Raw genomic sequence first — 112,736 nt, forward strand, 5'->3', positions numbered from 1 at the left:
CAGCTGGGCGAGCGAGCGGCCGTCCGCAGCGGTGGAGCGCTGCACCTCGGCCCCCTCCGGGTTGGAGGTGAGCGCCAGCACGAAGACGCCCGCGCCGGAGACGGCGGCGGCGTCGAGCGCGGGGCGCAGCGATCCGAAGCCGAGGTAGGGCGAGACGGTGAGCGCGTCCGAGAACAGCGGCGAGTCCTTGTCCAGGTAGGTGGCCGCGTAGGCGCCCATGGTGGACCCGATGTCGCCGCGCTTGGCGTCCATCAGCACGAGCGCGCCGGCCGAGCGCGCCTCGGCGACGGCGGTCTCCAGCACGGCGACGCCGCGCGAACCGAAGCGCTCGAAGAACGCGGACTGCGGCTTGAGGACGGCGACCCGGTCGGCGAGCGCCTCGACCACCGTACGTGTGAAGCGCTCCAGGCCCGCGATGTCGTCGGACAGCCCCCAGGACGCGAGGAGCGAGGCGTGCGGATCGATGCCGACGCAGAGCGGTCCGCGGCTGTCCATGGCGTGGCGCAGCCGGGCGCCGAAGGGTTCGAGGGTCACTGTGAGGCCTTCCGGGTGGCGGCGCCGACGGCTTCGGCGAGGGTGGCGTACGGGGACGCGGCCAGCCGGGCGGCCAGCCCCTTGTGGATCGCGCGGGCGTAGAACGGACCCTCGTAGATGAAGGCGCTGTAGCCCTGGACGAGCGTGGCACCGGCCAGGATGCGCTGCCAGGCGTCCTCGGCGTTCTCGACGCCGCCGACGCCCACCAGGGTGATCCGGTCCCCCACGCGCTCGTAGAGCCGCCTCAGGACCTCCAGGGAGCGTGCCTTGAGCGGGGCGCCGGAGAGTCCGCCGGTCTCCCCGGTGAGGGAGGCGGGCGAGCGCAGGCCGAGGCCGTCGCGGGCGATGGTGGTGTTGGTGGCGATGACGCCGTCGAGGCCGAGTTCCACGGCGAGGTCGGCGACGGCGTCGACGTCCTCGTCCGCGAGGTCGGGGGCGATCTTGACCAGCAGCGGGACGCGGCGGTCGGTCACCGCGCGGTCGGCGGCCTCGCGCACGGCGGTCAGCAGTGGGCGGAGCGCCTCGGTGGCCTGGAGGTTGCGCAGACCGGGGGTGTTGGGCGAGGAGACGTTGACCACGAGGTAGTCGGCGTGCGCGGCGAGGCGCTCGGTGGACTTCACGTAGTCGGCGGCGGCCTCGGCCTCCGCCACCACCTTGGTCTTGCCGATGTTGACGCCGACGGTGGTGCGGAAGACGGGCGTGCGGGCAGCGAGGCGGGCGGCGACGGCGGCGGAACCCTCGTTGTTGAAGCCCATGCGGTTGATCAGGGCGCGGTCGGCAACGAGGCGGAAGAGCCGCTTCCTGGGGTTGCCGGGCTGAGGCTCTCCGGTGACGGTGCCGATCTCGACGTGGTCGAAGCCGAGCATCGCCATGCCGTCGATCGCGATCGCGTTCTTGTCGAAACCGGCGGCGAGCCCGAAGGGGCCGTGCATCCGCAAGCCGAGCGCCTCGGTGCGCAGGCTCGCGTACCGGGGGGCGAGCGCGGCGGCGACGAAGGTCCGCAGGACGGGGGTACGGGCGGCGAGACGAATCCACCGGAAGGCGAGGTAGTGGGCCTGCTCGGGGTCCATCCGCTTGAAGACCAGCTGGAAGAAGAACTTGTACATCAAAGGTGTCCTCACGAAGAGGGGGACACCGCTTCACCGGTGTCCCCCTTGCCTGGCCGGCTCCGGGACGCGGTCCCGGAGCCGGTCCGTACCCCGCCCTAGTCGCGGATCGCCGTCAGGTGCTCGGCGTGCTCCTGGAGGGACCGCACGCCGACGTCCCCGTGCTTGAGCGCGTCGATGCCCTGGACCGCGGCGGCGAGCGCCTGGACGGTCGTCAGGCACGGCACGGAGCGGGCCACCGCGGCGGTCCGGATCTCGTAGCCGTCGAGCCGGCCGCCGGTGCCGTACGGCGTGTTGACGATGAGGTCGACCTGGCCGTCGTGGATGAGCTGGACGATGGTCTTCTCGCCGTCCGGGCCCTCGCCCTCGGACTGCTTGCGCACGACGGTGGCGTTGATGCCGTTGCGCTTGAGGACCTCGGCGGTGCCGGAGGTCGCCATCAGCTCGAAGCCGTGGGCGACGAGTTCCCGGGCCGGGAAGATCATCGAGCGCTTGTCGCGGTTGGCCACCGAGATGAACGCGCGGCCCTTGACGGGCAGCGGGCCGTAGGCGCCGGCCTGGGACTTGGCGTAAGCCGTCCCGAAGGCCGAGTCGATGCCCATGACCTCGCCCGTCGAACGCATCTCCGGGCCGAGGACGGTGTCCACACCGCGGCCGTGGATGTCGCGGAAGCGCGACCACGGCATCACGGCTTCCTTGACGGAGATCGGCGCGTCGAGCGGCAGGGTACCGCCGTCGCCGTGGGCCGGCAGGAGGCCCTCGGCGCGCAGCTCGGCGATGGTCGCGCCCAGCGAGATGCGGGCGGCGGCCTTGGCGAGCGGGACGGCGGTCGCCTTCGAGGTGAAGGGGACGGTCCGGGAGGCACGGGGGTTGGCCTCCAGGACGTACAGGATGTCCCCGGAGAGCGCGAACTGGATGTTGATCAGCCCGCGGACGCCGACGCCCTTGGCGATGCCCTCGGTGGAGACCCGCAGGCGCTTGATGTCGTGGCCGCCGAGGGTGATCGGGGGCAGCGCGCAGGCGGAGTCGCCGGAGTGGATACCGGCCTCCTCGATGTGCTCCATGACGCCGCCGAGGTAGAGCTCGGTGCCGTCGTAGAGCGCGTCGACGTCGATCTCGATCGCGTCGTCGAGGAAGCGGTCGACCAGGACCGGCCGGGTGGGGCTGATCTCGGTGGACTCGGCGATGTACGAGGAGAGGCGGGTCTCGTCGTAGACGATCTCCATGCCGCGTCCGCCGAGGACGTACGACGGGCGCACCAGGACCGGGTAGCCGATCTCGTCGGCGATCGCCTTGGCCTCGTCGAAGGTGGTGGCGGTGCCGTGCTTGGGCGCGGGCAGACCGGCCTCGGCGAGCACCCGGCCGAAGGCGCCGCGGTCCTCGGCGGCGTGGATCGCCTCGGGGGACGTGCCGACGATGGGCACGCCGTTGTCCTTGAGCGCCTGCGACAGACCCAGCGGTGTCTGGCCGCCGAGCTGGACGATGACGCCCGCGACGGGACCGGCCAGCGTCTCCGCGTGGACGATCTCCAGGACGTCCTCCAGGGTGAGCGGCTCGAAGTAGAGCCGGTCGGAGGTGTCGTAGTCGGTGGAGACGGTCTCCGGATTGCAGTTGACCATCACGGTCTCGTAGCCGGCGTCGCTCAGCGCGAAGGAGGCATGGACGCAGGAGTAGTCGAACTCGATGCCCTGGCCGATGCGGTTCGGGCCCGAGCCGAGGATGATCACCGCGGGCTTGGTGCGGGGCGCGACCTCGCTCTCCTCGTCGTACGAGGAGTAGAAGTACGGCGTCTTCGCGGCGAACTCGGCGGCGCAGGTGTCGACCGTCTTGTAGACCGGGCGGATGCCCAGCGCGTGGCGGACCTCGCGGACCACGTCCTCGCCGAGGCCCCGGATCTCTGCGATCTGCGCGTCGGAGAAGCCGTGGCGCTTGGCCTCGGCGATCACGTCGGCGTCGAGGCGCTCGGCGGAGGCCAGCGCGTCGGCGATCTCCTTGATCAGGAAGAGCTGGTCGACGAACCACGGGTCGATCTTCGTCGCGTCGAAGACCTCCTCGGGGGTGGCACCGGCCCGGATCGCCTGCATGACGGTGTTGATGCGGCCGTCCGTGGGGCGGACCGCCTCGGCGAGCAGGGCGTCCTTGTCGCCGGGCTCCCCGGTGAAGGAGAACTGCGAGCCCTTCTTCTCCAGTGAGCGGAGCGCCTTCTGCAGTGCCTCGCTGAAGTTGCGGCCGATCGCCATGGCCTCGCCCACCGACTTCATGGTGGTGGTGAGGGTGGAGTCGGCGGAGGGGAACTTCTCGAAGGCGAAGCGAGGGGCCTTGACCACGACGTAGTCGAGCGAGGGCTCGAAGGAGGCCGGGGTCTTCTCGGTGATGTCGTTGGGGATCTCGTCCAGCGTGTAGCCGACGGCCAGCTTGGCGGCGATCTTGGCGATCGGGAAGCCGGTGGCCTTGGAGGCGAGCGCCGAGGAACGGGAGACGCGCGGGTTCATCTCGATGACGATGATCCGGCCGTCGGTGGGGTCGATGGCGAACTGGATGTTGCAGCCGCCGGTGTCGACGCCGACCTCGCGGATGATCGCGATACCGAGGTCGCGAAGGCGCTGGTACTCGCGGTCGGTGAGCGTCATCGACGGGGCGACGGTGATCGAATCGCCGGTGTGGACGCCCATCGGGTCGAAGTTCTCGATGGAGCAGACGACCACGACGTTGTCGTTCTTGTCGCGCATCAGCTCCAGCTCGTACTCCTTCCAGCCGAGGATGGACTCCTCCAGGAGCACCTCGGTGGTCGGCGAGAGCGTGAGGCCCTGTCCGGCGATGCGGCGCAGCTCCTCCTCGTCGTGGGCGAAGCCGGAGCCGGCACCGCCCATGGTGAAGGAGGGGCGGACGACCACGGGGTAGCCGCCGAGGGTCTCGACGCCCTGGATGACGTCGTCCATCGAGTGGCAGATGACCGAACGGGCGGACTCGCCGTGGCCGATCTTCTCGCGGACGGCTTCCACGACGCCCTTGAAGAGGTCGCGGTCCTCGCCCTTGTTGATCGCCTCGACGTTGGCGCCGATCAGCTCGACGCCGTACTTCTCCAGCACGCCGTTGTCGTGCATGGAGATGGCGGTGTTGAGCGCGGTCTGGCCGCCCAGCGTCGGCAGGAGGGCGTCGGGGCGCTCCTTGGCGATGATCTTCTCGACGAACTCGGGGGTGATCGGCTCGACGTAGGTGGCGTCGGCGATCTCCGGGTCGGTCATGATCGTGGCCGGGTTGGAGTTGACCAGGATGACGCGCAGGCCCTCGGCCTTGAGCACGCGGCACGCCTGGGTGCCGGAGTAGTCGAACTCGGCGGCCTGACCGATGACGATCGGGCCGGAGCCGATGACCAGGACGGACTGGATATCGGAGCGCTTAGGCACGCTGGCCCTCCATCAGGGTGACGAAACGGTCGAAGAGGTACGCGGCGTCGTGCGGGCCGGCGGCTGCCTCGGGGTGGTACTGGACGCTGAAGGCAGGCTGGTCGAGGAGGTGGAGCCCCTCGACGACCTGGTCGTTCAGGCAGACGTGGGAGACCTCGGCGCGGCCGAACTCGGTGTCCGAGACCTTGTCCAGGGGCGCGTCGACGGCGAAGCCGTGATTGTGCGCGGTGACCTCGACCTTGCCGGTCGTACGGTCCTGGACGGGCTGGTTGATGCCCCGGTGGCCGTACTTCAGCTTGTAGGTGCCGAAGCCGAGTGCGCGGCCGAGGATCTGGTTGCCGAAGCAGATGCCGAAGAGCGGCGTCCTGCGCTCCAGCACGGCGCGCATCAGTGCGACCGGGCCGTCGGCGGTGGCGGGGTCGCCGGGACCGTTGGAGAAGAACACACCGTCGGGGGCGACGGCGTAGACCTCCTCGACGGTCGCGGTGGCGGGGAGCACGTGGACCTCGATGCCGCGTTCGGCCATCCGGCGCGGGGTCATGCCCTTGATGCCGAGGTCGATCGCCGCGACGGTGAACTTCTTCTCGCCGACCGCGGGAACGGTGTAGGCCTCCTTGGTGGCGACCTCCTCGTACAGGCTGGCGCCCTTCATCTGCGGCTGCGCCTGGACGCGGGCGAGCAGCTCGGCGTCGGGGGCGAGTGCCTCGCCGGAGAAGACGCCGGAGCGCATCGCGCCGCGCTCGCGCAGGTGGCGGGTGAGGGCGCGGGTGTCGATGCCGGAGATGCCGACGACGCCCTGCCTGCTCAGCTCCTCGTCCAGGGAGCGGCGGGAGCGCCAGTTGGACGGGATGCGCGCGGGGTCGCGCACGACGTAGCCGGAGACCCAGATGCGGGCGGACTCGTCGTCCTCGTCGTTCCAGCCGGTGTTGCCGATCTGCGGCGCGGTGGCGACGACGATCTGGCGGTCGTACGAGGGGTCGGTCAGCGTCTCCTGGTAGCCGGTCATGCCGGTGGAGAAAACGGCCTCGCCGAAGGTCTCCCCCACGGCCCCGTAGGCGCGGCCGCGGAAGATGCGGCCGTCCTCCAGGACGAGTACGGCGGGAGCGTGTACGGCTCCCCGGGTGGAGATCGTCATCGTGCGGTGCCTTCCGTAGTGCTGGTGAGAGTGCTGGTGAATGAGGTGACCGTGTCGATCCAGGTCTGGTGCTCGGCCGCCCGGTCGGAGCGGAACCCGGAGTCGATCAGCTTGTCGCCGTGGGCCCAGGTGATGACCAGCAGGCCGCCCTCGGGGAGGACCTTGCCCGCGATCGCCCGTTCGTGCCGGGCCTCGCGCAGCGCCTCGGCCGGTACGAAGAACCCGTTCGCTCCGGGGCGTACGACGTCGAGGCCCTGCTCCGTGAGGGTGAGCTCGACCCGGCTGCGGGTACCGAGACCGTGCGCGACGATCCGGTCGAGCCACTGCCCTGCGGTGGTGGACCCGTGGTAGCGGCCCGTGAGCTCCAGCAGCGGGGGCGAGTTTGCGAATCCCGCGGGGGTGGCGGGGAGCTCCGGCAGGCCGGACTGGAGGCTGCCGCGCCATTTCCATCCCTGGCGCATCAGCCAGTAGACGAAGACGACGAAGACCAGTATTCCGACGACCCAGCTGATCCGGGCGGACCAGTCGGTCACGTCGGCCGACTTCTGCTCGGCGGCCAGCTGGTACAGGGGGATCAGTTTTGTCACGTGAGCTTCCCGTCGACGACCGTGGCACGGCCCCGCAGGAAGGTGTGGGTGACCCGTCCCGGCAGCTCGCGGCCCTCGTAGGGGGTGTTGCGGCTGCGGGACGCGAAGCCCGCGGGGTCCACGACACCACGGTATGCCGGATCGACGAGCACGAGGTTGGCGGGCTCACCGGCCGAGACGGGCCGGCCGTGTCCGTCGAGGCGGCCGATGGCCGCGGGGCGGAAGGACATGCGGTCGGCGACGCCCGCCCAGTCGAGCAGACCGGTCTCGACCATCGTCTGCTGGACCACGGAGAGCGCTGTCTCCAGGCCCACCATGCCCATCGCCGCGGCGGCCCACTCGCAGTCCTTGTCCTCGTGCGGGTGCGGGGCGTGGTCGGTGGCGACGCAGTCGATCGTGCCGTCGGCGAGCGCCTCGCGCAGGGCCATGACGTCGGCCTCGGTGCGCAGCGGCGGGTTCACCTTGTAGACGGGGTTGTACGAGCGCACCAGCTCGTCGGTGAGGAGCAGGTGGTGCGGGGTGACCTCGGCGGTGACGTTCCAGCCCTTGGACTTGGCCCAGCGGACGATCTCGACCGAGCCGGCGGTCGAGAGGTGGCAGATGTGCACCCGGGAGTCGACGTGGGCGGCGAGGAGTACGTCGCGGGCGATGATCGACTCCTCGGCGACGGCGGGCCAGCCGCCGAGGCCGAGCTCGGAGGAGACGGCGCCCTCGTTCATCTGGGCGCCCTCGGTGAGGCGCGGCTCCTGGGCGTGCTGGGCGACGACCCCGTCGAAGGCCTTCACGTACTCCAGGGCGCGGCGCATGATCACGGCGTCGTCGACGCACTTGCCGTCGTCGGAGAAGACCTTCACCCCGGCGGCCGAGTCGTGCATGGCGCCGAGCTCGGCGAGCTGCTTGCCCTCCAGGCCGACGGTGACGGCACCGATCGGCTGCACGTCGCAGTAGCCGGATTCCCTGCCGAGCCGCCAGACCTGCTCGACGACGCCGGCGGTGTCGGCGACGGGGAAGGTGTTGGCCATGGCGTGCACGGCGGTGAAGCCGCCGGCCGCCGCGGCCCTGGTGCCGGTCAGGACGGTCTCGGAGTCCTCGCGGCCGGGTTCGCGCAGGTGGGTGTGGAGGTCGACCAGGCCGGGCAGCAGGATCTGGCCCGCCGCCTCGACGACGGTGGCGTCCGCCGCGTCGATGCCGGTACCGGTCTCGGCGATGGTCTCGCCGTCGATCAGGACGTCCTGGACTTCGCCACCGAGGACCTTCGCCCCGCGGATAAGGATCTTGCTCATGATTACTTGTTCCCCTCGGGACGGGCGGTGGTGGCGGGCTCGGAGCCGCCGAGCAGGAGGTAGAGCACGGCCATGCGGACGGAGACGCCGTTGGCGACCTGCTCGACGGCGGTGCAGCGGTCGGAGTCGGCCACCTCGGCGGTGATCTCCATCCCGCGGTTCATCGGGCCGGGGTGCATGACGATGCTGTGCTCGGGCATCTTCGCCATGCGGTCGCCGTTCAGGCCGTAGCGCCGCGAGTACTCGCGCTCGGTGGGGAAGTACGCCGCGTTCATCCGCTCACGCTGCACACGCAGCATCATCACCGCGTCGGACTCCGGGAGCACCTCGTCCAGGCCGTAGCTGACGTCGCAGGGCCACTGCTCCACGCCGATCGGCAGCAGGGTCGGCGGGGCCACCAGGGTGACGTGGGCGCCGAGGGTGGTCAGCAGGTGGACGTTGGAGCGGGCCACCCGGCTGTGCAGGACGTCGCCGACGATGGTGATCCGGCGGCCGTCGAGATCACGGCCGAGCCCCTGGTCGGCCCCGACCAGCCTGCGGCGCATCGTGAAGGCGTCCAGCAGGGCCTGGGTGGGGTGCTCGTGGGTGCCGTCGCCCGCGTTGACCACCGCGCCGTCGATCCAGCCGGAGGTGGCGAGGCGGTACGGGGCGCCGGAGGAGTGGTGCCGGATGACGACGGCGTCGGCGCCCATCGCCTCCAGGGTCAGTGCGGTGTCCTTGAGGGACTCGCCCTTGGAGACGGACGAGCCCTTCGCGGAGAAGTTGATGACGTCGGCGGAGAGGCGCTTGGCGGCGGCCTCGAAGGAGATGCGGGTCCGCGTCGAGTCCTCGAAGAAGAGGTTGACGACGGTACGGCCGCGCAGGGTGGGAAGCTTCTTGATCGGCCGGTCGGCGACCCGGGCCATCTCCTCGGCGGTGTCGAGGATGAGGACGGCGTCGTCGCGGGTGAGGTCGGCGGCCGAGATGAGGTGGCGCTTCATCTGGGTGTGCTCCGGGGGTGGTGGAGGTGTCGGGCATGCGGGCGTGCTGCAGCGTCCGTACGGACCGGGTGACGGGCCGTACGGGGGTGCTCTGCGGTGGGGGTGCTAGTGCGGGAAGGGCACTAGAGCCCGCCTGCCGTGGCGGCCCGCCGGTCGCCGAGCAGCACGGCGTCGCGGCCGTCCTCCTCGGCGAGCTGGACCGTGACCGTCTCGCGGTGCGACGTCGGGAGGTTCTTGCCGACGTAGTCGGCGCGGATCGGGAGTTCGCGGTGGCCGCGGTCCACGAGGACCGCGAGCTGCACGGCGCGGGGCCTGCCGATGTCGCCGAGGGCGTCGAGGGCGGCGCGGATCGTGCGGCCGGAGAAGAGCACGTCGTCGACGAGGACGACGAGGCGCTCGTCGACGCCGTCACCGGGGATATCGGTACGTCCCAGGGCGCGCGCGGGGCGCATCCGGAGGTCGTCGCGGTGCATCGTGATGTCGAGCGATCCGACCGGAATCGCGCGGCCGGTGATCTCTTCGAGCTTCCCGGCCAGTCTGCGGGCCAGGTAGACGCCGCGGGTGGGGATTCCGAGGAGCACCACGTCGTCGGCGCCCTTGGCGCGTTCGACGATCTCGTGGGCGATCCTGGTCAGGGCCCGGGCGATGTCGGGGGCTTCCAGAACGGGCCGTGCCGCGTTGCCGGTGCCTTCGTGCTGTGCGTCCATTGAGAAACGGACCTCCTTCTCCGCCTCACGGGACGGATCTTAAAGGACGTCGGAAAACCTCGAAAATCTCGAAATTACGTCTTCCACGTTACCAGGGCCCCTCCGGGGCCCCCGACCCGGCCCCCGCAGGAGCCGCCGGGAACCTCCCGGCTTGACGCATCCAAGTAACGCTGCGTAACCTCACAGTGAGTCACCAGCCACGCGGCGGCGCCGCATCATGTTCGAGCGTCCGGGGAGCCTTATGTCCAGCGAATACGCAAAACAGCTCGGGGCCAAGCTCCGCGCCATCCGCACCCAGCAGGGCCTCTCCCTCCACGGCGTGGAGGAGAAGTCGCAGGGCCGTTGGAAGGCCGTCGTCGTCGGCTCGTACGAGCGCGGCGACCGTGCGGTGACCGTCCAGCGTCTTGCGGAGCTGGCGGACTTCTACGGCGTTCCCGTCCAGGAGCTGCTGCCGGGCACGACCCCCGGCGGCGCGGCCGAGCCGCCGCCGAAGCTCGTCCTGGACCTGGAGCGCCTCGCCCACGTGCCGCCGGAGAAGGCAGGACCGCTGCAGCGTTACGCCGCGACGATCCAGAGCCAGCGCGGCGACTACAACGGCAAGGTCCTCTCGATCCGCCAGGACGACCTGCGCACCCTCGCGGTGATCTACGACCAGTCGCCTTCCGTCCTGACGGAGCAGCTGATCAACTGGGGCGTGCTGGACGCGGACGCGCGCCGGGCCGTCACCCACGAAGAGGGCTGAGGCCCCACGGCGAGGCTCCGGGCCCCGCCCGCACGAACACCTCTCGACGCCGGGCCGGCGGGGAGGACCCGAGAGGGTCTCCCCGCCGGCCCGGCGTCGTTGTTCCTCCGCCCCGGACCGGGCGGGGTCCGGGCATGCCGAAGGCCCGCGGTCGGGATGACCACGGGCCTTCGTCGGCTGAACGCTCGGCGCCCCGGAGCTACTGCTCGCGGCGCAGGTTCGGCTTGAGGTCCTTGAAACGGGCCAGCATGCCGTTCACGAAGGACGGGGAGTCGTCCGTGGAGAACTCCTTGGCGAGCTGGACCGCCTCGTCGATGACGACGGCGTCCGGCGTCTCGTCCATCCAGATCAGCTCGTACGCGCCGAGCCGGATGATGCTGCGGTCGACGACCGGCATGCGGTCGATCTCCCAGTCCACGGCGTACGTGACGATGAGGTCGTCGATGCGGTCCGCGTAGCGCGCGTACCCCTCGACGAGCTCCATCGTGAATTCGCCGACGGGGGGCTGGCGGTCGTCGGTCCGCGAGTGCCGGACCCAGTCCGCGAGGACCGTCTGCACGGACTCGCCGCGCTGGTCGGCCTCGAAGAGGATCTGGAAGGCGCGCTTGCGGGCCTTGTTCCGGGCAGCCACGGTTAGCTGTTCACCCGGCCGAGGTAGTCGCCCGTACGGGTGTCGACCTTGATCTTCTCGCCGGTGGTGATGAAGAGCGGCACGCCGATCTCGTAACCGGTCTCCAGCGTGGCGGGCTTGGTGCCGCCGGTGGAGCGGTCGCCCTGCACGCCCGGGTCGGTGTGCTGGATGGTCAGCTCGACGGCGGCGGGCAGCTCCACGTAGAGCACCTCGCCCTCGTGCTGCGCCACCGAGGCGGTGAAGCCCTCGATGAGGAAGTTGGCGGTGTCGCCGACGGACTTGCGGTCGACCATGAGCTGGTCGTACGTGCTCATGTCCATGAAGACGAAGTAGTCGCCGTCCATGTACGAGAACTGCATGTCACGCCGGTCGATGGTGGCCGTTTCGACCTTCACGCCGGCGTTGAACGTCTTGTCGACGACCTTGCCGGAGAGCACGTTCTTGAGCTTGGTGCGCACGAAGGCCGGGCCCTTGCCGGGCTTGACGTGCTGGAACTCGACGACGGACCAGAGCTGGCCTCCGTCGAGCTTGAGCACCAGGCCGTTCTTGAGGTCGTTCGTGGAAGCCACGGTTGCGGAATCTCCTGGACTGAAAGCAGTGGACGGCCAAGAACGCGCGCTAGAGCGCGAGCAGCTCCTTGGTCGTAATGGTGAGTAGCTCGGGTCCGCCGTCCGCCTCGGGGCGCACGACGAGCGTGTCATCGATCCGGACACCGCCCCGGCCCGGGAGGTGGACCCCCGGTCCGACGGTGACCGGCACGCAAGCGTCCAGTTTACCCATGGCTGTCGGTGCCAGCTGCGGGTCCTCGTCGATTTCGAGTCCGACCCCGTGCCCGGTGCGCGGCATCAGCCCCTCGCCGTACCCCGCGGAGTCCAGCCGATGACGGGCCGCGTGGTCCACCTCACGGTAGGTGGCGTCCGGCAGCAGAGACTCCCGGCCACCGCGCTGAGCGGCGAAAACGAGGTCGTACAGCTCGATCTGCCAGTCGGCCGGGGCCGTGCCGATGACGAAGGTGCGGGCGATCTCGCAGCGGTATCCGCGGTAACTCGCGCCGAGGCAGACGCTGAGGAAATCGCCTTCCTCGACCCTCCGGTCGGTCGGCCGGTGGCGCCCCTGGCCGGAATTGGGCCCGGTGGCCACGGAGGTGGCGAAAGCGGGCCCCTCGGCGCCGTGGTCGACCAGCCGGCGCTCCAGTTCCAGGGAGAGGTGGCGTTCGGTGCGGCCGACGAGGATCGACTCCAGGAGCTCCCCCAGCGCCTGGTCGGTGATCTCCGCCGCGATGCGCAGGCAGGCGATCTCCTCCTCGTCCTTGACCACCCGCAGCTGCTCCACGGTGGTGCCGAGGTCGCCGAGACGGAGGCGGGGTGCGGCGGTGACCATGGCCCGGTGGCGGGCCACGGTGAGGTCGTGCTCCTCGACGGCGAGGCGCTCCGTTCCGTGTGCGGCGGCCATGTCCGCGGCGGCGACGGCCGCGTCCCCGCGCCCGCCGCTCAGCACCGACACCCGCAGCGACTCGTCCGTACGCCCGTGCGCCGGATCGCCGGCCGGGGGGCGGGGGCAGAGCAGGACGTCCTCGCCGGCGCCGAGCAGCAGGACGGCACCGGGAGGCGCCCCACCGGCGAGATAGCGGACGTTGGCGGGGCGGGAGACCAGGGCGGCGGCCGATCCGGCGGCGGCGCACCGGTCGCGGACCAGCCCGCGGCGGACGGCGTACACCTCTGACATGCCCCGAGCGTACGAGCCCATCCGCCGCCCCGCCCGTCAGCGCTGTCCGACCGGGGGCGGGCGGGAGCTCCGGGGTGCTCTACCAGGAGGGCGGGCTGGCGAGTGCGCGGGCGAGGACGTCGTCCAGGACCCGGGCGGTGGTCTCGACGTCGTACGTCGAATTGTCGATGATCGGCAGCCCGGAGCCGTACCACCCGGCCATCCGGCCGTGGATGCGGGCGACCTCCTCGTCGGAGAGGCGGCGGTTGCCGGTGCGGGCGGCGTTGCGCTCCAGGACGATCTCCAGGCCGGGCAGGAGGACCACGGGGAGCAGGCCGGGCCCGACGTGCCGCTTCCAGCCGCCGAGGCCGATGACGGGCCGGTCGGGGAAGACGGCGTCGTCCAGGATGCAGGAGATGCCGTTGGCGAGGAAGTTGCGGGCGGCGAAGCCGCAGGTGCGGCGGGCGAGGCGGTACTGGGCCTCGGACTGGTCGTTCCAGCCGGCCTGCGGGTCGGCGAACCCCGAGCGCACCCATTCGCGCACGTCGTCCAGGGAGACGTGTGCGGTGGGCACCCGGCGACGGGCCGCCCAGAGCTTGGCCACGGTGGTCTTGCCCGCGCCCGCCGGGCCGATCAGGAGGACGGCGAGGGTGGCGGCCCCGGTGCCGGGTTCGACGGGCTGCGCGGGCACCGGCACGAGGCCGCCCGGCGGCAGCCGGAAGTGGCCGGTGACCTCGCGGGAGCGAGACGCGGGCTGCTGGTCGGGGCCGGGCGCGGCCCATACCTGGGCCGGATGCGCCGGGGGCGCCTGGGGTATCGGGGGCGGCGGCGCGGGGCTGCCGGGGTGCGGGGCGTGGTGCGGGCCGTCGACGGGGCCGTGTCCGGGCCGGTGGGGAGGCGGCAACGGAGCCCCCACTGCGTGCTGCATCCGGTGCCACTCCGTCTCGTGCGGTCAACTGGCGCTGGTCGGACGGCTACCGTACCGCCCCGGGCGTTCACGGGGTGAACGGCCCGGGGCGGCGGCGAGTGCCCGGACGCGGGCGGCGTGCGGGTGGTGACGCCGGGTCAGTCCGTCAGCTCGTCGGCGAGCGCGCGCAGCGCCAGCCGGTAGGAGCCGATGCCGAATCCGGCGACGGTCCCGGTGGCGACCGGTGCGACCACGGAGTTGTGCCGGAACTCCTCGCGCGCGTACGGGTTGGAGATGTGCACCTCGATGAGGGGCGCGGTGCGCTGGGAGGCCGCGTCCCTCATGCCGTACGAGTAGTGGGTGAAGGCACCGGGGTTGATGACCACCGGGACCGAACCGTCCGCCGCCTCGTGGAGCCAGCGGATCATCTGGCCCTCGTCGTTGGTCTCGCGGACCTCGACGTCGAAGCCGAGCTCCTTGCCGAGCGCCTGGCAGGTCTCGACGAGCCCGGCGTACGAGGTGGCCCCGTAGACGTCGGGCTCCCGGGAACCCAGCCGGCCGAGGTTCGGGCCGTTCAGCACGAGTACTCTGCGGGTCACGCGGAGACCTCTCCGTAGGCGGCGAGCAGGATGGCCGGGTCCGGGCCTTCCAGGACGGTGGGCTTGCCCAGCGCGTCCAGGACGATGAAGCGCAGCAGGTCGCCGCGGGACTTCTTGTCGAGCTTCATGTTCTCCAGCAGCCGCGGCCACTGGTCACCGCGGTAGGTCAGCGGCAGGCCGACCGAGGCGAGGACGGTGCGGTGCCGGTCGGCGGTGGCGTCGTCGAGCCGTCCGGCGAGCCGGCCCAGTTCGGCGGCGAACACCAGGCCGATCGAGACGGCGGCGCCGTGACGCCACTTGTAGCGCTCGTTCTTCTCGATCGCGTGGCCCAGCGTGTGGCCGTAGTTGAGGATCTCGCGGAGTCCGGACTCCTTGAGGTCGCTGGAGACGACGTCGGCCTTGACCCGGATCGAGCGCTCGATCAGCTCCGCGGTGTGCGGTCCGGCGGGCGTACGGGCCCCCTCGGGGTCCCCTTCGACGAGGTCGAGGATCACCGGGTCGGCGATGAAGCCGGCCTTGATGATCTCGGCCATTCCGGAGACGTAGTCGTGGACCGGGAGCGAGTCGAGGGCGGCCAGGTCGCAGAGCACCCCGGCCGGCGGGTGGAAGGCACCGACGAGGTTCTTGCCCTCGGCGGTGTTGATGCCCGTCTTGCCGCCGACCGCCGCGTCGACCATGCCGAGGACCGTGGTGGGGACCGCGATCCAGCGCACCCCGCGCAGCCAGCTCGCCGCGACGAACCCGGCGACGTCGGTGGTGGCTCCGCCGCCGACCCCGACGATGACGTCGCTGCGGGTGAAGCCGGTCTGGCCGAGCGCCTTCCAGCAGTAGGCCGCGACCTCGACGGTCTTGGCCTCCTCGGCGTTCGGCAGCTGGATCGCGATGGCCTCGTACCCCTGGGAGGCGAGGTCCTCACGGACCGCCTCGCCGGTCTCGGCGAGTGCCTCGGGGTGCAGCACCGCGACGCGCTTGGCGCGGTCGCCGATGAGCCTCGGCAGCTCGCCGAGGAGCTGCCGGCCGACCAGCACTTCGTACGGGTCGCTGCCCGCGGTGCCGGCGACCTGGATGCGGGTGGGGGCCTGCTCGGTCATTGCTGCCTTCTCCCGGCCGGGCGTGGTGTCGCGTTCCGGCAGTTCCAGTGCGTCGAGGATCTCGCGGGCGATCTCCTCAGGGGTGCGGTCGTCGGTGGCGACGGTCACCCGCGCCACCTCTTCGTACAGGTGGCGGCGGAGTTCCATCATCTCGCGCCACTGCCGGCGCGGGTTGACGGCCAGCAGCGGCCGTGCGGTGCCCAGTCCGACGCGCTTGACCGCCTCTTCCACGTCCATGGAGAGGTAGACGACGGCGTGCCCGGCCAGCAGGGCGCGGGTGTCCGCGTCGAGCACCGCACCACCGCCGAGCGCGAGCACACCGGTGTGCGCGGCGACGGCCTCGCGCACGGCGTGCCGCTCCAGTTCACGGAAGCGCTCCTCGCCCTCGTCGAAGAAGATCTCCGAGATGGGCTTGCCCGCCGTCGCCACCACGTCGGCGTCGGTGTCGCGGTACGGGGCTCCGAGCAGCTCGGCGAGCAGCTCACCGATCGTGGACTTGCCGACCCCCATGGGACCGACGAGGACGACCAGCGGCGCGCTCATCGGATCTGGAGGTTGTCGAGGTACCCCCGCACGTTGCGGCGCGTCTCGGCGACGCTGTCCCCGCCGAACTTCTCCGCGACGGCGTCGGCGAGCACCAGGGCGACCATGGCCTCGGCGACGATCCCGGCGGCCGGCACGGCGCAGACGTCGGAGCGCTGGTGGTGGGCCTTGGCGGGCTCACCGGTCCCCACGTCGACGGTGGCGAGCGCGCGGGGCACGGTGGCGATCGGCTTCATCGCGGCGCGGACCCGCAGCAGCTCACCGGTGGTCAGGCCGCCCTCGGTGCCACCGGCGCGACCGGTGGCACGCTTGATGCCGCCCTCGGTGACCAGGATCTCGTCGTGGGCCTGGGAGCCGGGCACCCGGGCGAGATCGAAGCCGTCGCCGACCTCCACGCCCTTGATCGCCTGGATGCCCATGAGGGCGGAGGCGAGCCGGGCGTCGAGGCGCCGGTCCCAGTGCACGTGCGAACCGAGCCCGACCGGCACACCGTACGCGAGCACCTCGACGACTCCGCCGAGGGTGTCGCCGTCCTTGTGGGCCTGGTCGATCTCGGCGACCATCGCCTTCGACGCGTCGGCGTCGAGGCAGCGGACCGGGTCGGCGTCGAGCGCGGGCACGTCGGCCGGGGTCGGCAGCACGCCGTACGGCGCCTTGGCGGCGGCCAGTTCGACGACGTGGCTGACGATCTCGATGCCCGCGGTCTCCTTGAGGTAGGAGCGGGCGACGGCGCCGAGCGCCACACGGGCGGCGGTCTCCCGGGCGCTGGCGCGCTCCAGGATCGGCCGGGCCTCGTCGAAGCCGTACTTCTGCATGCCCGCCAGATCGGCGTGGCCGGGCCGGGGGCGCGTCAGCGGGGCGTTGCGGGCCAGCGCGGCCAGCTCCTCCTCGGGGACCGGGTCCGCGGACATGACCTGCTCCCACTTGGGCCACTCGGTGTTGCCGACCATGACGGCGACCGGGGACCCCATGGTGAGGCCGTGGCGTACGCCGCCGAGGAAGGTGACCTCGTCCTGCTCGAACTTCATCCGGGCACCGCGGCCGTAACCGAGCCGCCGCCGGGCGAGGGCGTCGGCCACCATCTCCGTGGTGACCGGGACGCCGGCGGGAAGACCCTCCAGCGTCGCCACGAGTGCGGGGCCGTGCGACTCCCCTGCGGTCAGCCAGCGCAACCTGCTCAACGGTGCTCCTCATGCTCGCGCGCAAACTGCGACGGCGCGGCCGGGTGCGCGGCCCTGGCCCGCCGCCCCCGATACTCCCACGACCTGAGGGGGCGGACGGCCCCCGGTCCAGCAGACGGACGCTCCACGCGCGTCCGCGCCGGTGGGGCCGGGCCCGGTGGACCGAGCCCGACGGCCGGGGCCGGCGGCCCGTCAGCGTGCCGCCAGCGCGGCCTCTCCGGCCGTACGCATGGCGGCCGGCGGTACCGGGGAGCGGCCCGTCATCTGCTCGACCTGGAGGACCGCCTGGTGGACCAGCAGGTCGAGACCGCCGACCACGGCCCCGCCCCGGTCCGCCCAGGCGGCGGCGAGGGCGGTGGGCCAGGGCTCGTACAGCACGTCGAAGAGGGTGCCGGGGGCCTCGGGGACGGCCGCGGCGAGGGTGTCCGTGGTGCCGGCGGGGGTGGTCGCGACGACGAGCGGGGCGGCGAATGCCTCCGCGGCCTCGGCCCAGTCGGCGATCCGGACGTCCACACCGAGGCGTTCGCCCCAGCCGCGCATCTCGTCGGCCCGCGCGCGGCTGCGTACGTAGGTGGTGACCGGTCCCGCGCAGATCTGGGAGAGCGCGGCGAGCGCGGAGGACGCGGTCGCACCCGCCCCGAGGACGGCGGCGGACTCCACCTTCTCGACGCCGCGCTCGCGCAGGGCCGCGACCATGCCGGGGATGTCGGTGTTGTCCCCGACCCGCCGGCCCTCCTCGGTGAACACGACCGTGTTGACCGCCTCGACCGAGGCAGCGGTGTCGCTGATCCCGTCGAGCAGCGGGACGACCGCCCGCTTGAGCGGCATGGTCAGCGACAGCCCGGCCCAGGTGCCGTCCAGGCCCCCGAAGAACTCCGGGAGCCCCGCCTCGTCCACGTCGAACCGGTCGTACGACCAGTTCGCGAGGCCGAGCTCCGCGTACGCGGCCCGGTGCAGGACCGGCGAGAGCGAGTGGGCGATCGGGGAGCCGAGGACCGCGGCGCGGCGGGGTCCCTCATTGGAGGCCATGGAGTTCCTTGAACTTCTTGTTGAGCTCTTCGTGCTCCTCCACCGTCTTGGTGAAGTCGGTCTTCTTCCCGTCGAGCGAGATGAAGAACATCCACCCGTCGGCGGTCGGGTTGAGGGTCGCGCTGATCGCCTCGTCCCCCGGGTTGCCGATCGGGCCCGGCGGCAGACCGGTGTGGTAATAGGTGTTGTAGAGGTCCGGGTTGGTGCGGATCTCGTTCGACCTGATCTTGATCTCGCTCTGGTTCTTCAGGTAGTTGAAGGCAGAGTCGAACTCGAGCTTGCGGTTGGTGATCGTGTTGTCCGGCTGGAGGCGGTTGTACACCACCTCGGCCATCTTGCGGAAGTCGTCGTGGGAGATGCCCTCGGCCTGGACCAGGCTGGCGACGGTCAGTACCTGCCACGGGCCGTCCAGGTCGTACTTCTTCGCCGCGCCCGCGAGGTCGAGCTTGCTGTACTCCTCGTCGGCGCGCTCGACCATCCGCTTCAGGGCGTCCTCGGGCTTGGAGCCCTTGGCGACCGGATAGGCGGCGGGGAAGAGGAAACCCTCCAGCGGGTCCTTGAGATCCGAGTGGTGCATCGCCCAGTCCGGCAGACCGAGGTCGGCCACCTTGGCCTGCGCGACCTTCTTGGTGGTGCCGTCGGCCAGGCCGATCCGCTTGTCGATCATTTCGTAGATCTTGACGTTGCGGGTGCCCTCGGGGATCACCAGCGCGTTCTGGCTCTTCGGGTCGAGCATCATCTTGACCGCGTTGGCCGCCGACATCTCCTTGTTGAGGAGGTAGACGCCCGCCTGGATCGAGTTGCCCTTGGGGTTGGAGCTCTGCGCGGAGACGAAGGCGTCGACCGACTTGATGACGCCCTGCTTCTTCAGCTTGTTGGCGATGTCGTAGCCGAGCGCGTTCTTGGGGATCTCGACCTCGACCTGCGGGCCGGTGCCCATCCCCTGGTAGTCCTCGGGAGCGCCGAACTGCTGCTTCCAGTAGGAGTACCCGAAGTAGGACACACCACCGAGGCCGCCGACGAGAACCAGTGACACGACGAGGCAGGCGCAGCCGTTGCGGCTCTTCTTCTTGCTCTTGCTCCGTCCGCCGCGGCGGCCGGAGCGCGGGTCGTCGTCGTACTCGGAGTCCGCGCCGTCGTCCGGGTCGGAGTCCCGGTCCGGGTCCTCGGAGCCGTTCTTGCCGCGGCTGCCGCGCCCGCGCCGCTCCTCCGAGGTGTCGGCGCCGGTGAAGAAGGGATGCGTCTCCTCGACCGGTTCGTCCGGGTCCCAGTCCGTCTGTGCCTGCGACTGCGGCTCGGGTTCCGGCGCGGTGCGGCGGCCGGGCGGCTGCGGCGGCGGGAACGCCTCCGCGGTGGCGTACTGGTCGCCGGGGGCGCCGTAGTTCTCCCCCGGGTAGCCGTACGGGTCGTGCGGCTGGGCACCGTACGGCATGGCGGGCTGCGGCCCGGTGTCCCAGCCCTGGTCGTAGCCGGGCTGCTGAGGGTCGTACGGCTGTTGCTGGTGCCCGTACGGCTGCTGCTCATAGGGCTGCTGCTGCCCGTACGGCTGCTGCTGCTCGTAACCGCCGCCCTGAGGCTGCTGGTACGGCTGTTGTTCTTGTTGCTGCTGATGTCCGTAGGGGTCCTGGGGATTGCCGTAACCCTGCTGGGGGTATGCCTGCTGCTGGGTGTACGGGTCCTGGGGATCGCCGTAGCCCTGTTGCTGCTGGGCGTACGGGTCCTGCGGATAGGGCTGCTGCTGGTGCTGCGGGGCGTAGGGGTCCTGCGGATGGCCGCCGTAGGAGTTCTGGCCCTGTGAGGCTTCCTGGGCCGCCCAGCCTTGGTCCCCCTGGAGGGGATCCTCGGGATGCCACGGTTCGGGGCCTGCGCCCCGGCCATACTCAGTCATCGATCCCCTAGAGCCGCGAGACGCGCCTTCCGTCTCTTCGCTTCGCCGTGCGGGCTGTTCGAACACCGCAGCATCGCGCGGAACGTTACCGTATCGCGATCACAGCACTACCTCGACGCCCTCGCCAGGTGCATGCCCTGACGCCCGTTCGGACTCCAGTGCGTTCTGCAGGATCACCACGGCGGCGGCCTGGTCGATGACGGACCGCCCCTTCTTGGACCGGACGCCCGAGGCGCGCAGGCCCTGGCTCGCCGTCACCGTGCTCATCCGCTCGTCCACCAGCCGCACCGGCAGCGGGTGGACCGCGCGGGCGAACACCTGGGCGAAGGCGCGGATCTTCGCCGCTGCGGGGCCTTCACCGCCGTTCAGGGACCGGGGCAGGCCGATGACGACCTCGATCGGCTCGTACTCCTCGACGATCTGGCCGAGCCGCCGGTGGGCGGCCGGGACGTCACGTCCCGGCACGGTCTCCACCGGCGTCGCCAGGATGCCGTCGGGGTCGCACGAGGCGACCCCGATCCGGGCGTCCCCGACGTCGATCGCGAGCCTGCGTCCGCGACGCATCGGGGCACTCTCCTCGGTCATGCGGTCTCGGTGACCAGGCGTTCGACGGCGGCGACGGCGTCGCCGATGGCGTCGGGGTTCTGGCCGCCGCCCTGGGCGACGTCCGGCTTGCCGCCGCCACCGCCGCCGAGGGTCTTGGCGGCCGTGCGGACCAGGTCGCCGGCCTTGAGGCCGCGCTCGCGGGCGGCCTCGTTGGTGGCGATGACCGTCAGCGGGCGCCCGCCCGCGGTGGTGAAGAGGGCCACCACGGCGGGCCGGCCGCCCTGGATACGCCCCCGCACGTCGAGCACCAAGCGGCGCAGGTCGTCGGCGGAGGTGCCGTCCGGCACCTGGCCGGTGACGAGAGCCACACCCCGTACGTCCGTGGCGGAGTCGACCAGACCGGCGGCGGCCTGGAGGACCTTCTCCGCGCGGAACTTCTCGATCTCCTTCTCGGCGTCCTTCAGCTTGCCGAGCATCGTCGAGATCTTCTCCGGCAACTCCTCGGAACGGCCCTTGACCAGCTCCTGGAGCTGAGCGACGACCGTGTGCTCCCTGGCGAGGAAGTGGTACGCGTCCACACCCACCAGGGCCTCGATACGGCGCACCCCGGAACCGATGGAGGACTCGCCCAGCAGCTTGACCAGGCCGAGCTGCGCGGTGTTGTTCACGTGCGTGCCGCCGCACAGTTCCTTGGAGAAGTCGCCGATGGTGACGACCCGGACCCGCTCGCCGTACTTCTCGCCGAACTCGGCGATGGCACCCTGCTTCTTCGCCTCGTCGATCGACATGACCTCGGCCTGCACGTCGAGCTCCCGGGAGAGGACCTCGTTGATCTTCTGCTCGACGTCGGTGAGGACCGTGCCGGGAACGGCGGCGGGCGCACCGAAGTCGAAGCGGAAGCGGCCCGGGGAGTTCTCCGAGCCGGCCTGGGCGGCCGTCGGGCCCAGGGCGTCGCGCAGTGCCTGGTGGGTGAGGTGGGTGGCGGAGTGGGCGCGGGCAATGGCCCGGCGGCGGGTGATGTCGATCGTGGCGAAGGCGGAGGAGCCCACGGTCACCTCGCCGACCTGGACGACACCCTTGTGGACGCTGACGCCGGGGACCGGCTTCTGGACGTCGCGGACCTCGACGACGGCACCGCTGTCGAGGCGGATACGGCCGGTGTCGGCGAGCTGGCCGCCGCCCTCGGCGTAGAACGGGGTGCGGTCCAGGACGACCTCCACCTCGTCGCCCTCGGTCGCGGCGGGCGAGGGGACGCCGTTGACGAGGAGGCCGACGACGGTCGACTCACCCGTGGTGGTGGTGTAGCCGGTGAACTCCGTGGCGCCGGCGGTGTCGGCGACCGCCCGGTAGGCGGAGAGGTCGGCGTGACCCGTCTTCTTCGCGCGGGCGTCGGCCTTGGCCTTGTCGCGCTGCTCCTGCATGAGGCGGCGGAAGCCGTCCTCGTCGACGGCCAGGCCCTGCTCGGCGGCCATCTCCAGGGTCAGGTCGATCGGGAAGCCCCACGTGTCGTGGAGCAGGAACGCCTTGTCGCCGGCGAGGACCCGGCCGCCGGCGGCCTTCGTCTCCGTGACCGCGGTCTCCAGGATGTTCGTGCCGCCCTTGAGGGCCTTGAGGAAGGCGGCCTCCTCGGCGAGCGCGACCGTCTCGATGCGCTTGCGGTCGGTCAGGAGCTCCGGGTACTGCCGGCCCATCGTGTCGATGACGACGTCGATCAGGTCCTGCACCACGGCGCCGGTGGCGCCCATCAGGCGCATGTTGCGGATGGCGCGGCGCATGATGCGGCGCAGCACGTAGCCGCGGCCCTCGTTGCCCGGGGTGACACCGTCGCCGATGAGCATGACGGAGGTGCGCATGTGGTCGGCGACCACCCGCATGGAGACGTCGGTGGAGTGGTCGGCGCCGTAGCGGACACCGGTGAGCTCGGTGGCCCGGTCCATGACGACCCGCAGGGTGTCGGTCTCGTACATGTTCTGCACGCCTTGCAGGATCATCGCGAGGCGTTCGAGGCCGAGCCCGGTGTCGATGTTCTTCGACGGCAGGTCCCCCAGGATCGGGAAGTCCTCCTTGCCGTCACCGGCACCCCGCTCGAACTGCATGAAGACCAGGTTCCAGATCTCCACGTACCGCTCGTCGTTGACGGCCGGGCCGCCCTCCACGCCGAACTCCGGGCCCCGGTCGTAGTTGATCTCGGAACAGGGCCCGCACGGTCCGGGCACACCCATCGACCAGAAGTTGTCCTTCTTGCCCAGGCGCTGGATCCGCTCGGAAGGGACACCGATCACGTCCCGCCAGATCGTCTCCGCCTCGTCGTCGTCGAGGTAGACGGTGATCCACAGCTTCTCCGGCTCCAGGCCGAAACCGCCCTCCGCGAGGGAGCCGGTGAGCAGCTCCCAGGCGTATTTGATGGCGCCTTCCTTGAAGTAGTCGCCGAAGGAGAAGTTCCCGCACATCTGGAAGAACGTGCCGTGGCGGGTGGTCTTGCCGACCTCTTCGATGTCCGGGGTCCGGACGCACTTCTGCACGCTGGTGGCGCGCGGGGCGGGAGGCTTGGCCTCACCCAGGAAGTACGGCTTGAAGGGCACCATGCCCGCGTTGACCAGCAGCAGAGTCGGGTCGTCCGCGATGAGCGACGCCGAGGGAACGACGGTGTGACCGCGCTCCTCGAAGAAGCTCAGCCAGCGACGGCGAATTTCGGCCGACTCCATCAGTGGTCCTCATTCCGGTTGTTCGAGTTGCGGGGGAGGGTGCGGTACACGGGGGGCCCGTCCGCGCGGTGCGCGGGTCCGGCCGCCTCGACGGCGCGGGGACGCCGTACGGAGAGCTCCGGGTCGGCCGGTGCGTCCAGGCCCAGCGCTCCACCGAGTTCGGCCTCGCGCCGGACCATGCCCTCGCGCACGTCGAGGGCGAAGTCCTTGAGCCGGTGACCGGCCTCGATCGCCCTGTCCGCGGCCTGCGCCGCGAGGCTCTCGGGGCTGAGCTGCTTGATCTTGCGGTTCACCTTGGTGGTGGCCCACACGCCGGCGGCCGCGCCGGCGGTGAACCAGAAGGTTCGGCGGAACATCGCTGGTTCAGTCCTTCTGTCCGCGGGAGCTGCGTCCGCTCCGCTTCTTGCGGGCGGACGGCACGGTTCGTCCGACGACCACGGTACGACGGGGGGCCGGGGCCTCGCGTCCGGGCTCCGGTACGGTCCGGCGGCCGAGGGCCTGGCGGACGCCGTAACCGAAGGCCGCGACCTTCACCAGGGGGCCGCCGAAGGTCGACGCGACGGTGGTGGAGAGGGCGGAGGCGTTGGAGGTGACCTCCTGGACGTCGGACGCGATGGCGTCGACCTTGTCCAGCTGGGTCTGCGCGGAGCGTACGGTCGCGGAGGCGTCGGCGAGCAGCGGTACTGCCTGCTCGGTCACGTCCGCCACGAGTTTGGTGGTCGCCCTGAGCGTCTGGGCCAGCCTCACCAGCACCACGGCGAGGAACGAGACCAGGATCGCCCAGAAGACGGCCACCAGGATTCCGGCCACCTCTCCACCGGTCACTGCGCACCGCTCTCTCTTCGCCGCTCGCCCCCGTGGGGGGGGCTGTCACCGTCCGGACCGGCCGCGGCACCCGGGCACACCCGCCACTGGGCCAGTCGTCGTTTCGACGAGCCTATCGCGCCGGGCGTCACGCCCTGTACCGCATTACCCGTCGCCGGGAAAGGGGTTGCGGGAGAAGTTTGTACGCAGTGCTTCCGAGCCAGTACTCTGCGTGTTTCATGCGACGCCTTCAGGGTCGGCCCCCCGAGCCCGACGACCAGGACTCCGGGCACGCCCCCCGTCGTGGCGGACTGCCCGCGGAGCTGAGCTCCTTCGTCGGACGCCACGACGATCTCACCGCAGTCGGCGCGCTGCTGGAGGAGAGCCGGCTGGTCACCGTCGTCGGAGTGGGCGGCATCGGGAAGACCCGCTGCGCGGTGCGGATCGCCTCGCTTCTGGAGAAACGGTACTGCCATGGAGTCGGGGTCGCCGACCTGGCCGGTCTGGGCGATTCCGACCTGCTGGAGCACGCGGTGGCCGACGCGCTGGGGCTGACCGACCACACCCGCAGGCCGCCCCGGACGATCCTGCTGGAGCATCTCGCCGACCGGGAGGTGCTGCTCGTGCTCGACGGGTACGAACAGCACGTCGACGCCTGCGCCGGACTGGTCCGGGAGCTGCTGCGCCGCGCGCCGCGGCTGCGGGTGCTGGCGGCGGGCCGGCTGCCGCTTCGGGTGGACGGCGAGGTGCTCCACCCGCTCGCGCCGATGGGCGGCGAGGACGCGCTGGAGCTGTTCGCCGCCCGGGCCGGCGCCGTACGGCCCGGCTTCGCGCTCACCGACGCGGTCCGGGAGACCGTACGGGAGCTGTGCCGGCGCCTGGACGGGATTCCGCTCGCCCTGGAACTCGCCGCCGGGCGGATGCGTGCGCTCGCACCGGAGCAGATCCTCCAGCGACTGGACGACCGGTTCAGGCTGCTGACGGGCGGCAGCCGGAGCGCCCCGGCGCGCCACCAGACCCTGCGGACGGCGATCGGCTGGAGCCACGAGCTGTGCGCGCCCGTGGAGCGGCTGCTCTGGGCGCGGCTCTCCGTCTTCGCCGGACAGTTCGACCTGGAGGCCGCGGAGTACATCTGCGGCGGTCCGGGCCTGCCGGCCGACACCGTGCTGGACGTGCTGGACGCGCTCATCGCCCAGTCGGTGGTGCTGCGCGAGGACTCCCCCGCGGGCACCCGCTACCGGCTGCTGGACACGATCCGTGAGTACGGGGCCCAGTGGCTGTCGGCCACCGGGGACGCCGAGCGCCTGCGGCGGCGGCACCGGGACTGGTTCCTGGGACTCGCGACCTGGTGCGAGCTGGACTGGTTCTCCCCCCGGCAGGAGGTGGTGGCGGCCCGAGTCGAGTGCGAACTCCCCAATCTGCGCAGGGCGATGGAGTGTTCGATGGAGTCCTCGGACGAGATCCACCTCGCGCAGTACCTGGCCGGAACCCTCTGGTACTTCTGGGTCGGCTGCGGGCGGCTGGCGGAGGGCAGGTACTGGCTGGAGCACGTCCTCGACGAGGACGCCACCCACGATCCTTCGCGGCTGAAGGCGCAGTGGGTGCTGGGATACGTGGCGGTGCTCCAGGGCGACACCATCGGCGCGATCGCCGCGCTCCAGGACTGCCGGGAGGGGGCGGAGCAGTCCGGGGACGACGCGGCCGCGGCGTACGCGGTGCACCGGACGGGCTGCCTGGCCCTCGTCACCGACGACGTGGTCCGTGCGGAGGAGTTGCTGCGGGACGCGCTGGCTCGGTACCGGGAGGTGGGCGAGCTCAACAGCAACGTCCTGATGGCCCAGGTGGAACTGGGCATGGCGCGGGTGTTCCAGGGGGATCTGGAGGACGCCGCCGCGCACTGCCGCGAGGTCGAGGAGGTCTGCGACGACCACGGGGAGCGGTGGGTCCGGGCGTACGCGCTGTACGTCCTGGCCTTCGTGGCGCTGCGGGAGGGCCGCCCAGGACCGAGCCGCCGGATGGTCCTGGAGGCGCTGGCCACCGGCCACCGGTTCCACGATCCGCTGGGCAGCGTGCTCTCCCTGGAACTGCTGGCACTGCTGACCGCCGTGGAGGGTGACGCGGCGGAGGCTGCCGTGCTCCAGGGGGCCGCGTCGGCGATCTGGCCCTCCGTGGGGGTGCCGGTCTTCGGCTCGGCCCACTACGGCACCCCGCGCGCCGAGTGCGCCGGGCTCGCCCGCGCGGAGCTGGGGGACGACGCCTACGGCGCCGCACTGCGCGCCGGGGCGCTGCTCGACTACGACACGGCGGTACGGCGGGCGCTGACCGGCGGACGCCGACACCCGGTGGACGCCTCATCTTCTGCGGAGGGCCTCCCGCCGGGAGGTGTCCCTGCGGCCGGGGAAACGCGAAGGCCCGCCGCCTCCCGGATGACCGGAAGGGGCGGGCCCGAGCTCTGATGCGAGCGCTGCGCCTGGATCAGCGGGCGTAGTACTCGACGACGAGCTGCTCGTCGCAGATGACCGGGATTTCCTTGCGGTTCGGGTCCCGGTCCAGGCGGAAGGCCAGGGCCTTCAGGTTCACCTGGAGGTAGCGCGGGGTCTCACCGTCGGTGTCGTAACCACCCTCGCGGGCCACCTGGAAGGGGACCTTGGTGCGGCTGCGCTCGCGGACCTGGACGACGTCGTCGGGGCGCACGCGGAACGACGGCTTGTCGACCTTGCCGCCGTTGACCTCGATGTGGCCGTGGACGACCATCTGGCGGGCCTGGTAGATGGTGCGGGCGATGCCCGAACGCAGGACCAGGGCGTCGAGGCGACGCTCCAGCTCGACGACCAGCGCCTCGCCGGTCTTGCCTTCGGCCTTCTTGGCGCGGTCGTAGGCACGCGCCATCTGGCGCTCGCTGATGTCGTACTGCGCACGCAGGCGCTGCTTCTCCAGCAGACGGACCTTGTAGTCCGAGTTCTGCTTGCGCCCACGGCCGTGCTCGCCCGGCGGGTACGGACGCGCTTCGAAGTACTTGACAGCCTTGGGCGTCAGAGCGATGCCGAGGGCACGCGACTTCTTGACCTTGGGACGCGACTGGTTAGGCACGTTCTCCAGACCTCCGTTGTAGGGGTTTACCTCACTCGAGAGAACGCGCGTCTCGCCCTGGGAACACCACACACATCACGGACATCACGAAGAAGCGACGGCACGCACAAGGGTGCCGTAACGACGGAAGGCCGATCTGATCGTGGTCAGCCGCGTCCCAGCGGGCTTGAAAATCGTCGGCTGCCGTCAGCAGGCCGAACGCACACGAACTCGTCTACAGACTACCTGCTCCGCGGAGCTCCTCGTACCGGGGGCGGGTGTGACTCCTGTCGCGGGTCGCTTCACGCGCGCGAGGCCCCCGCCGGTCAGCGCTCGCGCGTCCCGCCGTCGCCGTCCGGACGGCCGAGGCGCTCGCGGACCCGGTCCGCCACGTCGGCGTACCGGGCCTCGGCGCCGTACCGGGTGGGGGTGTAGTACCGGCGGCCCCGGACCGCCTCGGGGGCGTACTCCTGGGCGGCGATGCCGCCGGGGACGTCGTGCGGGTAGACGTATCCCTGGGCGTGCCCCAGCTTGGCGGCGCCCCCGTAGTGGCCGTCGCGCAGGTGGGCCGGGACCGGGCCGGCCAGCCCCTTGCGGACGTCCTCGCGGGCGGCCGTGATCGCCAGGGTGGCCGCGTTGGACTTGGGGGCGAGGGCCAGGGCGATGGTGGCGTGGCTGAGGGTGAGGGCCGCTTCGGGGAAGCCGATCAGGGCGACGGCCTGGGCTGCGGCGACCGCCGTCGGCAGGGCGGTCGGGTCGGCCAGCCCGATGTCCTCGCTGGCCGAGATCATCAGCCTGCGGGCGATGAACCGGGGGTCCTCCCCCGCTTCGATCATGCGCGCCAGGTAGTGCAGCGCCGCGTCCACGTCCGAGCCCCGGATCGACTTGATCAGGGCGCTCGCCACGTCGTAGTGCTGGTCGCCGTCCCGGTCGTACCGTACGGCGGCCCGGTCGACGGTCTCCTCGACCGTCGAGAGGGTGATCTCCGCCTCGTGTTTGGCCAGGGCGGCCCCCGCCGCCGCCTCCAGGGCGGTGAGCGCGCGGCGGGCGTCGCCGCCCGCGATGCGCAGCAGGTGGTCCTCCGCGTCCTCGGGGAGCGTCACCGCGCCGCCGAGACCGCGTTCGTCGGTGAGGGCGCGGTGCAGCAGCGCGCGCAGGTCCTCCTCGGTGAGGGACTCCAGGGTGAGCAGCAGCGAGCGCGACAGCAGCGGCGAGATGATGGAGAAGTGGGGGTTCTCGGTGGTCGCCGCGATCAGGGTGACCCAGCGGTTCTCGACGGCGGGGAGCAGCGAGTCCTGCTGGGCCTTGGAGAAGCGGTGGATCTCGTCGAGGAAGAGGACGGTCTCCTTGCCGAAGCCGCCGACGGCACGGCGGGCACCGTCGATGACGGCTCGCACTTCCTTGACGCCGGCGGTGATCGCCGAGAGCTCGACGAACCGCTTGTTGGTGGCCTTGCTGACGACGTGGGCGAGGGTGGTCTTGCCGGTGCCGGGCGGGCCCCAGAGGATCACCGAGGACGGGCCGGCCGGACCGCCGCTGCCCTCGCCGACGAGCCTGCGCAGTGGGGAGCCCTGCTTCAGCAGATGCTGCTGACCGACGACCTCGTCCAGGACCCGGGGGCGCATCCGGACAGCGAGGGGGCTGCTGGACGGGTCCTTCTCCTGGCGTTCTTCGGCGGCTGCGGTGAAAAGATCGGGCTCCACCCCAGAAGCCTAAGCCACCGTACCGACAGGGCGTCGGGCCCGGGTGCTCCCCTCGAACCGCCCGATCCGGCGGGCGGCCGGGACGGACGCCGGTCAGCTGGTCCAAAAGTCCCACCAACGGGTCAGGATCAGCATGCCGATGATGCCGATCCAGAGCACCGGGGGCGCCCAGTGGAACTCGGTGAGGCCGGCGCGCAGCCAGGCCGGCGCGGGCAGAATGCGGTGCTTCACGTTGTGGATGGTGACGTAGCAGAACATGACGATCGTGGCGACCCAGGCCAGGCAGCACCAGAGGCAGAGCGAGTTGATGTTGTACAGCGACTGGTACTGGAGCCAGGTGCAGAAGCCGACGCCGAAGAGGGCGCCGGCGTTGAGGCCGAGCCAGTACCACGGGCGGAACCGGGCTCCGGCGAGCAAAGCCATGCCGATGCCGATCACGATGGGGTAGGCGACGAGTCCGATCATCGGGTTCGGGAAGCCGAAGGCGGAGGCCTGCTCGCTCTTCATGACGTTGCCGCAGGCGACCACCGGGTTCAGGCTGCACCCCGGGGTGAAGCTGGGGTCTTCCAGGAGCTTGAACTTGTCGATGGTGATGACCCAGGCGGCCAGCAGTCCGGCCGCTCCCGTGATCGCCAGCAGCAGCGCGAGGGCACGACCGCTCCCGATGGTCCTTCTACCGCCGTCCTCAGCCTGTGCCGAGGAGTGGTGATCTACCGCTGCAGTCGTCATATCGCCGTTCCATCGCTGAGTGTCCGACCGGGCACGGCCATTCTGCCGTACCACCGTTCGGGTCTTCCGTTCGATCCGCATAAGAACGTGCGACGTTCGGGCGCTCTCTCCCGCGGCTGCGGGCGGGGTTCAGGGCTCTGGCGTGGCGGAACGGGTCCGGAGGCCGGAGGGGAAGTCGCGCCGGCATTCTTCGGACACCCGCACCGATGATCACTCGGGGGAATGACGTACGGAGCTCGGCGTTGACACCGCACCGGCTCCACCCCGGCGGAGCGCCGGCCGGGCACGGCGTGGATGTGCCGAGGGGCGGCCCGGTCGTCCGACCCGGCCGCCCCTCGTATGCCGTACGGTCCCGCCGTACGGTCCCGGTGCGGTCCCGCCGCGCCGCTCAGGCGAGGCGCGTCCGCACCGCTTCGGCGATCCCGTCCAGCGGCACCGCCGTCTGGTCGCCCGACTCCATGTCCTTGAGCTGGACCACGCCCTCGGCGAGGTCGCGCTCGCCGGCGACGATCGTGTACCGCGCCCCCGAGCGGTTGGCGCTCTTCATCGCGCCCTTGAGGCCGCGCCCGCCGAACGCGAAGTCGGCCGCGATCCCGTCCTTGCGGAGCGCGGTCACCACGCCGAAGAGCACCCGGCGGGCCTCCTCGCCCAGCGGCACCGCGTAGACGCTGGTGGCCGCGGGGATGTCCAGCTCGATGCCTTCGGCCTCCAGTGCGAGCACCGTGCGGTCCACGCCCAGCGCCCAGCCGACGGAGGGCAGCGCGGGGCCGCCGATCATCTCGGAGAGGCCGTCGTACCGGCCGCCGCCGCCGACGGCCGACTGCGAGCCGAGCCCGTCGTGGACGAACTCGAAGGTGGTGCGGGTGTAGTAGTCCAGGCCGCGGACGAGCTTCTCGTCGTCCTCGTACACGACCCCGGCGGCGGTCAGCAGGCCACGCACCTCCTCGTGGTACGCCTTGCAGGCGTCGCAGAGGTGGTCGCCGAGCTTGGGGGCGCCGACGAGTTGCTTCTGCACGTCGGGCCGTTTGTCGTCGAGCACCCGCAGCGGGTTGATCTCGATGCGGCGGCGGGTCTCCTCGTCCAGGTCGAGATCGCGCAGGAAGCCCTGGAGCGCCTCGCGGAAGACGGGACGGCACTCCTTGTCGCCGAGCGAGTTCAGCAGGATGCGGAACCCGGTCAGCCCCAGCGAGCGGTACGCCTGGTCGGCCAGGATGATCAGCTCGGCGTCGAGCACCGGGTCCTCGGCGCCGATGGCCTCGGCACCGACCTGCGAGAAGTGGCGGTACCGGCCCTTCTGCGGACGCTCGTAGCGGTAGTACGAGCCGGAGTACCAGAGCTTGACCGGCAGGTTCCCGGCCTTGTGGAGGTTGGCCTCCAGCGCGGCGCGCAGCACGGAGGCGGTGCCCTCGGGGCGCAGCGCCAGCTCGTCGCCGCCCTTGGTGGTGAGGGTGTACATCTCCTTGGTGACGATGTCGGTGGACTCGCCGACGCCGCGGGCGAAAAGGTTCACGTCCTCGAAGCCCGGGGTCTCGACGTAGCCGTAGCCGGAGCTGCGCAGCGGGGCGGAGATGGCCTCACGGACCGCCAGGAACTTCGCGGAGTCCGGCGGGATGAGGTCGTAGGTGCCCTTGGGGGCCTGGAAAGTACTCACAGGAAGAGGTCTCTCGTCACATTCCTCGGCGCGGCGCGTCCAGCCCGTTCAGGAACGGGTTGGCGGCGCGCTCGCGGCCGATGGTGGTCTGGGGGCCGTGGCCGGACAGCACCACGGTCGAGTCGTCGAGCGGCAGGCACACGCGGGCCAGCGACTCGAGCAGCTCGGCGTGGTCGCCGCCGGGCAGGTCGGTGCGTCCGACGGAGCCGGCGAAGAGCAGGTCGCCCGAGAAGAGGACCGGCGGTACGTCGCCCGCCCCGGGCATCCTGAACGTCACCGACCCCTTCGTATGGCCGGGTGCGTGCGCGACGCCGAACTCCAGCCCGGCCAGTTCCAGACGCGCCCCGTCGGTGAGTTCCTTCACGTCGTCGGGCTCGCCGATGGTCAGTTCGCCCATGAGCGGCATCCCGATGGAGCGGCCGAGGGCCTTCTCCGGGTCGCTCATCATGTAGCGGTCCCGGGGGTGGATCCAGGCGGGCACGTCGTGGGAGCCGCAGAGCGGGACGACCGAGGCCACGTGGTCGATGTGTCCGTGGGTGAGCACGACCGCCACGGGCTTGAGCCGATGCTTCCTGAGCGCGTCCTCGACTCCCTGGGTGGCCTGGTGGCCCGGGTCGATGATCACGCACTCCTCACCGGCGGCGGGGGCGACCAGGTAACAGTTGGTCCCCCAGGCCCCGGCGGGGAACCCGGCAATGAGCACGATCGTCCTTCGTTCGGTCCGGCGTTCGGTCGGCGTTCGGGCCGGTGGAAACGGGGCCGCGGCAGCCTGTGCGGCAGACCAGAGCCTACCGGCGCTCCTCATTCCACAGCTAACCCATATACGGTACGGGCAGCCTGAGGGCTGTCCCGCCATTCCTGGCGGGTGCGCGACGACAGCTACGGCACCTCGCCACGTTGTCGGAACGTCCGCATACATCCCGTATGCGGACGCTCCTCCGCCTTGCGATGCACCGCATCCGACGCCGCGCACTGATCCACCAGGAAGGGCGGGACAGCCCTCAGGCCCCACCCATACGAACGTACAAGGAGACGAACCGGTGGTCAGCAGCGATCAGCGGCGGCGGCAGCTCGCCCGGGAGAAGTACGAGCGGCAGCAGCAGCGGCGGGAGGAAGCGCGTCGGCGCACCCGGCGGCTCACCGCGATCATCTCCTCCGCGGTTGCCGTGGTCGCCGTCATAGGCGTGGTCACCTACGTGACCGTCGGGAACGACGACGACAGCGACAAGAAGCCCGAGGCAGCGGCGAGCACGCCCGCGTCCCCCTCGCCGTCCGCGAGCGAGAGCGCGGCGCCCGAGCCCAAGGTCACCATCGACAAGACGGCCACGTACGCGATGTCCGTCAAGACGAACCAGGGCGACCTGAAGTTCACCATGGACGCGTCGAAGACCCCGCACACGACGAACTCGTTCAAGTACCTCGCCGACAAGGGGTTCTTCGACGGTACGAAGTGCCACCGTCTGGTGACGCAGGGCATCTTCGTCCTCCAGTGCGGCGACCCCAAGGGCGACGGCACGGGCGGTCCCGGCTACACCATCCCGGACGAGAACCTCGACGCCCTCGGCAAGGCGGGCGCCGACGGCACGGTGACGTTCCCGGCGGGCACGGTCGCCATGGCCAACACGGGCCAGGCGCACACCGGCGGCAGCCAGTACTTCCTCGTGTACAAGGACTCCAAGCTGCCCCCGACGTACACCCCGTTCGGCACGATGGACGCCGCCTCGCTGAAGGCCGTCCAGGCGATCGGCGCGGCCGGCGTCTCCGGCGGTGCCGCCGACGGTGCGCCGAAGAAGGCCGTGGCCGTGTCGAAGGTGACCGTCGACAAGGAGTGAGTCACCCCGCTCCGCGGAGCCCCGGAGGCCTGCTGTCCCGGCCGCCGGGGCTCCGCGTTGTCGAAAATGCCCGGTACGGTCGCGCGAACCTGCCCGGACCCGCCCGGACCGGAGAAATCCAGCCGTGCGGAGTGCGGACAGCCGGGCCGCCGGTCGCCTAGATTGGCGGGGTGCAGGGCGGGCGCTGCCCGCCCCAGGAAACTGTGGACGATGCCCGGGGGGCCCACCCCCTCGCAGGCATCAGGTGGAGGAGGCGCTGTGAGCAGCGACCCGTGGGGCCGTGTCGACGAGACGGGCACCGTGTACGTGCGTACTGCCGAGGGCGAGCAGGTCGTCGGATCGTGGCAGGCCGGTACGCCCGAGGAGGCGCTGGCCTATTTCGAGCGCAAGTACGAGGGCTTGGTGGTCGAGATCGGCCTCCTCGAAAAGCGGGTGAAGACCACCGACCTCTCCTCGAAGGACGCGACGGCGGCGATCGACCACCTGCGCACGCAGGTCGACGAGCACCACGCGGTGGGCGACCTCGAAGCGCTGCGCACCCGGCTGGACGCGCTCGTCGCGACGGTCGACTCGCGGCGCGAGGAGCGCAAGGTCCAGAAGGCGAAGCAGACCGACGAGGCCAAGCAGGCCAAGGAGAAGCTGGTCGTCGAGGCCGAGGAGCTGGCGCAGAGCGAGCAGTGGCGCTCCGCCGGTGAGCGGCTGCGGGCGCTCGTCGACACCTGGAAGGGCCTGCCGAGGCTCGACCGCAAGTCGGACGACGAGCTGTGGCACCGCTTCTCGCACGCCCGGTCCGCGTTCTCCAAGCGTCGCAAGGCCCACTTCGCCTCGCTGGATGCGCAGCGCGAGGAGGCCCGCAAGGTCAAGGAGAAGCTGGTCGTCGAGGCCGAGGCGCTCTCCGGGTCGAAGGACTGGGGTGACACCGCGGCCCGGTACCGCGACCTGATGACGGAGTGGAAGGCGGCGGGCCGCGCCCAGCGCGAGGCCGAGGACGAGCTGTGGAACCGTTTCCGCGGCGCGCAGGACGTCTTCTTCGCCGCCCGGGGCGAGACCTTCGCCGAGCGGGACGCGGAGCAGGGCGAGAACCTCAAGCTCAAGGAGGAGCTCGCCGCCGAGGCCGAGAAGCTGGTGCCGGTGCGGGACCTCAAGGCCGCGCGTGCGGCCTTCCGCACCATCAACGAGCGCTGGGAGGCCATCGGCCACGTGCCGCGCGACGCCCGGCCGAAGATCGAGGGCCGCGTGCACGCCGTGGAGCGCGCGCTCCAGGAGGCCGAGGAGTCGGAGTGGCGCCGGACCAACCCGGAGGCGCGTGCGCGTGCCGCGGGGCTGACCGGTCAGCTCCAGGCGGCCGTGGACAAGCTGCGCGGTCAGATCGACACCGCCCGCGCCTCGGGCAACAACGCCCGTGCCGACAAGCTCGCCCGTGAGCTCGAGGGCCGGCAGGCGCTGCTCGACCAGGCGCTGAAGGGCCTGGAGGAATTCGGCGGCTGACGGGCAGGTGCGAGAAGGGGGTCCCGTACGCGTGACGCGTACGGGACCCCCTTCTCTCTGTCCGTCCGTGCTGTTGCTACGGCCGCCGGGCCGAGGTGACCCGGTAGACGTCGTAGACGCCCTCCACGCCGCGTACGGCCTTCAGGACGTGGCCCAGGTGCTTCGGGTCGCCCATCTCGAAGGTGAACCGGGAGGTGGCCACCCGGTCGCGGGAGGTCTGCACGGCCGCCGACAGGATGTTGACGTGCTGGTCGGAGAGGACGCGGGTGACGTCCGAGAGGAGCCGCGAGCGGTCCAGGGCCTCGACCTGGATGGCGACCAGGAAGACGGAGGACTGGGTCGCCGCCCACTCGACCTCCAGGATGCGTTCCGGCTGCTGCGACAACGAGTCCACGTTCACGCAGTCCGCGCGGTGCACCGAGACGCCGCTGCCGCGGGTCACGAACCCGATGATGGGGTCGCCGGGTACGGGGGTGCAGCAGCGGGCCAGTTTGATCCAGACGTCGTCGACGCCCTTGACGACGACCCCGGGGTCGTTGTTCGCCCGGCGCTTGCTCCGGCCGCGCGAGGGCGGGGCGCTCTCGGCGAGATCCTCGTTGGCGGCGTCCTCACCGCCGAGGGCCTGCACCAGCTTCTGCACGACACCGGCGGCAGTGACATGGCCCTCGCCGATCGCCGCGTACAGGGACGAGATGTCGGGGTAGCGCATCTCGTGGGCGAGGGTGACGAAGGAGTCGCCGGTCAGGATGCGCTGGATCGGCAGGTTCTGCTTGCGCATCGCGCGGGCGATGGCGTCCTTGCCCTGCTCGATGGCCTCGTCGCGACGCTCCTTGGAGAACCAGGCCCGGATCTTGTTCCTGGCCCGGGGCGACTTGACGAAGCCGAGCCAGTCCCGGGAGGGTCCGGCGCCGGCCGCCTTGGAGGTGAAGATCTCCACGAGGTCGCCGTTGTCGAGCGTCGATTCGAGCGGTACGAGCCGCCCGTTGACGCGTGCTCCTATGGTGCGGTAGCCCACCTCGGTGTGGACGGCGAAGGCGAAGTCGACCGGGGTCGCCCCGGCCGGCAGCGCTATCACGTCGCCCTTGGGCGTGAAGACGAAGACCTCGTTGCGCGAGAGGTCGAAGCGGAGCGACTCCAGGAACTCGCTGGGGTCCTCGGTCTCCTTCTGCCAGTCGAGGAGCTGCCGCAGCCACGCCATGTCGTTGACGGTGTCCTGGCTACGACCGCCGCTGGTGCTCTTGGGCACGTCGGTGCGGACCTTGGACGCCCCCGCGACGGCCTCCTGCTTGTACTTCCAGTGCGCGGCGATGCCGTACTCGGCGCGGCGGTGCATGTCGAAGGTACGGATCTGGAGCTCGACGGGCTTGCCGCTGGGACCGATGACCGTGGTGTGCAGCGACTGGTACATGTTGAACTTGGGCATCGCGATGTAGTCCTTGAACCGGCCGGGTACCGGGTTCCATCGCGCGTGCACGGTGCCGAGCGCCGCGTAGCAGTCGCGGACGGTGTCCACGAGGACGCGGATGCCCACCAGGTCGTAGATCTCGGCGAAGTCGCGGCCTCGCACGATCATCTTCTGGTAGACGCTGTAGTAGTGCTTGGGCCGCCCGGTGACGGTGGCCTTGATGCGCGCGGCCCGCAGGTCGGACTGGACCTCGTCGGTCACTATGGCGAGGTACTCGTCGCGCTTGGGGGCGCGCTCGGCGACGAGGCGGACGATCTCGTCGTACATCTTGGGGTAGAGGATCGCGAAGGCGAGGTCCTCCAGCTCCCACTTGATGGTGTTCATGCCCAGGCGGTGGGCGAGCGGAGCGTAGATCTCCAGCGTCTCGCGGGCCTTCTTCTCCTGCTTCTCCCGCTTGAGATACCGCATGGTGCGCATGTTGTGCAGCCGGTCGGCGAGCTTGATGACGAGGACCCGGGGGTCCTTGGCCATCGCGACGACCATCTTGCGGACGGTCTCGGCCTGGGCGGCCTCGCCGAACTTCACCTTGTCCAGCTTGGTCACGCCGTCGACGAGCAGCGCCACCACGTCGCCGAAGTCGCGGCGCAGGGTGTCCAGGCCGTACTCGGTGTCCTCGACGGTGTCGTGCAGCAGCCCCGCCATCAGGGTGGCCGGATCCATGCCCAGTTCGGCGAGGATCGTGGTGACCGCGAGCGGGTGTGTGATGTACGGGTCGCCGCTCTTGCGCTTCTGCCCCCGGTGCCAGCGCTCGGCGACCTGGTACGCCCGCTCGATCTGCCGGAGCGTGGCCGACTCGATCTTGGGGTCGTTCTGGCGCACCGTGCGCAGCAGCGGTTCCAGGACGGGGTTGTACGGGCTGGAGCGCTGTACGCCCAGCCGGGCGAGGCGGGCCCTCACCCGGTTGGAGGAGCCGCCGGTGCGGGCGGGCTGCCCGGCGGGCGTGGCCGGCTTCACGGGCCTGGCCGGATTCTTCGAGGCGGGCGGCGCCGGAAGGGCGGGGGCGGGCCGCTTCTCGGGCCCGGTGGCGTCCGGTGCGGCGGACCGCTCCTCGGGGGCCGTCGGGGTCCCGCCCTGCGGGGCGGCGTCACCGGGCACGGCGGAACCCGCCGCGGGCTTCTCCGGCTGCGGCGTTCCGGCTGCGTTGGCCTCGTCTGGCAAGGGCACTCCTCATGCGTATCCGGACTACCCGGAAGGCCATGGTATCGAGCCACCGACGGCTCCTCGTCCGGGGACCGTGGAAGCTCTGACAACACGCGCGGGCACCCGGTTGTTCCCCGGATGCCCGCGCGTGGTCGTACCAATCGCTCAGAGGGTGATCAGACGGTGATCAGTGCCTCCAGCGGGGCCCCCTGGAGGGCGGGTTCCAGACGGCCGCGGCCGTCGAGGAAGCCGAGCTCCATGAGGACCGCGACGCCCGCGACCTTCGCGCCCGCCCGCCGGATGAGCTCCAGCGAGGCCTCGGCGGTGCCGCCGGTGGCGAGGACGTCGTCGATGACCATGATCCGGTCGTCGGCGGTGATGTCCTCCGCGTGCACCTCGATCTCGGCGGTGCCGTACTCCAGGTCGTAGGCCTGGCGGAGCGTCGCTCCGGGCAGCTTTCCGGCCTTGCGGACGGGGATGAAGCCGAGTCCGGCCCGGACGGCGACGGGGGCGGCGAGGATGAAGCCGCGCGCCTCCAGCCCGACGATCCGGTTGGCGCCGTGCCGGACGCACAGCTCCGCGAGGACGTCGGTCAGCGCCGTGAAGGCGACCGGGTCCGCGAGCAGCGGGGTGATGTCCTTGAAGAGGACGCCCGGCTTCGGGTAGTCGGGCACGTCACGGATACGGCTGAGCAGCAGCTCCCGGACGGATTCGGTGCTGGTCATCGACGCTTCCCCTGACCGCGGCCGGTGCTGCCACCGGGCTCACGGCGCTGGCCGATCACCGAGGCCGAGGAGCCCGCTCCGGCACCCGCGTACCCGGTGTCCTGCGACTCGTCCTCTGCGGACTCGCCCTTGGCCCCGGCCGCCGCGCGCTTGGCGAGAACGCGCTTGGTGAGCGCCTTCATCTGCGGCTCGCGCTCCTTGAGGTCGGTCACGAGCGGAGTGGCGATGAAGATCGAGGAGTACGCGCCGGCGGCGAGACCGACGAAGAGCGAGAGCGAGATGTCGTTCAGCATGCCGGCGCCGAGGACGCCGCCACCGATGAAGAGCAGACCGGCGACGGGGAGGAGCGCGACCACGGTGGTGTTGATGGAACGCACCAGCGTGCCGTTGATCGACCTGTTCGCGATCTCGCTGTACGTGTACCGGGTCTGCTTGGTGATCCCCTTCTGGCCCTCCTTGAGGCTGTCGAAGACGACGACCGTGTCGTAGAGGGAGTAACCGAGGATGGTGAGCAGACCGATCACGGTGCCCGGGGTGACCTCGAAGCCGACCAGGGCGTAGACGCCGACCGTGATGGTGATGTCGTGGATCAGCGCCACCAGGGCGGCGACCGCCATCCGCCACTCGAAGGCGATGGCCAGGTAGACGACGACGAGGACCATGAAGATCCCGAGGCCGGTCCACGCCTTGTTGGCGATCTGCTCGCCCCAGCTGGGGCCGACCAGGTCGGCGTTGATCTTCGACGCGGGAACGCCGAGGTCCTTCGACAGCTGGGTCTTGATGCCGTCGGCCTTGGCGGTGTCGACCTCGGTGATCTGGATGCGCAGGCCGCCGTTGCCGAGCTCCTGCACGATCGCCTCGTGGCCGGAGGCCGCCACGGCGGCTTCCTGGGCCTGCGAGGTGGAAATCTTCGCCTTGGTGTCGGTCGTGAAGACCGCGCCGCCCTTGAACTCGATGCCCATGTTCAGGCCGCCGACCGCCAGGCCGAGGATGGCCGTGATGGTGATCAGGATCGAGACGCCGTACCAGATCTTGCGCTTACCGATGAAGTCGTAACCGAGCTCGCCTCGGTAGAGCCGGGCGCCGATGTTGCCGAGTCGCGACATCTCACGCCTCCTTCGGGTCGGTGGAGGAGTTGACACGGCGCGAGCGGCGCAGCGGCGGCTTGGCGCCGAGCCGCTTCGGGTCCAGACCGGACCACGGGTGACCGCTGGAGAAGAACTTCGTCCGGCCCATCAGCGTCATGACCGGCTTGGTGAAGAGGAACACCACGACGACGTCGAGCACGGTGGTGAGGCCGAGCGTGAACGCGAAGCCCTGGACCTTGCCGACGGTGACCACGAAGAGCACGGCCGCGGCGAGGAAGGAGACGAAGTCGGAGACGAGGATGGTGCGCCGGGCGCGCGGCCAGGCACGCTCGATGGCCGGCCGGAGGGTGCGTCCCTCGCGGATCTCGTCCCTCACCCGTTCGAAGTACACGATGAACGAGTCCGCGGTGATACCGATGGCCACGATGGCACCACAGACCGCCGGCAGGTTCAGCGCGAAGCCGATGGCCGGGCCGAGCAGGGCCATGATCGTGTACGTGAGGACACCGGAGACCAGGAGGCTCAGCAGCGCGATGGTCGCGAGGCCGCGGTAGTAGGCCACCAGGTAGATGACGACCAGTGCCAGGCCGATCGCACCGGCGATCAGGCCGGCCTGGAGCTGCTCCCCGCCGAGGGCGGCGGTCACCGTGGTGACGCTCGCCTCCTTGAAGGTCAGCGGCAGGGCACCGTAGGACAGGATGTTGCCGAGGTCCTGCGCCGACTGCTGGGTGAAGTTGCCCGAGATCTGGGCGTTGGCGCTGAGCGCGCTGGCGACCGAGGGCGCGGAGACCACTTCGCCGTCGAGGACGATGGCGAACTGGTTCATCGGCGCGGTCTGCTTCGACAGCGTCGACGTGATCTTGTTGAACTTCTTCGCGCCGCCGGAGGTGAACTCCATCGACACGATCCACTCACCGGTGGACTGGTCGATGGTGCCCTGGGCGTTGTCCACGTCGCTGCCGGAGACCGCGGCCGGGCCGAGGACGTACTTCTCGTAGCTGCCCGGGGTGTTGGAACCGCAGGCGACGATGGTGTCGGTGGCCTTGGCGTTCTGGCCGGCCTCGGCGCGCTGCTTCGGGTCGGAGCAGTCGAGGGCGGCGAACTCGGCCTGGAGCTTCGCGGTGGCCGGGTCGACGGAGGCGCTCGGCGAGGCCGCGGCGGGGGTCTCCGCGGTGGCGGCGCCGGTCGTCGAGGCGTTCGGGGTGGGGTCGTCCTTGGTCAGCGCTCCGGTGACGGCGCGCCCCTGGGTGGTGGCGCTCGCCGAGGGAGTGGCCGAGGAGCCGGCCTTGTCGCCGTCCGTGGCCGTCTCGCCGTCGGTCGCCTTCGCGGAGGCGGAAGCCGACGGCTCGGCGCTCGGAGAGGCGCTGCCCGAGGGAGTGGCGGTGGCCGGAGGGGTGGCGTCGGAGCCGCTGGCCTCGACGGTCAGAACGGGCCGGAAGTAGAGCTGGGCGGTCGTACCGACCTGCTCACGGGCCTGCTCGGAGTTGGTCCCCTTCGGGATGTTCACGATGATGTTGCTGGAGCCCTGGGTCTGAACCTCGGCCTCCGACACACCGAGACCGTTGACACGGCGCTCGATGATGCCGACGGCGGTGTTCATGTTGGTCTCGTTGATCGCGTCCGGCTTGCCGGGCTGGCTCTTGGCCTGGAGCGTGATCGACGTTCCACCCGCCAGGTCGATGCCCAGTCTCGGAGTGGTGTGGCCGGACAGGAACATCCCGCCAGCGAGCGCGACCATGACGATCAGGATGAGAGCCAGGGAACGCCCCGGCCTTCCCTGACCGCCACCGGCCGGCCCTCGGCCCTTCTTCGGTGCTGCCACCTTTTCGTTTCTCCCTGTCCAACCGCCCCGCGCCGGGTACGCGCCCGAGCGGCCACGAAGTGTTGTGGGGACCCGCCCCCGCAGAAGACCGGACGGTCCGGGGAGACCGCGCGCCGGGTGGGCGGGCGGTGTCCCCGTGTCGTGCGACTACTTCGCGCCGGTGTCGCCGTCGTCCTTGATGCCCTTGGCTTCCTTCGCCTCGGCGTCCTTCACCGGGGTGCCCTCGGCGTCGGAGGCGTCGTCCGCGGACTTCTTGCCCAGGTCGATCTTCTCGACACCGTCGGTGTGGCCCTCGGTGAGCGAAGAGGCGTCGTCCGGAACGACCGGCGAGTCGAGCTCCTCGGTGTCGCCGTGGACGATGCGGTTGTACTCCGCGTCGTCCAGGACCGCGCCGATGGCGTTCTTCGCGTAGATCGCGTGGACGCCCGGGGCGACCTCCAGGAGGACGGTGTCCTCCTGGACTTCCTTGACCGTGGCGTACATGCCACCGATGGTGCGGACGCCGGTGCCGGGCTGCATCTCGTTGCGCATCTGGGAGGCAGCCTCCTGCTTCTTCTTGGCGGACCGGGACATCATGAACATGACGCCGAAGATCAGGATGACGGGGAGAAGAAGTTGGAGACTCACAGGACGGATTTCCTTCGCACGACCGCGCTGAAAATGCGGCCTGTATCTACGGGGGTGGGTACACCGACCTTTAAGGGCGGCATCGGCGGAGTCTAAGCGAGTCCGCATCGCTGGAACAACGCCCAGCATCGCACCACGGTTCCGCAAATGGTCAAGCTGTGACGCATCACGCCCCGAACAGGCCCGCTTGTCCCTTTGCGCCGTACTGCGGCGGAACAAGCCCCAGATGGGCCCAAGCGGCCGGTGTGGCCACCCTCCCGCGGGGCGTCCTGGCCAGCAGTCCCTCGCGTACGAGGAAGGGCTCGGCGACCTCCTCGACCGTCTCCCGCTCCTCCCCCACCGCGACGGCGAGGGTGGAGAGGCCGACGGGACCGCCGCCGAAGAGCTTCAGCAGGGCGCCGAGGACGGCCCGGTCGAGCCGGTCGAGTCCGCGGGCGTCGACCTCGTACACCTTGAGTGCCGCCGCGGCGATGTCCCGGTCGATCACGCCGTCCGCCTTGACCTGGGCGTAGTCGCGGACCCTGCGCAGCAGGCGGTTGGCGATGCGGGGAGTGCCCCGGGAGCGGCCGGCGATCTCGGCGGCGCCCGCGGTGTCGATGGCCACGTCGAGGAGCCCGGCGGAGCGGTGGAGGACGCGTTCCAGCTCGGCGGGGGCGTAGAACTCCATGTGGCCGGTGAAGCCGAAACGGTCCCTCAGCGGGGGCGGCAGGAGGCCGGCCCGGGTGGTCGCGCCGACCAGGGTGAAGGGCGGGAGTTCGAGGGGGATGGCGGTGGCGCCGGGGCCCTTGCCGACGATGACGTCGACGCGGAAGTCCTCCATCGCCATGTAGAGCATCTCCTCGGCCGGCCGGGACATCCGGTGGATCTCGTCCAGGAAGAGCACCTCGCCCTCCTGGAGGGAGGAGAGGATCGCCGCGAGGTCGCCCGCGTGCTGGATCGCGGGCCCGGAGGTGATCCGGATGGGTGCGTTCATCTCCGCCGCGATGATCATCGAAAGAGTGGTCTTCCCGAGACCCGGTGCACCCGAAAGCAGCACGTGGTCGGCGGTCGCCCCCCGGGCGCGGGCGGCCTTGAGGACGAGGTCGAGCTGTTCGCGGACCTTCTCCTGGCCCACGAACTCGTCGAGGTCCTTGGGGCGCAGGGCGGCTTCGACGGCGGTGTCCTCGCCGTCCGCGACGCCGGTGACCAGCCGGTCGTCGTACGCCGCCGCAGCGTCGGCCGCCCGCTCGTCGGTGTCGGGTCCGGTCTCGTCCCAGTTCATCGGGTCAGTCCTGCCTCGGGGTTCGGCGCCGGTCAGCGGGTGCGGTTGAGGGTCTGGAGGGCGGCGCGCAGCAGCTGCGGTACCGGGGGCCGGACGCCGTCCGCGAGGGCCGCCTCGGCCTGCGGGGCGACGGCGGACACCGCCTCCTCGGCCTCCCTGGCGGCGTAGCCGAGGCCGATCAGCGCGGCCTGGAGCTGCTCCCGCCAGTCGGCGACGGCGGTGGCTCCGGGCGTCTGTCGGCCGATGTGGGCGCCGACCGGGGCGCCGAGCCGGTCCTTGAGCTCCAGCAGGAGCTTCTGGGCGCCCTTCTTGCCGATGCCGGAGACGGCCATCAGTGCCTTCTCGTCGCCGGTGGAGACGGCCTGGCGCAGCGCGTCGGGGCTGTGGGTGGCGAGCATGGCCTGGGCGAGCCGGGGGCCGACTCCGCTGGCGGTCTGGAGCAGTTCGAAGACCTGGCGTTCGTCGTCGTCGGCGAAGCCGTAGAGGGTGAGGGAGTCCTCGCGCACGACGAGGGAGGTGGCGAGCCGGGCCTGCTGGCCGATCCGGAGGTCGGCGAGGGTGCGCGGGGCGCACTGGACGGCCATGCCGATGCCGCCGACCTCGATGACGGCCGCGGCCGGGGAGAGGGCGGCCACCGGGCCGGAGAGGAAGGCGATCATGCGGTGCGGCCTTTCAGCGTGCGATGGGCGGCGACGGCCTGCTGGAGCCGGTTCTGCGCGGGGGCCCGCCAGATGTGGCAGATCGCGAGTGCGAGGGCGTCGGCGGCGTCGGCGGGCCTGGGCGGGGCGTCGAGCCGGAGCAGCCGGGTGACCATGGCGCCGACCTGCGCCTTGTCCGCGCGTCCCGAGCCGGTGACGGCGGCCTTGACCTCGCTGGGGGTGTGCAGGGCGACGGGGATGCCGCGTCGGGCGGCGCAGAGCATGGCGACCGCGCTGGCCTGGGCGGTACCCATGACCGTGCGGACGTTGTGCTGGCTGAACACCCGCTCGACGGCGACGAATTCGGGACGGTGTTCGTCGAGCCACTGCTCGATGCCGCGCTCGACGGCGACCAGGCGGTCGCCGAGTGCGGCGTCGGGCGCGGTCCGCACCACCCCGACCCCGATCATGGTCAGCGGGCGGCCGGCGACGCCTTCGACGACGCCGACACCGCACCGGGTCAGCCCCGGGTCCACGCCGAGTACGCGCACGGAGCGCCCCCTGTCCTCACCGCTCGGTCAACTGTTCTGGCAGGTTATCGGGCGGCTCCGACAACGCGACGGGCCGACGGGGGTGTGTCCCCGTCGGCCCGTGTCGCGTACCGCATCCGGGTCGCCCCCCGGATCAGTCCGCGTCGACCTTCGCCATGACCTCGTCCGGGACGTCGAAGTTGGCGAAGACGTTCTGCACGTCGTCGCTGTCCTCCAGCGCGTCGATGAGCTTGAAGATCTTGCGCGCACCCTCTTCGTCGAGCTCGACCTGCATGGTGGGCAGGAAGTTGGCGTCGGCGGAGTCGTAGTCGATGCCCTCGTTCTGGAGCGCCGTGCGGACCGCAACCATGTCGGTAGCCTCGCTGACGACCTCGAAGGTGTCGCCGAGGTCGTTGACCTCTTCGGCGCCCGCGTCGAGCACGGCACCCAGCACGTCGTCCTCGGTCAGCTCACCCTTGGGAACGTGGATGACGCCCTTGCGGTGGAACAGGTACGAGACCGAGCCCGGGTCGGCCATCGAGCCGCCGTTGCGGGTCATCGCCACGCGCACGTCGGAGGCGGCGCGGTTGCGGTTGTCGGTGAGGCACTCGATGAGCACCGCGACACCGTTGGGGCCGTAGCCCTCGTACATGATCGTCTCGTAGTCGGCGCCGCCCGCTTCGAGACCGCCGCCGCGCTTGACCGCGGAGTCGATGTTCTTGTTGGGGACGGAACTCTTCTTCGCCTTCTGAACGGCGTCGACGAGCGTGGGGTTGCCGTCGAAATCGACGCCGCCGGAGCGGGCCGCGACCTCGATGTTCTTGATCAGCTTCGCGAAGAGCTTGCCGCGCTTGGCGTCAACCACGGCCTTCTTGTGCTTCGTCGTAGCCCATTTAGAGTGGCCGGACATCTGCCTTCTCCTTCGCGTCACCAAAATCGATCCGAACCCGAGAGATCCTACCGGGATCGTTCAGACCACTGCGCGCACCATCTCGACGAAGAGCGCGTGGACGCGGTGGTCACCGGTCAGTTCCGGGTGGAACGAGGTCGCGAGGGCGTTCCCCTGGCGCACGGCGACCATGTGACCGCGGTGTTCGGCGAGGACCTCGACCGAGGCGCCCACCGATTCCACCCAGGGGGCCCGGATGAAGACGCCCTCCACCGGTCCGTCCGCGCCCTCCTCGATGCCCCGTACGGTGACGGATGCCTCGAAGGACTCGTTCTGGCGGCCGAAGGCGTTGCGGCGCACGATCATGTCGATCCCGCCGACGGTCTCCTGGCCCGCGCGCGGGTCCAGGATCTTGTCGGCGAGCATGATCATGCCCGCGCAGGTGCCGTAGACCGGCATGCCCGCGCGTACCCGCTCGCGCAGCGGCTCCATCATGCCGAAGAGCACGGCGAGTTTGGACATGGTGGTGGACTCGCCGCCGGGGATGACGAGACCGTCGACCCCGGCGAGTTCCTCGGGGCGCCGGACCGGCCTGGCCAGGGCGTCCGCCGAGGCCAGTGCGATCAGGTGCTCGCGTACGTCGCCCTGGAGGGCGAGCACTCCGATCACGGGAGTGTCGTTCCTGCCGGTCATCGGGTTACCAGCCGCGGTTGGCGTAGCGCTCGGTCTCGGGCAGCGTGTCGCAGTTGATGCCGACCATGGCCTCGCCCAGGTTGCGGGAGGCGTCCGCGATGACCTTCGGGTCGTCGTAGAAGGTGGTGGCCTTCACGATGGCGGCGGCGCGCTTGGCGGGGTCGCCCGACTTGAAGATGCCGGAGCCGACGAAGACGCCCTCGGCACCGAGCTGACGCATGAGCGCGGCGTCGGCGGGGGTGGCGACGCCACCGGCGGAGAAGAGCACCACGGGGAGCTTGCCGAGCTCGGCGACCTCCTTGACCAGCTCGTACGGGGCGCGCAGGTCCTTGGCGGCGGCGTACAGCTCGTTGTTGTCGTACCCGCGCAGCCGGGCGATCTCATTCTTGATCTGGCGCAGGTGGCGGACCGCCTCCACGACGTTGCCGGTGCCGGCCTCGCCCTTGGAGCGGATCATCGCGGCACCCTCGGCGATCCGGCGCAGGGCCTCGCCCAGGTTGGTGGCGCCACAGACGAACGGGGTGGTGAAGGCGAACTTGTCGCTGTGATTGACCTCGTCGGCCGGGGTGAGGACCTCGGACTCGTCGATGTAGTCGACGCCGAGGGACTGGAGGACCTGGGCCTCCACGAAGTGCCCGATGCGGGACTTGGCCATGACGGGGATGGAGACGGCCGCGATGATCTCCTCGATCATGTTGGGGTCGGACATCCGGGCCACGCCGCCGTCCTTGCGGATGTCGGCCGGCACCCGCTCCAGGGCCATGACGGCCACCGCGCCCGCGTCCTCGGCGATCTTCGCCTGCTCGGCGTCGACGACGTCCATGATCACGCCGCCCTTGAGCTGCTCGGCCATGCCGCGCTTGACGCGGGCGGTGCCGGTGGCGGGAGAACCGGCAGATCCGGCAGAACCGACGGACACTGCGGACTGCGGGGCGCTGGGAAGCGTGGACACGGGACCTCACTCGGTGGAAGGACTGGTTTCCTGCACTGCCGAGCAAACGCTGCCCGACCAGTCCACAGCAAGGGCCAATGAGGAGGCGGTGGATCGTTTTGGCCGCCGTCCGGGCGCGCGGGTGGCTTGCCCGGCTTCCCGGGCGGCCCGGCTCAGGTGCCGGTTGGCGGGCCCGGGTGCCGGAGCGACCCGCCCGGCTCAGGTGCCGGGGCGGTCGGCGAGCGCGGTCGGCGGGGTGTCGTCCATCTCGAAGGCGAGCGGGAAGGGAGCGTGTCCGGCCAGCCGGAACCAGCGCACCGTGCGGTGCGTGCGCAGGGCCCGCGCGGCCCGCACCGCGTCGTTGTGGAACCGCCGGGCCATCGGCACCCGGCGTACGGCGGCGGCGAGTTCGTCCGCCGCCTCGTCGCCGCCCGGGACCTCCCGTACGGCTTCCACCTGGGCGCTCTCGCCGAAGACCGCGCGCAGGGCGGTGCTCAGCTCGCTCTCCGCGACCTCGCGGTGGTCCGCCTCGGCCTGGCGGGATGCGTGCGCGGCCTCGTACAGGACGAGGGAGGCGGCGGGATCCAGGAGACCGGAGGTGGCCAGTTCCTGGGTGACCGAGGCTCGGCGCAGCAACTGCGCGTCCAGGGCGGCCCGGGCGGCGTCGATCCGCGCGTGCAGCCGGTCCAGGCGCCCGGCGGTCCAGCTGAGGTACAGGCCGATCGCGACGAGTGCGACGACGGTCCAGATCAAGGTTGCGGTCACGGGCGCAAAGGCTACCGTCGCCCGGTGCCCGCCCCGACCGGCCGTTCACCCCGTGCCGTTCACCCCGTGAGGGACCGCGGCCGGACTTGACGGGGCTCCGGCCCGCTCAGTCCCCGGCCGGTCCGAACGGCTGGGAGGCGTCGCGCTCCCTGGGCTGCGTCGCATCCCGGTCACGGACGAGTCCGAAGCGGGCCCGCAGGCCGGTCGCGCGCTCGTCGGCCGCCACCGACGCGGCGCCGTCCGCGACCGTCTCGTACACCGCGAGGATGTCGGCGCCGACGGTCGACCAGTCGAAGCGCCGTACGTGCGCGCTCCCCCGGGCGCTGAGTCCGGCCCGGCGCTCCGGATCGTCCAGCAGCCGGATCGCCGCGGCGGCCAGCGCTCCCGCGTCCTCGTTGGCGAAGAGGTCGCCGGCCGCGCCCTGGTCCAGTACCTGGGCGAACGCGTCGAGATCGCTGGCGAGCACCGCGGCACCCGCCGACAGCGCCTCCACCAGGATGATCCCGAAGCTCTCGCCGCCGGTGTTCGGTGCGACGTACACGTCCACGCTGCGCAGCAGCCGGGCCTTGTCCTCGTCGCTCACCATGCCGAGGAACTCGACGCGGTCGCGCAGTTCCACCGGGAGCGGGGCGACGGCCTCCTCCTCGTCGCCCCGGCCCGCCACCAGCAGCCGGGCGTCCGGGCGGGCGGCGAGGATCGTGGGCAGCGCCTTCATGAGGACGGGCAGGCCCTTGCGCGGTTCGTCGATGCGCCCGATGAAGCCGAGGGTGGCGCCCTGCCACTCGGGCTTCGGCTCGACACCGGCGAAGAACCCGACGTCGACGCCGTTGGGGATGACCACGGCGTCGCCGCCGAGGTGCTCGACCAGGGTCCGGCGCGCGTACTCGCTCACCGCGATGCGGGCGCTGATCTTCTCCAGGGCCGGCTGGAGGATCGGGTACGCGGCGATCATGGCGCGGGAGCGGGGGTTGGAGGTGTGGAAGGTGGCGACGATCGGTCCCTGCGCCGCCCAGCAGGCGAGCAGTCCCAGCGACGGCGAGGCCGGCTCGTGGATGTGGATGACGTCGAAGGTGCCCTCGTGCAGCCAGCGGCGTACCCGGGCCGCCGAGAGGAAGCCGAAGTTGAGACGGGCCACCGAGCCGTTGTACGGGACCGGTACGGCCCGGCCGGCCGAGACGACGAACGGCGGCAGCGGGGTGTCGTCGTCGGCCGGGGCGAGCACCGAGACCTCGTGGCCGAGCCGGATCAGGTGGTCGGCGAGGTCCCTGATGTGGAACTGGACACCGCCGGGGACGTCCCAGGAGTACGGGCAGACGATGCCGATCTTCACGGGGCTTCTCCCTGGGCCGTACCGCCGACGGCGTCGAGGTCGTCCAGCCAGAGCCGTTGCAGCATGTGCCAGTCCTCCGGGTGGGCGGCGATGCCCTCCGCGAAGGCGTCGGCGAGGGCCTGGGTCATGGCGGCCGTCCGCTCGGCCCTCGTGCCCTCCTCGGGCACCGCGACGGCCGGATGGATCCGGGCCCGCATGACGGGGGTGTCGTCGAAGCCGAGGGTGACGGGGAGCAGCAGCGCCCCGGTGTGCTGGGCCAGCAGCGCGGGGCCCGCGGGCATCCGGGCGCGGGCGCCGAAGAAGTCGACCTCCACGCCGGAGGCGGACAGGTCCCGGTCGGCGACCAGGCAGACCAGCCCGCCCGCGCGCAGCCGGCGGGCCAGCGTGCCGAAGGCGGCGCCGCCGCTGTGGGGCAGCACCTCCATGCCGAGGCTCTCGCGGTAGGCGACGAAGCGGTCGTAGAGCGTCTCGGGCTTGAGGCGTTCGGCGACCGTGGTGAAGGGGACCTTGAGGTCGGTGGTGACCCATGCTCCGGCGAGGTCCCAGTTCCCGAGGTGCGGCAGGGCGACGACGACCCCGCGTCCGGCGTCCAGGCCCTCGGTGACGCGGTGGACGCCGGTGACGTCGATGCGTTCCTTGATCTGCGCCGGGCTCCAGTTGGGTAGCCGGAAGGACTCCATCCAGTAGCGCATGTACGAGCGCATACCGGCCCGGGAGAGTTCCGCGAGCCGGGCCGGGGAGGCGTCGGGGACGACGCGGGCGAGGTTCGACTCCAGCCGCAGCACGCTCTTGCCGCGCCGCTTCCACACCTGGTCGGCGAGGGTACGGAAGAGGGCGCGGGCGGCCGGTTCGGGCAGCTTCTTCACCGCTCCCCAGCCGAGCCCGTACAGCCCGTCGGTCAGCCTGTCCCTGAGGTCGGTGCCGGGGTTGCTCACCGGCCGTCCTCGGTCCCCCGGCGCACCGGGCCCGCTTCCGCGGCCGCCGCCGCGTCCGCCTCGGCCGACTCCCGGCGCACGGTGACCACCCGCTGGACGAGGGTCACCAGGCTGCCCGCCGCGACGATCCAGAGCGCGATCGGCAGCAGGACGTCGATGCCGGGCACACCGAAGCCGTGCAGTCCGGCGAGGCCGGCGGCGACCAGGGAGATCACCAGGCGCTCGGCGCGCTCCACCAGGCCGTTGACGGCGACCGGCAGACCGATCGACTCGCCGCGCGCCTTGGTGTAGGACACGACCTGGCCGCTGGCGAGGCAGAAGATCGCCACGGCGCAGAGGACGTTGTCGTCGCCGTTGCCCGCGTACCAGAGGGCGAAGCCGCCGAAGATGGCACCGTCGGCGACCCGGTCGAGCGTCGAGTCGAGGAATGCGCCCCAGCGGCTGGAGATCCCGGCCTGCCGTGCCATGTTCCCGTCGACGAGGTCCGAGAAGACGAAGACGGTGATGACGATGGTGCCCCAGAAGAACTCCCCCATGGGGAAGAAGACGAGCGCACCGGCCATCACTCCGGCCGTGCCGATCAGGGTGACCGCGTCGGGAGTCACCCCGAGTCGGAGCAGCAGAGCGGCGAACGGCGTGAGGACACGCGTGAAAAACGCACGCGCGTACTTGTTCAGCATGGCCTTCCCCGAGGGATCGGTGGGCCGTGCGGCCCCTTCGGCCACCGGCTGGCCCATCGTAGTCACCACGCGGCCGGTCCACCGGACGGGCACCCGTCCCGGGGGTCCTGCGCGTCGCGTTCCGGGGCCTCGCGGGGCATGGGGGCGCTCGGACGGCGCGTTGTCGCAATCACCGACGGCCGCGCTCCGGTGACGGGCGGTCTGGGTCGTTTCGACGCTACGCTGTGGGCGCAGCTCAGAAGGTATGCCGTGTACGGAAGTTGGGCACACCCGCAGGAGCAGACCATGCGGCGAGTGGGGGCGAACGAGTGGCCAGCGACGGATTCGACTTTTCTCCCGGAGCGCAGATCCCGATCCAGGGCGCGAGCGCCGGGGCGGTGGCGACGAACGCCCTGGCCTCGGCGGCGTACCGGGACAGCCCGGTGGAGGAGATCCTCAAGGCGGACAACGAGTGGCACAAGTCCACGGTGTCGGAGGGTTCCTCGAAGTTCTTCAAGGCCAACTACTTCAAGCCGAACCTGGGCGAGGCCTTCTCGCGCGCGGTGCAGGAGCGCACGTTGGGCGGGGCGCGCGGCGCGCTGATCCAGTCCTTCGGGATGGACCCGCAGACGGTCGTGGAGCACTGCCTGTCGGCGTCCCGGCTGCGCAAGGAGCGCGACACCCGGCTGACCCTGGTGACGCTCCTGTGCGGCGTGCTGTTCCTGCCCGGGCTGCTGCTGTGGATCATCGGCTTCCGGCTGCGGGACGCCCTCGCGAAGTCCAAGGACGCGGCGTTCAAGGCCCTGGGCACGCTGGTGCTGGTCATCATGGGCGGTCTGGCGGTGGTGGCGCTGGTCGCGCTGCCGGTCGGCGGCTTCCTGGGGCTCTATCTGCGGGCGGCCATCGTCGCCCCGGTGGTCGGCTGGCTGATCGCCAAGCGGATCGCGGAAACCTCCGCCAGGGACATGCGGGCCCGTTGGGAAGGGCTGCTCTCGGGTGGCGGGGTGAGTGCCAAGATCCCGGACGCGGTGCCGAAGAACCCGAACGAGACCGCCCGTGAGGCGCTGCGTCAGTCGCTGGAGAAGCTCGCGGCGGAGCAGCGGTCGAACTCGGTCTTCTACGCGGGCCCCAAGGGCATTCTCGGCATGGGCACCCGTTGGGGCAGCTGGCAGCTGGCCGAAGAGCTGGTCTCGGCCGATCCCACCAAGGAGTTCCACCAGTTCCGCAGCTGGGACGTGATCCGCGTCATCCACGACCAGTTGAAGATGCTGGAGCGCGGGCCGCTGAACACCGGTGGTTTCCCCAAGCCCTCGGTGACGCACTGGATCGTCTCGCCGGTGGGCGAGAACGCCGACTCGGTCTCCCGGCCGGCCGGTGAGGACGTGGCGACCTTCCAGGTCAAGCCGCACGAGATACAGCGCATCTGCAACCACCAGCAGTTCGGCAGCGGTGCCCGGCACTACCTGGGTGTGCAGTTCACGCTCTGGGACGGCCAGTTGGTGCTGACCATGATGATCACGGTGACGGTGCTCCACGAGACGTTGCGCATCGAGGTCACCGGGCACGCGCTGGGTCCGGTCCACTCGCTCTTCTTCTCCAAGCCCGCGGCGAAGACGAAGAAGGTCAACAAGACGCTCCGCTTCTGGGAGACCCGGACGGTCAACCTGCCGCTGATCGAGCCGCAGGAGGTCGTCCGCCTCGCGCTGCGCGCCCCGCTGACCTGGTATCCGCCGCTGTTGGACCATCTCGGCGGGAAGATCACCCTGCCGGAGCCGTTCGGGATGCGGCACGCCTGGGCCTCGCAGCCGTGGAACCACCGCTTCATGGCGGACGACGCGCTGCGCGCCGCCACTCCGGTACTGCGGGTGGTCCACTCCGCGGCGCTGCGGGTGCTGAAGGAGAACGGCGTGGACACCGAGCGCTTCAGCAGCCGTTCGATGTCGCTGAGCGGTCAGGTGCAGGAGGCGGCGCCGAAGAAGGCCGACACGTACGACGCCTGAGCCTGGGTACGACGGAGGGGGCGCTCCCCGCGGGGAGCGCCCCCTCCGTCGTACGGCGTGCGTCAGGCGGCCGGCCAGGCGTCGGCCAGCATCGCGCGGGTGTCGCCGAGGAGCTGCGGGAGCACCTTGGTGTGCCCCACCACGGGCATGAAGTTGGTGTCGCCGCCCCAGCGCGGGACGAGGTGCTGGTGCAGGTGCGCGGCGATGCCTGCGCCGGCGACGGCTCCCTGGTTCATGCCGATGTTGAATCCGTGCGCTCCGGAGGCCGCCCGGAGCGCGACCATGGCCTTCTTGGTGAAGTCGGCCAGTTCGAGCGTCTCGGGGCCGTCCAGCTCGGTGTAGTCGGCGACGTGCCGGTAAGGCACGACCATGAGGTGGCCGCCGGTGTACGGGTAGAGGTTGAGCACCGCGTATACGTGTGTGCCGCGTGCCACGACGAGCCCGTCCACGTCCGATTTGGACGGGATCGTACAGAACGGACAGCCGTCGTCCGCGCCGGGACCGCTCGGCTTGTTCTCACCCTGGATGTAGGCCATCCGGTGGGGGGTCCACAGGCGCTGGAACGCGTCGGGCGTCCCCACTCCGATCTGCTGCTCGGGCTCACTCGTCATGCCGTTCAGCATATGGCGTCACCCCCGGCGCGCGTGTCGCCGGGGCCCGGCCCCGGGCTGCGGCGGGATGCTTGCGGCCATGAGCGACCGCCCCGACCCGCCCAGCGACCGCCCCTCCCCCGCCGGCGACCGCTCGGACCGGGCGAGCGGCCGATCCGTCCCGCCGCCGCGGCTCGCCCGGTGGGAGGCGCGCGCGGAAGTGCCCCTGGCGGTGGCCTCGCTGGTCTTCCTTGCGGGGTACGCGATCCACGTCCTGGCCGGCCGCGACCGCGCCCCGTGGCCGGACGTGGGGCTGGCGCTGGTCTGCGGGACCTGGGCGCTCTTCGTCGTGGACTACCTCGTACGCCTGCGGCTCAGCGGCCAGGGCCACCGCTTCGTGACGACGCACTGGCTGGACACCCTGGTCCTGGTGATGCCGCTGCTGCGGCCGCTGCGGGTGGTGAAGGTGTACACGGCGGTCCAGCAACGCCGGGCCGAGCCGCGGCTGAGCCTGTACGCCCGCGTGATGTCGTACGCCGGGCTCTCCGCGCTCCTGCTCGGTCTCTCCGCCGCGCTCACCGTCTACCACGTGGAGCACACCGCGCCGGGCGCCAGCATCGTCACGTTCGGCGACGCGGTCTGGTGGGCGTGCGCGACCCTGACGACGGTGGGGTACGGGGACGCGGTGCCGGTCACTCCGGAGGGCAGGATCGTCGCGACGGGGCTGATGGTCTGCGGTCTGGCGCTGCTGGGCGCGGTGACGGGTTCCTTCTCGTCGTGGCTGCTCCAGGTGTTCCGGCGGGAGGACGAGGAACGGCCCCCGGCGGGCTGACGCCGCGCCGGGGGCCGTACTGGGCTCACGCCGGGGTCAGACCTGGACGCGGTCCTCGACGGCCTTGGCGATCTTGGCGATGGCCTCGTCGACGGCGATGCCGTTCTCCTGCGAACCGTCGCGGTAGCGGAAGGAGACGGCGCCGTTGGCCATGTCCTCGTCGCCCGCGATGATCATGAAGGGGACCTTGGCCTTCTGCTGGTTGCGGATCTTCTTCTGCATCCGGTCCGAGGAGGCGTCCACGTCGACCCGGAGCCCCTGCTTGCGCGCCTTGGCGGCGAATTCCTGGAGGTAGGGGATGTGGGCGTCGCCGATCGGGATGCCGACCGCCTGGACGGGCGCGAGCCAGACCGGGAAGGCGCCCGCGTAGTGCTCCAGGAGCACCGCGAAGAAGCGCTCGATGGAACCGAACAGGGCACGGTGGATCATGACCGGGCGCTGCTTGGTGCCGTCCGGGCCGGTGTACTCCAGGTCGAAGCGCTCGGGGAGGTTGAAGTCGAGCTGCACGGTCGACATCTGCCAGGTGCGGCCGATGGCGTCCTTGCACTGCACGGAGATCTTCGGGCCGTAGAAGGCGGCGCCGCCCGGGTCCGGGACCAGCGGGAGGCCCTGCTTCTCGGCGACCTGGCGCAGCGTCTCGGTGGCCTCTTCCCAGATCTCGTCCGAGCCGACGAACTTCTCCGGGTCCTTGGTGGAGAGCTCCAGGTAGAAGTCGTTCAGGCCGTAGTCGCGGAGCAGGTTCAGCACGAAGGTGAGCGTGCGGTCCAGCTCCTGGGCCATCTGCTCCTTGGTGCAGTAGATGTGCGCGTCGTCCTGCGTGAATCCGCGCGAGCGGGTCAGGCCGTGCACCACGCCGGACTTCTCGTACCGGTAGACCGTTCCGAACTCGAAGAGGCGGAGCGGGAGTTCACGGTAGGAACGGCCACGCGCGTCGAAGATCAGGTTGTGCATCGGGCAGTTCATCGGCTTGAGGTAGTAGTCCACCCCGTCGTCGAGCTGCATGGGCGGGTACATGCCGTCGGCGTACCAGTCCAGGTGGCCGGACTTCTCGAAGAGCTTGCCCTTGGTGGCGTGCGGGCTGTAGACGAACTCGTAGCCCTCCTCCTCGTGGCGGCGCCGCGAGTAGTCCTCCATGGCCCGGCGGATGATGCCGCCCTTGGGGTGGAAGACGGCGAGGCCGGGGCCGATCTCGTCGGGGAAGGAGAAGAGGTCCAGCTCGTTGCCGAGCTTGCGGTGGTCGCGCTTGGCGGCCTCCTCCAGGAACTCCAGGTGCGCCTTGAGCTCTTCCTTGGTGGGCCACGCGGTGCCGTAGATGCGCTGGAGCATCGGGTTCTTCTCGCTGCCGCGCCAGTACGCAGCGGCGTTGCGCATCAGCTTGAACGCCGGGATGAACCGGGTGGTCGGCAGGTGCGGACCACGGCAGAGGTCCTTCCAGCACAGGTCGCCGGTCTTGGCGTCCAGGTTGTCGTAGATGGTCAGCTCGCCGCCGCCCACCTCGACGTCGGCGCCGTCGTCGGACGAGGCCGAGCCCTTGATGCCGATGAGTTCCAGCTTGTACGGCTCGGCGGCCAGCTCCTCGCGAGCGGCCTCGTCGGTGACGACGCGGCGCGAGAACCGCTGGCCACGCTTCTGGATCTCCTGCATCTTCTTCTCGATGGCCTTGAGATCCTCGGGCGTGAACGGCTTCTCGACGTCGAAGTCGTAGTAGAAGCCGTCCTTGACCGGCGGACCGATGCCGAGCTTGGCCTCGGGGAAGAGCCCCTGGACGGCCTGGGCCATCACGTGCGCGGTGGAGTGGCGCAGGATGTTGAGGCCGTCCTCGGAGGAGATCTCCACGGGCTCGACGGTCACGCCGTCCTGGAGGACGTGTGCGAGGTCACGCAGCTCGCCGTCGACACGGGCGGCCACGACGGAGCGCTGTCCGGGGAAGAGCTCTGCGGCCGTCGTGCCCGTCGTCACCACGCGCTCTTCCCGCTCGGAATCGCGATGGATGATCACACGGACGTCTGACACCGGTCTCTCCTGACTCAGGGGGCGCACCGCATTGCTTGCGCGTGCTCCACGGATCGTACCGAGCCGGGCAGCCTAATTCACATTGCGTTCTCCGAGCGCGACGGAAGAGGGGAGGGCGGTCCCGGGCGCGGCCCGTCCGGGGAATCGCTCCCAGGGGCTGTACGGGGTTGTCGCGCGGAAGGAGGAGCGGGGCTGGGTGCGGGTGATCGCAAGACGCCGGAGCGCCCTGCTGGCGGAGCTACCAGGGCGCTCCGGCAACACCGCGAGGGGGCGTGCCCAGCCCCGCGACGCCGCGAGGACACGCAGCCGTACGGTCCCGGGCCGCGCGGCCCCGAGCGGCGCGGCCGGACGACGGCGCCGGAGATCCGGACCGGGAGCGAGGGCTCCTGCCTGCCGTAGCGGCAGCGCCGCGGGTCGGGCCGGTCGCGTCCGGCCCGAGGCAGGTCGTCCTGGGCGCGCGAGGGAGCGGCCGGCCGCTGCCGCCACGGCGTGGAGGTACCCCCGTGCAGTTTTCCGGTCGTGACGTGCCGCGACGGGCCCGGGGCAGGGGCCGGTGGCTCACGTCCGGTCAACTCCCGTGCCCGTCGGAAGTGTTGTCACCGAAGGAGACGGCCCGCAAACGGCGTATCAGGCAAACACTGCGGGTATCACCGATATCGGGCAGAGGAATCACGCCATCTGCCGTGCGCGTGCGAGGAGTTCGGGGATGATGCACTGGTTCGAGGGGCCGTTGGCCGCATTCGACACGGAGACGACGGGGGTCGACGTCGAGGAGGACCGGATAGTCTCGGCCGCCCTGGTCGTCCAGGACACGGCCGGCGGACGGGCCCGGGTGACCCGCTGGCTGATCAATCCGGGGATACCGGTGCCGCCGGAGGCGACCGGAATCCACGGCCTCACCGACGACCACCTCCAGCGCAACGGCCGGTGGCCGGCTCCGGTGGTGGAGGAGATGGCGCGTTCGCTCGCGGAGCAGTGTGCGACCGGCCGCCCGCTGGTCGTCATGAACGCGCCCTTCGACCTGACCCTTCTCGACCGCGAGCTGAAGCGGCACCGGGCGTCGTCGCTCGCACGTTATCTGGAGCACGTCCCCCTGTGCGTGATCGATCCCCGGGTGCTCGACAAGCACCTGGACCGCTACCGCAAGGGCCGCCGCACCCTGACCGACCTCTGCGAGCTGTACGGCGTGGTGCTGGACGGGGCCCACGACGCGGCGGCGGACGCGGCAGCCTCGATGGAGCTGGTGCGCGCCGTGGGCAGGCGGTTCACCGCGCGGCTGGAGCGGCTGAGCCCGGCGGAGTTGCACACGCTCCAGGTCGCCTGGCACGCGGCGCAGGCCCGTGGCCTGGAGGCGTGGTTCGCCCGGAGCGGCACGCCCGAGCGGGTCGATCCCGCCTGGCCGCTGCGTCCGCGCCCGGAGGTGGCCGCGGCGGCGTGAGCGGTACGGCCCGCACCTCCTGGTGCAGGGCGGGACGCGCAAAAGCCGGTCCGTCGTGTGCTGACGGACCGGCTCTTCCCGGTGGGCGATACTGGGTTCGAACCAGTGACCTCTTCGGTGTGAACGAAGCGCTCTCCCACTGAGCTAATCGCCCGGGAACGGGTTGAACACTACAGGGCTCGGCGGCCTTCGTTCAAACCGCGCCGAGCCGGGCCGTCAGCCCGCGCCGCGCCGCGCGCATCATCAGGGCGTGGTTCGCCCGGAAGGCCGGCCGGGCGACCGGCCCCAGCAGGCGCATCAGGCGCTTGCGGACCTCGACCTCCTGCTCGTACCGGACGCGGCTGCCGCCTCCCCTCCCGGTGACGGTCCAGCGGGCCCAGCCCTCCAGATCACCGGTCATGGACACTTCGAGGGTCCCGGCCGCCGGATCGCGGCGGGCCCGCTCCAGGGTGACGACCAGGTCGTAGGGCAGGACGGACCGGAAGTGTGCCCGCCCCGTGGTGGCGTCCACCTGGACCATCTCGCGGACCTGCGGCCACCAGACCGAGTACTCCTCGGCCCGCTCCAGCACCGCGAGGACGGCGGCGGGGTGCGCGGGGAGGTCCCACTCACTCGTGAACCGGTAGTGGTTCGGATTCATGAAGCCAGTCTGCGCGCTCCGGGAGCGAGCGCCCCAGGTGCTCACCCCCCGAAGTGAGTACCTGAACGCATGTACGCACCCCTGCCCGGACCCGACACTCCGGACATGGAACATGTCCCGCCGCCCGCCGAGGAATTGGCGCTCCTCGATCGTGAACTGTCCCATCTGGACGCCCGCCGGGCGCAGTTGCTCCAGCGCCGCGCCTGGCTGGTGCAGGCCCTGCACGCCTCGGCCCGCCCCGGCCCCGTAGGTGTGGGCACGGCCTTCGCTCCCCCGGCGCGGGCGTCGGGCCCGCACTTCACGTCCCGTGCCCCGTCCGGACACGGCGCGCAGAACGTGCTCCTCGCCCTCGGCGGGCTGCTCCTCGCGGTCGCCGCCATCGCCTTCACGCTGTTCAGCTGGGGCGCGATGGGCATCGGCGGGCGTTCGGCGGTGCTGGCCACCGTGACCGGGGCCGCCCTCGCCGCCCCGGTCCTGCTGCGGCGGTCCGGGTTGCGGGCCACCGCGGAGGCGCTCGGCGCCTTCGGACTCGTACTGACGCTCCTCGACGCCTACGCCCTCCACGCGGTGGCCCTCCCCGGCACCGACGGCACGGCGTTCGCCGCCGTGGCCTCGGCCGCGCTCGCCGCGCTCTGGGCGGCCTACGGCCTGACGCCCGGCCGACCGGTACTGCCGGTTCCGGCGGCGGTGGTGGCCGGTCAGCTGCCGCTGGTCCTGGGCTGCTCGGCCGCCGGCGCCCCGGCCCTCGTCTTCGGCTGGGCGCTGCTGGTCACGGCGGTACTGGACAGCGTGATCGCGGTCCGGGCACTCCGCTCCGGCCGGACCGGAGTGCGGGTCACCGCCCTGGTCTGCCTCGCGGTCACCGGGTCGGGGGCGCTGCTGCTGGCGCTGGCACGGTCGCTGGGGGCCGGCGGCCCGGTACCGGCCCTCGCCCCCGGGGCGCTCCTCGTGGTCGTGGGGGCCGCCGCGCTGCTCGCCGTGCGAGGGGCGCCGGCCGGCTCCGCGACGGCGTGCGGACTCGTCGGAGGTCTCGCGGCGGTGGCGGGCACCGGCGGGGTGGTACGGGCCGCGCTGCCGCCGGAGTGGGCCGTGGTGGCGTATCTGCCGGCGGCGATCGCGCTCCTGACCGTGCCGCAGGTCCGGTCGGCGGCCCGGGTGCTGCCCGCGGGCGCGCCCGGACGGGGTCCGGCCGCGGCGGTGGCGGCCGTGGTCGGGGGGTCGCTGCTCTGGGCGGCCCCCTGGGTGGCCGTGGTCCTGACGGGTCCGCTCTCGGCGGCGACGCGGGTGTGGGCGGGCGCCCCGGACGGCCTGCGGGCCGCGCTCGGCGCGCCGGTCGGCTGGTCCTGGACGATGGCCGCGCCGGTGACCCTGGCGGTGGTGGCCGCGCTGGGAGCGGCGGTCCACCGGTGGGCGGGGGAGCCCGCCGGGGCCGGGGGCGCCACCGCCCCGACCGGTGCGCGGGATTACCTGACCCGGTGGCGGGGCGCGGCCCCGGTGGCCGTACCGGCGCTGGCGGGCGGCGCGCTGCTGGTCACGGCTGCGGTCGTGGACGTCCCGTACGCGGTCGGGGCGGTGGTGGAGACCCTGCTGGTCGCGGGTGCGCTGGAGCTGCTGGTGCGCACCGTCCGGGGGCCGGCCGGGTCGGCCGCCGGGTCCGCCGCGCTCGGCTGCGCGCTGGCGGGAGCCGTGAGCGTGGCGGCGCTGTCGCTGGCCTCGGAGGGGGCGACGTACGCCGTGGTGGGGGCGCTGACCGCGCTGTTCGCCGCGACGGCGATCCGGCTGCCGGATCGCCCGGCGCGCTCGGTGGCCGCCTGCGCCGCCGTCCTCGGCGGGATCGCGCTGACCGTCGCGGCGGTCGGCTCGCTGGGGCTCTCGGCCTCGCGCGGGGCGCCGCTGCTGCTGGCCGGTCCGGCGGTCACGGTGTTGCTCGGCGGGGTGCTCCGGCGCCGCCCGGTGGCGGTGCCGGTGGAGCTGACCGGTGCCTTCGGCGCGCTGGTGGCGGTGGGGCCGGCGGTCACGGACGCCGCGTCGCTCGCCCTGGTACTGGGGCTGTCCGGGGTGCTCGCGTCCGGCGCGGCGGTGCGGCCGGAGCGCCGGAAGGTGGCGGGTGGGCTCGCACTGGTGCTGTTCGTGCTGGCGTCCTGGATGCGGCTGGCGGCCTCGGAGGTCGCCGCCCCGGAGGCGTACACCCTGCCGGTGACCGTGCCGGCCCTGGTGGTGGGGGTGCTGCGGCGTCGCCGCGACCCGGAGGCGTCCTCCTGGACGGCGTACGGCGCGGGGCTCACCGTCACGCTGGCGCCGAGCCTGCTGACGGCCTGGGGCGACCCGGGCTGGACGCGCCCGCTCCTGCTGGGGCTCGCGGCCCTCGTGGTCACGCTGGCCGGGGCGCGGGGCCGTCTGCAGGCCCCGCTGCTCCTCGGCGGCGGGGTGCTGGCCCTGCTCGGCCTGCACGAACTCGCTCCGTACGTGGTGCAGGTGGTGGGGGCGCTGCCGAGGTGGCTGGTGCCGGCGGCGGCCGGGGTGCTGCTGCTCGCGGTGGGTGCCACGTACGAGAAGCGGCTGCGGGACGCCCGGCGGATGAGGGAGGCCCTGGGCCGGCTGCGGTGAGGCCCTGCCCCCTGCCTGACCCGCACCGGGAAGGCAGGGGCTCGCAACGCGGAAGGCCCGAGAGACCTTGCGGTCTCTCGGGCCTTCCGTCCGGGTGGGCGATACTGGGTTCGAACCAGTGACCTCTTCGGTGTGAACGAAGCGCTCTCCCACTGAGCTAATCGCCCGGGCGCACCGCACACATTACCGCATGTCATCGGCGCACCCGGACCACCCCGCCCTCACTCGCTGACGTTCCAGGGCAGGCTGAGGCCGAACCGCCAGAAGTAGACCGCCCCGAGCGCCGCGACGATCACCAGGCCGACGGCGGTGAGGATGATGTTGCGGCGCCGCACCTTGGGGTCGAGCGCCTTCTGCGCCGCCTCGGTCACCTTCCGCCGGGTCCAGCGGAGCACGAGCTGCGCCCAGACGAACTCGGTCGCCCAGATCGCCATGCCGCCGAAGATCACGAACCATCCCGGTCCGGGCAGCACCAGCATCGCGACCCCCGCCGCGACGACGGCGAGGCCCACCGCAAAGACGCCCACCTGCCAGCTCACGTGGAGAGGCCTAGACGCCTTGATGAACGCCGGCGCCCGTGACCCCAGCTCACGCTCCGCGCCCGCCCCGTCCCCCGTCGCGAGATCCGGCTCCGCGACCGGCACGGTTCCACCCCGCTCGTCACTCTGCGCATTCATGGGACTCAACCTACCCGACCGCTCTCCATCACTGGAATGGGTGCATGACGGAAAGTTACACACCGCTGTACGGGGGACCCAAAGAAGCACAAAACGGTCAGAGGGGTTTACAACGCCACCGTAAGTGGCATGTCGATTTCGCCGACGTGCGAATCCCCGAGCGCACACTGAGCGAAAGGCCCTGGCGCTTATGAACACCACGGTCAGCTGCGAGCTGCACCTGCGCCTCGTTGTGTCGAGCGAGTCCTCACTGCCTGTACCCGCGGGCCTGCGGTATGACACGGCCGATCCCTATGCCGTGCACGCCACCTTCCATACCGGAGCGGAGGAGACGGTCGAGTGGGTTTTCGCCCGTGACCTCCTTGCCGAGGGGCTGCACCGGCCCACCGGCACCGGAGACGTCCGCGTCTGGCCATCTCGTAGTCACGGCCAAGGCGTCGTCTGCATCGCACTGAGCTCTCCGGAGGGAGAGGCCCTGCTCGAAGCCCCGGCGCGGGCCCTGGAGTCGTTCCTGAAGAGGACCGACGCCGCGGTTCCGCCGGGCACCGAGCATCGTCACTTCGACCTCGACACCGAGCTCTCACACATCCTGGCCGAGAGCTGAGCCAGGCAACGAACTGCGGGGCGCCGTCCGACTCGGGGAGACGGCGTCGCGCGGACAACCTCATAGGGCACACGCCGGCGCCGTCACCGCGGAACCCACCGCGGTGGCGGCGCCGGCGCGTGCGCGCCCACGGACGGAGCGGCGGCCGGTGTCCGCCGCCAGGCCACGGCCCCGAGCACCGGCCACCGCCGGTCCCGGCACCGGTACGGGCGGTAGGAGCCAGTAGAGTCTGCCCGCATCTGCGGGCGCGGCGCCCGCCGGAGGCCAGGGAGACAAGCGTGCTGATCCCACACGACACCCGCATCGCCCTCGACACGGTGGTCGATCTGGTGAACACCGCCCCGGAGAGCGGGTCGCCCGACGGCGGGCCCTCGGACGGCATCGCCGGAACCACGGAGCTGTACGCGTTCGCGGCGCACCATCGCGTCAGCGGGGTCGAGCGGCTCGGCGAGAAGGACCTGCGGGCGGTGTGGGCCGTTCGCGCGAAGTTCGCGGCGGTCTTCGCGGCCACGGACGACGCCCGGCGCGCCGCCGATCTCGTCAACCAGTTGGTCGCCGCCGCGGGCACCACGCCGCAGCTGACCGACCACGACGGCTACGACTGGCACATCCACTACTTCACACCGGGCGCCTCGATCGCCGACCACCTGGCGGCCGACTGCGGCATGGCTCTGGCGTTCATCGTGGTCACGGGCGAGCAGGAGCGGCTGCGGCGCTGCGAGGCCCCGGACTGCGGCCGGGCGTTCGTCGACCTCTCGCGCAACCGCTCCCGCCGCTACTGCTCCAGCCGCACCTGCGGCAATCGCCTCCATGTCGCCGCGTACCGGGCCCGGCGCAAGGAAGCGACCGGCTGAGCCAGTGCCGCGCCCGGCAATGTTTGCCCGTGGCAGAGCTTGCCGGGCGCGGCACTGGCCCGCGACCGGGGCCCGCCGCCGGACCGGATTCCGGCGCCGGTCGCGCCGGGCGGTCCGCTCCGGGCGGGATCCTGGCGCGGAAGACCGCGGCGCGCGAGGGGACGTGCGCGGGGGGTGGGTGCGCGCACGCCCCGGGCCGGTGGGCCGTCCGTCGTCCCCGGCTCGCAGGTCGTCCCCGGCTCACAGCAGGAAGAGATCGTGCAGCGCGGCCATGAGGATCAGGCTGCCGACCACCGTGAGGAAGATCATCAACGGCGGCTGGGAAAGAGCGAAGAGGCAGCCACGAGGCTCTTCGGCGGTCTGTGCGGGGGCTTCGCCCCGGGATGTCTCCAACATTTCGCAGTGATCATGACCCAGCCGGGGCCGCCGCGGTGATCAACGCAGTTTTTGGGTCCGGGAGTTCACCTCGAAGAAGCACGGAAATCGCTCGCTCGTCCGACTCTCCCCCGGGTGTCCGCCGGACGGCCGTGCGGAAGGCGGCGTCCGGTACGGGCAGTCGTCGTCAGCGGTGGGCGGCGCTGGAGGCGCGGACGACGAGTTCGGGCTGGAGCAGGACGTTCCGGTGCTCATGGGTACCGGAGCCGTCGTCCGCCTCCTCCAGCAGCAGCTCCGCCGCGAGCCGGCCCATCCGTCCGGCGGGCTGCCGGACGGAGGTGAGCGGTACGGCTGCGGCTGCGGCGAACTCGATGTCGTCGTACCCGACGATGGCGACGTCCTGGGGCACGCGCACCCCGGCCGCGTAGAGGGCCTGCAGTACGCCGAGGGCGAGCAGGTCGTTGGCGCAGAAGACGGCGGTGGGGCGGGGCACCAGACCGAGCAGCCGGGCGCCGGCGTCGCGGCCGGCCGCGACGTCGAGCCGGTCGGAGGCGATGTCCACGAGCGCCTCGGGGGGCAGACCGGCCTCGGCGAGGGCCGCGAGGGCCCCCACCCGGCGGTCGCGGATCTGGTGGAGATCGCCGAGGCCGCTGACGTAGGCGACGCTCCGGTGGCCGGCCTGGAGGAGGTGGCCCACGGCCAGTGCCCCGCCGCGTACGTCGTCCACGGAGACGGAACAGGAGCTGGGGCCGAACGCGACCCGGTCGACCAGGACGAACGGAATCCGGTGGCGGGCGAAGGACTCCAGGTTGCGGCCGCTCGCGTCCGCCGGGGTGACCAGGACGCCGAAGACCCGCTGTTCGGCGAAGAGGCCGAGGTATTCGGCCTCTTCGGCCGGGTTCTGGTCGCTGTTGCAGATCATGACCCCGAGGCCGGCCTTCCGTGCGGCGCGTTCCGCGCCGCGGGCCACGTCCACGAAGAACGGGTTGCCCATGTCGAGGACGAGCAGCGCCATGATGCGGCTGCGGCCGGCCCGGAGCTGGCGCGCGGACTCGCTCCGCACGTACCCCAGCTCCTCGATGGCCGCGAGGACGCGTGCGCGCGTCTCCGGCAGCACCGCGTCGGGCCGGTTGATGACGTTGGAGACGGTGCCCACCGAGACGCCGGCCCGCCGGGCCACATCCTTGATCCCTGCCACACGCCCCACTTGTCCTGCCCCACTGATGCCGGCTGCTGCCCTCGGCCGCCGTGCCCGGTCGGCAGTTTTTCCCATCGTACGGAGGACGGTCGCCGATCCGGGACCCGGGCGGAGGCACGAAAGGGTTCGCTCCGCGACGGGTTCGCCCCGCCTGGAGCCCCGGACCGGTACGGGTTCTCCGCCGCGCCGCCGGAAAGCAGGCGGCAAACCGTCCTGCCCCGGCGGCCGGGTTCACAGGGAGGCGGCACGACCCCGGGCGGCAGGCCCGCCGCCGGTGGGCGGGCCGGTACCCGTGGACCCGCTCAGAGGCCGTGCTTCTTCAGGATGGCCTCGATGTCGCTGAAGTCGTCCCCCGGCTCCGCCTTCCCCGCTCCGCCGGGCTTCGCCCCGGGACGGGTGCCGGGGCGCTGTCCGGCGGTCGTCGGACGGAGGGAGGGCGCGGAGGCCGCCGGGTCGACGCGGTCGCCTTCCCCGCCCCGCCGCGCGGCCCTGCGCTCCTCGCGGGTCGGTCCGCGGCGGCGCTCCACCGCCCGGGTGGTGGCGAAGAGCAGCCAGGCGGCACCGAGGAGGAGGAAACCGATCCACACGCTGGGCTTGAACGCGATCCCGGCCACCCATGCCACGACACCGGTCAGGACGAGACCGATGGGGACGAGCGAGTACGCGGCGATCCGGGCCGCGGCGAGGAACCTCTTGCGGTACGCCGTCACCGCGGCGATCCCCAGGCCCGCCGCCGAAGCCGCGGAGCAGATGGTCTCGGCAATCATCGGAGCCTCCAGCGGCAGGAAAGGGCGTCCCCTCCATCGTGCACCGCCCGCGGCGGCCCGGGCCATGCCGCCGGCCGTTCGTCAGGGACTTTTCGGGGTTCTGCTCCTCCTCCAGGGCCAGTACCGGGTTGGCCCGCGGCGTCGGCAGATCGCCGATTGGGTGGTCTCCGCCCCGGCTGAAAGACTGGTGGCATGAGCGATTCCACCCCCGCAAGCCCCGTCGTCGTCGATCTCTGGTGCGAGCTCGAATGCCCCGACTGCCACCGCGCCCTCACCGATGTGCACGCCCTGCGCGCCCGGTACGGGGACCGCATCGAGATCCGGCTGCGGCATTTCCCGCTGGAGAAGCACAAGCACGCCTATGCGGCCGCCCAGGCCGCCGAGGAGGCCATGGCCCAGGGCAAGGACTGGCCGTACATCGAGGCGGTCCTGGGGCGCACCGCCGAGCTGTCCCGCGCGGGCGAGCCGCTGCTCCTGGAGATCGCCGCCGGACTCGGTCTGGACGCCGAGGAGTTCGACACCGCTCTGATCGACGGCCGGCATCTGCTGATCGTCGACGCCGACCAGGCCGAGGGCAAGGCGATCGGGGTGACCGGCACCCCGACCTATGTCGTCGGCGACGAGCGTCTCGACGGCGGGAAGAGCCAGGACGGGCTGCGCGAGCGGATCGAGTCCCTCGTCGACGGGCTGCTCGCGGCCCGGGGCTGACCGGCCAGGACGGACACCGGGGCCCGGCGGAGATCGCCGCCGGGCATCGCCTACAGCGCCTTCACCAGGTTGTGGGAGGTGGGCTCGTACCCCAGCGACTCGTAGAGCCGCCGGGCCGGGGTGTTCGACGTGAAGACGTGCAGACCGATCCGGTCGAAGCCGGCGCTCAGCGCCATGTTCTCGGCGAGCCCCATGAGGGCGCGGCCGTACCCCCGTCCCCGGAACTCCGGGTCCACTTCGACGTAGAAGACGTGCCCGATCACCTCACCGGTCGCGGTGGGGCGTCCGGAGACCCAGACGTGGCCCGCGGCGAGGCCGTCCTCCTCCCGCTCGAGGACGTCGATGTACGTGCCCGGGGTGGCCAGGCCCTGCGGCAGGAGCTGGGCGTGGTCGGTCTCCGACTTGTGGCGGGCCTGCTCCTCGGGGACACCGCGCTCCGCCCATTCCCGCGCGTACTCCTCGTAGCGGGTGGCCAGCCACGGTACGAACTCCGCCCCGGTCATCGGCCGCCCCACGAGGCCGGGCGGCGGTGCGACGGCCCGCGCGGGGGTCGCCTTCTCCATGTTCCTGCTGCGTTCGGTGTAGCCGAGTACGGCGGCGAGCCCCAGCGCCGGTTCGTTCCCGGCCGGCACCTCGGCGCGCACCTCCACGCACCCCCACTCCCGCAGCACCTCCTCGGCGGCGAGGGAGGCGATGATCGCCCGCCCCCGGCGACGGCGGTGCACGGCCACGCGGAGACCGCTGAGCACGCCGGTGGCCGGGCCGAAGGCGGGATCCGTGGCGAGGGTGACGGTACCGACGGGGCGCCCGTTGTCGCACACGTCGTACGTACGGGTCCGTGCGCCGTCGGCGCTCTGCTGGGTCGGCCCGATCGGCCGCAGGGTCGTGGTCACCGGACCCGTTCTACCGGCCCGGAGGGCTCCCGGTCACCCCCGTACGCGGAAGCGGGCCCGCGACCTCCCGCGGCCCCCTGGGCGGTGGGCCCGGCTCCGGACGCCACCGCCAGCAGCCGCGAGGCCTTCAGCTCGGTCTCGTCCCACTCCCGGGCGGGGTCCGAGCCCCAGGTGATGCCCGCCCCGGTGCCGAAGCACAGGCGCGGAACGGGTCCGGTGCGGTCGATCCAGAAGGTGCGTATGCCGACCGCCAGCTCCGCCGTCGACCGGTCGGCGTCGACCCAGCCGACCGCGCCGCAGTAGGGGCCGCGCGGGGCGGTCTCCAGTTCCTCGATGATCCGCAGCGCACTGGACTTGGGCGCCCCGCTCACCGAGCCGGGCGGAAAGGCGGCGCCGAACAGTTCGGGCCACCCCGCACCGTCGCCGAGTTCCCCCCGCACGGTGGAGACGAGGTGGACCAGGCCGGGGTGCTTCTCCACCACGCAGAGGTCGGGGACGTGCACGGTGCCGGTGGCGCAGACGCGGCCCAGGTCGTTGCGGACCAGGTCGACGATCATCACGTTCTCCGCGTGGTCCTTCTCCAGCAGGTCCGCCTCGGTCCGTCCGGTCCCCTTGATCGGCCCGGACCCGACGGTCCGTCCCTCGCGCGAGAGGAACAGCTCCGGGGAGGCGGTCGCGATCTCGACCCCGTGGCCGGGCAGCCGGAGCGTGCCGGCGTAGGGGGCCGGATTGCCGCGCGCGAGCAGGGCCGTCAGCGCGTCCACGTCGGCGCGGTCCGGCTCGGGCAGGGGCGCGGAGAGCACCCGGCAGAGGTTCGCCTGGTAGACCCCGCCGGACGCGATGTGCGCGCGGATCCGGCGTACGGCGTCCTCGTACGCCTCGCGGTCCAGGGACGAGGTCCACTCCCCCGGGCCGGGGCCCCGCCAGGCTCCGGGCACGGGCGGGGGCACCGGCTCCTCGCGTACGGAGGAGAAGCGCGCGCACACGACACGCCCCTCGAAGTCGGCGGAGACGGCCCAGAAGCCGGCGGAGTCGAGGGCCGCGGGATCGCTGGTCACGTCCCGCAGACCGGAGGCGACGAGGCCGCCGAAGCGGGCCATGGGGGCAATGTCGGACACGCGGTCGAGTGTAGGCCGGAGGCCTCTCGGACCCTCCTGGAGCGAGGTGGCCGCAGCACGCTGCGCAAACGCGTTTTTGTGCTGGCCCAGGAATCCGCTAGAGTTCAACACGTCGCCGGGACGCGCAAGCGGGCCGGGAAAGACAAGCGGACGTAGCTCAGTTGGTAGAGCGCAACCTTGCCAAGGTTGAGGTCGCCAGTTCGAACCTGGTCGTCCGCTCGCAGGAAAATGGGGGATTCTTCCCGAACCCCTGTTTCTGGTGGAGTGGCCGAGAGGCGAGGCAACGGCCTGCAAAGCCGTCTACACGGGTTCAAATCCCGTCTCCACCTCCAAGGACGATTAGCTCAGCGGGAGAGCGCTTCCCTGACACGGAAGAGGTCACTGGTTCAATCCCAGTATCGTCCACTGGTCCGTACGGATCTTCCCGCGCGATTAGCTCAGCGGGAGAGCGCTTCCCTGACACGGAAGAGGTCACTGGTTCAATCCCAGTATCGCGCACGCAGCACACGCAGGTTCGTCCTGCGCGATTAGCTCAGCGGGAGAGCGCTTCCCTGACACGGAAGAGGTCACTGGTTCAATCCCAGTATCGCGCACCACCGAAAGCCCCGGTCGTCTCCACGACCGGGGCTTTTGTCGTGCCCGTGCCGCGTCCCGGAGAGTGCCGGAAGCCGCTGGGCCGGGGGTGCCGCCCGGCGTGTGACCGGCGGGCGGCTGCGCCGGCTCAGGAGGAGAAGAGCATCCGGCCGAAGCTCTTCTGGCGGTGGTGGTGGTCGTAGTGGCCGCCGCCGTGCTGCGGGGCGCCGTGCTGCGGGGCGCCCCACGCGGGGCCTGCGGCCGGGTACGCCTGCGGGGCCGGCGGCGCGGCCGGCGCCTGCTGCCCCCACTGCGACTCCAGCCGCGTCAGGGCCTCCAGCTCGCCGAAGTCCAGGAATATCCCCCGGCAGCCGCTGCACTGCTCGATCTGGACACCGTTTCGGTTGTACGTGTGCATCTGCGCGTGGCACTTGGGACACTGCATCATCGGTTCGGCTCCTCGCCGTTCGGTGGTCCGCCACCGGAATCTCTGCCCGCCGGCGGTCGGTTCACCCTACGACGTGCGGGGTGGCGCCAACTCGGGCGGGAGCGAGGCGATACGGGCGCACGCGTCGGTCATCAGCCGCTCGACCTCGTCGGGTTCCCTGCCCTGCTCCGCCGCTTTGGCGAGGGCGAGGGCGGCGGTCTGCACCGTGAGGGCACGGGCGGCCACGTCGAGTCCGGGCCACGGGTCGCCCGTGGCCGCGACCGCCGGGCCGTCCGCCGCGCGGTAGGCGTCCAGGAATCGCGTCCAGACCGTCCCGGGCAGCAGCCCGGCGGCGTACCAGGCTGCGGGCCGCGCGAGGTCCCAGGTGGCGTCGCCCGTCCCCGCGTCGTCGAGGTCGATCAGCAGCCAGGGTCCGTGCGGGGCCGGGTGGCGGACGAGCTGGCCGAGGTGGAGGTCGCCGTGGCAGAGGAATCCCGCACGGGGCGCCGGAGCCGGCGCCTCGTCACGGGCCCACCCCGGCAGCGCCGCCCAGGCGGCGAGGACCGCGCCGCGAGCGGGGCCGGCCGAGGGCGCCGCCCGCAGCCGGGCGACGGCGAGCGCCGCCTTGGCGGGTCCCCGCATCGCCGGGAGCGACGCCGGGGGCGCGGTGCGGTGGAGGCGCGCGAGAAGGACGGCCGCCTCCTCCCACGGGGCGGCCTCGTGGTCGTCGGGGTCCACGGGGTCGCCGTACGGCCAGAGGGTGACGGGGCGTCCGTCCACGCTCGGCAGCGGGTGCGGCGCGGGGAGGGGCGGCAGCAGCACACCGGAGAGCGCGGGCGCGGCGGCCAGGGCGAGCCGCTCGGCGAAGTCCGGGCCGCCGGTACCGGGGGCGTGGGCCTTGGCGACGACGGTGCCGCTGCGGACGACTGTGCCGTCCGGCCGGTCGGCGAGCACCACGGGCGGCGTACAGGTGCAGTCGGTACCGGAGGCGGGGTGGGCGGCGGCGTGGGCCAGGGCGCCGACTGTGCGTACGACATCGGCGCTGTTCAAGGGTCCCCCGACGGAAGTGGTGGCGGAGCCCCAGGTTAGGTGGTGCCCGGCGGACGGTCGGCCGGGCCCTGCGGCGGCCCGGGCGGAGTCCGACGGCTCATGGCCGGACACCGGCCGGGAAGCGCGATGTCCGGCCGGCTCCCCAGCCGGCCGGACAAACGCTGTCGTCCGCCTTCCCCCCGTCCCCACGGGGCTGTCGGCCGGATGTTCCGGTCCGGACCGCTCTTCCGGACCGGTGGGGCGCCACTCAGCGCCCCATCATCACGCCCACGGACGACGCCTGTGTGACCACTGATTCCCAGCCGCCGAAGGCGACCACCAGCAGTGCCGCCAGCGGGAGGACCATGGCCGCGGCCACCAGCGGGTGGCGGGTGCCGGACCGGCGGCCGCCGAACGCTCCGTACGCCTTGCGTCCCTGCGTGCGGAGCGTGGTCCGCGTGGCCGTGTCCGACATGGTTCCTCTCCTGACCGAGGTGAACGCCGGCGGCCGGTCCCGGCCGGGAGGGTTCCGCCCCCGTTCGTTCCCAGCCTAGGGAGACCGGGCCGTACGGGCGTCATGCCCGCGTACCGATCGGCGGGCCTCCGGGAGGATGAGCCCTGGGTGGCCGGAGTACTCCCCTGGGTGGAGACGGGGTGCACGGGGGTGGAGCCGGCCGGGCCGTGGGCCGGAGCGGCGGGGAGGCCGCGGTCGCGGGCGGTGTCCGGCGGACACGCGGCGGAACGGGTGACATCACTCACGCCGCCTCCCGCCAGGACCCCGCTCCCCCGGCGGCTGGGAGGCGGGCACCGGTGCTCCCGATGGGCCGGCCGGACGGTCCGGGAAGGGCGCCCGGCCGGCCGGTGAGCGGTGGCGCGTCGTCAATCCCCGTGCACCGATGCCCCTTTGGGGAGGGACGGGGAGGGAATCGCCCGGATCGGCGCACTGCTGACCGTTCTTCACACGTCCGGTTCGGTACGGGCAACCGAATCCCGGGTGAAGGCGCGGCCTCTGAGCGCGCCGGGCGCCGGGTACGTAAGCTGTGCCCGTCAGGCGGATCAGGCAGCGGGGATGGGCAGACGATGGCGATGATGCGGCTCCGGCGCGAGGACCCGCGTCTCGTCGGCTCGTTCCGGCTGCACCGGCGGCTCGGGGCCGGCGGGATGGGTGTCGTCTACCTGGGTTCGGACCGGCGGGGGCAGCGCGTCGCCCTCAAGGTGATCCGGCCCGACCTGGCGGAGGATCAGGAGTTCCGGTCCCGGTTCGCGCGCGAGGTGTCCGCCGCGCGGCGCATCCGCGGCGGCTGCACGGCCCGGCTGGTGGCCGCGGATCTGGACGCGGAACGACCGTGGTTCGCCACGCAGTACGTACCGGGTCCCTCGCTGCACGACAAGGTCGCCGAGGAGGGCCCGCTCTCCGCCTCGGAGGTGGCCTCGATCGGGGCCGCGCTCTCCGAGGGTCTGGTCGCGGTCCACGAGGCCGGGGTGGTGCACCGGGACCTCAAGCCGTCGAACATCCTGCTCTCCCCCAAGGGCCCCCGGATCATCGACTTCGGCATCGCGTGGGCGACCGGGGCGAGCACGCTCACCCACGTCGGTACGGCGGTCGGGTCGCCCGGGTTCCTCGCGCCGGAACAGGTGCGCGGGGCGGCGGTGACGCCCGCGACGGACGTCTTCTCGCTGGGCGCCACCCTCGCGTACGCGGCGACGGCGGACTCCCCCTTCGGGCACGGCAGTTCCGAGGTGATGCTGTACCGGGTGGTGCACGAGGAGCCGCACCTCGCCGACGTGCACGACGCGCTCGCTCCGCTGGTGCGGGCCTGTCTGGCGAAGGACCCCGAGGAGCGGCCGAGCACCCTGCAGCTGTCGATGCGGCTCAAGGAGATCGCGGCGCGCGAGGCACAGGGGCTGCACGAGAGCCGTCCGCCCGTCCAGCGTTCCGCGCACGAGGCCGACCGGCCCACCGGGCGGCTCGACGGCCCGTACACCGAGCAGCAGACGCGCAGGCACGAGGGACCTTCCACCGGACGTTCGCCGCAGGGCCGTCGTCCCGCGCCGGCCTCCGCGCCCTCGGCCGGTTCGTCGGGGGCCTCCGGGAACACGGCGTCGTCCGCGCCGTCGGCGGGCTTCGCCTCGCGCCAGGGTGCGGCTTCGCCCCGGCCCGGAGCCGTGCGGCCCCGGCCGGCGCGCGGTGCGGTCCGGCCGGGCAAGCGGCCACGCCCCACCAGCAGCACGAGCGGCACCAACGGCAGGCCGGGCACCCGTCCCGGGGCCCGGCCGACCGGGACCGGGCGGCGGCCCGCGAACCCCCGGCTGCTGCGGCAGCGCCTGTTCGTCTTCGTGGTGGTGACGCTGCTGGTGGCACTCGGTATCGCGGCCGCGCAGGGCTGCCAGGGACCGGCGCGCGGACTCGGCGGAACACCTGCGCAGCAGTGGAGCGGACCGCCGTCGGACGAGCGGTCGGCAGATGACCCCGACGGCCGCCCCGGCGGGCTGCCGGTCAAGCAGCTGCCCTGACCTCGACGCCGGGCAGCGGTCAGGGGTGGCGGGGCCGGGTCGCGTAGAAGGCGACGGCGGAGGCGGCGGCCACGTTGAGCGAGTCGACGCCCGCGTCCATCGGGATACGGACGTGGTCGTCGACCGCGGCGAGTGTCCTGGGGGTGAGGCCCGCCCCCTCCGTACCGAAGACGAGGGCGAGCCGTTCGTCCTTCCGCGCGGCGAGCTCGTCCAGGGTGATCGCCCGTTCGCTGAGGCAGAGGGCGGCAACCGTGAAACCCGCCGCGTGCAGCACCCCGACGTCCTCGGGCCAGGATTCCAGCCGGGTCCACGGCACCTGGAAGACACCGCCCATGGAGACCTTCACCGCTCGCCGGTAGAAGGGGTCGGCGCAGCGCGGGGTGAGCAGCACCGTGTCTACGCCGAGAGCCGCCGCGTTGCGGAAGGCGGCCCCGATGTTGGCGTGGTCGACGATGTCCTCGAAGACGGCGACCCGGCGGGCCCCGGCCAGCAGCCCGGCGGCGTCCGGCAGCGGCTCGCGCCGCATGGAGGCGAGGGCACCGCGGTGCACGTGGTACCCCGTGACCCGCTCGGCGAGTTCAGGGGTGACCACGTACACCGGTGACTCGGCCGCCTCGATGACATCGCCCATCACCTCGGTCCACTTGGGGGTGAGCAGCATGGAGCGCATCGCGTACCCGGCCTGCCCGGCGCGGCGGATCACCTTCTCGCCCTCGGCGATGAAGAGGCCCTCCTCGGGTTCGCGCCTGCGGCGCAGTTCGACGTCGGTGAGGCCCGTGTAGTCGTGCAGGCGCGGGTCGTCGGGGTCCTCGACGGTGATGATCTCTGCCACAGGAGTGCTGCCTCGTCCGGAGTGGGGGCGACGGTGGGACCGTCGGTTACGCGGTGGGGGTCGCGAGGGCGTCGGGTCCTACGGCGACGACCTCACCGATGACGATGACGGCCGGTGGCCGTACGTCCTCGGTCACGGCCCGCTCGCCGACGGTGGCGAGTGTCGCGTCGACGCGGCGCTGCGCGGCGGTGGTGCCCTCCTGGACGAGGGCGACCGGGGTGGCGGGGTCCTTGCCGTGGGCGATGAGGGCCTCCGCGATGGCGCCGATCTTGTCGACGGCCATGAGGAGGACGAGGGTCCCGCGCAGCCGGGCGAGGGCCGCCCAGTCGACGAGGGAACGGGGGTCCTCGGGGGCGACGTGCCCGCTGACGACGGTGAACTCGTGCGCGACGCCCCGGTGGGTGACGGGGATTCCGGCGGCACCGGGCACGGAGATGGAGCTGGAGATGCCGGGGACGACGGTGCACGGGATGCCTTCGGCGGCGAGCGCCTGGGCCTCTTCCATGCCGCGGCCGAAGACGAACGGGTCGCCGCCCTTGAGCCGGACGACGGCCTTGCCCGCCTTCGCGTGTTCTATGAGCGCCCGGTTGATCGCCTCCTGCGCCATGAAACGGCCGTAGGGGATCTTCGCGGCGTCGATGACCTCGACGTGCGGGGGCAGTTCGTCCAGGAGGTCGCGGGGGCCGAGCCGGTCGGCGATGACGACGTCGGCAGCGGCGAGCAGCCGGCGCCCCCGCACGGTGATCAGGTCGGGGTCGCCGGGTCCGCCGCCGACGAGCCAGACGCCCGGGGTGTGGGTGCGGTGGTGCGGGGCGGCGAGGGTGCCGTCGCGGAGTCCCTCGACGATGGCGTCGCGCACGGCTGCGGAGTGGCGCGGGTCGCGGCCCCGGGAGGTGGTGGTGAGCACCGCGACCGTGACGTTCTCGCTGCGGCCGGTGGCGGGGGTCCAGGCGGTGGCCGCCTCGGCGTCGTCGCTGCGGACGCACCAGGTCCGGGTGCGCTCGGCCTCGGCGGACGCGGCGGCGTTGGCCGCGGGGTCGCTGCTGGCGACGAGGGCGTACCAGGTGTCGGCGAGGTCGCCGTCCGCGTACCGGCGGCGTTCCCAGCGGATCTCCCCGGCGTCGGCCATCGCCTCGACGGAGGGGGTGGCCGACGGCGAGACGAGGGTGATGTCGGCGCCGGTCGCGATGAGTGCGGGGAGGCGGCGCTGCGCGACCTGGCCGCCGCCGACGACGACGACGCGGCGCCCGTTCAGGCGCAGTCCGACGGGGTACGCGGGGTGATCGACGTGCTCGGCCATGGCGGTGCTGGCTCCTCGGCAGGGAACGGTGCGTGCGGCGCGGTGGGGCGCCGTACGGGGAGTCCGGTCCGGCGTACGGGACGCGGCGGCGGCGGACGGGGCTGCCGCTGCGGCTCTGGAGCGGCTGTGACGTGCGGGTTCAGCAGGTGGGGCGGGGACCACCATACGGGGTGGGGCCGCCCGGGGGCAGGGCCCCGGGGAGCACGTCCCCGTCCCCGGGCGGGCGCGGGGCCCGGCCGGGGACGGGGACGGCCTCGGGGCTGTCCCGTACTACTTCTCCGTGACGCCCGCCGAGTCGAACGTCGCCACCTCGTTCATGGCACGCGCGGCGCTCTGCACGATCGGGAGCGCGAGCAGGGCGCCCGTGCCCTCGCCGAGGCGGAGGTCGAGGTCGATCAGCGGACGCAGGCCGAGCTTGTTGAGCGCGGCCACGTGGCCGGGCTCCGCGCTGCGGTGGCCCGCGATGCAGGCGGCGAGTGCCTCGGGGGCGATCGCGCGGGCGACAAGGGCTGCGGCGCCGGCGCTCACGCCGTCCAGGATGACCGGGGTGCGCAGCGAGGCGCCCCCCAGGAGGTAGCCGGCCATGGCCGCGTGCTCCAGGCCGCCGACGGCCGCGAGCACACCGATCGGGTCGGCCGGGTCGGGCTGGTGCAGTTCCAGGGCACGACGGACCACGTCGATCTTGCGGGCGTGCATCTCGTCGTTGATGCCGGTGCCCCGCCCGGTGACCTCGGAGGGGTCGGCACCGGTGTAGACGCAGATGAGGGCGGCCGACGCCGTGGTGTTGGCGATGCCCATCTCGCCGATGAGGAGGCCCTTGTTGCCTGCGGCGACGAGGTCGCGGGCCGTCTCGATGCCGACCTCGATCGCGGCGAGGACGTCCTCGCGGCTCATCGCCGGACCGGTGGTGAAGTCCGCGGTGCCGGGCCGCACCTTCCGGGGCAACAGGCCCGGGGTGGCGGGGAGTTCGGTGGCGACCCCGACGTCCACCACGCAGACCTCGGCGCCGACCTGGCTCGCGAAGGCGTTGCAGACGGCGCCGCCGGCCAGGAAGTTGGCCACCATCTGCCCGGTGACCTCCTGGGGCCAGGAGGTCACCCCTTGGGCGTGCACGCCGTGGTCGCCGGCGAAGATCGCGACGGCCGCGGGCTCCGGGACCGGCGGCGGGCACATCCGGGAGAGTCCGGAGAGCTGCGCCGAGATGATCTCCAGCATGCCGAGCGCACCTGCGGGGGTGGTCATCCGCTTCTGGCGTTCCCATGCCTCGCCGAGCGCCTTGGCGTCCAGCGGGCGGATGTTGGCGATGGTCTCCTGGAGCAGGTCGTGCGGCTCCTCGCCGGGGAGCGCCCGGCGACCGTACGTCTCCTCGTGGACGACCCAGGAGAGCGGGCGGCGCTTGGACCAGCCGGCCTGCATCAGTTCGGGTTCGTCGGGGAACTCGTCGACGTACCCGACGCAGAGGTACGCGACGATTTCGAGGTGCTCGGGGAGGCCGAGGGCGCGGACCATCTCGCGCTCGTCGAAGAAGCTGACCCATCCGACGCCGAGACCCTCGGCGCGGGCGGCGAGCCACAGGTTCTCCACGGCGAGCGCGGAGGAGTACGGGGCCATCTGCGGCTGCGTGTGGCGGCCGAGCGTGTGCCGTCCGCCGCGGGTGGGGTCGGCGGTGACGACGATGTTCACGGGGGTGTCGAGGATGGCCTCGATCTTCATCTCCCGGAACTGCTTGGCGCGGCCCTTCGGGAGCGATTTGGCGTAGGCGTCGCGCTGGCGCTGGGCGAGCTCGTGCATGGAACGCCGGGTCTCCGCCGAGCGGATGACCACGAAGTCCCAGGGCTGCGAGTGCCCGACGCTGGGGGCGTGGTGGGCGGCTTCCAGCACGCGGAGCAGGACCTCGTGCGGGATGGGGTCGCTGCGGAAGCCGTTGCGGATGTCACGGCGCTCGCGCATGACCCGCAGCACGGCCTCGCGCTCCGCCTCGTCGTAGCCGGGGGCCGGGTCGGTCGCCGGCTCCTCGGGGGCGGCTGCGTACTCGGTCTCCGGCACCTCGGCGCCGGGCAGGGCCACCGTCTCGGCGGGTGCGGTGTCGACGGGTGCGGTCCCGTCGGGTGCGGTCCCGTCAGGTGCGGTCCCGTCGGCGGGCGCCACGGGTCCGGCCGGACCGTCCGGTTCGACCTCGACGGCCGGGGCTTCGACGGCCGGGGCTTCCGGAGCCTCGGCGGGGGGGAGCTGCTCCTGTCGCACGTCCTGCTGTGCCGGTTCCGTGTACTGCGGCCCGTCGTCCTGTCCGGCGGCGGGGGTCTCGACGGCCCAGGGCGCTCCGGCGGCCTGCGGCGCGGCGAACTCCACGACTCCCCCGTCCACCGCGCCGGCCTCCTGGGCGAAGGCGGCCGGTACGGCGTCCTGGGCGAAGGCGGCCGGTACGGCGTCGTGAGCGACGGGCTCGGAGAGCGCCGCCGGCCCCGTGACCTGGAGCGGATCGGCGGCGGGCTCCTCGACGGCGGCCTCGGGGAATGCCTGCTCCGCGGGGCCAAGCGCCTCGGGGGCGGCGGCCCCAGCGGGCGCCTGGACCTGCTCGGGCAGCGGAGCCGCGGTGAACCCGGTGGCGGGCACCGAGCCCTGCACGGGGAAGTACGGCTCCTGGGTCGCCTCGGGCGCGAAGACGGGCGCCGGAGCGAAGGTTTCGCCCGCTTCGGGGACCGCCGTCCCCGCCGGGGCGATCACCGGGTCGGTCTCGGTCACCGGGACCTCCGCCGGAGCTTCTGCCGCTACCTCTGTCGGCAGCTCCGCGAGGGCGCGACCCGTCGCGAACTCCTGGGCGGGGGCGGCCGGTTCGAACCCCGGCGCCGCCTCGGGTGCGGCCGCGGCTTCCGGTGCGGGCAGCGGGAGCGCCTGGGCCGGTACGGAGTCCGCCGGGGCGGTCGCCGTCGGGTCCGCGCCGACGGGAACGATCCCGGCCGAGGCGGCTTCGGCCGACACGGCCTCGGGCGAAGGGGTCTCGGGCGAAGGGGTCTCGGCGGGCGCGGCTTCGTGGAAGGCGGGCTCGGGCGGCAGGGTCTCGCCTGCCGGGTCCACGTCCGCGACGGGCTGCTCGGCGGCGGCCACCGGCGCGGGCGCACCCCACGGGGCGGCGCCCTGCAGCGGGATCCCGGCCGACTCCGGGAGTTCGCCCAGCTGCGGGCCCGGGAGAACGGGCGCCTCGGCGTACGGGGGAACCTCGGCCGCCTGCACGGGAACCTCGGCCTGCGCCGGAACCTCGGTGTGGACGGGGGCCTCGGTGTGCGCCGGGTACTCGGGCGCCACGGGGGCCGGGGGCACCGCACGGACAGGCGCCGGGGGTTGCGGGGACCCCGCCGGGCCACGGTCGGCCAGCGAGCGCACGAGGCCGCTCTGGCCGCCGTACGAGGGGCCGCCGACCGAGGGGCCGCGGTGCAGCGGACGGCGGGACGGCGCGGAGGCCATCGCGTGCGCGGCGGCGGGTGCGGACGCCGGGGCCGGAATGCGTACTCCGCCGAGGTCGTAGGCGCCCGAGTCGTGGCCCACGGGCTCCTGGGGCGCGGGCTCCTGGGCCTGGGACGGGTAGGTGCTCTGCGGGGGGAACTGCGAAAAGGCGTCCTCGGCGGGCGCCGGGACGATCTGCGGGTCGCTCCACGCACCCTGGGCGGCGGGCATCAACAGCACGTCGTCCTCGAAGGGTGCCTGCTCGGAGGGGTCGAGGTAGGTGTAGGCATCCGGGGCGAGGACGCCCGGCTGCTCCACCATGCCTGCGTTCTCCGGCTGTCCCTCGCCCGGGATCTGGCCGGTGTCAGTCATGCGTACCCCTCGCCCATCGTCAGTGCTTCTTCGGCCCATCGCCCGGGACGCCCGCGTCACGGCACGCCGGTGCTCGTCAACTAGAACGAGCGGGCTCGCCGCGCGGCACGAAACGCCCGCAGACCTCGTACCTATTCTGGCGGCCGTTCGCCGCGGCGACAGGTCTGTCGCGCCGCGGTTCGCTGTGGACTGCGCCACTTCGCGCGTTCCCGGTTGCGCCGTACCACAGGGAGAATCTAGATGACTCCCTTTCCGGACATTGACGCACGAAGCGACGAACGACCGGTTCGGTACAACAATCGGCCAGCCTACCTTCCGCCCTGTAGCGAGCTGGTCACGGGGCAAGATCCGAACGCACCGCGCAGAGCAGGAACGCGACGGACCGTTCGCGTTCTTCCCAGTCCGAGGTGTCCAGGTCCACGGACTGGAGGAGCACGCACTCCACCGTGTAGCCGCTGCCGGAGAGCGCGGTGACGAGGGCCTCCGCCTGGTCCCGGGTGGAGGCGTGGGTGACGATCCGCTCGGGGCGCCGGTCGGCGACGGCGAGGGCCACGGGAACGCCGCCGCTGCCGATGCGTACGACATCGGGTTCGGGAAGCCGTTCGAGCACGTGCGGGGCGAGGCCCTGGACGACCTGGACGGCCACGCCGAAGGAGCGGGCCGCGGCGGTCGCCCGGGCGCAGGCGGCGGGGTCGCGGTCGACGGCGATGACGGCCGCGCCGAAGCGGGCCGCCTCGACGGCCAGCGCACCGGTTCCCGAGCCGATGTCCCAGACCAGGTCGCCGGTACGCGGGCCGAGGCGGGCCAGTTGGGCGGCGCGTATCCCGGCGGATTCGCCCTCGGTGCTCTGTCCCGTACACGACCGGTCGTGTACGGACGGTTCGTGCGCGGCGGGCGCGTGTCCGGCCGGTTCGTATCCGGCGGCCGCGTGTCCGGCGGGCGCGTTCCCGGTGCGGCGGTAGGCGTCCTCGGGCAACGCCCAGCCCCGTACGCCGTCGGGGCGGGCGGGGTCGCGGCCGCCGATCCAGCCGGCGGAGGCGGTGGTGGGGCCGCTGCCCACGACGATGACGACGTTCGGGTCGCGCCAGTCGTGGTCGGCGGCCCTGTCGGAGGTGAGGACGGTGACGCGCTCCCGGGCGGTGCCGAGCTCCTCGCAGATCACGAAGGTGCGGTGGACGCCTTCGAGCAACAGGGCCAGTTCGGCGGGGCCGGCGCCGGGTGAGGTGAGGACGGCGACCTTGTGGTGGGCCCGGCAGACGTTGACGGCACGTCGCAGGGTTCTCGGGTGGGCGACGACGACCTGGGCGTCGTCCCAGGGCATCCCGGCGCGGGCGAAGGCGGTGGCGACGGAGGAGACGGCGGGCACGACCTCGACCTCCAGGCCGTGTTCGGGCGCGCGGAGGGTGCGTACGACTCCGAAGAAGCCGGGGTCGCCGTCCGCCAGGACGACGGCGCTCCCCCGGTGTCCGGCGATGCACCGGGCGGCGAGGTCCACGCTGCCGAGGCGGATGCGCTCGGCGTCGCGGGGCACGTCGGCGAGCGCGAGGTGGTGTGCGGCTCCGGCGACGAGTGTGGCGGCGGAGAGTGCTGCCGTGGCCGCTCTGGTCAGCGGTGAGCCGTCCCAGCCGATCACCGTGACGCGGTCGGCCATCGTCGTCCGTCTCCTGGAGTGGTGGGGTGGGAGGGGGCGTTCGCCGCCGGGGCGGTGCCCGCCTCCGCGGGATGGATCCGGGTAGAGGCTATCGGGTCGCTCGCAAGGGCCGGTCCGGAGGGGAGGCGGGCGGCGGCTCTCCGTCAGTTCCAGTCGTTGAAGGTGCCGTAGCCGCCCGCGTCCGCGAGCTGCTCGGCGACGCCCTCGAGGTCCTCCGGGAGGAGTCCCCACACGATGAGGTCGGTGCGGAAGTCGACCCACTCGCCGTCCTCGGTCTGCGTCCGCGCTATCCGGGCGTTCCGCAGGACGCCCTCGCTGATGCAGCCGAGTTTCTGGGCGACCTGCTGGGAGGCGGTGTTGTCTGCCTGGGTCCGCAACTCGATGCGCTCGAAGGCCTGGTCGCGGAAGAGCCACTCGGCGAGCGCCAGCACCGACTCGGTGGCGTATCCCTCGCCCCGCGCCCAGTGGGCGGTGACGTAGACGACCTCGGTGGAGCGGGTGCGCCAGTCGGTGTTCAGCAGCCGCACGGAGCCCACGAGCCGCTGCGTGAGGAACTCGTGGACGGCGAAGACGATGCCGCGGCCCTGGGTCCGCTCACCCGGGGCGATCCGCCGGATCCACCGCTCGCCGTCGAGCCGGGTGTACGGCTGCGGGCCGTCCGTCCAGGCGGTGACGGCCTCGTCGTTCATCATGTCGGTCAGCTCCGGGAGGTCCGACATGTCGTAGGGGCGCAGCACCAGTCGGTCCGTGCTGATCGAGATCGACGGAAAGGTGGTAGTCATGCGCAGCTCCATGCCGAAGACCGGTAAAGGCACAGCATGCAGTATCGGGCGCGCGCCGCGCATGGGCGGGTCCGCGCGGCGGAGCCCCGCACCTCCTCGGCGGGAGGGACGGGGCTCCGTGGGCGGGCGCGGGGCGCCGGTCAGGAAGCGGCCGGGGTACCGAAGGCGGGGATGACGGCGCCCTCGTAGGTGTCCTCGATGTACTTCTTGACCTCGTCGGAGTTGAGGAGCTTCGCGAGCTTCTCGACGCGGGGGTCGGTCTCGCCGCCCTTCTTGACGACCAGGACGTTGGCGTACGGGTTGTCGGCCGCCTTCTCCAGGGCCAGCGCGTCCGTCGCCGGCTTGAGCCCGGCCTCGATCGCGTAGTTGCCGTTGATGACGGCGGCGTCGACGTCGTCCAGGGCGCGGGGCACGGTGGCGGCCTCCAGCTCCTTGAACTTCAGGCCCTTGGCGTCGGTGATGTCGCTCAGCCCGGCGTCGGTGCCGACACCGGCCTTGAGGGTGATCAGGCCCTGGTCGGCGAGGAGCAGGAGTGCGCGGCCCTCGTTGGTGGTGTCGTTGGGCACCGCGACCGTCTGGCCGGACTTGATGCCGGCGACGGAGTCGGCCTTCTTGGAGTAGAGGCCGAGCGGCTCCAGGTGGACGTCGACGACCGGCACGAGGTGGGTGCCGTTCTTCTTGTTGAAGTCGTCCAGGTAGGGCTTGTGCTGGAAGAAGTTGGCGTCGATCTGACCGTTCTCGGTGGCGGTGTTCGGCAGGACGTAGTCCGTGAACTCCTTGACCTCCAGTTTGAGGCCGGCCTTCGCCGCGAGGTTCTTCTTCACGAAGTTCAGGATGTCGGCGTGCGGCGTCGGGGACGCGCCCACGACGAGGGCCTTGGAGGTGTCGGCGCTCGCGCCGGTGCCTCCGGCGGCCGGGTCGGAGTCGGTACCGCAGGCGCTGAGGCCCAGGGCGAGCGCGGCGGTGGCGGCGGCTGCCGCGGAGAGCTTGATGGTCTTGCGCACGAAAAGTGCCTCTTTCGGATGGTGGTGGTGTGGGCTGTCCGGTAATCCGCGGGGGATCGGTGCGCGGCGCCGGATGCGGTGCACCGCAAGGCGGAGGAGTGTCCGGATACTGGGCGTATCCGGACGCTCCGACAACGCCGCGAGGCGCCGTAGCCGGCGTCGCGCACCCACCGGGGGTTACGGGTCAGCCCTCTTGCCCGGACAAGGAGTGCGGGCTCGGCCGTCGCGCGTACGCGGCGGAGCGGACGCGGGACGGAGTGGTGGGGCGCCGGCGGCCGGGGCGCGTCAGGCGGTGCGGCCGCGGCGGGCGAGCAGGCGTCCGGCGAGGTCGCCGATGAGCTGCACGAGGGTCACGAGGACGATGAGCAGCACGACGGTGACGATCATGAACCGGTTGTCGAAGCGCTGGAATCCGTAGGTGACGGCCTTGGAGCCGAGTCCCTCGCCGCCCACGGCGCCGGCCATCGCGGAGTATCCGATGAGCACGATCACGGTGGTGGTGACGCCCGAGATCAGCGAGGGCAGGGCCTGCGGGAGCAGGACCTTGCGGACGATGGTGGGGATGGAGCCGCCCATCGACTGGACCGCCTCGACGAGTCCGTGGTCGACCTCGCGGACGGCGGTCTCCACCAGGCGTGCGAAGAAGGGGATGGCGCCGACGGCCAGCGGGACGATCATCGCGGTCGGGCCGATGAAGGTGCCGACGACCCAGGTGGTGAAGGGGATCAGCGCGATCAGCAGGATGATGAAGGGCAGCGAGCGGCCGATGTTGACGACCACGCCGACGATCTTGTTCACCACGGTGTTCTGGAGCAGTCCGCCCTTGTCGGTGAGGACCAGCAGCACTCCGAGCGGCAGACCGACGGCGACGGTGACGACCGCGGACCACAGGACCATGTAGAGGGTGTCGACGGTGCCCTGGGTCAGCAGGGGCTGCATTTCGGACCAGGTCACTTCGCGGCCTCCTCGGTGAGCGGGGCGGTGGCTTGCTCGGGTATCGCGGTGGCGGCGGCCTCGTCCACGACCTCGGCCCGCAACCCCTGCTCGCGCAGGAAGCCGATGGGCACGACGTTCTCCTCGAAGCCGCCGGGCAGCTCGATGCGCATGCGGCCGATCTGGTTGCCGCCCACGGTGTCCATGGCCGCGCCGAGGATCGAGATGTCGATGTTGTACGTACGGGAGAGCTGGGAGATCACCGGTCGGCCGGCCGAGTCGCCGTGGAAGGTGACGTCGACGACGGTGCGGCCGGGGCCGGAGGTGCCGCCGCCGACGGGGAAGAGTGCGTGGGCCAGCTCGGAGCCTGGGGTGGCGAGGAGTTCGCCGACCGTGCCGGACTCGACCACGCGGCCCCGGCGCATCAGCGCGGCGGAGTCGCAGACCGTCTTGACGACGTCCATCTCGTGGGTGATGAGCAGGACGGTCAGGCCGAGCTGCTGGTTGAGGTCGCGCAGCAACTGGAGGATGGACCGGGTGGTCTCGGGGTCCAGCGCCGAGGTCGCCTCGTCCGAGAGCAGCACCTTCGGGTCGCCGGCCAAGGCGCGGGCGATGCCCACGCGCTGTTTCTGGCCACCGGAGAGCTGTCCGGGATACGCCTTCGCCTTGTCGCCGAGCCCGACCAGGTCGAGCAGTTCGAGTGCCCTGCGGGAGCGGTCGCGGCCGGGCACGCCGAGGATCTCCAGCGGGAGTTCCACGTTGCCCTGGACGGTGCGCGAGGCCAGCAGGTTGAAGTGCTGGAAGACCATGCCGATGCGGCTACGCGCCTCGCGCAGTTCCTTGCCCGCCCGGCGGCCCCGGCCGGCGAGGGCGGTGAGGTCCTGACCGGCCACGGTCACGGTGCCGGAGGTGGGTCGCTCCAGCAGGTTGACGCAGCGGATGAGGGAGGACTTGCCGGCGCCGCTCTGGCCGATGACGCCGAAGACCTCACCCTCCTCGACGTGCAGATCGACTCCGCCGAGTGCGGTGACCTCACGGTCGCGCGACTGGTAGACCTTCGTGAGGCCCGAAGTGGTGATCACAGGGTTTCCGTCACTGTCGAGTGCTCGCGGCGGTGTGGTGCGCCGGGCACGGGGCGATCGTCCGAGGGAGACGCACCGGCCCTCGTCGGCCGGGATCTCGGCACGGCCGCGGCACAGGGGTACCGGTCGAGCCGTGCGGGGCCGGAGCGTCCCTACCGGGGAACCGGGAGGCGACGACGCCGGCGCGGTCTCGCTTCGGGGCGCGAGACTCTGGCGGGGGCCCTCAGATGGCGCGCATTCGACACATACAGCGAGCACCGGGCGTACGGATCGCCTCGGTCGCACGGGTGCGGCTGCTCGTCGTGGTCATGCGCCAAGTAAAACAGATGTAACGACGAGCGGAACCGGTGCGTCCGGATGCCGGACACTCCCGCCGAGACCGCCGACCGCCGCCGCGCCCCGTCACGCCCCGCTCGCGTACCTCTCCGACCTGCGGGAACGCGGCCACTGGGCGAGGTCGCCCGGCCGGGGCCCCCGGCCTTTGCCCGGCCCGGGTTCCTGTGGCGGACGCCACGGCCCGCCGGGGCGGGCGCGCGCCCCGGCCGGGCGCCAGGCACCGCTGCCCTGCCTTCGCCGGGCCCCGTGCACGACTTCGGGGCCTTCGCACACGAGTGCCCGGCCTTCGCGCACGACCGCCGGGAGGCGGGGCCGGACGCGGGCAGGGGGTACGGCCGTAATACCCTCGGCTCATGCTCGACGCCCTGACGGTCACGCTCGCCGTGGCCGCGCTCGCCCTCGCCGCCTGGTGCGGATTCGCCGCCTACCGGGACCAGCCGACCAAGGACTGGCACTTCATCGGCATGGCGGTCGTCACGCTGCTGGCCCTCGCCCAGCTGGTGGTGGGGATCGTGCAGCTGGGGCGCGGCGAGCGCCCGGAGCAGGGCATGACGATCTTCATCTGCTATCTCATCGGCTGTTTCGCGGCCGTTCCCGCGGCGGGATTCCTGTCACTGAGCGAGCGCACCCGCTGGGGCTCGGCGACGGTGGCCGCCGGCGCGGTGGTGCTGGCCGTGCTCGAAGTACGGCTCTACGACATCTGGGGAAACTGACGTGACCGGTACCGATCGCACCGAGACCCCGGCACCGGCCGGAGCGGCGGCGCAGAAGCAGCCGTTCGACCTGGGCACCGGCCCCGGGCGCGTACTCGTCTGGTTCTACGGGGTGTTCACGGTCGCCGCCGCCTCGCGGGCGATCGTCCAGATCATCCTGGACTTCGGCAAGGCTCCGCTGGCGTACGTACTGTCGGCCGTCGCCGCCCTGGTGTACGGGTTCATCACGTACTCCCTGGTGCGCGGCGGCGAGAAGGCGCGCCGGGCCGCCCTGGTCTGCTGCGCCGCCGAACTCACGGGCGTTCTGATCGTGGGCACCTGGACGATGCTGGAGCCCTCCGCCTTCGCGGACGCCACCGTCTGGTCGGACTTCGGCATGGGCTACGTCTTCATCCCGGTGATCCTGCCGGTCACCGGACTGCTCTGGCTGCGCCGGGCCAAGCAGGCCTGATACCGGGTGCGTTCCCGGGCCCGCGGGGTCCGGGGCGATGTGCGGTGACCGCGCGGTCCCGCTCCGCACGTCGCGTGCGGGCGGGACTTCGCGTTCCTGCCGGCCGGGGAGCCGCCCGGCCGTGGAGCCGCTACGCGCTCGCCAGGTACTCCTGGGCCGCCGGGGCCTCCTTCTCCAGCAGGATCTGGCGCACCCCGTCCTCGCCGGTCTCCGCGCCGATCTGCGCGTATCCGGCGCGGCGGTAGAGGCGCAAATTGCCCTCGCTGCGGTGCCCGGTGTGCAGCCTGAAGCGGGTGGCCGCGCGTTCGGCCGCGAGCCCCGTCTCCGCCGCGCGCAGCAGCCGGGCGCCGAGGCCGTGGCCCTGGAGCCGGGGGTGGACGCAGAGCTTGCCGATCCGGCCGGTGCCGTCCTCCGCCGTGAACCCCCGGACGGCGCCGACGACCTCGTCGCCGAGCCGGGCCACGAAGACCAGGTCGGTGGCGAGTTCGTCCTGGACGGACTCCAGGGTCTGCACGAGCGGGTCGATGCGGTAGTTCCCGTAGAGCTCCGCCTCGCTCTGGAAACAGAGGTACTGGAGCCTGAAGAGCTGCTCGGCGTCGTCAGGGTCCGCCGCCGAGATGATCACACTCATGCCCATGTGTGCATGCCTTCCGCTCACCTGATAGGCCGGTTGTCTATCGCACCCTTCCCCGCGTGCCGGGAGCGGCAACCTCGGCCGCGAGCATTCTGCGGAGACATCCAAGACATCGGGAACGAATCGGCCCCAAGCTCCCCTGTGACATACCCAACTCCCCCGCGATTTCACGGTAGGTGCGGTCGCCGGGGTCGAGCAGGGCGGTCAACAGCCCGGTGCAGCGGCCGGGCAGCCGGGCGACGGCCGCGCGCAGCGCCCGCCGTTCGGCGGCGCCGAGGGTGGCGCGCTCCGGACAGCTGCCCGGTCCCGCGACGGGACCGCCGTCGGCGTGCGGGAGTTCACGCAGGGCGGCGCGGCGGGCCCCGCGGACCTCGGCGCGTACGGTCTCGCGCACCCAGCGGGGCGGATCGGGTAACGGAACCCCGGAGGCGAGGCGCTCCAGCAACCTCAGCCAGACGGTCTGTTCGAGGTCGGCCGGGTCCGTGCCCGTCGCCGGCGCCTCGGCCGTCACCTCGGCGCGGACCAGCGGGTGCAGGGCCGTCAGCACCACGACGGTGTACGCGGTGGGAGCGCCCGGAGCGCGGTGGGAGCGGGGGGCGACGCCCGGCGCGCGGCCGGGGGAGGTCGTCCCGCGCCCGGCGAGGGGTGTTGCGGGTTCGGCGGTGGTCACGCCCGCTCAACGCGTCCCGCGCGCGGGTGGTTGCACGGGGCGGGAAGTGCCACCCGACCGGGGCACGGCGGGTCCGGCGCTGACGGCGGACCGGCCCCGCCCCGGCGGGTGGAGGGGACCGTCAGGCGCGGTGGGCGTCGGCCGCCGCGAGGAGTGCGGTGTCGGCGTTGTCGGAGAAGATCCCGTCGATGCCGGTCGCGAAGTACGCGCGGAAGGCGCCGAACGCGTCGCCGTACGCATTGGGGTCGGTGCCCCAGCGGAACTCGGTGGGCAGGAAGACGTTCTCGTTGCGCATCGTGTACGGGTGCAGGATCAGCCCCTGCGCGTGCGCGTCCCGGACCAGGGTGGTCGGCGCGGCGAGGCGGCCGGCGGAGTCCCTGGGGACGACCAGGTCGAGGGTGGGGCCGATGCCCTGGGCGAAGGAGGCAATCCACTTCAGGCCGGCCGGGGTGACGAGGTCGGCGACGGTGCGCGGGTCGCCCGCTTCGGTGAAGTCCCAGGGGCGCGAGGTCGCGCCGCCGAGCAGCACGATGCGCGGGGTGGACACCAGTCGGGAGAGCCGTCGCACGGAGTCGGGCTCGAACGACTGGAGGATGAGGGCGGCGTCGGCGCGGTCGCGTCCGTAGCGGCGCAGCAGCTTGGCGAGCGGCTCCTCCAGCGCCAGGCCGAGCTTCCGGAAGTACGTGGGGTGCTTGGTCTCGGTGTAGAGCCAGACCGGCTTGCCGCGCTTGCGGCCCTCGGCGTCGGCCCAGCGCAGGACCTCCTCGAAGGTGGGGATCTCCCAGCGGCCGTCGTAGAGGGTGTTCTTCTGACGGTTGCCGGGGATGCGCTCGGTGGCCCGCAGGGTCTTGAGCTCGGCGAGGGTGAAGTCCTCGGTGAACCAGCCGGTCAGCGGGACACCGTCGACCGTCTTGGTGGTCTTGCGGCCTGCGAACTCGGGGTGGGAGGCGACGTCGGTGGTACCGGTGATGTCGTTCTCGTGGCGGCAGACGAGGTGGCCGTCCTTCGTCGGGACGAGGTCCTGCTCGATGATGTGGGCGCCGAGGTCCAGCGCGAGCCGGTACGAGCCGAGGGTGTGCTCGGGGCGGTAGCCGCTCGCGCCCCGGTGGCCGACGACGGTGGGCACGGGCAGGTCGCGCAGGTGACGCCCGGCGCCGCGCCCGCCGTCCCCGCGGGTGTCGTCGTGGCCGCGGTCGTCGGCCGCTGCGGTGCCGGCGGCCGAGAGGCCGAGAGTGGTCGTGCCGAGCACCGCGGCTCCGAGCAGGGCCCGGCGGCGGGGGCTCTTGCGCGTACGCTCTGTCATGGACGCTCCTCGCATGTGATGTTCGGGTGGCGGAACCGGCTTCGGCACGGCCCCGAGCGTAGGCACGGGGCCGGTACACCAGGGGTCGGGCGGGCCAACACACCGCGAACTCGTGTCAACACTGCGTATCCGTCGTGTGAACCCGATGTGCGGTCGGCGGGTCGCCGCGAGTATCGTCCTCACCTGCACAGACCATCGCGTCACCGCCCCGGCCGGCCCGGCCACGACACCGGAGGAACCGTTGTCCCGACTCACGGTCATCAAGGCAGTGCTCGGCCCGATCCTGCGCCTGATGTTCCGCCCCCAGATCGAGGGCGCCGAGAACATCCCTGGAACCGGTCCGGTGATCCTCGCGGGCAACCACCTCACCTTCATCGACTCGATGATCATCCCGATCTGCTGCGACCGGCCGGTGTACTACATCGGCAAGGACGAGTACGTGACCGGCAAGGGCCTCAAGGGACGCATGATGGCCTGGTTCTTCACCGGCAGCGGCATGATCCCGGTGGACCGCGACGGCGGGCGGGGCGGAGTCGCCGCACTGATGACGGGCCGCCGGGTGCTGGACGAGGGTGGCGCCTTCGCCATCTACCCGGAGGGCACCCGCTCCCCCGACGGCCGGCTCTACCGGGGCCGTACGGGCATCGCCCGCCTCACCCTGATGACGGGCGCCCCGGTGATCCCCTTCGCGGTGATCGGCACGGACAAGCTCCAGCCGGGCGGCGCCGGGATCCCCCGGCCGGGGAAGGTGACGGTCCGCTTCGGCGAGCCGATGGAGTTCTCCCGGTACGAGGGCATGGACCGCGACCGCTACGTGCTGCGCGCGGTGACGGACTCGGTGATGTCCGAGGTCATGCGTCTCTCCGGCCAGGAGTACGTGGACATGTACGCGACGAAGGCGAAGGCCGCGTAACCAGCGGCACGGGGCATCCGGGCCCGCCCACCGACGGACGACCTGTCGGGAGGCGGGCCCTTCGCACGTCTGCCCGCGTTCGGAAAAACCGAGGCACGGCAGGAAGGCCAGGAGTACCGTGCCGGGCGTGACCGACAAGGAAGACTTCTTCGGAGAGCGGATCGCGGCGGCGTACGACGAGCGTTCGGACGACATGTTCGCGCCGGATCTGGTGGGCACGACCGCCGACTTCCTGGCGGAGCTCGCAGGCGGCGGCCGGGCACTCGAACTCGGCATCGGAACCGGGCGGATCGCGCTGCCCCTGGCGCGGCGCGGGGTCCCGGTGCACGGCATCGACCTGTCCCGGGCGATGGTGGAGCGGCTGCGCGCCAAGCCGGGCGGCGACTCGATCGGGGTGACGATCGGGGATTTCACCGGTACGAAGGTGGACGGCACCTTCACCCTCGCGTACCTGGTCTTCAACACGATCATGAACCTGACGACCCAGGCGGACCAGGTGGCCTGTTTCCGCAACGTCGCGGACCACCTCGCGCCGGGCGGCACCTTCGTGATCGAGGTGATGATCCCCGAGCTGCGCAAACTCCCCGCCGGGCAGCGGATCGTGCCCTTCCACACGAGTGCGACGCGCTGGGCGTACGACGACTACGACGTCGCCACCCAGTCGGTGAGCTCGAACTACGTGGACCTCGCCGACGGACGGGGCGAGTACCGCTCGATCCCCTTCCGCTACGTGTGGCCCGCCGAACTCGACCTGATGGCGCAGCTCGCGGGGATGCGGCTGCGGGAGCGCCACGAGGACTGGGACCGGTCCCCGTTCGGCAACGAGAGCGGGCGGCACGTCTCGGTGTGGGAGAAGCCCGTCGACTGACAGCCGGCCAGCGCTTCACGGGTGCTCGGCGCCCTCCTCCAGCCGCTGTCCGCGCAGCAGGAACCAGGCGGCCACCGCCGTCGCCAGCAGCACGGCGGCGCCGATCCCGGCGGCGGCCCGCAGCCCGTCGGTGAAGGCGGTCTGCGCGGCGGCGAGCAGCGGATCGGCCTGGGCAGCAGGCAGCGTTCCGGCCGCCTCCACGGCTCCGCCGAGCGACTCGTGGGCGGCGGCCGTGGTGTCCGGCGGGACTCCGGCCGGGGTGGGGAAGCCCTGGTAGACGCCGGTCACGATGGACCCGAGCAGGGCGATGCCGAGGGCGGCGCCGAGTTCGTACGCGGTCTCCGAAACGCCGGAGGCGGCACCGGCCTGCTCCTTGGGGACGCTGGAGAGGATCACGTCGGCGGTCACGGTGAAGGCGAATCCCGCGCCGACGCCGACGACGAGCATCACCGCGCCGATCGGCGGGTACGCGGTCTCCTGGCCGATCAGGGTGACCGCCGCCAGGGCCGCGCCGACGGCGGCGAGCCCGCCGGAGACGACGGCCCGCACCGAGAACCGGCGGGCCGCCCGGCCGGCCAGCAGGCCCGCCACCACCGATCCCGCGGCGGCGGGCAGCTCCGCGAGGCCGGCCTCCAGTGGGCCGCGGCCCTGGACCAGCTGGAGGAACTGGGAGAGGAAGAAGACGAGCCCGGAGAGGCCGAGAATGGTGAGCAGATCGGCGAGGACGGCGCCCGAGAATCCGCGGTGGTGGAAGAGGCGTACGTCGATCAGGGGCGCAGGAAGACGGAGTTGCCTGCGGACGAACCACACCAGCGCGGCGGTGCCGATGACGGCGGAGAGCACGACGCCCCACCCGAATCCGTGTGCGGCCGCCTCCTTGACCGCGTAGACGACCCCGATGACGCCGACGAGCGAGAGGGCGACGCCGGGCAGGTCCCAGGGGCCGGGGGCGGGGTCCTTCGATTCGGGGATGAGCCGGGCACCCACCACGACGAGTACGGCCATCACCGGCAGGTTGATGAGGAAGACCGAGCCCCACCAGAAGTGTTCGAGGAGGAATCCGCCGACCACGGGCCCGACCGCCGCGCCGGCCGAGGCCGCCGCGCCCCAGATACCGATGGCGAGGCTGCGCTCGCGGGGGTCGTGGAAGATGTTGCGGATCAGGGCCAGGGTGGAGGGCATCAGGGTGGCTCCCGCGACACCGAGCAGCGCGCGGGCCGCGATCATCGTCTCGGCGCTGTTGGCGTACGCGTTGAGGACGGAGATCGCCCCGAACGCGGTGGCGCCCGTCAGGAGGAGCTTCTTGCGGCCGACGCGGTCGCCGAGGCTGCCCATCGAGACGAGGAGCCCGGCGATCACGAAGGAGTAGACGTCGCCGATCCAGAGCAGCTGGGTGCCGGTCGGTTCGAGGTCCTCGGTGAGGTACGGGGTCGCGAGGCCGAGGACGGTGGCGTCCACCGCGACCAGCAGGACGGCGAGGACGAGGACCGTCAGCGCGATCCAGCGGCCCGGACGGTCGGCGTCGGCCTCTTCGGTGCCGGTCCCCCGGTCGGCTGTGCTCATCGCTCCACGCTCCGTCCCGCGCCGCCGCGCGGCAACCCGGCGGTCGGACGGATGGCCCTGCCGGACCCGACGGCCGTAGGGCCTGTAGGGGGTTGGCTCGCGGCGTCGCGGGGCTGGGCCCGCGCACTCGCGGCGCTGCCGGAGCGCCCTGGTAGCTCCGCTACCAGGGCGCTCCGGCGCCTGGCGATCGCACGCACCCAGCCCCCCCTCCTTCTTCCGCGCGACAACCCCCTACAGGCCCTGACTCGGTACCGCTCCGGGCCACCGGGCGGCAGCATGTGGTCATGGGTACCAAACCGCTGCTGCTGATCGACATCGACGGTCCGCTGAACCCGTACATGGCGCTCTCCCGGCGCCGTGCCCCGGAAGGGTACCGCCGCCACCGGATGCGCCCGACGGGGTGGGAGACCGGGCAGGCCCTGCCGGTGCTGCTCAATCCGGCGCACGGCCCGGCGCTGCTGGCGCTGGCCGGCCGGTACGAACTGGTCTGGGCCACCACCTGGAAGAACGAGGCCAACGTGTGGGTCGGCCCGCACCTGGGGCTGCCGGTGCTGCCCTTCGTCGACTGGCCGGTGGTGGGCGGGAGCGCGGGCGACGGGACCTTCTGGAAGACGCGGCACGTCGTGGCGTACGCGGCCGGGCGGCCGTTCGCCTGGATCGACGACGAGGTCCGCGAGCAGGACCGGGCGTGGGTGGCGGCCCACCACCCCGGCCCGGCGCTGCTCCGGCAGATCGATCCGGCCGTCGGCCTGGAGCGGCCGGACTTCGACGCGCTGGCCGACTGGGCGGCCTGAGGGACTCCTGGGCAGGCGGGCCGTCAGCTCCAGGGCAGCGCGGCCCGGTACCGCCAGTACGCCTCCGGGTCCTCCACGAGGGTGGCGAACCGGGCCCGTTCCTCCTCACCGAGGTCGAGCGTGACGGCGTGCAGGTTCCCGGAGAGCTGCAGAGCCGTGGCCGCACCGGAGAGGACGACACCGGCCCACGGCTGGTGGAGCACATGGGCGAGGGCCACCGCGTCGCTGCCGAGTTCCCGGTCCCGGGCGATCTCGCGGATCAGCGCCGGCGCCTGAGTACCGGCCAGCCGTCCGTTCGCCATGCCCTCCTTGACGATCACCGTGAGGCCGGCTCCGTGGGCCTCGGCGAGTGCCGGGCCCGCCGAGGTCTCCAGGGCGTTGAACGTCGCCTGGACGGTACGGAAGAGGGGTTCGCCGTCGACCGTGACCGCCAGGGCCGCCAGGATGGCGTCCTTCTGGCCGGGCCCGCTGGTGGAGAGGCCGATGGTGACGCCTTCGGCGGCCAGGTCGGCGAGCCGGGCGTGGAGTTCCTTGTCGGTGAGGGCGGGGCTGTCGGCGGTCACCGAGTGGATCTGGTAGAGGTCGAGCCGGTCGCCGAGCAGCGCGCGGGTCTCGGCGCGCTGGCGGTCGAAGGTGGCCACGCCGTGGTCCTTGACCTCGTGCGCCTCGGCCTCGACCGACCAGCCGGCGGTGTAGGTGTACCCCCATTTGCTGCCGACCACGACGTCGTCGAGGGCGGGGCGGGCGGTCAGCCACTCGGCGAGGAACGCCTCGGAGCGGCCGTACGAGCGGGCCACGTCGATGTAGCGGACGCCCTGCGCGTAGGCCGCGTCCAGGAGTTCGTGGGTGCGGTCGCGCAGGGCATCGGGGGTGCGGTCCTCGGGCAGGTCGAGGTCGCGGTGGAGATTGATGTAGCCGGGCCTGCCGACGGCGGCCAGGCCGAGCCCGATGTGGGCGGTCGAGGCGGTGGCCGCGGTCAGGCGGTCGAATGGCATCGCGGGCTCCTCGTGGATCCGGGGTCGTCTCTGCACCCTTCCCCGTCAACGTAGCCCGCGTCGCCGTGCGTACACCTCGGACCCGCCCGCCGACGACGCTGTCCAGACCGGGTGGACCCGGTCCGGACGGCGTGGTCCGGACGGCGTGGGCCCTACCGCCGGGCGGTCGCCCAGGCGTGCTGGACCGCGAGGTCCCGCTTGATCTCGGCGAGCTGGATCGCGACGGCGGACGGGGCCGTACCGCCGCGGCCGTCGCGCGAGGCGAGCGCGCCGGGCACGTTGAGGACGGTACGGACCTCGGGGGTGAGGTGCTCGGAGATCTTCGCGAACTGCTCGTCGGTCAGTTCGTCGAGCTCGATGCCCTGGTGCTCGCACTCCTTGACGCATTCGCCCGCGACCTCGTGCGCGACCCGGAACGGCACACCCTGCTTGACCAGCCACTCGGCGATGTCGGTGGCGAGCGAGAAGCCGGCCGGGGCCAGCTCCTCCATGCGCTCCCGGTTGACGGTGAGCGTGGCCATCATGCCGGTGAAGGCGGGGAGCAGGACCTCCAGCTGGTCGCAGGAGTCGAAGACGGGCTCCTTGTCCTCCTGGAGGTCGCGGTTGTACGCGAGCGGGAGCGCCTTGAGGGTCGCCATCAGGCCGGTCAGGTTGCCGATGAGCCGCCCCGACTTGCCGCGCGCCAGCTCGGCGATGTCCGGGTTCTTCTTCTGCGGCATGATCGAGGAGCCGGTGGAGAACGCGTCGTGCAGGGTGACGAAGGAGAACTCCTTCGTGTTCCAGATGATGATCTCCTCGGCGATCCGGGAGAGGTTGATCCCGGTCATCGCGGTGATGAACGCGAACTCGGCGACGAAGTCGCGCGAGGCCGTGCCGTCGATGGAGTTGGCGACGGAGCCGCCCTCGAAGCCGAGGTCCGCGGCGACCGCCTCCGGGTCGAGCCCGAGGGAGGAGCCGGCCAGCGCGCCGGAGCCGTACGGCGAGACCGCCGTCCGCTCGTCCCACTGGCGCAGCCGCTCGGCGTCCCGGGAGAGTGCCTGCACATGGGCCAGGACGTGGTGGGCGAAGAGCACCGGCTGGGCGTGCTGGAGATGGGTCCGGCCGGGCATGGCGACGTCCGGGTGGGCCTCGGCGAGGCCGACCAGCGCGTCCTGGAGGTCGGCGATCAGCCCGCCGATGATCCGGGCGTGGTCGCGCAGGTACATCCGGAAGAGCGTGGCGACCTGGTCGTTGCGGGACCGGCCGGCGCGGAGCTTGCCGCCGAGGTCCTTGCCGAGACGCTCCAGCAGGCCGCGCTCCAGCGCGGTGTGGACGTCCTCGTCGGCGATGGTCCCGGTGAACGAACCGTCCGCGACATCGGCTTCGAGCTGGTCGAGCCCGCCGGTCATGCGGGTGAGTTCGTCGTCGGTGAGCAGGCCCGCCTTGTTGAGGACACGCGCGTGGGCGCGGGAGCCGGCGATGTCGTACGGCGCCAGCCGCCAGTCGAAGTGGACGGAGGCGGACAGCTTGGCCAGCGCCTCGGCCGGTCCGTCGGCGAAACGGCCGCCCCAGAGGCGTACGTCGCTGTTGCCGTTGGCGTTGCTCACTGCGTGCTCCTCGAAGAACAAGGGGGTGGGTGTGCGACCGCCTCCCCGCCACGGAGGATCGGGGAGGCCGGTTCTGTACGCGTGGTGCAGGCGTGGCGCGCAGTCGGGCCGGGTCACGCCGGGCGGCGGTCTTCGCGGAGGAGGCCGGGAGATTCTCCACGGCACCCCCACCGTTGGCATAACTATGCAGTCCTCCGTATGTTTTGTCAAAGAAGGGCGGGGCGTGCCGCTTCCTGCCAGGGGGTGCGGGCGGCGATCGACGCCCGCCAGGAACGCAGGATCTTCGGGGGCGTGTCCACCGCCAGCACCCCGGAGAGGACGCTTCCGGTGCGGTAGGCGACGACGAAGCGGCCGTCCGTCATGTCGCCGTCGACGACGCGGGCCTCGTCGTGGTCGCGGAGGTGCCCGTATGCCTGGATTCTCAGCCCGTACTGGTCGGACCAGAAATAGGGAACGGGTGCGAAAGGTCCGGGGCGTCCGGGACCGAGGAGGTTGCGGGCCGCGGCCATGCCTTGCTCGGCGGCGTTGGTGCGGTGCTCGACGCGCATGCCGGTGCCGAACAGCGGGTTGTACCAACGGGCGACGTCCCCGGCGGCGTAGATGCCGGGGGCCGCGGCACAGTACGCGTCGCAGCCCACCCCGTCGGTGAGGTCCAGGCCGCTGCCGGCGAGCCACTCGGTGTTGGGCCGCGAGCCGATGGCTACCAGCACGTCGTCGGCCTCGGCCGCCGTTCCGTCGGACAGGTGCACCTCTGCGGCCCGCCCCGCTACCGTCCTGATCCCGGTGACCTTCGTGCCGGTCCTCAGATCCACGCCGTGCTCCCGGTGGATCCGGGCGAGGTGGGCGCCCACCTGCCGGCCCACGACGTGGGCGAGGGGGACGGCGGTGGGCTCGACGAGGGTGACGACGGCGCCGAGGGAACGGGCTGCGGCGGCCACTTCCGTACCGAGGAATCCGGCGCCCACCACGACCAGCCGGCCCCCCGCTGCCAGCCGGTCGCGCAGCGCCAGGGCGTCGTCCATGTCCCGCAGGACATGGACGCCCGGTGTGCCGCACTCCGGCAGGCGGCGGGGCCGGACCCCGGTGGCGACGACCAGGCCGTCGTAGGCGAGCCGGGCCCCGTCGGCGAGGGTGACCGTACGGGTGGCGGGGGACAGCGAGGAGGCGGCCACGCCGAGTCGCAGGTCCAGCCCGAGGGCGTCCAGGTCTTCCGGCCGGCGCAGCCGGAGGCGGTCGGTCTGCCAGTCTCCGGTGAGGATCCGCTTCGACAACGGCGGCCGGTCGTAGGGAGGGTGCACCTCCTCGCCCACCAGGGTGAGGGAGCCGTCGAACCCCTCGCGCCGCAGGGTTTCGACGGCCGACAGACCTGCCGCCGAGGCGCCGACCACCACGATGCGGCGCGGTGGCACCGCCGTCACTCCCCCTCCAGCCGGATCGCCGCGGCCGGGCAGACGGCCACGGCCTCCTTCACGTCCTCGTGATGCTCGGCCTCCGGCCGGTCGAGGAGGAGGTGGACGATGCCGTCGTCGTCCTGGTCGAAGACGGCCGGGGCCACCATGACGCACTGTCCGGACGCCACGCACCTGGGCCGGTCGACTGTGACGCGCATGCGTTTCTCGCTTCCGTTGTCGGTTCCGCGGTCTGTTCCGCGGTCTGTTCCGTCGTCGGTTCCGTTGCGCTGCTACCAGGTGACGGGCAGGTCGTAGACGCCGTAGATGACGCCGTCGTGCTTGAAGCGGAGCTGGTCGACCCCGGCGGCCAGGGCCAGGGTGGGGATGCGCCGGTACAGGGTGCTGTAGACGACCTGCAGTTCCACACGGGCCAACGGCTGGCCGAGGCACTGGTGCACGCCGAACCCGAAGGCGACGTGCCGGCGGGCGTCGCGGGTGACGTCGAGCCGGTCCGGGTCGGGGAAGACGTCGGGGTCGCGGTTGGCGATGTCCGTGGCGCAGATGACGCCGTCCCCGGCGCGGATGGTGACGCCGCCGATCTCGATGTCCTCCGACGCCACGCGCAGACGGCCGGAGTGGACGATGGTGAGGTAGCGCAGCAGTTCCTCCACCGTCGCGGCGACCCTCTTGGGGTGGTCGCTGTCGCGGAGCAGCGCGAGCTGGTCGGGGTGGCGCAGCAGGGCGACCGTGCCCAGCGCGATCATGTTCGCGGTGGCCTCATGGCCCGCCGCGAGCAGGAGCGCACCCATCTCGGCGGCCTCGCGCGAGGTCAGTTCACCCGTCGCCACCCGCCGGACGGCCAGATCGGAGAGGATGTCGTCCCCCGGCTCGGCCAGCTTGTCGGCCAGCAGTTCCTGCAGGTAGTCGACGAGCGCCTCCGACGCCGCGACCACCTCCTGCGGGTCGCCGTTGCGGCGGACCAGGATCTTGGTCTGCTTCTGGAAGAAGTCGTGCCTCTCGTAGGGCACCCCGAGCAGTTCGCAGATCACCAGGCTGGGCAGCGGCAGCGCGAACGCTTCGACGAGGTCCGCGGGCCCGGGGCCCGCGAGCATGCGGTCGAGCAGATCGTCGACGATTCTTTGGATCGCGGGCCGCATCACCTCCACCCTCTTGATCGCGAAGGGTGCTGTCACCATGCGGCGCAGACGGGCGTGCTCGGGGTCGTCCATGGTGATGAAGGTGTGACGGGTCAGGCTCCGGGCCCGCGACCCGGCATCCCGGTGGGGGTAGCCGGGGCGCTCGGGGGCGGCGCTGATGCGCGGGTCGCCGAGCAGGGCTCGCACCTGGTCGTAGCGGGTGATCAGCCAGGGGCTGCTGCCGTCCCAGAGGCTCACCCGGGAGGGTTCACCGCCCTGCTGTTCCCGCAGCGCGGGAGGGGGGTCGAACGGGCAGCCGGCCGCCCTGGCCATCGGGTACTCGGGGTGGGGGGTCGGCGTCGTCACGGTCTCGGTCATACCTGCCTCCTGGGCAGAAGGACGTCGGACACCATCTAGATGCCTGGGGCAACGATATGAGCGGAGATCGTCGCGCCAACAGCACCGTGAGGTTTCCCGTCGCTATCCGGCCACGCGCGAAGCAAGCGGAATGTCCGGCTCTGCGCGCAATACCGCAGGGGTCCGGCCGAGACGGGTGAGGGGCCCGGCGCGACGATGTCCGCCGCCCGATCGGCTGGATGCGCGGGTACCCCTCCCCCACGCGTCGCACCACCCTGACCCGTCGTACGCCTTCGGGCGGACCGGACCGCGCGCGCCTCGGACGCCCCGAGGTGGTGTCCGGCGGATCATGGCCGGGGTCGTGACACCCGGCCCGACCTCGATCCACCGGACACCATTTAGGCTGCGCTCCATGCGGAAGCCGCCCCACCCGTCCCCCACGCGCCCACTCGCGCCCCACGAGCGCCTGGTGCGGGGCAACCCGCCGGCCACCGCAGTGGACACGGCCGATCCCGAGGCCTGGATCGACCACGACCGGCGGGTTCGCGCGACGACCGCCCGAGGAGGCGCGAGTACCTCCCCGGGCTCCGGCACCGAGGGCCCGGGGGCCGAGGTCCTCGGGCCTGGGGACCGGGCGTTCGACCCGCAGTGGGACGAGGGCGCCCGGGACGTCACATGGACGGATTTCCCGCCGACCGAGCCGGAGACCGCCCTCGCCCTCTGCCACCACCGGTGGCGGGTGCGCGAGGCCGCGGTGCCGTTCGCCGCCGGGCGACCTGCCCTGCTCCCGCTGCTCCTCCTGCGGTGCGCGGACGGCCGGGCCCCCGTACGGGAACGGGCCCGCCGGACATTCGGCGTGGCCCTGGACGGGCCCGGGGCGGCGGAGCGCGCGGCCGCGCTCGTCCCGCTGGCCGTACAACTGGCGCTCCGCCCGCACGGTGGGCCGGGTCTCGCCCTGGTCCTCGCCGCCGCCCCCGCGCTCCCGTCCTCCCTGCCCGCGCGGCTGCTGGCGAGCCCCCGGCCGAGGGCACGGCTGCTCGGCGTCGGGCTCTGCCTGCACCGGGGGCTCCTGCCGCCCGCCCGGCTCACGGAGTTGATCCTGACGGCGGAGGACCCGGCGGTCCGCCGGCTCTGCACCGACGCGCTCCTCGCCCGGGTCAGCGCCGGAGATCCGCACCGTCTCCTCGATCCGTTGCTCATAGCGTCCTCCGCCGCGACCCGGTCCTCGGCGGTGACCGCGCTGCACCGGGCGGGCCGGGGGCCGGAGGCACTCGGCCACCTCGCCGATCCCTCGGCCCGGGTGCGTACCGCCGCCCGGCTGGTGGCGCGGCTGGAGGGCGCGGACCCGTGGGCGTCCTACCGGGAGCGGTGCGCGGACCCGGTCGCGCCCGCCCTCCCGCCGGGCGCGGTGTTCGGGCTGGCCGAATCCCGGGCACCGGACGCGGCCGGTCTGCTGCGGCCCCTGACCCGCCATCCGGAGGGCCGGGTCCGCGCGGCGGCGCTGGCCGGGCTGCGCATGCTGGACGCGGTCTCCATCGACGAGCTGATGGCCGCCATGGACGACCCCCATCCGCCGGTGGTGCGCACCGCCCGCAAGGCCCTGACCCCGTACGTGCTGCTCGTCCCGGAGGAGTGGCTGGCCGCACTGGTGAACCCCGCCCGCCCGACGCACGTCCGCCGGGCCGGGCTCCGTCTGCTCGGCGCGCACAGCCTCGGGCTCCGCAAGCGGGTGCTGGCGGGGATGGAGGAGGACCAGGACGCCGAGGTCGCCCACGAGGCGCAGCGCGCCCGGTACGAACCGCTGCCGCCCGCCTGAGCCAGGGGCGGAGCAGCGGGCGAGCGGCCGAGAAGCAGCGGACCGAGGGTTTCTGACGGCAGATGATCCGCACCGGGCATCGGCGGGCTGCGCCGGCCCTGCCGCTCCCGCTGCCGCCGGTGCCCGCCGCCCGGACGCGCGCCGGCCGACGCGCCCCTGAACCGTACGGCGCACCCCGGTGGAGCCGCTTCCCCTTCGCCCGTACGGTCCGGAGCATGCGCGGATCCTTGGTGGCCCTCTCCGTCCTGCTGGCTCTGGCCGGTTCCGTCTCAGCGGCGCCGCCCTCCGCGGCCGGCCGGCCGCTGCCCGAACGCCTGGCCGACACGGGCGGCGGCCGGCAGCTGATCGTCGCCGAGGCTCCGGACACCGGGTCCACCACCGGCACGGTCACCTGGTGGGAGCTGCGGCGGGGGCGGTGGGCCCGGGTGGGCACCGCGCCGGCCCGGTTCGGGGCGGCGGGGCTGGCGGAGGGCCGTACCCGGCGGCAGGGTACGAACACCACCCCGGCCGGCCTGTACGAGCTCCCCTTCGCCTTCGGCGTCCGGCCGGCTCCGGCCGGGACGGCTTACCCGTACCGCAGGGTGACGGACGGTTCGTGGTGGTGCCAGGACAACGGGGCGCGGGAGTACAACCGGTGGGTGGAGCCGCTGCCGTCGGACTGCCGGGCCGCGGAGGCCGAGCACCTGGTCACGTACCCCACCCAGTACGCCCGGGCGATGGTGATCGGCTTCAACTACGCGGAGCCGGTACGGGGCCGGGGCGCGGGCGTCTTCCTGCACGTCGACGGTGCCGGGGCGACCGCCGGCTGCGTCTCGGTGCCGGCGGAGGCGATGGACCGCGTCCTGGCCTGGGCCGACCCGGCGAAGCACCCGCACATCGCCATCGGCACCTCGGCCGGGAACCTGGCCGTCACCACGTACTGACGCCCACGACGCGCAGGAGCCCGGTCCGTCGGTGACGGACCGGGCTCGTGGGCGTACGGCGTACGGGGTACCCGTCAGCGTTCGTTCTGCGCCAGGCGCAGGAGGTGGTCGGCGAGCGCCTGACCGCCCTCCGCGTCGCGGCTGATGAGCATCAGCGTGTCGTCCCCGGCGATCGTGCCGAGGACGTCGTGGAGTTCGGCCTGGTCGATGGCCGAGGCGAGGAACTGGGCGGCGCCGGGAGGCGTGCGCAGCACGACGAGATTGGCCGAGGCCTCCGCGGAGATGAGCAGCTCCGAAGAGAGGCGCCGCATCCGCTCCTCCTTGGCGGAGCCGCCCAGCGGTGCCTGCGGGGTGCGGAATCCGCCCTCGCTCGGCACGGCGTAGATGAGCTCGCCACCGGTGTTGCGGATCTTGACCGCGCCCAGCTCGTCTAGGTCGCGGGAGAGCGTCGCCTGGGTGACGCTCAGCCCGTCGTCGGCGAGGAGTTTGGCCAGCTGGCTCTGCGAGCGCACCGGCTGCCGGTTCAGGATGTCCACGATCCGGCGGTGGCGTGCCGTGCGGGTCTGCGGCACGGCAGGGCCGCCGTGGTCATTGTCCTGCGCCTCGGTCATCGTCGTCGCCTCATTCTCCGGGTGGTCATGCTCCGGGTTCTCCGTCGCCCTCGCCCGGGTTCACCGTGTCCAGCGCGCCCCGCAGCACTGCCAGGAACGCGTCCACCTCCGCGTCGCCGATGATCAGTGGCGGCATCAGCCGTACGACATCGGGCGCGGGGGCGTTGATCAGGAGCCCCGCTTCCTGGGCCGCCTGCTGCACCTGCGGTGCGTGGGGCCCCGTGAGCACGATACCCAGCAGCAGGCCGGAGCCGCGGACGTGGGAGACGAGGGGGTGTCCGAACCCCTCGACCTCGTCGCGGATGCGTTCGCCGAGCCGCTTCACGTTGTCGAGGGCGCCGTCCGCCGCCAGGGTGTCCAGCACGGCGAGGCCCGCCGCGCAGGCGATCGGGTTGCCCCCGAAGGTGGTGCCGTGGTGCCCGGGCTTCAGCAGGTCGGCCGCGGCGCCGAAGGCGACGGTCGCACCGAGCGGCAGACCGCCGCCGATGCCCTTGGCGAGGGTGACGATGTCGGGTTCGACGTCCTCGTGGGCCTGGTACTCGAACCAGGTGCCGCACCGGCCGATCCCGGTCTGCACCTCGTCGAGGACGAGCAGCGTGCCGGTGGCCCGGGTGATCTCGCGGGCGGCGGAGAGGTAGCCCCTGGGCGGGACGACCACGCCGTTCTCGCCCTGGACCGGCTCGATGATCACGAGCGCGGTCTCCGTGGTGACGGCGGCCCGGAGTGCTTCCACGTCCCCGTACGGCACGTGCGTGACCTCGGCCGGCAGCGGCTGGAACGGGTCCCGCTTCTTCGGCTGTCCGGTGAGGGCCAGTGCGCCCATGGTCCGGCCGTGGAAGCCGCCGTCCGTGGCCACCATGCCGGTCCGGCCGGTGAGCCGGCCGATCTTGAAGGCGGCTTCGTTGGCCTCGGCGCCGGAGTTGGCGAAGTAGACCCGTCCGCTCCGGCCGAAGAGCTGGAGCAGCCGCTCGGCGAGCGCGATGGGCGGCTCGGCGATGAAGAGGTTGGAGACGTGTCCGAGGGAGGCGATCTGGGTGGAGACGGCCTCGACGATCGCGGGGTGGGCGTGGCCCAGCGCGTTCACCGCGATACCGCCGACGAAGTCGAGGTACTCCTTGCCGTCGGCGTCCCAGACGCGGGCGCCCTCGCCGCGGACCAGGGGGATCTGCGGGGTGCCGTAGTTGTCCATCAGCGCGTGGCTCCACCGCTGACCGAGTTCCGCGTTCGTCATGACTTCCCCTCCGCGCCGGTCACGGCGATGGTGTCCGTGTCGGGCACGACCATCGTGCCGACTCCTTCGTCGGTGAAGATCTCCAGCAGGATCGCGTGCTGGACCCGGCCGTCGATGACCCGGGCGGTCTCGACGCCGTTGCGGACCGCGTACAGGCAGCCCTGCATCTTCGGGACCATGCCGCTGGAGAGCTCGGGCAGGAGCTTCTCCAACTCGGTGGCGGTGATGCGGCTGATCACGTCGTCGCTGTTCGGCCAGTCCTCGTAGAGCCCCTCGACGTCGGTGAGGACCATCAGCGTCTCGGCGTCCAGCGCGGCGGCCAGGGCGGCGGCGGCGGTGTCGGCGTTGACGTTGTAGACGTGGTTGTCGTCGGCGGAGCGCGCGATCGAGGAGATGACCGGGATGCGGCCGTCCGCCAGCAGGGCCTCGATGGCCCCGGTGTCGATCTCGGTGATCTCGCCGACCCGGCCGATGTCGACGAGCTCGCCGTCGACGGTGGGCCGGTGCTGGACGGCGGTCATGGTCCGGGCGTCCTCGCCGGTCATGCCGACGGCGAGCGGTCCGTGCTGGTTGAGCAGGCCGACCAGCTCGCGCTGCACCTGCCCCGCCAGGACCATGCGGACGACGTCCATCGCCTCGGGCGTGGTGACCCGCAGTCCGGCCTTGAACTCGCTGACCAGGCCCTGCTTGTCGAGCTGGGCGTTGATCTGCGGCCCGCCGCCGTGCACGACGACGGGCTTGAGGCCTGCCTGCCGCAGGAACACCACGTCCTGGGCGAAGGCCGCCTTCAGCTCCTCGTCGATCATGGCGTTGCCGCCGAACTTGATGACGACGATCCGGCCGTTGTGCCGGGTCAGCCAGGGCAGCGCTTCGATGAGGATCTGCGCCTTCGGGAGGGCGGTGTGCTTACGGGCCGTGCTCTTCTCGGCGCTGCCACCGGTGCTGTTTCCGGTGCTCCCTGCCGTACTCATGAGCTGTACGCGCTGTTCTCGTGGACGTACTCCGCGGTGAGGTCGTTCGCCCAGATGACGGCCGACTCGGTGCCCGCGGAGAGGTCGGCGGTGATCTTGACCTCGCGGTAGCGCATGTCGACCAGGTCGCGGTCGTCGCCGACGCTGCCGTCTCTGCAGACCCAGACGTCGTTGATGGCGACGTTCAGCCGGTCGGGGTCGAAGGCGGCCCGGGTGGTGCCGATCGCGGAGAGCACGCGTCCCCAGTTGGGGTCCTCGCCGTGGATGGCGCACTTCAGGAGGTTGTTGCGGGCGATGGAGCGGCCCACCTCGACGGCGTCGTCCTCGGTCGCGGCGCCCACGACCTCGATCCGGATGTCCTTGGACGCGCCCTCGGCGTCGCCGATGAGCTGGCGGGCCAGGTCGGCGCAGACGGCCTGTACGGCCGCGGAGAACGCGTCCGGCTCCGGGGTGATGCCGCTGGCGCCGGAGGCGAGGAGCAGCACGGTGTCGTTGGTCGACATGCAGCCGTCCGAGTCGACCCGGTCGAAGGTGGTGCGGGTGGCGTCCCGCAGGGCGGCGTCGAGCGCGGGCGCGTCGACGTCGGCGTCGGTGGTGAGGACGACGAGCATGGTGGCCAGCCCGGGGGCGAGCATGCCCGCGCCCTTGGCCATGCCGCCGACGGCCCAGCCCTCGCCGCGGGCCACGGCGGTCTTGTGGACGGTGTCGGTGGTCTTGATGGCGATGGCGGCGTCGGTCCCGCCGTCCTCGCTGAGAGCTCCGGCGGCCTTTTCGACCCCGGCGAGCAGCTTCTCCATGGGGAGCAGCGTGCCGATGAGCCCGGTGGAGCAGACGGCGATCTCGCCGGCACTGTGGCCTTCGAGGACCTCGGCCGCCTTCTCGGCGGTGGCGTGCGTGTCCTGGAAGCCCTTGGGTCCCGTACAGGCGTTGGCGCCGCCGGAGTTGAGGACGACCGCGGAGACCTCGCCGCCCTTGAGGACCTGCTGGGACCAGAGGACGGGTGCGGCCTTGACGCGGTTGGAGGTGAAGACTCCCGCGGCGGCGCGGCGGGGCCCGAGGTTGACCACGAGGGCCAGGTCCGGGTTGCCGCTCTCCTTGATCCCGGCGGCAATGCCCGCCGCCGAGAATCCCTGTGCTGCCGTGACGCTCACTGCATCTCCTCGTTCGCTTCTCCGCCCGCGCGGTGCGGCGCTGCGGCGGTTTCCGTGGTGGTCCGGGGCCCGGCGCCCGTATGCCCGGCGCCCGGGGTGGGTGCGGTCGGGCGCACGTCGGTCAGGGGGCCACGCCGACGGTGGTCAGGCCGGTGTCCTCGGGCAGCCCGAGCGCGATGTTGGTGCTCTGCAGGGCGCCGCCGGCGGTGCCCTTGGCGAGGTTGTCGATGGCGCTGATCACGATGATCCGACCGGCGGCGGGGTCGTACGCCACCTGGATCTGCACGGCGTTGGAGCCGTACACGGCCGCGGTGGCGGGCCACTGGCCCGCCGGGAGCAGGTCGACGAACGGCTCGTCCGCGTACGCCTTCTCGTAGGCGGCGCGGAGCGCCTCCCCGTCCACACCGGGCTTCGCCTTGGCGCTGCAGGTGGCGAGGATGCCGCGGGGCATGGGTGCGAGGGTCGGGGTGAAGGAGACCGTGACGCGTTCGCCGGCGACGGCGCTGAGGTTCTGCGTGATCTCCGGCGTGTGCCGGTGTCCGCCGCCGACTCCGTACGGGGTCATGTTCCCCATCACCTCGGAGCCGAGGAGGTGCGGCTTGGCCGCCTTGCCGGCGCCGGAGGTACCGGACGCGGCGACGACGACCGCCTCCGGTTCGGCGAGTCCGGCGGCGTACGCCGGGAAGAGCGCCAGGGACACGGCGGTCGGGTAGCAGCCGGGGACGGCGATCCGGCGGGACCCGGCGAGCGCGGCGCGGGCGCCGGGCAGCTCGGGGAGCCCGTAGGGCCAGGTGCCGGCGTGCGGCGACCCGTAGAATTTCTCCCAGTCCGCGGCGTCCTGGAGCCGGAAGTCGGCCCCCATGTCGACGACCAGGACCTCGTCGCCGAGCTGCTCGGCGACGGCGGCGGACTGCCCGTGCGGCAGGGCGAGGAAGACCACGTCGTGCCCGGCGAGCACCTCGGCGGTGGTGGGCTCCAGCACCCGGTCGGCGAGCGGCCGCAGGTGCGGCTGGAGCGCGCCGAGCTGCTGCCCGGCGTTGGAGTGGCCGGTCAGGGCGCCGATCTCGATCCCGGGGTGGGCCAGCAGCAGGCGCAGCAGCTCACCGCCGGCGTATCCGCTCGCCCCTGCCACCGCTGCACGTACCACCATCGGAATCCTCCTCATCGATGGCATGACTATACGCAGTGGTGCACTTTTATGCAAAGGTCTGGGGGGTCGGGCCTGGGTGCGGGTGCGACCGAGATTTTTAGTTGGCACATGGAGAGCGATAGTTGGCACATCCTGGCCCCGTAACACTGCGTTGCGATCAGTACCGAAGAAGCGCCCCCGTCACCGGCCGACTGGTGCTGTCCTGAGCAGGTGGGCGAGCCAGCGATTGCGAAAATTCCATCGGATTCAAGCCATCTGAACCAGTTTGTCATGGCGTACGACGAGGACGCTGGGCTGCGGGCTCGGCTGAGGCTCGGCGATGACTGGGTACGTCGGTGGAGCTCGACATGGCTGGTGGGCGACGGCAAGGTCTGCTGGCCGATCCGGGGTATGGCTCACGTGCCGGTGCTGTCGTCCCGGCCGATGCGGGGTTTCACGTGGCGGGCGAACTCCTTGAATTTCTCCACCCGGTGCTCAGGGGTTCTCCAGACCTGCTCACATTTCACCCTGCCCGCAGCGCGCTAACCCGCGGACGGGTGCCACCTGGGGAGTGCCATCCGATAGCCAGCCCAGCCAGAGCCGGAATGGCCGATGCTACGGCTGCTCGGTTGCCGACGGCAGGTTGTGCCACGCATGTCCGCAGGCGCCTTTGCAGTACGTCTCGCGGCGGCGATTGTCAGCAACGGCGAACACCGAAACGAGGACGCGGAACGCGTTGACGTGTTCGGCGGAGGGCAGATCGGCGAACCCGTAGCGGGGCGGGTCCATGCAGATCATCACCGAGGGGTTAGCGGTGGGCTTCACACCGGATCGCGCCACCCCCACACGGCCGTCCACAGCTGTTATGTGCGTCTGCATCGCATAGCCAGCGACTTCCCGCAGAACCATCTGCTGGCGTGTCGGGGCGAGGCGGGAGAACCAGCTCACACCAGCGTCCAACGGGCGTAGCCCCTGGGCGATCTCGTTGACGACCAGCTCGGTCTCGCGCCGGAAGGTGCGGCTGTCGTCGCTGCTCGGTTCGGTCATCGCCTGATGATTTCATGACGCCGGTTCCGAGCGAAGGCCGATACGCGCACCCGGGGCAGCTCAGGCATCGTTCACGAGGTCGGCCGACACACGACTCCCGAGGAACCGGACACAGCACAGGCGGCCCCGGCCATCGTTGCCGGCAGCAACCGGCTGGGGAACGAAGAGCAGCACTGGCCGATTTCACAGATCCTCATCATCAGCACCGTCGGCAATCACGCACAGTGATCATCGACGCCCTTGAGTGCCAACTATCCCGCTCGGGATGTGCCAACAAGAATTCTCCGAGCGAGCCTGACCTGCACGGCTCAGGCCGAGATGTGCCAACTAAAAGTCTCGGTCACAGCGGGACCGCGGGCTCGCGTGGTTCAGCCCCGGAGGGCGGCGAGCCAGTCGGTCAGCAGGTGGTTCACCTCGTCGGGGCGTTCCTGCTGGATCCAGTGGCCGCAGCCTTCGAGCAGGTGGGAGGCGGACAGGGCGGGGAGGGTGGTGGGGTACGCGGCGATGGCGTCGGCCATCCAGGTGGTGGAGGCGTCCAGGGTGCCGCCGATGAACAGGGACGGCTGCTCGATGGGGGCGCCGTGGTGGGGAGCCAGGTCCTCCCAGTCACGGTCCATGCTTCGGTAGCGGTTGAGCGCTCCCGTCAGGCCGGTGCGCTCGAACTCCGCGGCGTAGACGTCGAGGTCGTCCTCGCTCAGCCAGGCCGGGAGAGCACCGGTGGGGAAGCGGTCGCGCAACCGGCCGCCGTGGGCGACGAAGTGCGGGTCGGGCGCGCCCTGGGCGGGCATGGTGTCGGCGGACAGCGCCGCGTAGAAGCCGGCGAGCCAGCCCCGGACGTCGGGTTCGATCTCCTCCTCGGCGCGGCCGGGCTCCTGGAAGTAGGAGACGTAGAACTCCTGCCCGGCTCCGCCGATCCGGCCGAAGACATCGGTGGGGCGGGGGCCGCCCGGCGGGGCGTAGGGAACGCTCAGCAGACCGACGGCCCGGAAGACCTCGGGGTGGAGCAGGGCGGAGGAGGCGGCGATGTTCGATCCCCAGTCGTGGCCGACGATCACCGCGCTCTCCTCGCCGAGTGCGCGCACGACGGCGACGTTGTCCTCCACCAGGTCGAGCATCCGGTAGGCGTCGGTCGCGGCCGGTTTGGAGGAGCGGCCGTAACCGCGAACGTCGATGGCCACCGCCCGGTGGCCGGCGGCGGCGAGGGCCGGGAGCTGGCGGCGCCAGGAGTACCAGGACTCGGGAAAGCCGTGCACGAGCAGGACGAGCGGGCCGGTGCCCTGCTCGACCAGGTGCAGGCGCCCGGCCGGTGCCTCGATGGTGCGGTGGCGGAACTCGGCGGTCGGCTCGGGCCACATGGGCTTCTCCTCGGTTCTCGGTTGCGTTCGCGGATGTGCTCACGGACGTGCTCACGCACGGGCACGGTTACCTGTCGATCATGCGGCGAGGCGCCGCCCGACGCGATCGGCGTTGCCGCCCTGGCAAGATCGCAGGACAGGGCGGTGGAGCGCGGTGGCGGGGAGGAGCGGGATCGATGACGGATGACGGCCTGGACGGCACGCGGGCGGCGATGGGGCCCGGGCTGCGCGCCGCGCGGGAGCAGCGCGGAGCCACGCTCGCCGGTGTCAGCCGCGCGACCGGCATCTCGCCGAGCACGCTGTCACGGATCGAGACCGGCCGGCGCAAGCCCACCTTGGAGGTGGTGCTGCGGTTGGCGAAGGAGTACGGCGTATCCCTGGACGCGCTGGCCGGTATCGCACCCGCCCCGGCGGCCGAGCCGCCGCGGACCCCGGCGCCGCTGAGCTTCGGGGACGACAAGGCGGTGCTGCCGCTCACCCGGTACGTCGGCGGGCTGCACGCCCACAAGCACGTCCTGCCGGCTTTCGGGAATCCGCCCCAACGGCCCCGGCAGGTCTCGCACGAGGGCCACGAGTGGCTGTGCGTACTGTACGGGCGCCTCTGGCTCGCGCTCGGCGGCCAGGATCTCGTCCTGGCCGCCGGGGACGTCGCCGAATTCGACACCCGCACCCCGCACGGGGTGGTGAACGCCGGCCCCGGCGGGCCGGTCGAGTACCTGATCCTCTTCGGGCCGCAGGGCGAACGACTGCGGCCGCGAACCCCGTCTCCCCGCGACCGGCGGCCCGGGTGGTCCGCGGCCTCCGTGAGCGGGCCTCCGTGAGCGGGCCTCCGTGACCGGGCCTCCGTGACCGGTGCGGACCCGGTGCCGCCCGGTGCGCCGATCGGGGGAAGCCGGGCGGCGCGGGACGTGTCGTCCCGGGGATCGGGTGGTGCGCTCGCCACGCTGGACGGCCTTTGGCCGTTCACGTACCGGCCGTTCACGTACAGGCCGTTCACGCACAGGCCTCTCACGTACAGGGGTGACATCCATGGACTCATCACGCGGTATCAGCAGACGCGCGGTCTTGGCGTCCGCTCCGGCCCTGATCGCCGGCGCACTGCAGGCCCCCCGCGCGTCGGCGGCGGCGCTGCCGTTCAGCCAACCCACGCCGATCAGGTCGGAGAACGGCGTTCTCTCCACCACCCTGCGGGTCGCGTTCACCCGGGGCACGCTCGCCGGGGTCGGCGACGTCAATCTCCGGCTCTACAACGGGCAGGTCAACGGACCGACGCTGCGCGTGCGTCCGGGCGATCTGCTCGACCTCGAACACATCAACGCTCTGCCGCCCAACCCCGATCAGGCGTCTCACGGCGACCACAACGTGCCCCACCACTTCAATACGGTGAATCTGCACACCCATGGAATGCACGTGTCGCCGGCCGGGGACGCGGACAACGTCTTCCGGGAGTTCACCCCCTACGATCCCGCCAACGGTCTGACCACCACGAGTTACCGCAGCCGGATCGAGATTCCCGCCGACCACCCGGGTGGCACGTACTGGTACCACTCGCACGTGCACGGATCGACGGCCGTCCACCTGTCCGGCGGCCTGCTGGGCGCGATCGTCGTGGAAGGCGCGGTCGACAGGGTCCCGGAGATCGCGGCCGCGACCGACGTGGTGATGTGCGTGGCGGAACTCAAGCTCTCCGACGGGCAGGTGCGGCAGGTACCGGAGTTGCGCGCCGAGAACGACCTCGGCGCGGCCGAGTCGGTGTTCGTCGTGAACGGCTCCTTCCGGCCGGTGATCCAGCTGCGCGAGGGCGAGGTCCAGCGCTGGCGCCTGATCAACGCATCCGCGTTCACCGCCCTGCCGATCCGGGTGGAGGGGCACGCGCTGCACCAGATCGCCATGGACGGTTTCGCCCTCACCCGGACCGTCGAGCGCGACGGGGTCACCCTGTCGATGGGCAACCGGGCGGACGTCATGATCAGGGCGCAGAGCCCGGGCGAGTACCGCGTGATGGCGGGCGACACCCTGCTGGCGACGATGACCGTGCGGTCGGGCTCCGGCGTACGGATGGATCTGCCCACCGATCTGCCGGGTCCCGCTCCGTACCTCGACCCGCGGGAAGTGACCCGTCGTCGCTCCCTGACCTTCCACAGCGACAGGAACGCGTTCCCCGGGCAGCCGTTCCCCCACGCGTTCCGCATCACCGGCGACGGAGCCACGCCGGCGACCCGCGACGCGGCCGATCCGAAGGATCCGACCTACGGCCGGTTCGATCCGGCGTACGTCAATCACACCTGCCGACTCGGCGAGACGGAGGAGTGGACCCTCCGCAATGACTCGACCGGCCACTCCAACCACCCGTTCCACCTGCACACCAACCACTTCCTGGTGACCGCCGTCGACGGCCGCCCGCTCGCCACGCCGGTCTGGCAGGACACCGTCGGCATCCTCAGGGGAGGTTCGGTGACCCTGCGCGTCCGCTTCGACGACTTCACCGGCCGGGCCCTCGTCCACTGCCATCAGCTCCAGCACGAGGACCGGGGGATGATGCAGCTCGTCGAGTACGTCGAGTGACGGCCCCGCGCGGCGGCCGGGACACGCCGTCGCGGTGACGGCTGACGGCGGACGGGACGCGCCGACCGGCGCCGCCCCGGGAGCGGGCGCGGGATCAGGCGGCGGCGCGCTCGTCGCCGTCGCGGCGGCGCAGCGCGGCCCGCTGGATCGCGGGCGGGTCGTACGCCATGTCGAGCCTCCCCACGTCGGTGCCGGGAGGCACGATCGCGTCGATCCGGTCGAGGATCTCGTCGCTCAGGACGACCTCGGCGCCCGCGAGCAGGTCGTCCAGGTGGTCCATGGTGCGCGGTCCGATGATCGCGGAGGTGACGCCGGGGTGGGCGATGGCGAAGGCTGTGGCGAGGTGCGTCAGCGGCATCCCCGCCTTCTCGGCGAGGGGGATGAGCTGTTCCACGGCGTCGAGACGGCGTTCGTCCTTCAGGTGCTTGAAGCCGAAGCCGGCGCGGTGCGTGGTGGCTTCCCGTCCCTTGCGGTAGCGGCCGGTGAGCATCCCCCCGGCCAGGGGGCTCCAGACCAGCGCGCCCATTCCGTAGCGTTCGCAGACCGGCAGCACCTCGCGTTCGATGCTCCGGTTGAGGATCGAGTACGTCGGCTGCTCGGTGCGGAAGCGCTGCAGGCCCCGGCGTTCGGCGGTCCACTGCGCTTCGACGATGTCGGAGGCCGGGAAGGCGGACGAGCCGATGGCCCGGACCTTCCCGGCGCGGACGAGGTCGGTGAGGACGGAGAGGGTCTCCTCGATGTCGGTGTCGGGCGCGGGGCGGTGGATCTGGAACAGGTCGACGTGGTCGGTGCCCAGCCGGCGCAGCGAGTCCTCCAGGGCGCGGACCAGCCAACGCCGTGAGTTCCCCTGCTGGTTGGGGTCGTCGCCCATCGGGAGGTGGGCCTTGGTGGCCAGGACGACGTCGTCACGGCGGCCCTTGAGGGCCTTGCCGACGATCTCCTCGGACTCGCCGCGCGAGTAGGCGTCGGCGGTGTCCACGAAGTTGATGCCCGCGTCCAGTGCCTTGTGGATGATGCGGACGGAGTCGTCGTGGTCGGGGTTTCCCATGGCGCCGAACATCATGGCGCCCAGGCAGTAGGGGCTGACCTTGATGCCGGTCCGGCCCAGCGTGCGGTATCGCATGGCTCTCCTCCGTATGTACGGTCTGCGGCGCGCCCCGCTAAAATCGGGGAACGAAAAGCGGAACACCGTTCAGCAAGCACAGTACGGAACACTGTTCCGCTTTACAAGGAGGCGCCACGCCATGACCGATCGCACCACCGGGGAGCCTGCCGCCCGCCGCGTACGGCCCGACGCCCAGCGCAGCCTGGACGCCCTGCTGGCCGCCGCCTCCGAGGTGTTCGCGTCGGACGGCGTGGACGCGCCCGTACGGCGGATCACCGCCAGGGCAGGGGTGGGCGCGGGAACTCTCTACCGGCACTTCCCCCAGCGCTCCGACCTCATCACCGCGGTCTTCCGCCGCGAGGTCGACGCCTGCGCCGAGGCCGCGCCCGGTCTCTCGGAGCAGTACGGACCGGCCGAGGCACTGGACCGGTGGCTGCGGCGTTTCACCCTGTTCATCGCGGCCAAGCGCGGCCTCAAGGCCGCCCTGCACTCCGGGGATCCCGCCTACGAGAACCTGCCCGCCTACTTCGAACAGCACTTCGTCCCCGTACTGACGGAGTTGCTGGACGCCGCCGTCGCTTCCGGCGAGATCCGCTCCGGCGTCATCCCCTACGACCTGCTGCGCGCCGTGGGCGACCTCGTCGCGCCGGACGACCCGGAGTACACGGAGCGCATGACCGGACTGCTGGTCGACGGACTCCGCTGGGGCGCGGGCGCGGAGCCGTCCTCCTCGTCCTCTCCGTCCTCCCGCTGACCGCCCCGGCTGTGGTTCGTACGCGCGGTTCTACTCTGATTCGATGACGTACGAGGGGGAGTTCCGGGTCGGTGACGTGCTGTCGGTCGCCTGCCCCTTCACGGAGACCGTGGTCGAATCGGGCGTAGCGCGGGATGAGCTGTCGCTGCGCTGGCCGTGGTGGTCCATCGACACGGACAGCGATCTCTTTCACTGGAACGGTGTGGTGGCGCTGGACGCCGGGAGCATGGACGCCCCTGCGGAGAACTCGTCGGAACTGTTCCGCACCGAACCGCCGCCCCACCGCCTCAGGGCGGGTGACCTCTGCCGGGTCGGAGTTCCGCCGACGCTGGTCCACGTGACGTCCGTCGACCGCCACGATCCGCCGCTGGAGACCGGCTGGCTGTCGCGGCCGACGCTGACCGTGACCGTGCTGCGCCAGGGCGTGTCCTACCGGGAGTATCCGGACGGGAGCCACCTCGACGGCTTCGGCTACGCCCTCCACCCGGGCGACGGGACGCCGTTCACCTTCGAGCTGCTGATGCGGCCGTACGCGTTTCTCCGGGCGGGTGACGAGGTGGCCGACGCCGCGGGCAGGGCCTGGCTCTTCCGCGGGCCCTGGGACTGGCACGCCTTCGACGGAGGACCCCCCGGACCGGGCCCCGCGTGGCCCCTCGTGCTCCTGACCCGTTCCACGCTTCCCCGGTCCGCGCAGGAGGCGGAGGGGGAAGCGGTGGCCACGGGCACGGCGACCGGCTCCCACGAGGACACCGTCCGGCGATGGACGTCTCTCACCGGGGCTTCTCCCAAGCCCTGACCAGCGGGGACTCCTCCGGTGGCGGTGGCTGCCCACCCGGGGCGGCAGCGCCCCGGCGCCGGGCCGACGCAAGCCGACCGGGGCCCGGGCGGGCCGCGACCGGTCCGGCACGCGCCGCCGACGTACGGTCGGGGGCGTGCCGGTCCACCGGAGAGCATCGCCGGGGAGCGTCAGCGTGACTCGTCCGGCTCGAAGCTCGCGAAGTAGGCGGCGGCCATGTCCTCGTGGCCGTGGCCCTG

Annotated in this window: 102 protein-coding genes and 7 tRNA genes (2 of these 109 running past the window's edge); 28 read left to right on the forward strand and 81 right to left on the reverse strand. The window is 72.1% G+C overall.

The features are described 5' to 3' along the window. The 8 genes from pyrF to pyrR form a co-directional block, all read right to left on the reverse strand. Positions 1 to 534, reverse strand: partial view of an orotidine-5'-phosphate decarboxylase gene (gene pyrF / locus ACFYPN_RS14095; RefSeq protein WP_389298307.1) — the 5' portion only. 303 nt of this gene lie to the left of the window's left edge; 534 of the gene's 837 nt are visible here — the first part of the coding sequence; the start codon lies at positions 532 to 534; its stop codon lies beyond the left edge, outside the window. Further along, positions 531 to 1,640, reverse strand: coding sequence for a quinone-dependent dihydroorotate dehydrogenase (locus tag ACFYPN_RS14100; protein WP_358764417.1), 1,110 nt, complete (start codon positions 1,638 to 1,640; stop codon positions 531 to 533). Before ACFYPN_RS14100 ends, pyrF begins: the two co-directional genes overlap by 4 nt. A 98-nt stretch (positions 1,641 to 1,738) precedes the next feature. Beyond that, positions 1,739 to 5,047 carry a carbamoyl-phosphate synthase large subunit gene (gene carB, locus ACFYPN_RS14105; protein WP_358764419.1) on the reverse strand — a complete coding sequence of 1,103 codons (3,309 nt, stop codon included), beginning with the start codon at positions 5,045 to 5,047 and terminating at the stop codon, positions 1,739 to 1,741. Further along, positions 5,040 to 6,182, reverse strand: coding sequence for a glutamine-hydrolyzing carbamoyl-phosphate synthase small subunit (carA, locus tag ACFYPN_RS14110; RefSeq protein ID WP_358764421.1), 1,143 nt, complete (start codon positions 6,180 to 6,182; stop codon positions 5,040 to 5,042). Before carA ends, carB begins: the two co-directional genes overlap by 8 nt. After that, positions 6,179 to 6,769: a hypothetical protein gene (locus tag ACFYPN_RS14115; protein ID WP_389298310.1), complete on the reverse strand. Its 591-nt coding sequence runs from the start codon at positions 6,767 to 6,769 to the stop codon at positions 6,179 to 6,181. The genes carA and ACFYPN_RS14115 overlap by 4 nt, the downstream gene beginning before the upstream one ends. Further along, positions 6,766 to 8,052 carry a dihydroorotase gene (locus tag ACFYPN_RS14120; RefSeq protein ID WP_389298312.1) on the reverse strand — a complete coding sequence of 429 codons (1,287 nt, stop codon included), beginning with the start codon at positions 8,050 to 8,052 and terminating at the stop codon, positions 6,766 to 6,768. Before ACFYPN_RS14120 ends, ACFYPN_RS14115 begins: the two co-directional genes overlap by 4 nt. A gap of 2 nt (positions 8,053 to 8,054) precedes the next feature. Beyond that, on the reverse strand, positions 8,055 to 9,032 hold the full coding sequence (locus ACFYPN_RS14125) for an aspartate carbamoyltransferase catalytic subunit (RefSeq protein WP_358764427.1): 978 nt from the start codon (positions 9,030 to 9,032) through the stop codon (positions 8,055 to 8,057). 122 nt (positions 9,033 to 9,154) lie between these two features. After that, positions 9,155 to 9,739 carry a bifunctional pyr operon transcriptional regulator/uracil phosphoribosyltransferase PyrR gene (pyrR, locus tag ACFYPN_RS14130; protein ID WP_358764429.1) on the reverse strand — a complete coding sequence of 195 codons (585 nt, stop codon included), beginning with the start codon at positions 9,737 to 9,739 and terminating at the stop codon, positions 9,155 to 9,157. 241 nt (positions 9,740 to 9,980) lie between these two features. Here pyrR and bldD point away from each other — a divergent pair, with 241 nt between their 5' ends. After that, on the forward strand, positions 9,981 to 10,481 hold the full coding sequence (bldD, locus tag ACFYPN_RS14135) for a transcriptional regulator BldD (RefSeq protein ID WP_327174691.1): 501 nt from the start codon (positions 9,981 to 9,983) through the stop codon (positions 10,479 to 10,481). A 199-nt stretch (positions 10,482 to 10,680) separates the two neighbouring features. Here bldD and nusB read toward each other — a convergent pair whose 3' ends face one another. The 13 genes from nusB to ACFYPN_RS14200 form a co-directional block, all read right to left on the reverse strand. Beyond that, positions 10,681 to 11,112, reverse strand: coding sequence for a transcription antitermination factor NusB (nusB, locus tag ACFYPN_RS14140; RefSeq protein ID WP_358764430.1), 432 nt, complete (start codon positions 11,110 to 11,112; stop codon positions 10,681 to 10,683). A 2-nt stretch (positions 11,113 to 11,114) separates the two neighbouring features. Next, the gene (gene efp / locus ACFYPN_RS14145) at positions 11,115 to 11,681 is read right to left on the reverse strand and encodes an elongation factor P (RefSeq protein WP_266702314.1); all 567 of its coding nucleotides are present in this window, start codon (positions 11,679 to 11,681) and stop codon (positions 11,115 to 11,117) included. Positions 11,682 to 11,730: 49 nt separating this feature from the next. Then, the gene (locus tag ACFYPN_RS14150) at positions 11,731 to 12,837 is read right to left on the reverse strand and encodes a M24 family metallopeptidase (RefSeq protein ID WP_358764432.1); all 1,107 of its coding nucleotides are present in this window, start codon (positions 12,835 to 12,837) and stop codon (positions 11,731 to 11,733) included. Positions 12,838 to 12,916: 79 nt separating this feature from the next. Beyond that, entirely contained in the window at positions 12,917 to 13,744 is an 828-nt protein-coding gene (locus tag ACFYPN_RS14155) for a Pro-rich N-terminal domain-containing protein (RefSeq protein WP_389298316.1), read from the reverse strand. 137 nt (positions 13,745 to 13,881) lie between these two features. Next, complete coding sequence (gene aroQ, locus ACFYPN_RS14160; protein ID WP_358764436.1) at positions 13,882 to 14,322, reverse strand: type II 3-dehydroquinate dehydratase; 441 nt, start codon at positions 14,320 to 14,322, stop codon at positions 13,882 to 13,884. Then, positions 14,319 to 15,956, reverse strand: a complete 1,638-nt coding sequence (aroB, locus tag ACFYPN_RS14165) for a 3-dehydroquinate synthase (protein WP_389298318.1) — start codon at positions 15,954 to 15,956, stop codon at positions 14,319 to 14,321. Before aroB ends, aroQ begins: the two co-directional genes overlap by 4 nt. Further along, positions 15,953 to 17,137: a chorismate synthase gene (gene aroC / locus ACFYPN_RS14170; protein ID WP_389298319.1), complete on the reverse strand. Its 1,185-nt coding sequence runs from the start codon at positions 17,135 to 17,137 to the stop codon at positions 15,953 to 15,955. Before aroC ends, aroB begins: the two co-directional genes overlap by 4 nt. A 192-nt stretch (positions 17,138 to 17,329) precedes the next feature. Beyond that, positions 17,330 to 18,166, reverse strand: a complete 837-nt coding sequence (locus ACFYPN_RS14175) for a shikimate dehydrogenase (RefSeq protein WP_389298320.1) — start codon at positions 18,164 to 18,166, stop codon at positions 17,330 to 17,332. Continuing rightward, complete coding sequence (gene mltG, locus ACFYPN_RS14180) at positions 18,153 to 20,054, reverse strand: endolytic transglycosylase MltG (RefSeq protein WP_389298322.1); 1,902 nt, start codon at positions 20,052 to 20,054, stop codon at positions 18,153 to 18,155. Before mltG ends, ACFYPN_RS14175 begins: the two co-directional genes overlap by 14 nt. 99 nt (positions 20,055 to 20,153) lie before the next feature. Next, on the reverse strand, positions 20,154 to 20,618 hold the full coding sequence (gene ruvX / locus ACFYPN_RS14185) for a Holliday junction resolvase RuvX (protein WP_358764463.1): 465 nt from the start codon (positions 20,616 to 20,618) through the stop codon (positions 20,154 to 20,156). A gap of 17 nt (positions 20,619 to 20,635) precedes the next feature. Next, positions 20,636 to 23,305, reverse strand: a complete 2,670-nt coding sequence (gene alaS, locus ACFYPN_RS14190; RefSeq protein ID WP_389298324.1) for an alanine--tRNA ligase — start codon at positions 23,303 to 23,305, stop codon at positions 20,636 to 20,638. Then, positions 23,305 to 23,661 (reverse strand): DUF6167 family protein, encoded by a 357-nt coding sequence (locus ACFYPN_RS14195; RefSeq protein ID WP_358764447.1) that lies wholly within the window; start codon positions 23,659 to 23,661, stop codon positions 23,305 to 23,307. Before ACFYPN_RS14195 ends, alaS begins: the two co-directional genes overlap by 1 nt. 7 nt (positions 23,662 to 23,668) lie before the next feature. Beyond that, a complete protein-coding gene (locus ACFYPN_RS14200; protein WP_358764465.1) occupies positions 23,669 to 24,115 on the reverse strand; it encodes a DUF948 domain-containing protein in 447 nt (148 codons plus the stop codon). Positions 24,116 to 24,348: 233 nt separating this feature from the next. Between ACFYPN_RS14200 and ACFYPN_RS14205 the strand changes: the two genes are divergently transcribed. After that, positions 24,349 to 26,565, forward strand: coding sequence for an ATP-binding protein (locus tag ACFYPN_RS14205; protein ID WP_389298326.1), 2,217 nt, complete (start codon positions 24,349 to 24,351; stop codon positions 26,563 to 26,565). A 19-nt stretch (positions 26,566 to 26,584) separates the two neighbouring features. Here the strand turns inward: ACFYPN_RS14205 and rpsD are convergent, their stop codons facing one another. The 5 genes from rpsD to ACFYPN_RS14230 all read right to left on the reverse strand — a co-directional run bounded on the left by rpsD (position 26,585) and on the right by ACFYPN_RS14230 (position 31,964). Next, positions 26,585 to 27,199: a 30S ribosomal protein S4 gene (rpsD, locus tag ACFYPN_RS14210; RefSeq protein WP_015607373.1), complete on the reverse strand. Its 615-nt coding sequence runs from the start codon at positions 27,197 to 27,199 to the stop codon at positions 26,585 to 26,587. 305 nt (positions 27,200 to 27,504) lie between these two features. After that, a complete protein-coding gene (locus tag ACFYPN_RS14215; protein ID WP_389298329.1) occupies positions 27,505 to 28,881 on the reverse strand; it encodes a replication-associated recombination protein A in 1,377 nt (458 codons plus the stop codon). Positions 28,882 to 28,974: 93 nt separating this feature from the next. Further along, positions 28,975 to 29,610 (reverse strand): vitamin K epoxide reductase family protein, encoded by a 636-nt coding sequence (locus tag ACFYPN_RS14220; protein ID WP_358764453.1) that lies wholly within the window; start codon positions 29,608 to 29,610, stop codon positions 28,975 to 28,977. Positions 29,611 to 29,998: 388 nt separating this feature from the next. Further along, a complete protein-coding gene (gene hisS, locus ACFYPN_RS14225; protein WP_358764455.1) occupies positions 29,999 to 31,261 on the reverse strand; it encodes a histidine--tRNA ligase in 1,263 nt (420 codons plus the stop codon). 16 nt (positions 31,262 to 31,277) lie between these two features. Beyond that, on the reverse strand, positions 31,278 to 31,964 hold the full coding sequence (locus tag ACFYPN_RS14230; RefSeq protein ID WP_358764457.1) for an MBL fold metallo-hydrolase: 687 nt from the start codon (positions 31,962 to 31,964) through the stop codon (positions 31,278 to 31,280). A gap of 337 nt (positions 31,965 to 32,301) precedes the next feature. Here ACFYPN_RS14230 and ACFYPN_RS14235 point away from each other — a divergent pair, with 337 nt between their 5' ends. Then, entirely contained in the window at positions 32,302 to 33,093 is a 792-nt protein-coding gene (locus ACFYPN_RS14235; protein ID WP_358764459.1) for a peptidylprolyl isomerase, read from the forward strand. A gap of 258 nt (positions 33,094 to 33,351) precedes the next feature. Continuing rightward, positions 33,352 to 34,581 (forward strand): DUF349 domain-containing protein, encoded by a 1,230-nt coding sequence (locus ACFYPN_RS14240; protein ID WP_358764461.1) that lies wholly within the window; start codon positions 33,352 to 33,354, stop codon positions 34,579 to 34,581. Between the two features lie 76 nt (positions 34,582 to 34,657). Here the strand turns inward: ACFYPN_RS14240 and ACFYPN_RS14245 are convergent, their stop codons facing one another. The 15 genes from ACFYPN_RS14245 to pgsA all read right to left on the reverse strand — a co-directional run bounded on the left by ACFYPN_RS14245 (position 34,658) and on the right by pgsA (position 50,100). Next, entirely contained in the window at positions 34,658 to 37,204 is a 2,547-nt protein-coding gene (locus ACFYPN_RS14245; RefSeq protein ID WP_358765807.1) for a RelA/SpoT family protein, read from the reverse strand. A gap of 158 nt (positions 37,205 to 37,362) precedes the next feature. Next, positions 37,363 to 37,911, reverse strand: a complete 549-nt coding sequence (locus ACFYPN_RS14250; protein ID WP_358765805.1) for an adenine phosphoribosyltransferase — start codon at positions 37,909 to 37,911, stop codon at positions 37,363 to 37,365. After that, positions 37,908 to 39,017, reverse strand: coding sequence for a protein translocase subunit SecF (gene secF, locus ACFYPN_RS14255; RefSeq protein WP_358765803.1), 1,110 nt, complete (start codon positions 39,015 to 39,017; stop codon positions 37,908 to 37,910). The genes ACFYPN_RS14250 and secF overlap by 4 nt, the downstream gene beginning before the upstream one ends. Position 39,018: 1 nt before the next feature. Then, on the reverse strand, positions 39,019 to 40,821 hold the full coding sequence (gene secD / locus ACFYPN_RS14260; protein ID WP_358765801.1) for a protein translocase subunit SecD: 1,803 nt from the start codon (positions 40,819 to 40,821) through the stop codon (positions 39,019 to 39,021). A gap of 147 nt (positions 40,822 to 40,968) precedes the next feature. Beyond that, entirely contained in the window at positions 40,969 to 41,448 is a 480-nt protein-coding gene (yajC, locus tag ACFYPN_RS14265; RefSeq protein ID WP_358765799.1) for a preprotein translocase subunit YajC, read from the reverse strand. Between the two features lie 166 nt (positions 41,449 to 41,614). Then, positions 41,615 to 42,709, reverse strand: a complete 1,095-nt coding sequence (gene ruvB, locus ACFYPN_RS14270) for a Holliday junction branch migration DNA helicase RuvB (protein WP_358765797.1) — start codon at positions 42,707 to 42,709, stop codon at positions 41,615 to 41,617. A gap of 32 nt (positions 42,710 to 42,741) precedes the next feature. Then, entirely contained in the window at positions 42,742 to 43,368 is a 627-nt protein-coding gene (gene ruvA, locus ACFYPN_RS14275; protein ID WP_358765795.1) for a Holliday junction branch migration protein RuvA, read from the reverse strand. Then, entirely contained in the window at positions 43,365 to 43,898 is a 534-nt protein-coding gene (gene ruvC / locus ACFYPN_RS14280) for a crossover junction endodeoxyribonuclease RuvC (protein WP_358765793.1), read from the reverse strand. Before ruvC ends, ruvA begins: the two co-directional genes overlap by 4 nt. 133 nt (positions 43,899 to 44,031) lie before the next feature. Then, positions 44,032 to 44,787 carry a YebC/PmpR family DNA-binding transcriptional regulator gene (locus ACFYPN_RS14285; RefSeq protein WP_389298335.1) on the reverse strand — a complete coding sequence of 252 codons (756 nt, stop codon included), beginning with the start codon at positions 44,785 to 44,787 and terminating at the stop codon, positions 44,032 to 44,034. Between the two features lie 60 nt (positions 44,788 to 44,847). Beyond that, the gene (gene pdxT / locus ACFYPN_RS14290; RefSeq protein WP_358765789.1) at positions 44,848 to 45,459 is read right to left on the reverse strand and encodes a pyridoxal 5'-phosphate synthase glutaminase subunit PdxT; all 612 of its coding nucleotides are present in this window, start codon (positions 45,457 to 45,459) and stop codon (positions 44,848 to 44,850) included. Positions 45,460 to 45,463: 4 nt separating this feature from the next. Further along, positions 45,464 to 46,411, reverse strand: a complete 948-nt coding sequence (gene pdxS / locus ACFYPN_RS14295) for a pyridoxal 5'-phosphate synthase lyase subunit PdxS (RefSeq protein ID WP_389298337.1) — start codon at positions 46,409 to 46,411, stop codon at positions 45,464 to 45,466. Positions 46,412 to 46,609: 198 nt separating this feature from the next. Continuing rightward, entirely contained in the window at positions 46,610 to 47,155 is a 546-nt protein-coding gene (locus ACFYPN_RS14300) for a hypothetical protein (protein WP_358765788.1), read from the reverse strand. A gap of 106 nt (positions 47,156 to 47,261) precedes the next feature. Next, positions 47,262 to 48,485, reverse strand: a complete 1,224-nt coding sequence (locus ACFYPN_RS14305; RefSeq protein ID WP_358765787.1) for a glycosyltransferase family 4 protein — start codon at positions 48,483 to 48,485, stop codon at positions 47,262 to 47,264. Next, on the reverse strand, positions 48,482 to 49,420 hold the full coding sequence (locus tag ACFYPN_RS14310; protein ID WP_358765785.1) for a phosphatidylinositol mannoside acyltransferase: 939 nt from the start codon (positions 49,418 to 49,420) through the stop codon (positions 48,482 to 48,484). Before ACFYPN_RS14310 ends, ACFYPN_RS14305 begins: the two co-directional genes overlap by 4 nt. Then, positions 49,417 to 50,100 carry a phosphatidylinositol phosphate synthase gene (gene pgsA / locus ACFYPN_RS14315; RefSeq protein ID WP_358765809.1) on the reverse strand — a complete coding sequence of 228 codons (684 nt, stop codon included), beginning with the start codon at positions 50,098 to 50,100 and terminating at the stop codon, positions 49,417 to 49,419. The genes ACFYPN_RS14310 and pgsA overlap by 4 nt, the downstream gene beginning before the upstream one ends. Before the next feature lie 308 nt (positions 50,101 to 50,408). On the opposite strand from pgsA, the gene ACFYPN_RS14320 reads away from it, so the two are divergent. Further along, positions 50,409 to 52,079 (forward strand): hypothetical protein, encoded by a 1,671-nt coding sequence (locus ACFYPN_RS14320; protein ID WP_389298340.1) that lies wholly within the window; start codon positions 50,409 to 50,411, stop codon positions 52,077 to 52,079. 62 nt (positions 52,080 to 52,141) lie between these two features. Here ACFYPN_RS14320 and ACFYPN_RS14325 read toward each other — a convergent pair whose 3' ends face one another. Next, on the reverse strand, positions 52,142 to 52,702 hold the full coding sequence (locus tag ACFYPN_RS14325) for an HIT family protein (protein WP_389298342.1): 561 nt from the start codon (positions 52,700 to 52,702) through the stop codon (positions 52,142 to 52,144). 67 nt (positions 52,703 to 52,769) lie between these two features. Between ACFYPN_RS14325 and ACFYPN_RS14330 the strand changes: the two genes are divergently transcribed. Further along, a complete protein-coding gene (locus tag ACFYPN_RS14330) occupies positions 52,770 to 53,501 on the forward strand; it encodes a potassium channel family protein (RefSeq protein WP_358766186.1) in 732 nt (243 codons plus the stop codon). 36 nt (positions 53,502 to 53,537) lie between these two features. Here the strand turns inward: ACFYPN_RS14330 and thrS are convergent, their stop codons facing one another. Then, complete coding sequence (gene thrS, locus ACFYPN_RS14335) at positions 53,538 to 55,514, reverse strand: threonine--tRNA ligase (protein WP_389298344.1); 1,977 nt, start codon at positions 55,512 to 55,514, stop codon at positions 53,538 to 53,540. A gap of 706 nt (positions 55,515 to 56,220) precedes the next feature. On the opposite strand from thrS, the gene ACFYPN_RS14340 reads away from it, so the two are divergent. Continuing rightward, the gene (locus ACFYPN_RS14340; protein WP_358766190.1) at positions 56,221 to 56,952 is read left to right on the forward strand and encodes a 3'-5' exonuclease; all 732 of its coding nucleotides are present in this window, start codon (positions 56,221 to 56,223) and stop codon (positions 56,950 to 56,952) included. Between the two features lie 82 nt (positions 56,953 to 57,034). On the opposite strand, the gene ACFYPN_RS14345 is transcribed toward ACFYPN_RS14340, so the two are convergent. Together ACFYPN_RS14345 and ACFYPN_RS14350 are read right to left on the reverse strand one after the other, a co-directional pair. Next, positions 57,035 to 57,106 (reverse strand) — tRNA-Val (locus ACFYPN_RS14345). 39 nt (positions 57,107 to 57,145) lie between these two features. Further along, positions 57,146 to 57,592, reverse strand: a complete 447-nt coding sequence (locus tag ACFYPN_RS14350) for an SRPBCC family protein (protein WP_358766192.1) — start codon at positions 57,590 to 57,592, stop codon at positions 57,146 to 57,148. 105 nt (positions 57,593 to 57,697) lie between these two features. Between ACFYPN_RS14350 and ACFYPN_RS14355 the strand changes: the two genes are divergently transcribed. After that, on the forward strand, positions 57,698 to 60,199 hold the full coding sequence (locus ACFYPN_RS14355) for an SCO7613 C-terminal domain-containing membrane protein (RefSeq protein ID WP_389298347.1): 2,502 nt from the start codon (positions 57,698 to 57,700) through the stop codon (positions 60,197 to 60,199). A gap of 95 nt (positions 60,200 to 60,294) precedes the next feature. On the opposite strand, the gene ACFYPN_RS14360 is transcribed toward ACFYPN_RS14355, so the two are convergent. Further along, positions 60,295 to 60,366, reverse strand: a tRNA-Val gene (locus ACFYPN_RS14360). A 54-nt stretch (positions 60,367 to 60,420) separates the two neighbouring features. Beyond that, positions 60,421 to 60,876 (reverse strand): TIGR02611 family protein, encoded by a 456-nt coding sequence (locus ACFYPN_RS14365; RefSeq protein ID WP_358765047.1) that lies wholly within the window; start codon positions 60,874 to 60,876, stop codon positions 60,421 to 60,423. Between the two features lie 190 nt (positions 60,877 to 61,066). On the opposite strand from ACFYPN_RS14365, the gene ACFYPN_RS14370 reads away from it, so the two are divergent. Continuing rightward, positions 61,067 to 61,480, forward strand: coding sequence for an SsgA family sporulation/cell division regulator (locus ACFYPN_RS14370; RefSeq protein WP_003959770.1), 414 nt, complete (start codon positions 61,067 to 61,069; stop codon positions 61,478 to 61,480). Between the two features lie 278 nt (positions 61,481 to 61,758). Then, positions 61,759 to 62,334: a CGNR zinc finger domain-containing protein gene (locus ACFYPN_RS14375; protein ID WP_358765045.1), complete on the forward strand. Its 576-nt coding sequence runs from the start codon at positions 61,759 to 61,761 to the stop codon at positions 62,332 to 62,334. Positions 62,335 to 62,574: 240 nt separating this feature from the next. Here ACFYPN_RS14375 and ACFYPN_RS14380 read toward each other — a convergent pair whose 3' ends face one another. From ACFYPN_RS14380 to ACFYPN_RS14390, 3 genes are all read right to left on the reverse strand, one after another. After that, positions 62,575 to 62,730: a hypothetical protein gene (locus ACFYPN_RS14380; RefSeq protein WP_358765043.1), complete on the reverse strand. Its 156-nt coding sequence runs from the start codon at positions 62,728 to 62,730 to the stop codon at positions 62,575 to 62,577. Positions 62,731 to 62,896: 166 nt separating this feature from the next. Continuing rightward, complete coding sequence (locus ACFYPN_RS14385; RefSeq protein ID WP_389298350.1) at positions 62,897 to 63,907, reverse strand: LacI family DNA-binding transcriptional regulator; 1,011 nt, start codon at positions 63,905 to 63,907, stop codon at positions 62,897 to 62,899. A 302-nt stretch (positions 63,908 to 64,209) separates the two neighbouring features. After that, positions 64,210 to 64,674: a hypothetical protein gene (locus tag ACFYPN_RS14390; protein WP_358765039.1), complete on the reverse strand. Its 465-nt coding sequence runs from the start codon at positions 64,672 to 64,674 to the stop codon at positions 64,210 to 64,212. Positions 64,675 to 64,866: 192 nt separating this feature from the next. Here ACFYPN_RS14390 and ACFYPN_RS14395 point away from each other — a divergent pair, with 192 nt between their 5' ends. Continuing rightward, the gene (locus ACFYPN_RS14395; protein ID WP_358765037.1) at positions 64,867 to 65,382 is read left to right on the forward strand and encodes a DsbA family protein; all 516 of its coding nucleotides are present in this window, start codon (positions 64,867 to 64,869) and stop codon (positions 65,380 to 65,382) included. A 50-nt stretch (positions 65,383 to 65,432) separates the two neighbouring features. Here ACFYPN_RS14395 and ACFYPN_RS14400 read toward each other — a convergent pair whose 3' ends face one another. Both ACFYPN_RS14400 and ACFYPN_RS14405 read right to left on the reverse strand, forming a co-directional pair. Beyond that, entirely contained in the window at positions 65,433 to 66,275 is an 843-nt protein-coding gene (locus tag ACFYPN_RS14400; protein ID WP_389298352.1) for a GNAT family N-acetyltransferase, read from the reverse strand. Beyond that, complete coding sequence (locus tag ACFYPN_RS14405) at positions 66,272 to 67,393, reverse strand: chorismate-binding protein (protein ID WP_358765033.1); 1,122 nt, start codon at positions 67,391 to 67,393, stop codon at positions 66,272 to 66,274. The genes ACFYPN_RS14400 and ACFYPN_RS14405 overlap by 4 nt, the downstream gene beginning before the upstream one ends. Before the next feature lie 146 nt (positions 67,394 to 67,539). Between ACFYPN_RS14405 and ACFYPN_RS14410 the strand changes: the two genes are divergently transcribed. From ACFYPN_RS14410 to ACFYPN_RS14430, 5 genes are all read left to right on the forward strand, one after another. Next, positions 67,540 to 67,612: transfer RNA gene (locus tag ACFYPN_RS14410), tRNA-Gly, on the forward strand. Positions 67,613 to 67,651: 39 nt separating this feature from the next. Beyond that, positions 67,652 to 67,725 (forward strand) — tRNA-Cys (locus ACFYPN_RS14415). A gap of 1 nt (position 67,726) precedes the next feature. Next, a tRNA-Val gene (locus ACFYPN_RS14420) sits at positions 67,727 to 67,798 on the forward strand. Positions 67,799 to 67,819: 21 nt separating this feature from the next. Further along, a tRNA-Val gene (locus ACFYPN_RS14425) sits at positions 67,820 to 67,891 on the forward strand. Positions 67,892 to 67,914: 23 nt separating this feature from the next. Continuing rightward, positions 67,915 to 67,989 (forward strand) — tRNA-Val (locus tag ACFYPN_RS14430). Positions 67,990 to 68,114: 125 nt separating this feature from the next. Here ACFYPN_RS14430 and ACFYPN_RS14435 read toward each other — a convergent pair. The 3 genes from ACFYPN_RS14435 to ACFYPN_RS14445 all read right to left on the reverse strand — a co-directional run bounded on the left by ACFYPN_RS14435 (position 68,115) and on the right by ACFYPN_RS14445 (position 69,897). Then, entirely contained in the window at positions 68,115 to 68,414 is a 300-nt protein-coding gene (locus ACFYPN_RS14435; protein WP_358765032.1) for a zf-TFIIB domain-containing protein, read from the reverse strand. Positions 68,415 to 68,480: 66 nt separating this feature from the next. Continuing rightward, positions 68,481 to 69,443, reverse strand: a complete 963-nt coding sequence (locus ACFYPN_RS14440; RefSeq protein ID WP_389298355.1) for a phosphotransferase — start codon at positions 69,441 to 69,443, stop codon at positions 68,481 to 68,483. A 247-nt stretch (positions 69,444 to 69,690) separates the two neighbouring features. Then, positions 69,691 to 69,897, reverse strand: coding sequence for a hypothetical protein (locus tag ACFYPN_RS14445; RefSeq protein WP_358765028.1), 207 nt, complete (start codon positions 69,895 to 69,897; stop codon positions 69,691 to 69,693). 605 nt (positions 69,898 to 70,502) lie between these two features. On the opposite strand from ACFYPN_RS14445, the gene ACFYPN_RS14450 reads away from it, so the two are divergent. After that, entirely contained in the window at positions 70,503 to 71,936 is a 1,434-nt protein-coding gene (locus ACFYPN_RS14450; protein WP_389298357.1) for a protein kinase, read from the forward strand. Between the two features lie 19 nt (positions 71,937 to 71,955). Here ACFYPN_RS14450 and ACFYPN_RS14455 read toward each other — a convergent pair whose 3' ends face one another. From ACFYPN_RS14455 to ACFYPN_RS14490, 8 genes are all read right to left on the reverse strand, one after another. Continuing rightward, positions 71,956 to 72,768 (reverse strand): RNA methyltransferase, encoded by an 813-nt coding sequence (locus tag ACFYPN_RS14455; RefSeq protein WP_358765024.1) that lies wholly within the window; start codon positions 72,766 to 72,768, stop codon positions 71,956 to 71,958. 46 nt (positions 72,769 to 72,814) lie between these two features. Next, a complete protein-coding gene (gene cobA, locus ACFYPN_RS14460; RefSeq protein ID WP_358765022.1) occupies positions 72,815 to 74,068 on the reverse strand; it encodes a uroporphyrinogen-III C-methyltransferase in 1,254 nt (417 codons plus the stop codon). Between the two features lie 270 nt (positions 74,069 to 74,338). Beyond that, entirely contained in the window at positions 74,339 to 77,881 is a 3,543-nt protein-coding gene (cobT, locus tag ACFYPN_RS14465; protein WP_389298360.1) for a nicotinate-nucleotide--dimethylbenzimidazole phosphoribosyltransferase, read from the reverse strand. 334 nt (positions 77,882 to 78,215) lie between these two features. Then, positions 78,216 to 79,532 (reverse strand): precorrin-6y C5,15-methyltransferase (decarboxylating) subunit CbiE, encoded by a 1,317-nt coding sequence (gene cbiE, locus ACFYPN_RS14470; RefSeq protein WP_389298362.1) that lies wholly within the window; start codon positions 79,530 to 79,532, stop codon positions 78,216 to 78,218. Positions 79,533 to 79,675: 143 nt separating this feature from the next. Further along, the gene (locus tag ACFYPN_RS14475) at positions 79,676 to 80,314 is read right to left on the reverse strand and encodes a GNAT family N-acetyltransferase (RefSeq protein ID WP_358765016.1); all 639 of its coding nucleotides are present in this window, start codon (positions 80,312 to 80,314) and stop codon (positions 79,676 to 79,678) included. Positions 80,315 to 80,454: 140 nt separating this feature from the next. Further along, complete coding sequence (locus ACFYPN_RS14480) at positions 80,455 to 81,318, reverse strand: MetQ/NlpA family ABC transporter substrate-binding protein (RefSeq protein ID WP_389298364.1); 864 nt, start codon at positions 81,316 to 81,318, stop codon at positions 80,455 to 80,457. A 285-nt stretch (positions 81,319 to 81,603) separates the two neighbouring features. Next, the gene (locus tag ACFYPN_RS14485) at positions 81,604 to 82,272 is read right to left on the reverse strand and encodes a methionine ABC transporter permease (RefSeq protein ID WP_358765013.1); all 669 of its coding nucleotides are present in this window, start codon (positions 82,270 to 82,272) and stop codon (positions 81,604 to 81,606) included. Next, complete coding sequence (locus ACFYPN_RS14490) at positions 82,269 to 83,333, reverse strand: methionine ABC transporter ATP-binding protein (RefSeq protein ID WP_389298366.1); 1,065 nt, start codon at positions 83,331 to 83,333, stop codon at positions 82,269 to 82,271. Before ACFYPN_RS14490 ends, ACFYPN_RS14485 begins: the two co-directional genes overlap by 4 nt. Before the next feature lie 689 nt (positions 83,334 to 84,022). Between ACFYPN_RS14490 and ACFYPN_RS14495 the strand changes: the two genes are divergently transcribed. After that, positions 84,023 to 84,382, forward strand: coding sequence for a hypothetical protein (locus tag ACFYPN_RS14495; RefSeq protein ID WP_358765009.1), 360 nt, complete (start codon positions 84,023 to 84,025; stop codon positions 84,380 to 84,382). Between the two features lies 1 nt (position 84,383). Continuing rightward, positions 84,384 to 84,833 (forward strand): hypothetical protein, encoded by a 450-nt coding sequence (locus ACFYPN_RS14500; protein WP_358765007.1) that lies wholly within the window; start codon positions 84,384 to 84,386, stop codon positions 84,831 to 84,833. Between the two features lie 130 nt (positions 84,834 to 84,963). Here the strand turns inward: ACFYPN_RS14500 and ACFYPN_RS14505 are convergent, their stop codons facing one another. The 3 genes from ACFYPN_RS14505 to ACFYPN_RS14515 form a co-directional block, all read right to left on the reverse strand. Next, positions 84,964 to 85,470 (reverse strand): GNAT family N-acetyltransferase, encoded by a 507-nt coding sequence (locus ACFYPN_RS14505; RefSeq protein WP_358765005.1) that lies wholly within the window; start codon positions 85,468 to 85,470, stop codon positions 84,964 to 84,966. 37 nt (positions 85,471 to 85,507) lie between these two features. Next, positions 85,508 to 86,017: a sigma-70 family RNA polymerase sigma factor gene (locus tag ACFYPN_RS14510; protein ID WP_358765049.1), complete on the reverse strand. Its 510-nt coding sequence runs from the start codon at positions 86,015 to 86,017 to the stop codon at positions 85,508 to 85,510. Between the two features lie 241 nt (positions 86,018 to 86,258). After that, positions 86,259 to 87,440 (reverse strand): glycerophosphodiester phosphodiesterase, encoded by a 1,182-nt coding sequence (locus ACFYPN_RS14515; RefSeq protein WP_389298369.1) that lies wholly within the window; start codon positions 87,438 to 87,440, stop codon positions 86,259 to 86,261. Between the two features lie 241 nt (positions 87,441 to 87,681). Here ACFYPN_RS14515 and ACFYPN_RS14520 point away from each other — a divergent pair, with 241 nt between their 5' ends. Beyond that, the gene (locus ACFYPN_RS14520) at positions 87,682 to 88,353 is read left to right on the forward strand and encodes a lysophospholipid acyltransferase family protein (RefSeq protein ID WP_358765001.1); all 672 of its coding nucleotides are present in this window, start codon (positions 87,682 to 87,684) and stop codon (positions 88,351 to 88,353) included. Between the two features lie 127 nt (positions 88,354 to 88,480). Then, the gene (locus tag ACFYPN_RS14525) at positions 88,481 to 89,221 is read left to right on the forward strand and encodes a class I SAM-dependent methyltransferase (protein ID WP_358764999.1); all 741 of its coding nucleotides are present in this window, start codon (positions 88,481 to 88,483) and stop codon (positions 89,219 to 89,221) included. A gap of 15 nt (positions 89,222 to 89,236) precedes the next feature. On the opposite strand, the gene ACFYPN_RS14530 is transcribed toward ACFYPN_RS14525, so the two are convergent. Next, on the reverse strand, positions 89,237 to 90,784 hold the full coding sequence (locus tag ACFYPN_RS14530; RefSeq protein ID WP_389298371.1) for an MFS transporter: 1,548 nt from the start codon (positions 90,782 to 90,784) through the stop codon (positions 89,237 to 89,239). Between the two features lie 284 nt (positions 90,785 to 91,068). On the opposite strand from ACFYPN_RS14530, the gene ACFYPN_RS14535 reads away from it, so the two are divergent. Beyond that, a complete protein-coding gene (locus ACFYPN_RS14535; protein ID WP_358758955.1) occupies positions 91,069 to 91,578 on the forward strand; it encodes a hypothetical protein in 510 nt (169 codons plus the stop codon). Positions 91,579 to 91,601: 23 nt separating this feature from the next. Here ACFYPN_RS14535 and ACFYPN_RS14540 read toward each other — a convergent pair whose 3' ends face one another. From ACFYPN_RS14540 to ACFYPN_RS14560, 5 genes are all read right to left on the reverse strand, one after another. Beyond that, positions 91,602 to 92,573, reverse strand: coding sequence for an aldo/keto reductase (locus tag ACFYPN_RS14540; protein ID WP_358758957.1), 972 nt, complete (start codon positions 92,571 to 92,573; stop codon positions 91,602 to 91,604). 152 nt (positions 92,574 to 92,725) lie between these two features. Continuing rightward, positions 92,726 to 94,159: an argininosuccinate lyase gene (gene argH / locus ACFYPN_RS14545; RefSeq protein ID WP_358758959.1), complete on the reverse strand. Its 1,434-nt coding sequence runs from the start codon at positions 94,157 to 94,159 to the stop codon at positions 92,726 to 92,728. Between the two features lie 206 nt (positions 94,160 to 94,365). Further along, a complete protein-coding gene (locus ACFYPN_RS14550; RefSeq protein ID WP_389298374.1) occupies positions 94,366 to 95,577 on the reverse strand; it encodes an NAD(P)/FAD-dependent oxidoreductase in 1,212 nt (403 codons plus the stop codon). After that, entirely contained in the window at positions 95,574 to 95,768 is a 195-nt protein-coding gene (locus ACFYPN_RS14555; RefSeq protein ID WP_358758963.1) for a ferredoxin, read from the reverse strand. The genes ACFYPN_RS14550 and ACFYPN_RS14555 overlap by 4 nt, the downstream gene beginning before the upstream one ends. A 72-nt stretch (positions 95,769 to 95,840) precedes the next feature. Then, positions 95,841 to 97,064: a cytochrome P450 gene (locus ACFYPN_RS14560; protein WP_389298376.1), complete on the reverse strand. Its 1,224-nt coding sequence runs from the start codon at positions 97,062 to 97,064 to the stop codon at positions 95,841 to 95,843. A gap of 391 nt (positions 97,065 to 97,455) precedes the next feature. Here ACFYPN_RS14560 and ACFYPN_RS14565 point away from each other — a divergent pair, with 391 nt between their 5' ends. Then, a complete protein-coding gene (locus ACFYPN_RS14565; protein WP_389298378.1) occupies positions 97,456 to 98,859 on the forward strand; it encodes a HEAT repeat domain-containing protein in 1,404 nt (467 codons plus the stop codon). A 215-nt stretch (positions 98,860 to 99,074) separates the two neighbouring features. Next, positions 99,075 to 99,782 carry a L,D-transpeptidase gene (locus tag ACFYPN_RS14570; RefSeq protein WP_389298380.1) on the forward strand — a complete coding sequence of 236 codons (708 nt, stop codon included), beginning with the start codon at positions 99,075 to 99,077 and terminating at the stop codon, positions 99,780 to 99,782. Positions 99,783 to 99,856: 74 nt separating this feature from the next. Here ACFYPN_RS14570 and ACFYPN_RS14575 read toward each other — a convergent pair whose 3' ends face one another. The 7 genes from ACFYPN_RS14575 to ACFYPN_RS14605 all read right to left on the reverse strand — a co-directional run bounded on the left by ACFYPN_RS14575 (position 99,857) and on the right by ACFYPN_RS14605 (position 107,277). Next, a complete protein-coding gene (locus ACFYPN_RS14575) occupies positions 99,857 to 100,393 on the reverse strand; it encodes an arginine repressor (protein WP_389298382.1) in 537 nt (178 codons plus the stop codon). 25 nt (positions 100,394 to 100,418) lie between these two features. Then, entirely contained in the window at positions 100,419 to 101,624 is a 1,206-nt protein-coding gene (locus ACFYPN_RS14580; protein WP_358758973.1) for an acetylornithine transaminase, read from the reverse strand. Further along, a complete protein-coding gene (gene argB, locus ACFYPN_RS14585) occupies positions 101,621 to 102,595 on the reverse strand; it encodes an acetylglutamate kinase (protein WP_358758974.1) in 975 nt (324 codons plus the stop codon). The genes ACFYPN_RS14580 and argB overlap by 4 nt, the downstream gene beginning before the upstream one ends. Then, positions 102,592 to 103,746, reverse strand: coding sequence for a bifunctional glutamate N-acetyltransferase/amino-acid acetyltransferase ArgJ (gene argJ / locus ACFYPN_RS14590; protein ID WP_358758976.1), 1,155 nt, complete (start codon positions 103,744 to 103,746; stop codon positions 102,592 to 102,594). The genes argB and argJ overlap by 4 nt, the downstream gene beginning before the upstream one ends. Positions 103,747 to 103,867: 121 nt before the next feature. Then, positions 103,868 to 104,896, reverse strand: coding sequence for an N-acetyl-gamma-glutamyl-phosphate reductase (gene argC, locus ACFYPN_RS14595; protein WP_358758978.1), 1,029 nt, complete (start codon positions 104,894 to 104,896; stop codon positions 103,868 to 103,870). A gap of 594 nt (positions 104,897 to 105,490) precedes the next feature. Then, on the reverse strand, positions 105,491 to 105,922 hold the full coding sequence (locus ACFYPN_RS14600) for a DUF5958 family protein (RefSeq protein ID WP_358758980.1): 432 nt from the start codon (positions 105,920 to 105,922) through the stop codon (positions 105,491 to 105,493). Between the two features lie 368 nt (positions 105,923 to 106,290). Further along, entirely contained in the window at positions 106,291 to 107,277 is a 987-nt protein-coding gene (locus ACFYPN_RS14605) for an alpha/beta fold hydrolase (protein WP_389298385.1), read from the reverse strand. 176 nt (positions 107,278 to 107,453) lie between these two features. Here ACFYPN_RS14605 and ACFYPN_RS14610 point away from each other — a divergent pair, with 176 nt between their 5' ends. Together ACFYPN_RS14610 and ACFYPN_RS14615 are read left to right on the forward strand one after the other, a co-directional pair. After that, positions 107,454 to 108,098: an XRE family transcriptional regulator gene (locus ACFYPN_RS14610; protein WP_389298387.1), complete on the forward strand. Its 645-nt coding sequence runs from the start codon at positions 107,454 to 107,456 to the stop codon at positions 108,096 to 108,098. A 208-nt stretch (positions 108,099 to 108,306) separates the two neighbouring features. Beyond that, positions 108,307 to 109,842 carry a multicopper oxidase family protein gene (locus ACFYPN_RS14615; RefSeq protein WP_389298389.1) on the forward strand — a complete coding sequence of 512 codons (1,536 nt, stop codon included), beginning with the start codon at positions 108,307 to 108,309 and terminating at the stop codon, positions 109,840 to 109,842. A 94-nt stretch (positions 109,843 to 109,936) separates the two neighbouring features. Here the strand turns inward: ACFYPN_RS14615 and ACFYPN_RS14620 are convergent, their stop codons facing one another. Next, positions 109,937 to 110,965, reverse strand: coding sequence for an aldo/keto reductase (locus tag ACFYPN_RS14620; RefSeq protein ID WP_389298391.1), 1,029 nt, complete (start codon positions 110,963 to 110,965; stop codon positions 109,937 to 109,939). Positions 110,966 to 111,086: 121 nt separating this feature from the next. Here ACFYPN_RS14620 and ACFYPN_RS14625 point away from each other — a divergent pair, with 121 nt between their 5' ends. Continuing rightward, positions 111,087 to 111,701, forward strand: coding sequence for a TetR/AcrR family transcriptional regulator (locus ACFYPN_RS14625; protein WP_389298393.1), 615 nt, complete (start codon positions 111,087 to 111,089; stop codon positions 111,699 to 111,701). A gap of 43 nt (positions 111,702 to 111,744) precedes the next feature. Next, the gene (locus tag ACFYPN_RS14630) at positions 111,745 to 112,497 is read left to right on the forward strand and encodes a hypothetical protein (RefSeq protein ID WP_389298395.1); all 753 of its coding nucleotides are present in this window, start codon (positions 111,745 to 111,747) and stop codon (positions 112,495 to 112,497) included. 170 nt (positions 112,498 to 112,667) lie between these two features. Here ACFYPN_RS14630 and ACFYPN_RS14635 read toward each other — a convergent pair whose 3' ends face one another. Next, positions 112,668 to 112,736 carry the end of an NAD(P)-dependent oxidoreductase gene (locus tag ACFYPN_RS14635; protein WP_389298397.1) on the reverse strand. Its footprint extends 831 nt past the window's final position, so 69 of the gene's 900 nt are visible here — the last part of the coding sequence; the start codon falls outside the window, past its right edge; the stop codon is at positions 112,668 to 112,670.

Source organism: Streptomyces sp. NPDC005576, from assembly GCF_042871745.1.
Taxonomy (GTDB): domain Bacteria; phylum Actinomycetota; class Actinomycetes; order Streptomycetales; family Streptomycetaceae; genus Streptomyces.

Bases quoted from the DNA above. Each gene is read 5' to 3' on its own strand.
- ACFYPN_RS14100 (WP_358764417.1), bottom strand. From the start codon at position 1,640: ATGTACAAGTTCTTCTTCCAGCTGGTCTTCAAGCGGATGGACCCCGAG.
- carA (WP_358764421.1), bottom strand. From the start codon at position 6,182: ATGACGATCTCCACCCGGGGAGCCGTACACGCTCCCGCCGTACTCGTC.
- ACFYPN_RS14120 (WP_389298312.1), bottom strand. From the start codon at position 8,052: ATGAGCAAGATCCTTATCCGCGGGGCGAAGGTCCTCGGTGGCGAAGTC.
- ACFYPN_RS14125 (WP_358764427.1), bottom strand. From the start codon at position 9,032: ATGAAGCGCCACCTCATCTCGGCCGCCGACCTCACCCGCGACGACGCC.
- pyrR (WP_358764429.1), bottom strand. From the start codon at position 9,739: ATGGACGCACAGCACGAAGGCACCGGCAACGCGGCACGGCCCGTTCTG.
- bldD (WP_327174691.1), top strand. From the start codon at position 9,981: ATGTCCAGCGAATACGCAAAACAGCTCGGGGCCAAGCTCCGCGCCATC.
- ACFYPN_RS14150 (WP_358764432.1), bottom strand. From the start codon at position 12,837: ATGTCAGAGGTGTACGCCGTCCGCCGCGGGCTGGTCCGCGACCGGTGC.
- ACFYPN_RS14155 (WP_389298316.1), bottom strand. From the start codon at position 13,744: ATGCAGCACGCAGTGGGGGCTCCGTTGCCGCCTCCCCACCGGCCCGGA.
- aroB (WP_389298318.1), bottom strand. From the start codon at position 15,956: ATGAGCGCGCCGCTGGTCGTCCTCGTCGGTCCCATGGGGGTCGGCAAG.
- ACFYPN_RS14175 (WP_389298320.1), bottom strand. From the start codon at position 18,166: ATGGCCTCCAATGAGGGACCCCGCCGCGCCGCGGTCCTCGGCTCCCCG.
- mltG (WP_389298322.1), bottom strand. From the start codon at position 20,054: ATGACTGAGTATGGCCGGGGCGCAGGCCCCGAACCGTGGCATCCCGAG.
- ruvX (WP_358764463.1), bottom strand. From the start codon at position 20,618: ATGCGTCGCGGACGCAGGCTCGCGATCGACGTCGGGGACGCCCGGATC.
- alaS (WP_389298324.1), bottom strand. From the start codon at position 23,305: ATGGAGTCGGCCGAAATTCGCCGTCGCTGGCTGAGCTTCTTCGAGGAG.
- ACFYPN_RS14195 (WP_358764447.1), bottom strand. From the start codon at position 23,661: ATGTTCCGCCGAACCTTCTGGTTCACCGCCGGCGCGGCCGCCGGCGTG.
- ACFYPN_RS14205 (WP_389298326.1), top strand. From the start codon at position 24,349: ATGCGACGCCTTCAGGGTCGGCCCCCCGAGCCCGACGACCAGGACTCC.
- ACFYPN_RS14220 (WP_358764453.1), bottom strand. From the start codon at position 29,610: ATGACGACTGCAGCGGTAGATCACCACTCCTCGGCACAGGCTGAGGAC.
- ACFYPN_RS14250 (WP_358765805.1), bottom strand. From the start codon at position 37,911: ATGACCAGCACCGAATCCGTCCGGGAGCTGCTGCTCAGCCGTATCCGT.
- secF (WP_358765803.1), bottom strand. From the start codon at position 39,017: ATGTCGCGACTCGGCAACATCGGCGCCCGGCTCTACCGAGGCGAGCTC.
- ruvB (WP_358765797.1), bottom strand. From the start codon at position 42,709: ATGAACTGGGACGAGACCGGACCCGACACCGACGAGCGGGCGGCCGAC.
- ruvA (WP_358765795.1), bottom strand. From the start codon at position 43,368: ATGATCGCCTTCCTCTCCGGCCCGGTGGCCGCCCTCTCCCCGGCCGCG.
- ACFYPN_RS14285 (WP_389298335.1), bottom strand. From the start codon at position 44,787: ATGTCCGGCCACTCTAAATGGGCTACGACGAAGCACAAGAAGGCCGTG.
- pdxT (WP_358765789.1), bottom strand. From the start codon at position 45,459: ATGACCGGCAGGAACGACACTCCCGTGATCGGAGTGCTCGCCCTCCAG.
- pgsA (WP_358765809.1), bottom strand. From the start codon at position 50,100: ATGCTGAACAAGTACGCGCGTGCGTTTTTCACGCGTGTCCTCACGCCG.
- ACFYPN_RS14325 (WP_389298342.1), bottom strand. From the start codon at position 52,702: ATGCTGAACGGCATGACGAGTGAGCCCGAGCAGCAGATCGGAGTGGGG.
- ACFYPN_RS14330 (WP_358766186.1), top strand. From the start codon at position 52,770: ATGAGCGACCGCCCCGACCCGCCCAGCGACCGCCCCTCCCCCGCCGGC.
- ACFYPN_RS14340 (WP_358766190.1), top strand. From the start codon at position 56,221: ATGATGCACTGGTTCGAGGGGCCGTTGGCCGCATTCGACACGGAGACG.
- ACFYPN_RS14350 (WP_358766192.1), bottom strand. From the start codon at position 57,592: ATGAATCCGAACCACTACCGGTTCACGAGTGAGTGGGACCTCCCCGCG.
- ACFYPN_RS14355 (WP_389298347.1), top strand. From the start codon at position 57,698: ATGGAACATGTCCCGCCGCCCGCCGAGGAATTGGCGCTCCTCGATCGT.
- ACFYPN_RS14365 (WP_358765047.1), bottom strand. From the start codon at position 60,876: ATGAATGCGCAGAGTGACGAGCGGGGTGGAACCGTGCCGGTCGCGGAG.
- ACFYPN_RS14370 (WP_003959770.1), top strand. From the start codon at position 61,067: ATGAACACCACGGTCAGCTGCGAGCTGCACCTGCGCCTCGTTGTGTCG.
- ACFYPN_RS14380 (WP_358765043.1), bottom strand. From the start codon at position 62,730: ATGTTGGAGACATCCCGGGGCGAAGCCCCCGCACAGACCGCCGAAGAG.
- ACFYPN_RS14390 (WP_358765039.1), bottom strand. From the start codon at position 64,674: ATGATTGCCGAGACCATCTGCTCCGCGGCTTCGGCGGCGGGCCTGGGG.
- ACFYPN_RS14395 (WP_358765037.1), top strand. From the start codon at position 64,867: ATGAGCGATTCCACCCCCGCAAGCCCCGTCGTCGTCGATCTCTGGTGC.
- ACFYPN_RS14435 (WP_358765032.1), bottom strand. From the start codon at position 68,414: ATGATGCAGTGTCCCAAGTGCCACGCGCAGATGCACACGTACAACCGA.
- ACFYPN_RS14445 (WP_358765028.1), bottom strand. From the start codon at position 69,897: ATGTCGGACACGGCCACGCGGACCACGCTCCGCACGCAGGGACGCAAG.
- ACFYPN_RS14450 (WP_389298357.1), top strand. From the start codon at position 70,503: ATGGCGATGATGCGGCTCCGGCGCGAGGACCCGCGTCTCGTCGGCTCG.
- cobA (WP_358765022.1), bottom strand. From the start codon at position 74,068: ATGGCCGAGCACGTCGATCACCCCGCGTACCCCGTCGGACTGCGCCTG.
- cobT (WP_389298360.1), bottom strand. From the start codon at position 77,881: ATGACTGACACCGGCCAGATCCCGGGCGAGGGACAGCCGGAGAACGCA.
- cbiE (WP_389298362.1), bottom strand. From the start codon at position 79,532: ATGGCCGACCGCGTCACGGTGATCGGCTGGGACGGCTCACCGCTGACC.
- ACFYPN_RS14475 (WP_358765016.1), bottom strand. From the start codon at position 80,314: ATGACTACCACCTTTCCGTCGATCTCGATCAGCACGGACCGACTGGTG.
- ACFYPN_RS14495 (WP_358765009.1), top strand. From the start codon at position 84,023: ATGCTCGACGCCCTGACGGTCACGCTCGCCGTGGCCGCGCTCGCCCTC.
- ACFYPN_RS14505 (WP_358765005.1), bottom strand. From the start codon at position 85,470: ATGGGCATGAGTGTGATCATCTCGGCGGCGGACCCTGACGACGCCGAG.
- ACFYPN_RS14515 (WP_389298369.1), bottom strand. From the start codon at position 87,440: ATGACAGAGCGTACGCGCAAGAGCCCCCGCCGCCGGGCCCTGCTCGGA.
- ACFYPN_RS14530 (WP_389298371.1), bottom strand. From the start codon at position 90,784: ATGAGCACAGCCGACCGGGGGACCGGCACCGAAGAGGCCGACGCCGAC.
- ACFYPN_RS14535 (WP_358758955.1), top strand. From the start codon at position 91,069: ATGGGTACCAAACCGCTGCTGCTGATCGACATCGACGGTCCGCTGAAC.
- ACFYPN_RS14540 (WP_358758957.1), bottom strand. From the start codon at position 92,573: ATGCCATTCGACCGCCTGACCGCGGCCACCGCCTCGACCGCCCACATC.
- ACFYPN_RS14555 (WP_358758963.1), bottom strand. From the start codon at position 95,768: ATGCGCGTCACAGTCGACCGGCCCAGGTGCGTGGCGTCCGGACAGTGC.
- ACFYPN_RS14560 (WP_389298376.1), bottom strand. From the start codon at position 97,064: ATGACCGAGACCGTGACGACGCCGACCCCCCACCCCGAGTACCCGATG.
- ACFYPN_RS14565 (WP_389298378.1), top strand. From the start codon at position 97,456: ATGCGGAAGCCGCCCCACCCGTCCCCCACGCGCCCACTCGCGCCCCAC.
- ACFYPN_RS14570 (WP_389298380.1), top strand. From the start codon at position 99,075: ATGCGCGGATCCTTGGTGGCCCTCTCCGTCCTGCTGGCTCTGGCCGGT.
- ACFYPN_RS14575 (WP_389298382.1), bottom strand. From the start codon at position 100,393: ATGACCGAGGCGCAGGACAATGACCACGGCGGCCCTGCCGTGCCGCAG.
- ACFYPN_RS14580 (WP_358758973.1), bottom strand. From the start codon at position 101,624: ATGACGAACGCGGAACTCGGTCAGCGGTGGAGCCACGCGCTGATGGAC.
- argB (WP_358758974.1), bottom strand. From the start codon at position 102,595: ATGAGTACGGCAGGGAGCACCGGAAACAGCACCGGTGGCAGCGCCGAG.
- argC (WP_358758978.1), bottom strand. From the start codon at position 104,896: ATGGTGGTACGTGCAGCGGTGGCAGGGGCGAGCGGATACGCCGGCGGT.
- ACFYPN_RS14600 (WP_358758980.1), bottom strand. From the start codon at position 105,922: ATGACCGAACCGAGCAGCGACGACAGCCGCACCTTCCGGCGCGAGACC.
- ACFYPN_RS14605 (WP_389298385.1), bottom strand. From the start codon at position 107,277: ATGTGGCCCGAGCCGACCGCCGAGTTCCGCCACCGCACCATCGAGGCA.
- ACFYPN_RS14610 (WP_389298387.1), top strand. From the start codon at position 107,454: ATGACGGATGACGGCCTGGACGGCACGCGGGCGGCGATGGGGCCCGGG.
- ACFYPN_RS14615 (WP_389298389.1), top strand. From the start codon at position 108,307: ATGGACTCATCACGCGGTATCAGCAGACGCGCGGTCTTGGCGTCCGCT.
- ACFYPN_RS14620 (WP_389298391.1), bottom strand. From the start codon at position 110,965: ATGCGATACCGCACGCTGGGCCGGACCGGCATCAAGGTCAGCCCCTAC.
- ACFYPN_RS14625 (WP_389298393.1), top strand. From the start codon at position 111,087: ATGACCGATCGCACCACCGGGGAGCCTGCCGCCCGCCGCGTACGGCCC.
- ACFYPN_RS14630 (WP_389298395.1), top strand. From the start codon at position 111,745: ATGACGTACGAGGGGGAGTTCCGGGTCGGTGACGTGCTGTCGGTCGCC.